This window comes from Paraburkholderia bannensis NBRC 103871, from assembly GCF_000685015.1.
GTDB lineage: Bacteria > Pseudomonadota > Gammaproteobacteria > Burkholderiales > Burkholderiaceae > Paraburkholderia > Paraburkholderia bannensis.
The window spans coordinates 115,344-228,038 of the sequence record NZ_BAYA01000007.1 but is presented as its reverse complement, the minus strand read 5'-3'; the positions used below and the strand labels follow the sequence as shown (position 1 = coordinate 228,038).

The window sequence follows — 112,695 nt, the reverse complement described above, 5'->3', positions numbered from 1 at the left end:
GCGCCGGTGTGGTCGGCGATCAAGAACATGTCGAACCTCAACGGCTTCGCAGGTTCCGCGAGTGACATCGACGTGACGGATTTCGACAGTACGGCGAAGGAGTATCGCCAAGGTTTGCAGGACTGGGACACCGTCTCGTTCGACATCAATATCAATATGAAGGAGGCGAGCCACGCTGCTCTGCTCGCCGACAAGAAGACGGGCGTCATCGCGTCGTATCAGGCCACGCTCAGCGACGGCACGACCATCGAGTTCGAGGCCTATGTGAAGAGCTTCCCGATCACCTCGGCAGTCGACAACGTCGTGAAGGGCACGGTCGTCATCAAAATCACCGGCGACATCGAAGTCACGCCGGCAGCCGCTTAAGGGAGTGCGATGAGCCTTATCACTAAGGAGCAGTTTCTGGAGCTGGCCGAGCCGGCGACGCAGGTCGTGCCGATCGAGGGCGTCGGCGACGTGCGGATCAAGGTCATGGACGGCTTCGCGCGCGATGCCTTGCAGAAGGCTCTGCTGGATCTCGGCACGAGCGACAGCGTCTACTTCTCCGCAGTCGTCATTGCGACGGTGGTCGACGAGCAAGGCGAGCCGCTGTTCACGGCTGAAGAACTGAGCGTGTTGCGCGCCAAGGACGCGGCGTTTATCCGGAAGGTCGGCCTCGTTTGCGTGCGTGTGAACGCGCTCGGCGATGCGCAAACGAAGGAAGCGGAAAAAAACTCCGAAGCCATCCAGAGCGACTCTTCTGGCACCGCCTAGCGCTCGCGCTCGGCATGTCGGTTTCGCGCGCGCAGCGCGAGATCGACAGCGTGGAGTTCGCGCACTGGATGGCGTACTACAACATCGAGCCGTTTGGCACGCCGATCGAGAACCTTCGTATGGGGATCGTCGCGTCAACCATGGCGAACATTCATCGCGACCCGAAGCGGCCGGCCTTTGCGCCGGCCGATTTCATTCCGGGCGGACGCAAGCCAGATCCAGTGCTGTTTGACGATCCGAAAGACCAGGCTCGGTTCGTCGCGCTCTCGGTGTTCGGCGTAGACCTGTCTCAGGCAAAAGGTCGCAAGAAGTTCAAGGTCAAGCGGAGGGCGAGTGGCTAACCGCATCACGATCGAGAATCCAACCGCGCTGACTGACTATCTGGATCGGCTGGAAACCGTCGCGAGCGAAGAGGTTTTGAGGCAAGCGGCGGTCGCTGGCGCACGCGTCATTCATGCGGAGGTGAAGTTGCGCGCGCCTGTGGGGAATGCATACGAGCGCAAGGGGACGAAGCACGTTCCGGGCACGCTGAAGCGTTCGGTGCTGATCGCCTACGACGACGAGGAATCGGTCGCGGGGCACCTCGCTATCTACCTCGTCACGTGGTCGAAGGACGCGTTCTACGGGCGCTTCGTGGAATTTGGCACCTCGCGCGCGGCAGCCAAGCCGTTCCTGAGACCCGGCTACGACGCAAAGAAGCAGCAAGCGGCAGAGGCCGTGATCGAAGTGATCCAGAAGAAGGCTGAGGAGGCCGCGCGTGGCAAATGAAACCGTCGTCAAGGTAGGTGCCGACGCATCTGGCTATACCTCCGAGCTGGAGCGTGCGCGCAAGTCCGCAAACTCGTTCATCTCGACGCAATCCGAGATGGCGAAGCGCACGCAGGTCGCGCAGGATGCGATTGCCGAGGCGGCGCAAAGCGGTTCCGACGCGAGCGCGCGCGCCGTAAAGAGCTTCACGGACGCATTGCTGAAGAACGCCTCGACGGCGGGCAAGACGCGCGCTGAAGTCCTCGCGATGCGGGCGGCCAATCTCGGGCTCAGCGATTCGGTTAAGCCATATATCGACCAGATCGCGAAGGCGACCGCGCATACGCATAGCTTCAGTCTTGAGTCGTCGCAGGCGAAGCGCGAACTGCTCGTGCTTGGGCACGAGCTCTCGCAGGGCAACATCAAACAGTTCGCAGGCTCGCTGCTGGTTATGGCGGAGGCGACCGGCGCATTCAACATGCTGCTGAATCCGGTCGTGCTGGGCGTAGGTGCGCTCGTGGGCGTGCTGGCCATCGCCGCGCATTCGACCTTTTCCGCGCGCGAGCAGTTGGCGACCTACGGCGAGACTGTCGAGAAGATCTCGAAGCAGACCGGCGTGTCGACGGACGACGTCCAAAAGTTCGGCTTTGCGGCGAAGACGGTTGGCGTCGAGATGAAGGACGCCGCCGATGCGCTGTCGGACTTGACGAAGGCGCAGAACGAGGCGCAGCACGGCAATAAAGATGCTGCAGCGGCGTTCTCCGCTGTTGGGATCTCGCTGAAGACTCTAAAGACCGCGACACCCCAGGATCTTCTGGCGCGCGTGTCCGATGCATTTGCGAAAAGTGCCGACGGCGCGAGCAAGGCGGCCATCGCGAACGAGCTTTTCGGCACGGCGGGTAAAAGCCTGATTCCGCTGCTTGACCAGGGAAGTGCGAAGCTGAACGCGCTCGGCGTCACGGCTGGTGAGGTTGGCGCCGTGATGTCGAGCAGCACGATCGCGCAGCTTTCGGCGCTGCAGGAGCAGCTTGAGCTGTCGCACGCGAAAATGGACGCGCTGACGATGGCGGCCAAGACCGCGTTGCTGCCGACGATCATCAATCTGACGGACGCTTTGAGCGACAACGTCGCGCTGAAGCCGTTGCTTAACGATTTCTACTCTGGCGTAGCGCTCATCATGAAAACCGCGGCGAGCGCGGTTGCAACGCTCGTGATCGGCTTCGAACAAACGTCGGAAGTTGTCGCGACGCTGGCGACCGTCGTTGGCTATGGACTGACGGGGCAGTTCAAGCTTGCGTCTGCGGCAGCTCAGGTCGGATATGGCAACCTCAAGAAAGAGGGGCAAGGTTACGCCGACTTCATGTCGAGGTTGTGGGGCGATACCGTTCCTCACGGCGACAGTCATACGCAGGTCGGCACCGGACAGCTCTCGTTTTCGAAGGGCGACAACTCGACGAAGGCGTATCAGGAATCGCGCGCTGACACGCTGATGGATCAGGCGAAGCAGGCGCAGGCCACGCTTGAGGGCTCGCTAAGCGGGCAGGAGAAGCTGACCGGATGGGCTGCGAAGGAGGCCGAGCTTCGTGCCGAAATCGATAGCTACGCTGGCAAGACGCTGACGAAGGCGCAACAAAGCGTTGTCGCGCACCAGTCGGAATTGCTCGCGCAATACAGCCTCAACGCCTCGCTTGAAAAGCAACTCGATCTGCGCACGCGCAGCGCGAAGCTGAATCAGGAAGCCTATGAGACGAACATCAAGATCGTCGACCAGAATGATGCGCTCGCGAATCAGCACAAGATCGAGCTGGAAACGCTCGGCCTCGGGACGAAGGAGCGGCAGCGGCAAATTGAACTGCTGAATATCGAGACGGAGCGTCAGAAGGAGCTGGCCGAGTGGCAGAAAAAAGCCGTCGCCAAAAACCTTGACGGCTCGCCTCAAGACGTCGATGAGCGTGCGTCCATCAACAAGCGCTTCGACGCGCGCCGTGATGAGACCAAGTCGTATTTCGAAGCGTCCGACGTCGCCAATGGCGATTGGGTAAAGGGTGCGAAGGGCGGTCTTCAGGACATCATCGACAAGACGAGCGATCTCGCATCTGTGGCGAATAACACCGCGCAGAGCGCGATCAGCAATCTCGGCGACCAACTTACCGAGCTGGCTGTCGATGGCCGGTTCCAGATGGGCGACTTCGTAAAGAGCATCGTCGGCGGGTTCATCAAGATCACGTCAGAAGCGCTTATCGCAAAGGCGGCGCTCTCAGCGTTCAGCTTCTTCGGTGGAGATTCATCTGCCGTCAGCGTGATTGGCCACGCGACAGGCGGTCTGATCACTGGGCCAGGCACGGGCACGAGCGACAGCATTCCGGCACGCCTCAGCAATGGCGAGTTCGTTATGACTGCCGAGACGGTGAAGCGTATCGGCGCGTCGAACCTCTCCGCCATGAATAACGGTGCGAGCGTGCACGGCGTGGCGCGCTTCGCGACGGGCGGTCTGGTCGGCGCATCTTCCAGTGTCACGCCAGCAGCGCGTGGCGGCGATACGCACGTGCAGGTGGGCGTGACGTCGAGCGGCGGCGCATCGTTCGACCAGAACGACGCAAACTGGCTGCAGGCCCAGGTGCAGAAGCTGGTCGATAGCCGCATGGCCCAGAAGATGAAGGGGCAGGGTGGCTATCTCTGGCAGAACCAGTACGGGAAGGTCTGACGATGGCCGACACTTTCACCTGGGTGCCTACTGTAGCGAACACGTCGGGCACCGACACCGCGACCGTGCGCAAAGCACAGTTCGGCGATGGCTACGCGCAGCGCGCGCCCGACGGTCTGAACAATGTCGCGGCGTCGTTCGATCTGCAGTTCATCGGCGACGCCGCGAAGATCTCAGCGATCCGTGCATTCCTCATCGCGCACGGAGGCGCAACGTCTTTTCTCTGGACGCCGCCTCTCGAAGCCGCACCTCTGCTTTTCGTTTGCGAGACGTGGAGCCGCCCATCGAAAGACGGCGGCGTCTACACCATGACCGCAACGTTCGAACAAACTTTCGCTCCGTAACAACATGACCGCACTCCAAAGCGTAAATCTCGGTACGGCGCCGGCCGGTAAAGACGGCGACACCGTGCGTTCCGCAAACGTGAAGGCGAACGCGAACGTTGTAGTTCTAAGCACGCAGGCCACGCTCACCAGCTCTTCGCCGAACGCAGTCCGCGACCTGACTGCCACCGACATGGGCAAGCGCGTGAATTTCACGCCTACTGCTGCATCGACGGTGCGCTTCCCGGCTGCTAACACGACCGGTGTCGACCAGATCGTGTCGGTGCACAACCTATCTGGGAGCTACGACATCACGATGGCAGTTGCAACGGGCAGCGGCGATACGCCGCCCGGCCTCGTCGTTGTAAAGCCGGGTGAGCGGCTGACGTGGGAGACGGATGGCGTTTCGCTTTGGCGCACGATTGGGCGAAAGAAGGGGCTCGACGAAACGGTACAGGGAAAGCTGACGGTTCTTGGCGCAGCCACCTTCACCGGCGGCGTCGCTGGAAATATCGCGGCAACTGGCTCGCTCTCGGGCACTTCGCTCATCACGACCAATGCGTCGATCTCAGCAGCGGGCGCGTTCTCTGGCGTGAGCGGCGCATATTCCGGCAACGTATCGTCGGCCACGCTGAGCGTCAGCGGAGCGGCCACCCTTGGGTCGTCAAAGGTTGGCACCGCCGCCGCGTGGACGGGCGCAGTCCTCGACGTAAGCAGCAATCAGGCCGCGACCGGCGCGACGGTTGCCGCATCCTTCGGAAACGGTGTGGCCAGCGGGCCGCGCCTGCAGGTCATTCCGAATACGGGTGGGGCGTACTTCAATCCGATCGTTGGATCTGGCGACGTCCTGTTGCTTGCGACGTCCGGGGCTGGCGTCGGCGCGAATCTGTCGATTTGCCCGAACGGAACGACTGCGGGCGGCCTGCGCATCACCGCGGACGGGAATGTCTCAGTGGGGGCGGTGAACATCGCCGGGCTCTATAACGGCACGGCATCGGCGGACGGCGTTGGATTTGGCGTCGATCACGGCCTGTACGTGCAGCGCAAGCAGGCAGCGGGGATCTGGGTATCGAAGAACGGCAATGCGTCTGGCACGTGGGATTCCGGTCTCATTCAGTTCTATTGCAACGGCGCACAGATCGGCGGCATCTCGACGCCGAGCGGCACATCGGTTTCGTACAACACCACATCGGACTATCGGATCAAGACGGTCGTTGGGATGTCGCTCGATGCGCTGGAACGCGTGTGCGCAGTGCCGGTGTATCGCGGCTACTACACGGCTGACGGCGAGGGCGCCGAGCATGATCTCGCGCTCGCGCACGAAATCGCGGCGCAGTTTCCTCACGTGGTGACGGGCGAGAAGGATGCGGTTTCAATCCATCCTGTCTACCGGGACGACTGCGATCCTGCGGACGTGCAACCGGAAGACGTGCTCGAACTTCGAGAGGCGATCGTTCCGCAACAGGTGGACTATTCGCGCCTCGTGATGCCGCTGTTTGCAGCGGTGCAGAAGCTCAAGGCGATGCTCGACGCTGCCACCGCGCGCATTGAAAAGCTGGAGGCGGCTCAGTGACGATCACGGCAGACATTCAACAGCTAGAGCCGGGGCGGCTGATCGAACTTTTCGAGGTGGATTGCACTGCCATCGGCGGGGACATGATGCGCTTCCACCAGCACCTACAAGCTGGGTCGATCTGGTGGCAGGGCAATGAGTACAAGCCCTGGCCGATTCAGGCGACCGGCTTCAAGCGCACGACTGACTCTCAGCAGCCGACGCCTACGCTGACAGTGAGCGACGTCAACAGCACGATCTCCGCGCTGTGCGTGTATCTCGCTGATCTGGTGGGCGCAACGGTGCGTCGGCGGAGGACGCTCGTTAAGTATCTCGACGCGGTCAATTTCTCGGGCGGCAATCCGACGGCAGATCCGACCGAGGAAATGGCGCCTGAAATTTGGCGTGTTGAGCAGAAGAGCAACGAGCAACCCGGCCTGTCGGTCGAGTTCACGCTTGCGTCACCGCTTGACTTCGGCGGCCAGCAATTGCCGGCGCGACAGATCGTGAGCATCTGCCAGTGGAAGTATCGCGATGCGAACTGCGGATACACCGGCGTTGCGTACTTTGATGTGGATGGAAACTCGGTGACCGATCCCGCGCTTGACCGTTGCAGCATGAAAATCGCCACCGGTTGCCAATGCCGCTTTGGCGTCAACAATGAACTCCCGTTCGGCGGGTTCCTCAGCGACACACTTTCCTGAATGAATGAATCGATCAAAGCCGCGATTGCAGCGCATGCGATCGCGGAGTATCCGCGCGAGGCGGTTGGATTCGTCACGTCTGTGGCTGGCGTCGAAACGTACATGCCGTGCGCGAACTGGGCGGCCACACCGACGGAGCACTTTGTGATCGCTGCCGAGGACTACGCGCGCGCCGAGGACGCAGGAGAGATCGTCGCGCTTGTGCATTCTCACCCTGGCGCGCCAGCGCGGCCCAGCGCTGCCGACAAGGCGATGTGTGAGCAAAGCGGCATCGAACTCTGGGTGATCGTCTCGCTTGGCATGCAGGCCAACGGCTCGATCGCAGTGGATGACTGGTGCGAACTTGTCCCGAGCGGGTTCGTCGCGCCGCTCATCGGGCGGCAGTTCGCGCACGGCATTCACGACTGCTACGCCATCGTGCGCGACTGGTATCGCCTAGAGCGCGACGTCGTCCTGCGCGATTTCGAGCGGCGTGACGATTGGTGGGACGACGGTCATTCATCTCTCTATCTCGAAAACTACCGCGCCGCGGGCTTCGACGACATGGGTGCGGAGGCGGAACTCGAAATCGGCGACGTGCTGCTCATGCAGATCCGCAGCCGAAACGGGGTGCCGAATCACGCGGGCGTCTATATCGGCGATGGCCATTTCCTGCACCACATGCACGGGCGGCTCTCGGGGCGCGCCGTATGGGGCGGTATGTGGAAGCAGTGCCTGCGGACAGTGCTTCGATTCAATGGAGGGATAAGCGATGGTGCGCAAGGTTGAGATGGTTGGTCGCCGGTTTGGTCGTTTACGTGTGACGCGACAAGCACAAAACATCGGGCGTGACGTCGCATGGTCGTGTGTATGCGACTGCGGCGAAGCGCTGAATGTGCGCGGTGCTGCCCTGCGTCGTGGGAACACCAGTTCTTGTGGGTGCTTGCATCGCGAGCAGTTGATTGCGCGAAATCAGCTTGCGCTCGCGCGAACGACCAAAACTCATGGCATGTCGAGTACTCGCACTTTCAGGATTTGGGTCGGAATGCGTAGAAGGTGCGCTGATCCAAGAATCAAATGCTTTCGTAACTATGGCGGCAGAGGGGTCAGAGTTTGCGAACGGTGGGCGTCATTCGAGAATTTTCTTGCCGACATGGGTGAGGCTCCAGCCCACATGTCGATTGATCGGATTGACGTAAATGGCAACTACGAGCCCGGCAATTGCAGATGGGCTACGCCAGCAATTCAAAGTCGGAATAAGCGCGACAACTTCGTGATTGCGTTCGGCGGGACTACTCAGTGTCTGACTGATTGGGCCGCAGATATTGGCGTGAGCGTGCAAACGCTGCACAGCCGTTTGCGTGACGGCTGGTCTGTCGAGCAGGCGCTTTCTTTGCCTGTGAGAAAGGGCGTGCCACTCAAAGCCAGGGGGGCGCATGTCTGAAAAGCTTCGAACAATTCGCCTTTATGGCCCACTGTCCAAGTTCGGTCGCGTGCACCGTCTCGCAGTTAAGTCGGCCGCTGAGGCAATGCGAGCCCTGTGTGTCGTCATTCCCGGTTTTCGGCAATTTTTGGCGCGCTCGCGCGAGCGTGGTTTGACGTTCGCAGTATTCATCGGAAAGCAGAACCTCGCGCTCGACGAGCTCGAATACCCAGCTGGCGCGGACGAGATCCGCATTGCTCCCATGCTGGTCGGCAGCAAACGCGGTGGCCTCTTCCAGACGATCCTGGGCGCGGCGCTAGTTGCCGTCGGCGTGTTCACGCAAATGCCCACGCTGATAGGTCTGGGTGCGTCGATGGCGCTAGGCGGTGTTGTGCAGATGTTGAGCCCGCAGACGGCGGGGCTTGCCGGTGTCGCCGACAACGGCACTTCGTACTACTTCAACGGCCCCGTCAACAGCGCTGCGCAAGGCGAGCCCGTGCCGATTGTGTACGGGCGAATGGTGGTGGGCTCGAAGGTTATCAGCTCCGGCATCTATGCAGAGGATCAGGCCTGATATGCGAATTTCTGGGGCAAAGGGCAGTGGCAGCAGCACGTCGGCAGAGTCGCCGGATAGCCTGCATTCGATCGCCTATGCGAAGCAGCTCCACGTTGTTTCAGAAGGCCCGATCTATGGGCTAGTCAACGGGCTGCAATCAGTTCTGCTCGACGGCACGCCGATCCTGAATGGCGACGGATCGAGCAACTTCGAAAACTACTCTGTCGACACCCGCGTCGGCACGCAGGATCAGGCCTATCTCTCGGGGTTCCCGTCCGTCGAGAACGAGACCGCTGTCGGCCTGGCTCTCACGTCGGACTCGCCGTGGGTGCATCAGATCGAGAACACGCAGCTTTCCGCTGTGCGTCTCAGGTTCGGCCTGCCTCAGTTTCAGCAATCGAATGCGTCGACAGGCGACGTAACGGGTTATCGGGTCGAGTACGCGATTGATCTCGCTCCGGTGGGTGGCTCGTTTTCGCAGGTGGTGAGTGGCGCATTTGACGGCAAGACCACGTCGCTGTACGAGCGCAGTGTTCGCGTGGATCTGCCTATGTCATCGACTGGCTGGGTGGTGCGCGTTCGCCGCGTCACGCCGAATGCACATAGCTCGCTGATCGCCGACACGGTCAATATCGAGGCGATCACTGAGGTGATCGACAGCAAGCTGCGCTACCCGATGAGCGCGCTCGTCGGGATGACCTTCGATGCACGTTCGTTCAGCTCAGTGCCGACGTGCTCGTTTGACATCATGGGACGCATCATCAGCGTGCCGTCGAACTATGACCCGGTGCAGCGTACGTACTCGGGCGTGTGGGACGGCACATTCAAGCAGGCATGGACAAACTGCCCGCCGTGGGTGATGTACGACCTGGTGCTGAATGATCGCTACGGCGCAGGCAAGTTCGTTGACGCTTCGTCGCTCGACAAGTGGGCGCTGTACGAAATCGCGCAGTACTGCGATGTGATGGTTCCGGATGGCAAAGGCGGCACCGAGCCGCGCTTCACGTGCAACTGCGTGATCCAGTCGCAATCCGACGCGTTCAAGGTGCTGCAGGACATCGCAGGCATCTTCCGCGGGCAAGCATATTGGGGTGCCGGGCAAGTCCTCGTCACGGCAGACATGCCGTTTGAGGGCCCATACGTCTATACGCAGGCCAACGTCGTCGAAGGCAAGTTTTCCTATGCCGGGTCGGAGCGAAAGTCGCGTTACACGGTCGCGCAGATCAGCTGGAACGATCCGGCTAACCAGTACAAGCAGGCCGTCGAGTACGTCTCCGATGATGATGGCCTCGCGCGGTACGGCGTCGTAAAGGCGCAGATCACGGCATTCGGCACGACCTCGCAGGGGCAGGCGCATCGGCTTGGCCTTTGGACGCTGCTCACGAGCCGCTACGAAACGAACACTGTTACGTTCCAGGTCGGCCTGGACGCCCAGCTCTGCGCGCCGGGCGAAGTGATTGCGGTCGCGGATACAAACAAGGCTGGGCGGCGCATGGGCGGCCGCATTCGCTCGATGAATGGTCGGGCGGTCGTGCTCGACAAGGCGCCGGCTACGGCGGCGGGCGACAAGCTCACCGTGATCATGCCGTCGGGCATTGCGCAGTCGCGCACGGTGCAATCGCTGGACGGCAACACGATCACTGTATCGGATGCCTTCGACGACAACGCTGTTCCCAGCGCGGTCTGGATGCTGGAGAGCGCGGATCTGGTGGCGCAGTTGTTCCGTGTCACGAGCATCGAAGAAAACGACGACAACGGCCAGATCACCTACACGATCACCGCGGCACAGCATGAGCCCGGCAAGTATGCAGCGATCGATACTGGCGCGCAGATCCAGCAGCGGCCTACGACTGTCGTGCCGCCGTCGGCGCAGGTGCCACCGACGAACGTGCGCGTTTCGACGTACTCGTACACGGATCAGGGCATCGCCAAGACGAACATGGTGATCGCGTGGGACTCGGCGTCGAGCGCGGTGAATTACATCCCTGAGTGGCGCAAGGATAACGGCGATTGGGTGCCGGCGAATCAAACCGGCGGCCTGCAGGTGGAGGTGGCGGGCATCTATCAGGGTACCTATCTGGCCCGCGTGCGCGCCGAGAACGCGATGGGCGTCACGTCGATCCCGGCGTATAGCACCAACACCGTGCTCACTGGCAAGACGAGTCCGCCGCCGGCACTCGCAACGCTTACGACTACGACGCAGGTGTTCGCGATTCAGCTCGACTGGACGTTCCCGGCTGACGGTTCGGCAAACGACACACAGTATGTCGACATCTGGTACGGCAAGACGAACGACCGTAGCGCGGCGACGCGCCTGTCGCTGTATCCATATCCGCAGGCGCGCGCCGTGCTGTTGGGACTCGCTGCGGGGCAGTCATTCTTTTTCTGGGGGCGGCTCGTCGACACCTCGGGGAACATCGGCCCGTGGTATCCGGCTGGCGCGGGCGTGAATGGCCAGAGTAGCAGTGACGCCGACGAGATTCTGTCGTACCTCACCGGCCAGATCACAAAGACGCAGCTCGCTGGAGATCTTCTCGCGCCGATCAATGCGATTCCTGGTCTTCAGAAAAGCGTGCAAACGAATGCTGCCGCGATCTCAACAGAGCAGCAGGCGAGACTGGATGGTGATACAGCGCTTTCCCAGCGTATCGACACTGTTAGCGCGCAGGTGGTCGTTCCTGACATGGCTGGCGACGACGGCGGCTATGCGGGTTCGACGGAGGTCTATGCGGGCGTCTGGTCTGAGCAGTCCGCGCGCGCCGAAGGCGACATGGCGACCGCGAAGAATCTGGAGACAGTCACCGCACAAATGAGCTCGACGAAGGCAACGCTGCTTGCGGCGGTGCAAACGGAAACTCAGGCGCGCGTGGACGGCGACAGCGCGCTCGCGACGCAGATCACGACAGTGCAGGCGCAGGCGGACGCAAACACGGCTGCTGTTCAAACCGTGGCGAGTTCTTATGCAGACCTCAACGGGCGCGTCGCAGCGTCGTACCAGATCAAGACGCAGATCACGTCGAATGGCCGAACCTACATCGCAGGAATTGGTGTGGGCGTGGACAACAGCAGTGGCGTCGTCGAATCGACCGTGTTGCTTTCTGCGAGTCGCGTTGCGATTCTCGACCCGAACGGGAGTGCCGTTACGTCGCCGTTCGTCGTGCAAGGCGGGCAAGTCTTCATTTCGCAGGCGCTTATCGGAACGGGCTGGATCACGAACCTGATGATCGGCGACGTGATCCAGTCGACCGCCGTGGGCGCGAACGGTCAGCCACGCTGGAAGCTCGACAAGAACGGAACCCTGACGCTCAACGGCGCCAACGGTGGCAGCGGGTACATGACGCTGACCGACTCGACGCTGCTGGTCTACGACAACAACAACGTGCTGCGCGTGCGTTTGGGGCTTTGGTCATGAGTGCCGGACTTCAAATCTGGGACGCGAGCGGAAACATCGTTCTCGATGCAACGTATCGCATCATGCGCATCATCGGCACGCGCTCGATAGGTGGCGGGGTTGGCGGAAGTGTGGTCGATGATGCCTTCACGCAAGGCGGCTGGGTGTCGTTCCAGCCAGGTGTAATGGTCGGAGAGGGATACCTGTCCGGTGGCGTCATCGTTCCACGCTTCTCGCTCTCGGGAAACACTGTCAGCTGGTCGTACGCTGCGAAGAACAGCACACAGTACGACATTTATCAGGACGGAATCTTGTACTACGGGGCATTCTGATGACCGCTGGATTTCAGGCATGGACGGACAGCGGGCTAGTCCAGATTGATGGCATGAGGCAGACGTACGCACTGAGTCAAGTGCTGAACGTTACAACTGGCGCCGGCACGATGAACGCCGGTAGGTCGAATGCAGGCGTCCAATACACGTTCAATGCCAATGTTGCCACTTTCTCGTTTAGCGCCAGCGAGCCGCTAATCGCGCTATACAGCCCGAACGCTTACGTGGCGATCCTGAAGTGCACGAGCAGCAACGGCACATGGACGGTGCAGATCTGGTCGAGCGCAGCGGCGAGCGTTACGGTCTACATCTTCGACCAAGCTCAAGCTGCCGCGCCCAGTGGCGCAGGGTTCGGCCTTCAGGTTTTCGACGAGAGCGGAAATCTCGTCGCTGACGCGCGTCAGCGCCTCGCGCGCGTGCTCGACACGCAAAGCGGCAACATCATGGGTGCTGGGCCCGGCTGGGGGCAGTGGGCGCAGGTCGACTCTCGCGCCTATTCGTGGTCGTACTCGGGTGCTTCGAAAGTTGGCGTGGCAGCGCTCGGCACCGCATGCGTATTCAGTCCAACCGGCGGCGGCGTCAATAGCACCGGCTGGTACAACATGAGCGGCCTTCAAACGTCGGGCAATACCGTCAATTTTCTCTACCAGTACTACCAGGTGGGGAGCGCGTCGCACCCATCAAACAACGTCGCTTTCGGATCGCAGTTCGACTGGCGATTCATGGCGATCGATCTTAGCAATCTCTAAATGGAGCAGGATGCATGGCAATTCAAAAGGATTACGAAACGCCCGCCACTGGTGCAATCGCAAGCTATCACGTTGCTACGATGGTCACGCTCGACGCAATTTCGAAGGCGACGTCTGTAACTGTCCAATCGTTCCTAAGCGCAGATGCGCGCGCTGCGGGCAAGTCGCCGATGTACCAGCAGCAGATCATGATAGCGGCGCTCCCCGCCGCTGGCGTGGATGCCTTTGCGTTCGCCGATGCGCAGCTCGTGGCCGCTCCGTCGAGCGACGATGCAGCGTCGCGCAATCCGACGCGCTACACATTCGCCGGAGCGACGATCGTTGCTTAAACGGTCGCACTACAGAATGCAACGCCGCCCTTGAGGCGGCTTTTTTATTTCCGGGGGATGGATGGAAGGCCACACGCAGATCGTGCAAGCAATCGACGGATTGCGGAAGGACATCGCGCAGCGGCATAGCGAGAACGTGACGTCGCTGGAGGTCACGGAAAGAAAAGTGGACGAAGTGATACGTCGCGTCGACGACTTGCATAAGGCGTTTCCTGGTGGCGATCCGGACGGTCATCGTCGCTACCACGAGACGCTGATCGAGCGGGCTGAGGCGCGCACGAAGTTCTACAACGACCTGCGAGCGGAACTCGCGAAGAAGGGGCTGTGGGCGCTGCTTGCGCTGATCGGCATTGCAGTCTGGCAGTACTTCAAATCGAAGGTGATCGCTTGAAACCTGTTTCGTACTGGCGCAAGGCGCACCGGCGCAACTCGGTGCGCGCGCTTTTCCTGTCGATGGCCGTCTCGTTCGTTGGTGGCGTCTGGTCGGCGCTGCCCGACGCATGGGTCGATCGACTGCCGACTTGGGTCGCGCTGTCGGTTCCGTGTGTGATCAGCGCCGTTGGCCTAGCGCTGGCCTATCTGCATCAGCCGTCCTTGGAGGATTGATGGCAAATCGAGTCGGAAAGAAAAGCCTCGCGGCCGTCGTTGGCGCAGGGGCGGCAGCAATCCTGATGTCCGTGGTGCCGAAATTCGAGGGCGTCGTGACGCGCGGATACCTTGATCCCGTCGGCATTCCGACGAAGTGCATGGGCGATACGCACAACGTCGTCGTCGGTAAGCAATACAGCGAGGCCGAATGCCGCGAATCGCTCGAGTCTCAGCTGATCGCGCACGCAGAGCCAGTGCTGAAATGCACGCCGTCTCTAGCTGGTCACACATACCAGCTCGCGGCGGCGGTCAGCTTTGCCTACAACATCGGCGGCAGCGCGTACTGCGCCAGCTCGACGGCGCGCCGCTTCAATGCCGGCGACTGGCGCGGCGCATGTCGGTCAATGAACGAGTCGGACGCGGGCCGCGCGCAGTGGGTGACGTCGCGCGGGAAGGTGCTGCCCGGACTGGTGAAACGGCGCGCCGATGAGCGCGCGATTTGTGAGAGGGGGCTTTGATGCTGGCATTCCTGAAATTGACGTGGCCGTACGTGCTTGCTGCGCTGATCGGCGCATCGATCGGCTTCGGCGCAGAGCACATGATCGCTGGGCACCAACTCGCAGCCGAGCAGGCGGCGCACGCGCAGGACAACGAGAAGGCCGCGAACGACATGCTCAACGTCTCGCGCGCGGCGCTCAACGGCGAGCAACGCGCGATCGACGCGCACAACTTGGCCGCTTCGGCGGTCGCCGCGGCGGATGCCGCAATCACGCAGGAGAAGGACGCACATGAGACTGATAACCGCAACTATCGCAGTGCTCTCGCTGCTGGCACTGAGCGCGTGCGCGTCGCAGTGCGCAACTGTGCTGCAACCGGTAGCGACGCCGCCGCTGGATCTCCCGGCGCCGCCGGCTTGGGCAATGGCAGCGCCGCCGTCGCAGACCTCGACCCAGCGGTTGCAGAGCGCGTTTTCGGGGTCGCTGGAGACGACCAGCACGAAATCGATAAGGTAAAGGCGCTGCAGGCATACGTCTGCGCGGTGCGCCCGAAGACGCCAGGTTGTTCGTAGGCTGATCGTAAACACGTGTAAACTTTTGGGGCGGTTTGAGAGGGCCGCCCCAACAAAACTTAGATCCGGGGAACAAGAATGAAAAAGATGCTTTTGGCCGTCTGTTTCTTTGCGCTTGGGCTGGCCGCGTGCGGTGGTGGAGGCGGGGATAGTGGCAGCAGCAGCGCGCAACCTGCTGCGAAGTTGCTGAAGATCTCGATGTACGGCAAGCCGATTGTGTCGGCCTCGTCGACCGCGGTGGCGCATGCGCAATTCAGCCTGATCTCTGCCGCGGTGGCCGCCGATGCGCCGAACGCCGCATCGGACGCGCAGACTACCGCGAAATCGCTGACTGACGCACTCGCGGCGCGCGGCGTGCCGGCGAGCATCACGACACAGGTGATCGACGGCACGGCGCTACACCAGATCGTAACTACCGAGTACAACGGCAAGTCGCCGACGCCTGATCAGTTTAAGACCGATCCCAGCGAGATGATCGTCGTCAATTTTCAGCTTGACGACATGGTGACGCCGTCCACTGACCCGGCGCAGGAAGCGGCGATGAAACAGTTTGCGGCAGACCTATTGGTCTTCGCGCAGTGGGCTGCCGTGGCGGGCAAGTATGTTCTAGTCGTCGCGCCAATACAGACGTGTGATACGCAATACTCGGCGGCCTCCGGGTTGCAGTGGGCACTTTATGAGGCATTCGGGAACGGCGCCCCGCTGCACTTTGCTGGCGCAGTGCCTGATGGCTTTGGCTTTGACACGAATGGAAAGCCGATTCCGGACGTCGGAACCGATCTTTCGCACTATGGAGCTGACTGCCGCTCGCCGGACGCCTATCTGCAAAATGCATTGCTCGATTCCGTCGCGAAGGACATCGCGGCTATCTACAAGGAGTCGAATGGCGCAAGTGCGGCGAGCGACGCAACTCCGGTATCCACACCACCCACGGTGTCAGCGACGTCCCGTGCTCAGCAAAGACAGTTGTCCTGACAACAAAGCCAACTGCAGCGACGCCGGTTCGTGCTGTCGGTATTGAGCTAAGAATTGCAGTCTGCAGTGCTCTGGCATTTCACACTGCGCCCGCTCCACTATGCGTCTCGGCATGGCAATCGATCGGCACGTCGATCCGGCTACGCAGGTATATAAGAAGTAGATGCGAAAAAAAGCCGCTGTCTAAACTTAGGCAGCGGCAGCGCGAATACGCACCGGTCGCGCCTGGGGGGTGCGCGACCGCCAAATAATTTATCATTTTGCGGCGCCATTGACTAGTTATTCTTAGCGCATAGGCTTACTAAGCTATGGAATTCTGTCGCTTTTCTGGAGCCCCTTTAGCGACCTACGGCTGTCAATCTGATCGGTTGGATAGGTGTTGCCAAATCTCGCCACAACTACACTCTGATTGCCTCATCGGGTATTGGAGATGAGGTCTAAGATCGGTAATTCGATTGAAAGGTAATCGTATTACCTTAATATCAGGGAGCCTAAAATGAGCATCATAATTCTTAACCGACTCGACCGACAGATTCAAGCCTCCGTTTCTACTTGGGGGAGCGGCGACCCGGGTTGGTTTCCCTTGACGCCAGCAGCCGAGCCGAGCGGTAGCAATACCTGGGGACGCGACGATGACCGTGGCTTCGTAGTCAGCATCCGGGACGGCGGAAGCACGAAGGAATATTTCGTCCATTCAAATTCCACGGTCACCATTGACGAAAACGGCGTTCGCGCCGACCGTCATTTGATTCATTCGCTGACTAACCGGTGATCATTGGTTTGAAGGTGAGGACAGGCAGCCAGGCGCAGATGCTTTCCATGTCAGCGTCCATCGAGCGCGAACGGTGATCGCGGTGAGATTCCCACTTGGCAGCAAGTCGCCCTTTTTCGCCATATAAAAAAGCCGCTGTCTCTATAGAGGCAGCGGCAGCGCGAATACACCACGATTACGCTGATTGAGGAAGCGTGATCGGCGGAAAATTTATCACGACATTCCCGTGCCGTCCATGGGAACAATTTGCTTTGTTCGCATCAGCTTTTCATTCTCCCTGGGCTTCCGCTGCGCCGCTGAGTGAGGGGCAATTGCACAGATCGCTAAAGAGCCTGCATACACGGAGAGGCGAAAAAAAGCCACTGCCCAAAAAGGACAGCGGCTGCAAATGGGTTACGCCTGCTGAACGCGCACCCACCTCTCAAAATATGTGTTGTGGGCAAAGGCGTCAACCGTCCGCGACCGACCGATGTGCTATCTTGATCTTGATGCGTGCTCTGAATAGAATTCTTTTCGGTCAGAAACTTTACCAAAAACGATGGCCCACGATCATGAGCCTTCTCCGCCCATTATCTTGCTCGGTAACCCGTCTGAGGTAGATGGTTTTATCGCCGCGCAGCTTCGCACAAGTCCGGATGCGCAGCCTCCGGAACACGTAGTCGTCAATTGGATTCGCCTTCTCAAAGCGCGAGGCACTGACTTTGCTTCGCACGTTGCAGCGTGCCACTATTGGCTATACGAGCGGCGATCAGGCTACAACCACGAAACGATCTTCCTCCCGGTTCGCGGCAAGAAAGGGTGGCTTACGCCGGCCCTCAGTCGCAAACGGCCGAAGCCTAAGGCTGAGGGGTGACGTGACTTCCGTTTAGCCCCGGCAACGCATCGAGACTACATAGTGACAATGTTGGCGTGCCAGGGTAGCCGCCATCCGCACGTATATGAACGCCCCGTATAAGCAAGTGGTGCTGGGTTTGGAAAGCCGACGGAATCGACACCTTCCTGTCCATGAGCACACGGACGCTACGAGCGGAGTAGGTCATCGATGATGCGCTGACCCGCACCATAACCGCCCATTAGAGCATCCTCTTCGCATAGGAAAGGCTTACCCTGTGACTCCCCAAAACGTAACGGAGTAAACACGGATACTGCGTCGCCAGCCTTGCAGATCTTCACTACCGCGAGGTATCGCACTTGGCCCGGGGCAGCACGTCCCAGCTTCCGCTTGAAATCCGTCTCAACGGCGACTTTGACGTCGAATCCTTGGTAGTGGTAAGTGTGGTTCATGGGGGCATACCTCTGGTTTGCTTTGGCACCCACCCTAAAACGGTCTGATCTGCGGCGGCCAGGTGGCCACAGAGTAGTTCAACGATTCCACGGGTCGGAACACTTGTAGAGAGCGTTGCGATTTTAACTGGCGCAAACCATTTGCATTGGACAATCTCGTTACTAGGCTGGGCGATCGAGTGGTGCGCGACATTGGCGAGGAATACATGGTGCAACGTGTTGAATCCTCTGAACTGAAGCATGTAGGAAAGTTCGGCCGCGATGAGGGTCGTTTCCTCTTGCAGCTCACGTAGCGCCGCTTCATGAGGCGTTTCCCCACGGCGGATTCGGCCACCCGGAAGCGCCCATCGAGACCTTAACCTCGCAACCAGCAGGATACGGTTGTCCCGGACACATAAAACGGTTGCCCTCTCTTTCTTTGTTGTCTGTCCGTTCGATCGCACGGCTCGCGGCAGCCTCGATGAAAAATTGAATCATTGAAGACGTCTTTTTATCCGCGTAACCTTCCTGAAGGCTAATCAAAGGCAGCGTTCGCAGACTGCAGCCACCAAAAAATATCGGTGCATGACGAGAGAGTATAGCTATGAAAATGTCTCACAACCTGGGGCGGACTGATACGGCGGGCCCAATTTGGGGGCTCATCTTTGGCCTGCTCTTGACGGCTATCGGCGTGGGCATGTGGTTTTATGCGACCTCGTCGGTTCCGCCCGGATGGCAAGATGAATCGTTCGCGGTTGGGGCCGTGCTTGTCGGTGTGTTTGTGGTTGTCTTTGCGGGGCGAGAGCTTCTCGATAAGCACCGGTAGGTTGCACGTTCGGCCGATGGACTTTGTTGATAGACAACTCCGCGGAGATGCCAGCGTGCGCAAACTTTCTCTCTGGCAGGCGAAGTGGGGCATTCGACCTTCAGGCGCGCTGGACTCACCGGTAGTTCGATTCATGCGATACGCGCTGCGCATCTCGTGCACCGATCGATTTCGATTGAGCATTTCGAAATCTGAAACAAAGAGGCCGCTAACCTTACGGAATAGCGGCCATCAAACTCCGAAGTTGCGCCGTTTGCACGCAACCCGAGGCAAAAATATCATCTGCTTCCCTTTTCGTCTACCTTTTGACGCTCGCGGCTTCTCAGGATTTCGTCGACTGCTGCTTGGTGCCTCGACGTTAAGTCGACTGTCTAGTTGAGCCGAATTTTCTGCGGTTCATTGGACTTCCAGCACATGATTGATTGCATCGCGCAGCCGCACCAGCTGTTCGCGCGTCATGAGCGTGTCAGCGTCGTGCGGTAGATGTCAATGCTGTTGCGAGATCCGTAGCAAAGGATCTGCACTCGTCGTTTCGAAGTGGCCACGCTCACTCCTCTGGTATGCCAACTGCTTAGTGCGTCAGCCGTTGCCCGCACTCAGCTGCGCGTCTGCGAGTCACTCTTGCTGACCTTACTCATCATTCTATTGCGCTAGCACGAACGCAAGAATTCTGACGCCGGCCGGTCTGGTCGGATATACGCGAGGCGCGTCCGCGAAGCTCAGATCACCGATTATTGCAGCGCTATGCAAGAATACTGGTTGATCAGAAACGCCTTTACGCCATGCGCAAGAGTCTCGACTATGGATTGTTGCACGCTATGCACGCCTTCGTTCAGGTCGTGGAAGCGGGCAGCTTCACTGGTGCCGCAGAGCACATGGCGTTGTCGATGGGACAGGTGCGGCGGGTCGTTACGGAGCTTGAGAATCGTCTGCAAACCAAATTGCTCAAACGGACGACGCGCCGGCTCACGCTCACCAGTGCAGGAGAGCGTTATGTTAGCCAGTGCCGTACGATCCTCGCACTGGTATCAGACGCGGAAAGCGAAGCGAGCGGCGCGCGTATCCAGGCCACTGGCCGACTTCGTGTGCTATGCATGACGAGCTTCGGAGATCGTTACGTGATGCCGCTCATCACGCGTTACTGCGCGCTGAATCCGGCTGTATCCGTCGAGTACAGTGCCTCGCAATATGTACCAGATCTGCTAGCCGAGGGCCTGGATGTCAGCGTTTATCTCGCGCGACGCATGCCGGATTCGAACTTGGCTGCAGAGCGTCTGGGTGCCGTTTATAGCGTGCTGTGTGCTGCGCCCGAGTATCTGGAGAAGCACGAATCCCCGCAGTGTGTTGCAGCGCTGTCCGGCCACGCATGCCTGCGACTCGTCAACCCTTCGGCCACCCAGCACTGGGAGTTGACCGATGGGAATACGACCCACGTGTTCGAGCCCGCGGGTCAATTGAGCGCCGATCACCCCGAAGCTGTGTTACAGGCGGCGCGTGCTGGACAGGGGATCGCGATGCTACCAGGGTTTCTGGCGCTGGAAGCACTGGAGCGTGGTGAACTCGTGCGTGTGCTACCACAGTGGCGCTCGCCGGATGTCGATGTCTACGTGCTCGTCCCGTCGAGAGAATTTCTTGAGGCGAAGACCGTCGCGTGGGTGGAGCTGCTTAGAGCGGAACTGCCCATCGCACTTCAGCGCGACATCGAACGGCTTTACGCTGGCGCCAAGTCTGCCGAGCCGAAACGTCAAGCAAGGCGTGCAGCAAAGCAGCGTTGAACCTCGTATGAAGCGGGGCATTGATTTCCCCGATGATTGGAAATGAAGGCTGGCTCGCGAGCAAGTCGATGGACGAAGCGCGCAGCTTCCTAAATCTCTTCCCTGCCTCGCGGATGCACGCTGAACCCTTCCCGGCACCACTGCGGCAAGCAAAAGCAAAGGCATAGGCCGAGCAGAGAGGTAGCGGTCTAGGCGCTTTCCGTGGGGATGATGTCGCGCGCTTCGGGCTCGACGACAACATTCACGAACGGCTGAGCCATTTCAACGAGCTTCGACCTTGCCCTGCGCCCCGAGCTTTTTCCTGCGATCAACTGGCAGATGTCTGCGTGCGCTCGGTTAGCATCGAGCGCGGTGTCATAGACGCCAAAGTGACGCGCCTCGCCATCACACAATGAACGCACCTCGCTCACCTTGAGTTTTGCGATGCCGTGCAATTTTCGTGGCGTCGAGCCCTCTTTGGCGTTTGCGACTGCAGCACGCGCATGACCAGCTTGAACACTTGCGTGCTCCACTTGATGGTCAACGCGGTCGACAGATAACCCTTTATCACTGGCGTCGTCGAATGCCGTCGGCTTCAGCGCACCGGTATCCTGCTCGACATGTAACGGACTGAAAACTTGTCGTAGAACCTCTTCGGCGTCGCCAACAATACACGGTGACAATCGAGACGCGGTCAAGCCTTCGAATGCCGTCAGTCTCGGCTGCTCTCGTAAAAGCTTGACCTTTTGATTGTTTCCTGAGTTTGCCTCAAAGAAAGTGAGGCACGGATTCTCATCCGTTGCTGCATCCAGCTCTGCCATCGCTTATGCCACCAGAACGGACAAGTACTGGGTAAGCGAGTCTCGATCGAGCGAGTTCAACTTCAATCCATCGAAGAAGTTTTCACTGTCGCCGTTTGCCTTATCTCGGGCGTAGATCGAAAGCAGGGCATCGTCTTCAAATGCGATGTCGACGTATGCTTTCGCAGAATTCCAGTAAAGCCCGATCTCGCCCGAAGAAGAGATCATCGAACGTGGAACAGGAATGCCAGCGGGAAGCAGCATGGTGAATTGGATGGCATCCGCTACGCTTTCAGCGGTCGGAGCCTTGCTGCCCTCCCCATCCCATCCGTCTGCCAGAAAACTGTACCCGTTGATCTCAGAGCGTAAGGATCCAATTTTCGTTTCATTGGGCGGCAGTTCAGTAATGCCCTGTTGATGAGTACTCTGTTGAGTTAAAGCAAAGATATTCATCTCAGTGCGCGATCTGGGCGACGCAATTCTGCCGACAGCATCCGGCGACGACCATTCGGACAACTGCGTTTGCGGAGCAGCTTGCGCAAGCCCAACAAGTACGATCACAGTCGCTGTGGAGAGCATGGTCAGTTAGCCTCTTGTTCAGCAAACAATTTAATCTTTTTTTGGACTGCTGATGCGAGCATGTCACGCAAGATCTGCTTGTTGCGGTCATGCAGTTCAGCCATTACCGACGCCATCAGCTCAAGCGCTTGCTCCGATTTCCATACAGGGGCATCAAACGTGGCCTTGTGGCTTGTGACGATCGCGACCGAGCGCATTAGGGACACGGGGTCTTCGTTCACGTTTACATTCACGTTCTCTAGCAGCTTGTAACCGGCATCCTGTGCAACTTCGGCGAAGTACCCATGGTGAGAATGCCAAAGCCCATCGCAAGCCAACGCGTTTTTCGGTATGTAGGTTGAATCCGCAGAAAACAAGATGTCCCCTCTGAATTCCTTTGGATCACCTCGCCATTCAAATGCATCCGTGTACTGAAGCGCTGCAGCAGTTAACGGCCGCGCTCCGGTCAAAACGTGTGGGAGGATGATTTCTAGCCATTCCGATACTTCCGTCCAGATCTGAGCCCAACGAGTGTAGTCGTTGACAACAACCACGCAGTTTTGAGGATTGATTTGAATACTTGCCGACACAACACTGCCGGTAGCAGTTGCTCGGCTCCGCGACATAATCAATCCGACCCCAAATTGAGGGGAAGGGGGCGTGGCTACGTTACCTGGGTGGAAATTAAAGGTCAGCACCTGCGGCGTGTCAACGACCGGAAACGCCGATTGCAGGTGGTTATGATGAGCTTCGCGTAGTGACGCTATCTCCTCCTGACCGAGAAGCGATGGCCATTCCAGAACGAATGCGACGTTCTGGATTGCGTGATTCCCGCCTGCCGGGTAGAGCGCGTTCAGGTCCATTTTTTTTGTGTTGTGGCCAAGCTGTACGAAGTGTCCAGCGTCATATTCTATCTCGCCTTTCGCTGGCAAAAACGACGATTTGACGGCCATTTCAATGCCGATTCCATGTTTTCAGAAGATCGCGGTGATGATTTTGACCTACGACGCGCCGGCCGCACCGATTTGGGGCGCCGCGTTTAAGCGTTACGTGCGGCGTGGATGATGGCGCTCAGCGCCACCGCCGCAGAGGCGAAGCCTGCAGTGGGCAATGCCTGGTAGGGTTGGCGTGATGCTCAGCAAGGCCGCCGGCTCTCGCGGACTAGCGTGTCGATTTATCTCCCGCCGAGCGGCGGCCATTGCCCCTCAAATACGGCTGCTGGCGCTCTATCAGCGGGTCGGTCAAACAGGGCTCGGCATCGAGTTCGCGATTGAAGCAATCCCATACCGCATTCGGCAGCGCGCCGCCTCGAAAAATCCGCTGTTCAAAACCCTTATGTAAGTGACTGATTTTATTGAGTCGCATATGTAGGTATTTGCATGCAAATTTAGCGGAAATTCCCATCGTAACCATTTGATTAATATGGGTAATTCGTAAAAATAAGGGCTCTACCACTTCGATATGCGCCGCCAGGTCGTCACGGTGCGCGGCAATGCCGTCGAGCTGTCTAGCACGCAGTATCGGCTGGCTTCGCTGTTTTTCGCCAACGTGGGCCGCGTGCTGTCGCGTGACCATATCTACGCGATGGTCTGGGGCCGTGAGTTGCACACGCTCACGCGCACGATCGACAGCCACGTTTCGCGCCTGCGCGTGCTGCTCGACATCGAGGAACACAACGGTTTTCGCTTGCAGCCGGTTTATAAGAGCGGCTACCGGCTGCTGCGCCTGGAGGATGAGTCGCCGCTGGAGCGCAAGGCGGCTTGAGGGGGCAACGCAGGATACATCCCGTAATCAGTCGAAGTGCGAAAGACGAGGTCAAACATGGAATTCCCCATCGCGATCCATAAGGACGAGGGGAGCGTCTACGGCGTCACCGTTCCGGATATTCCGGGCGTCCACGCCTGGGGCGACACCATCGACGATGCACTCAGGAACGCCAAAGAGGCGATCACCGGTCATGTCATGACGTTGGTCGAACCCGGTGAAGTGCTCAGTTTCAAGAGTTCGCCGATTGAAAAACTGGCCACGAAGAATGAGTACGCTGGCGCCATCTGGGCATTGGTCGACGTCGACTTGACGAAGCTGGACAGCAAGCCGGAGAGGATCAACATTAGCCTGCCTCGTTTCGTCCTGCACAAGATCGACGCCTACGTGTCGCAGCGCCATGAAACGAGAAGCGGGTTCCTGGCGCGCGCCGCCCTGGAAGCGCTTGCACACGATTGACCTGCATTCGCCGCAGAGCGAAGCGAGGTGCAATCGATAAAAAAACGGCGGCACGCCAATGCGTGCCGCCGTTTTTCAATTCGTGCCGACCGTGGGCGCTCCACGCGTCGCGATCAATCCATCAACGTGCGAGGCCCAGCCCCTGCAACACCGCGTTGCCTTCCGGCGTGAGGCGGATCTGCGTGGCGCCCGCGACGACGTCGCCGGGCACCTGCTCGACAAGACCCGCTTCCTGGAGCGACGAGATCTCCGGCTTCGCGTGGGCGTCGATGGGGGCGTGCAGCAGCACCAGCAGCGTGGCCAGTTCGTGATGGCTCAGCAGGCGGCGCAGGATCGTGCGCTTTGCCGGCTTGGCGGCCTGCTCGCTGCTTGCTGTCTTTGTTGCCGGTTGCTTCGAACCTGTCCAGTACACGGGCACCTCCTGCTGCGTTTCTTTTGGGTGACGCGATGATGCGGACGAAGACTTAAACGATTCTTAAAACCCGCTCGCGAAAATGTGTCGCCGTACTACATGGCGTTACGACGCGTAAGTCGATGTAATCGGGCTTGTGCCGCCGCACCTTTCGCATGGCGCAACGCCTTGATTACAAGCGACAAACAGCATGGGGAAACGCCAGCAAAATGACGCCCCGGTCAGGGTGCGCAGGTCTTGCTCGCGCCTTCGATCCAGAGGTTCGAGGCGTGACGCTTGCCGGCGTAGAAGCGATAGGTGGTGGTGCCGTTGTCCGCGCGCACCTTGATGACGTTCGAGTCGCCGAAGTCGAGCATTTCGCCTTGCGGCAGCGACGTCGTGCCAAAGCTGGCGTTATGCCGCGTGGCTTCCACGGTCAGGCAGGAGATCACGTCGCGAACCGACCGGTTGGTCGTGGAATCGATGACGGGCTGGCCGGAATCCGGATTGCTTTGAAACCAGGCGCAGGCGCCGAGGGTGAGCGAAAAGGCAAGGGGCACGACTAGCTTCTTCATATTGCTCCTGATGCGTTGGCCGCCGCGCGGCCGGGGGACTGAAGATTATATCGGCAGCACGTCGCATGCCGGCGTGGGGTCGCCCACATTGGCGCGGCTGTAAACCCGCATCGGGCGGCGAAGCGCTGACAGATGGCGCTTACAGGCGAATGCAAACCGGATAAGGCGGGCACGCCTGTTGCGAGCATGCGACTGTTGTACTCGACGCGCGTCGCGGGCGCACACGAACGCACCAGGCGAGATAGACTATCTTCCAGAGGTGTACTCCGCGATCTGACGCGACGTCAGGGAGAATAACCATGAGCCGCCCGTCGGTCCGTATTCCTGTTCGCGCCACCGGTGCCGGTTCGATCTGGCGGTGGGTCAAATGGGGTTTCATCGTCGCGTTTCTGGCTGCCATAGTCATATTGGCGCGCATCGTCCAGATCGAGATCGATACCTCACGGCTCCAGGCGCGCTATCTCTCCGAGCTCACGCGCGACATCGGCTTTACGGTCGAAAGCGGGCCAAGTCACAACGTCCAGTTCCCTACCACCAACGGCCCTTACGACGTGCGGCTCGGTTATGCGCAGCTGCCGTCGTTCACCGATCGGCTCACGCAGCGCGGCTTCACGATCGCGGCGCAGGCGCGTGACTCGGAACGCATGATCCAGCTCGCCCAGGAAGGCCTTTTCCTGCCCTACGAGGAAAAAGACCAGGCTGGCATCGTGCTGCGCGACGCTAACGGCGGGACGCTGTTCCACACGCGCTATCCGCAGCGCGTCTATGAAAGCTTCGACGCCGTGCCGCCGCTCGTGCGCGACTCGCTGCTCTTCATCGAAGACAAATACCTGCTGGCCGCCGATCAACCGAACCGCAATCCCGCCATCGACTGGGGCCGTTTTAGCCGCGCGCTCGTCGATCAGGGCGCGCGGATCGTCAACCGCCATCAGCAGACGCCGGGCGGCAGCACGCTGGCCACGCAGATCGAGAAGTTCCGTCACTCGGCGGGCGGGCGCACCGCCACGCCGCCCGAGAAGCTGCGCCAGATCGCATCGGCGTCCGTGCGCGCGTATCTCGACGGCCCGCAGACGATGCCCGCGCGCCAGCAGATCCTGGTGCACTACCTGAACTCCGTGCCGCTTTCGGCGAAGGCGGGGATCGGCGAAGTGAGCGGCATTGGCGACGGTCTCGCGGCCTGGTACGGGCGCGATTTCCGCGACGTGAACCGTATCCTGCGCGAACCGGTGTCGAGCGCGACGCTCGACGAGCAGGCGCTCGCGTTCCGCCAGGTGCTCTCGTTGCTGATCGCGCAGCGTGCGCCCTCGTATTTCCTGCAAAAGAACAACGAAGCGCTCGCCAAACTCACCGACAGTTATCTGCGTCTGCTCGGCAACAACCACGTGATTTCGCCGGCGTTGCGCGATGCCGCGCTGGCGACCCAGTTGACGCTCGACCGCACGAAGCCCGCGCAGCGCGCACCGGCTTCTTATGTCGATCGCAAGGCGGTGCTGACGCTGCGCACGCAACTGATGCAGGCGCTGGGCCTGAAGACCCTCTACGATCTCGACCGCCTCGACCTCACGGCGACGGCCACGCTCGACGATGCCGTGCAGCAGGCCGTGAGCGACCGGCTCGCCGATGCCGCCACCAAGGACGGCGCGCGCGAAGCAGGGCTGGTCGGTTTCGAGATGCTGCGTCCATCGGACGATCCATCGAAGATCGCGTATAGCTTCACGCTGTTCGAGCGCAGCAACGGCGAAAACCTCGTGCGTGTGCAGACCGACAGCGTGAACCAGCCGTTCGACATCAACTCGGGCGCGCGCCTGAACCTGGGGTCGACGGCGAAGCTGCGCACGATCATCACGTATTTGCAGATCGTCACCGCGCTGCACGACAAGTACGCAAACGAAGACGCGAAGACGCTGCGCGCGATGCTGCCGCAGGTTGACCCGAGCGACGCGCTCACGCGCTGGGCGATCGACTATCTGTCGAAGACCGATGACCGGTCGATCGACGCGATGCTCGAAGAAGCCGTTCAGCGCAAGTACTCCGCGAATCCGGGCGAAACGTTCTATACCGGCGGCGGCGCGCAGAGCTTCAATAACTTCGAGTCGAGCGACAACGGACAGATTCTCACGCTGCAGCGCGCCTTCCAGCACTCGGTGAATCTCGTGTTCGTGCGCCTCATGCGCGATATCGTGCACTACGAAATGATCCAGACGTCCGGGCCGCCTTCGGCGTGGCTCGACGATCCGGCCACGCGCAACCGTTATCTCACGCAGTTCGTCGATGGCGAGAGCCAGGTGTATATGAAGCGCTTCTACACGCGCTATCAGGGCAAGACCAACGACGAGGCAATGGCGCTGCTGCTGCAGCACACCCGCAAGGGCCCGGCGCGCATTGCGACGGTGCTGCGCAGCGTGGATCCGGACATCAAGCCCGTGCAATTCAACGCGCTGATGCGCGCGCAGTTGAAGAACACCAAGTTCCAGTGGCTCGACGACGAAGATCTCGCGAAGTACTACGACAAGTACGCGATCGACAAATTCAACCTCAACGATCGCGGCTATATCTCGGGCATTCACCCGCTTGAACTGTGGCTGCTCAATTACATGCGCGCACATCCCGATGCGACGCTTGCGCAGGTTCAGCAGCAAAGCCGCGATGTGCGCCTCTACACGTACAAATGGCTGTTCAAGACGCGCTATCACGCGACCCAGGATCGCCGCATTCGCCGCATGGTCGAGTTGCAGGCCTATGACAAGATCGGCAAGTCCTGGCGTGCGCTGGGCTATCCGTTCGACAGCATCACGCCTTCGTATGGCGCGGCGATTGGTGCGTCGGGCGACCGTCCGGCGGCGCTTGCTTACCTGATCGGCCTCGTGTCGAGCGACGGCCAGAAGCTGCCGACACACAGCTTCGAATCGCTCGATTTCGCGCGCGGCACGCCGTACGAAACGCGCTTCGTGCACGCAGCCACGCCGCCGCAGCCGCTGATTTCGCCGCAGATCGCCAAGGTGACGCGCGAATTGCTGAGCTCGGTGGTGGAGGGCGGCACGGCCAAGCGTCTCGCCGACGGCATGCCGATGCCTGACGGCAAGATGCTGCCGGTCTACGGCAAGACGGGGACGGGCGACCAGCGCTTCAACGTCTACGCGCCGGGCGCGCGCCTGATCGAGTCGCGCAAGGTGAATCGCAGCGCGACGTTCGTGTTCGTGATCGGCAATCGCTTCTATGGCACGCTGACTGCGTGGGTGCATGAGCCGTACGCGGCGCGTTACACCTTCACGAGTGCGCTTTCGGTTCAGTTGTTGAAGTCGCTCGCGCCGGTGTTGCAGCCGCTGCTGGAGGACAGTAACGCGCCGGGCGGCAAGCAGAAGACGGCGGCCAAAGCACCGCAAGTCACGCTGATCGACACCGAAACGGGCGCGACGCAGCAGGTCAGCTGGACGCAGCTCACGCGCGCCACGACGCCTGGCTGGAGCAGCACGATGCCCGGATTTTATTCGGATGCCGATGCATCGACGAAGGTGTCGATGGGAAAGTAAAGATCTTCCAGGCGGATTGAGCGCCGCTAAAGCAAAAGGCCTGAACGCACGATTGCGGTTCAGGCCTTTTCATTAGTATGCGCCAGCAGGCGGCGGGGGCGGCGAGCCCGGCGGCGGAGGCGGCAGATAGCGCTGTTGCGGCTGGTAGGTCTGGTACGGCTGCGCCTGCATGCGGCCGGCGACGGGAATGCGGTTGCCGTTGGCGTACATGCACTGGAGGTACGCGTTGTCGTAGTTGCGCTGCACGTCCCACGCCGAGCCCTGGGCGTTGCCCATGCCGACGGCGCTACCGGCGAGCAGGCCTGCGCCCGCGCCGATGGCCGCACCCTGGCCGCCGCCGAACGCAGCGCCCGCTGCCGCGCCGAGCGCCGTGCCCACCACGGCGCTGCCCACTGCCGAGTTGGTGGCAGCCTGGTTGGTCGACACGCCGCCCGATTGCTGGAAGGCGAACTGGCGGCAGTTGTAGTCGTCGTTGCGGAACTGGTCGTAGCTCTTGCCGGTGCCCGGCAGGGCCATCACGCTCGGCCCGGTCGGCACCACGGCGCATGCGCTCAGGAGGCCCGCCGCGGCGAGCAGCGCGAAATAAGTCGTTTTCATGTGCGGCTCGATCTCGTCAAATCAGTTTGAAGGCGCCGTTTGGGCGGGCACGGAGCGCCAGCCCGACGAGCACTGCTTCACGTACGGGTAATAGGTTTTCGATGCGTCGCAGTAGTACCAGGTGTCGCTGTTGTCGCCGGCGTCGGCGGGGCCTTGCTGGTAGTTGCCTTGAGCGCTGCCCTGGTAGTTGCCGGCCGCCGCTTGCGGCTGGCCCTGCTCGATATATTCGGGCGCATCGGGCGGCGGCGCGACGATCACGGGCGGCGGCCCCCAGTAATACGGCGCGGGGGCGACCGGGTAGTAGTAAGGCACGCCGCCGCCAATGAAGACGCCGACCCGCGCGGCCTGCGCCGCCCCGCTCGCACAGGCGACGGCGGCGACCGCAGCCCCAAGTATCAATTTCGACCTTCTCACAACGATCTCCAGAACGGATGGATTCGGGCAGCGCGGCTGGCGGGATGATTCCCGCACGGTCGTGCCCCTGCATCTTCCAACGCTAAGTCATCGTAGTGCGCAAGGCAATTACGGGAGTTGCGCCGTTTTTTCGAGTTGTTACAACGGAAAGGCCGATTGGTTGCGCGAACGCTTCGTTACGCGCCGATCGGCGCGCAAGCTACGGCTTTGTGGCGCGATCCCTCGCCTTTTGTGCGCATGGCTGGCCGAAGCGGCCCCCGTCCGGGGCGTCGTGTCTTGTAATAATTGGACATACCCCGTCTCTACGAAGACTCCGAATTTTGCTGTTTTTCCGACAGAGCAAGAGCAGTCGATCAGATAAGCGCCAATTGAGCGTTTCCCAGCCGCCGTCTTTCCATTCAGCGATCCCCTTCAATTCGCGCCGAAGCCGCTCCCAACGGACGCTCCAGAAGTCTCGCGCATATCGCCTGCGCGGTCGCGAAAAATTCGAAAAGTCATTTCGAATCACAGTGCTCGGCGCGGCCGGTACGCCCACTTAGACTCAGGCCGAGCTTCTCGCGAAGCGAGCATCCCGCAATACACCTCCCATCAGACTACTAAGGACTACAACATGAAGGGGATCCTGATAGCAGGTCTCGCGGTCGCGCTAGGGTGCGCCGCGCTGCCCGCCTGCGCAGCGCTGGGCGGCACGCCCAGTTGGCCTGACACGCAACACACGCCCGGCACGCGCCTCATGGCTGCTGCTAGCAACGCCGCGTCTTTCAGCGTCACGACTGCCACGCTCGACAACGACACGGTGATTCACGAATACCTCGATGCGCGCGGCACGGTGTTCGCAGTTTCGTGGCGCGGCCCGCGCATTGGCTCGCTCGATGTGCTGCTGGGCAGCTATTTTCCCGCATGGCAAAAGGGGCTCGCGACGATGCAGGCGTCGCGTGGCGGCGGGTATGGGCCGGTCGCGTTGCGCCAGGGCGATCTGGTCGTCGAGACCGGTGGCCATATGGGCGCGCTCAATGGGCGTGCATGGTTGCCGCAAGCGTTGCCGCAGGGCTTCGATACGCGGCAGATTCAATGAGGGAGCGCGCAATGCACAAGATCATTCTGGCCTGCGCGTTCAGCGCAAGTGTGCTGCTGGCGGCGTGCGGCGGCGGTGGGGGCGGCGACAGCAGTCCGGCCAGTAACGCGGCGGCGTCCAATGGCGCGGTCAGCGGGGCGGCGACGGGAAGCTCCGGTTCCAGCTCGAACTCCACGAATACCGGCAACTCGGGAGGCACTGGCAACGCAGGTGGCGCGACAGGCAATACCAGCGGCAACAACTCAGGGACGTCGAGCCCGAATTCGGGCGGTGGCACAGCTGCGAACGGTTCAGGCTCTGGCTCGGCATCCTCGGGCTCGGGCGGTTCATCGAGCGATTCAGGTTCCGGCACGGCAGGTTCGGGCACGTCCGGATCAGGAACTTCAGGCTCAGGAACGTCGGGCTCAGGGAGCGATGCGGGAGGCTCCGGCACCTCCGGCAACGGCGGCGCTGCGGACATCGGCAACACGATCCCCGTGCGCGTTTCCGCAGCCAGCGCCGTGCGCAACTTTCCGCTCGTGAGCGTGACGATCTGCCGTCCCGGTAGCGGTGGCGCTGCCAGCTGTGCGACGATCGACAACGTCCTGCTCGACACCGGCTCGTTCGGCCTGCGCCTGTTCGCCTCGACGATTCCCGCTGCGACGCTTGCCGCGCTGCCGTTGCAGACCGACGCTACGAGCGGCCGCAACGTCGCGGCTTGCGGGGCTTTCGGATCGGGTTATACGTGGGGCAGCTTGCGTAGCGCCGACGTGAAGATGTCCGCAGAAGTTGCGCCGTCCGTGCCCATCCAGGTAATCGGCGATACGGCCATCGGCTCAGCGGCCCCCGCGTCCTGCATCTGGAACACGGCGCTCTCAAGCGCTGCCGTGCTGGGCGCGAACGGCATTCTGGGCGTGGGCGTCGCGCGCTACGATTGCGGCGCGGCGTGCGCGCGCAGTACGCCCGCGACGGGCTACTACTACGCGGACGCCGCCGTCGCCACGCCGATCTCCATGCCGCTCGCGCGCCAGATCACGAATCCGGTGGCGCTGTTCCCCGTCGACAATAACGGCGTGATCGTCGATATGCCGACCGTCAGCGCGAACGGCGCGCCGACAGCGAGCGGCACGCTCACGTTCGGCATCGGCACCCAGTCGAACAACACGTTGGCGAGTGCTGGCGCCACGGTCATGGCGACGGATCGCTGGGGCAATTTCACCGGCAGTCTGGGCGGCGCCAGCGCGATCCAGTCCTTCGTCGATTCAGGCTCGAACGCGCTGAACTTCGAGGACTACGCGATCGTGCAGGACGGTGGCTTCTACGTACCGTCGTCGCCGGTCAACCGCACGGTCGCATTCACCGACGCACGCGGCACGAGCGCAACGGCAGACCTCGCTATCGGCAACGCCAACGCACTGTTCGCGACCTACAACTTCGCCTTCAGCAACCTCGGCGCGTTCCTCGCGCAGACGGTCGACCTGGGCATGCCGTTCTTCTACGGCAAGCGCGTCTACTACGGAATCGACGCATCGGCGGCTGGCGGCACAGCGGCTCCCTATGTCGCCTGGCTTACGTCCTGATTTCAGGAGTTACAACATTGAACGCGCGCCACCAAATGGCGCGCGTTTTTTATTGAAACTACAGCAGAATAATTTCAACGCCAACATACAAATAATTGCAACGCGAGATATTTTGTGTCCCCATAATTTCATGGTGTGGCATTTTCAGGAAAGTCTTTGAAAGATAATAAAAATCACTCCGTATCAGGGCCCATAAATACGGGGATGCAAACGTTTGCATTAGCGAAAACCCCTGGTCAAGCTCAGGACTATATGGCCGTTATAGCGCTGGTAGGGAAAGCCGGTTTACCGGTGAAAGTTCTATTTCTGATTTAAATGATTCGGCCAGGCCGAACATTATTAAATATATTACAAAAGTTACTGAGAGAGCGCCTGCTGGATAAGTATTAGTCCGCAGGCCTTACGCATGAATGCGCCTGGAAAGCCCGTTCTTGCGAACCACAAAACTACGAGGGAAAACGATGGAACATTCGACGCCGGACCGTGAGCTCGAACTGGTCGAGCTGAGCGCGGTGAGCGCCGCACTGAACCGGGTGCAGGCCGTAATCGAGTTCGATCTTCAGGGCATCATCCTGCATGCCAACGACAATTTCCTGAAGACGCTCGGCTATACGCTGGATGAAGTGCGCGGCAAGCACCACCGGATGTTCTGTGATCCTGAATATGCGTGTAGCGAAACGTACCGCTTGTTCTGGGAGCGTCTTGGTCGCGGCGAATTCGATCGTGGCGAGTACCGGCGCGTGGCGCGCGACGGCCGCGAAGTCTGGATCAACGCTTCTTATAACCCGGTGCTCGACAAGGAAGGCCGTCCCTACAAGGTCATCAAGTTCGCGACCGATATCACGCAGGCCAAGTACGAGCACGCTGAATCCGCTGGCCGCCTGCGCGCCATCGACAAGGCCCAGGCGGTGATCGAATTCGACACCACGGGCATTGTGTTGCAGGCGAACCAGAATTTCCTCGACACGCTCGGATATCGTCTCGACGAAATCCAGGGCAAGCATCACCGCATGTTCTGCGAAGAAGCGTATGCGGCTTCGCCCGACTATCGCGAGTTCTGGGCCAAGCTCAATCGCGGCGAATACGACATGGGCCGCTATAAGCGCATCGGCAAGGGCGGGCGCGTGGTGTGGATCCAGGCGACCTATAACCCGATCTTCGACGTCAACGGCCGTCTCTACAAGGTCGTGAAATTCGCCAACGACGTGACCGCGCAGGTCGAGCTGGAAGAGAGCGTGAAGCGTCGTGCCGAAGACGATCAACGCAAGGTCGAAAAGCTGCTGGAAACGGTGCGCAAGGCAGCAAGCGGCGACCTGAGCGGCGAGGTGGACGTACAGGGCGACGAGCCGATCGATCAGCTCGCGGCCGGCATCAAGAGCATGATGAGCGACCTGGCGGGCGTGATCGGCAAGGTGGTGGAGTCGGCGGGCACGTTCAAGGACTCGTCGCAGGACATCGCGGCGCGCGCGGATACCGTTGCGGGCGGCGCGCAATTGCTCGGTGCGACCGTCGAGGAAATGAACGCGTCGATCGAGGAACTGACCGCATCGATCAACTCGATCGCCGATAACTCGCGCGGCGCGGATCAGCTCGCCAAGGACACGCAGCAGGAAGCGGAACGCGGCTCGAAGGCCGTCACGCGCTCGATCGAGGCGATGGAGCTGATCAACCGTTCGTCGGAGGACATCGGCGAGATCATCAAGGTGATCGGCGAGATCGCGAGCCAGACCAACCTGCTCGCATTCAATGCGGCGATCGAAGCGGCGCGTGCGGGCGAGCATGGCCTGGGCTTCTCGGTCGTCGCCGACGAAGTGCGCAAGCTCGCGGAACGCTCCTCGCAGGCGACCAAGGAAATTTCCAAGCTCATCAACGAGTCGGTCAAGCGCGTGGCGCAAGGCAGCGAAATTTCGAAGCAGGCCGGCGAAGCGTTCGAGCGCATCCTGAGCGGCGTGAGCCGCACGACCCAGGCGATTTCCGAAATTTCCTGTGGCGCGGACGAGCAATTGATCGCCGCGCGCGAAGTGGCCGCTGCGATCCAGCAGGTGGCCGAGGAAACCGAGAAGTCCGCAGGCGCCTGCGACACCATTGCCCGTGCGGCCGCTACCCTGAAGGGCGGCGCCGAAGGCCTCGACAAGACGGTTGCGCGCTTTGTCGTTTGACGCGCGGGGAGCACGGCAATGGATATCGATAAGGATGTCGAACCATCGGTGCAGCGTGCACTGATCGAACAGGTGCGCCGTCATACGGGCATCGCCATGAACGAGCGCAAGTGGACGATGCTCAAGGGCCGCTTGCGCCGCCGCGTGATGGCGCTCGGGCTGCCGGACTACAGCGACTATCTTCAGGTGCTCGATACCAGCACCGAAGAAGTGCGCGACTTCATCGACCTCGTGACGACGAACGAGACCTCGTTCTTTCGCACGCCGCGCATCTGGGAATACCTCGCGCAGACGTTCTTGCCGCAATGGCACGCGGCGCACGCGGGCACGCCGTTGCGCATCTGGTCGGCGGCGGCGTCGAGCGGTGAAGAGGCGTGGACGACGGCGATGCTGTGCGAAGAGTTCCGCGTCAGCGAACCGGCGTTTCGCTACGCCATCGTCGGTACGGACATTTCAGACGGCATTCTGGCGAATGCGCGCGCGGGCAGCTATCAGGGCCGCAGTGTCGAAGGTCTGCGCGCGAACCATCCCGCGCTGCTACAGAAGTGGTTTCGCAGCGAAGGTGCGCAGGCCACCGTCAATGACGCGCTGCGCACGCATGTCTCGTTTCGCCAGCACAACCTCTACGCCGTGCCACGCGACCTGGGCCAGTTCGACCTGGTTCTGTTGCGCAACGTGCTGATCTATTTCGATCTCGACGGGCAGCAAGCCGTGCTTTCCAACGTGCGCCGCGCGATGAAGCCCGATGCCGTGCTGATCGTCGGCGAGTCGGAGTCGCTTAGCCGCGTGTCGACGGGCTTCACGTTTGAGCAGCCGCTGATTTATCGCAACGGCCATCACCGTGAGGAGCGCGACCATGAGCACGCGTGACCTTCAAGTGAAGATGTGCGAGATCGCGGTGAGCAGCGGCAGCGAGGCGCGGGTTCTGCGTGCGACGCTGGGATCGTGCGTGGGGATCGGGCTGCTGTGGCGCGCGCGCAATACTTATGGCCTTGCGCATTGCCTGCTGCCGCAGCCGGTTGGCCATTCGCGCTATGCGGTACCCGGTGCGCAACTCGGCAATGGCGCGAAATACGTGATCGACGCGTTGCCCGCGTTGATTTCGATGATGGGCGCGCAGGCTGCGCCCGACGGCGAAATCGAAGCCGTGCTCGCGGGCGGGGCCAACATGATGCAGCATCGCACCACGCTGCACGAGCCGATTGGCGAACTCAACGTGCGGATGGCACAGCAGGTGCTGGCGGGCGCGGGCGTGCGCGTCGTTCACATGGACGTGGGCGGCGAATGCGGGCGGCAACTCACCATCGACTGCGAACAGCCGCATTATGCGGTGAGACGGTTTTCGCGCCCCGCGTGAGCGGCGTGCAAACCGTCACAACGCTCATACCAAACGGAGCTTGACGATGAATCATCGTTCGCAGGCCGTGGGTGGCCAGCTAGAGCTATACGGGTCGTTTCATCTGGCCGGGACGGAGCTGGCGCTGCCCGTCACCGCGCTCCAGGAAGTGGTCAATCATCCCGGCACGCTCACGCCCGTGCCGCTCGCGCCGCCTTATCTGCTCGGGCTGTTCAACCTGCGCGGCACGCTGATTCCGGTGGTCGATCTGCGCCAGTTGTTGAACCTCCCCGCGGAAGGCGCGACGGGCGTGCGCAAGATCGCCATTGTCGAAACGGCGAATGCGCGCGTGGGCCTGCAGTTCGACGCCACGGGCGAAATCCTGCGGGTGCCGAAAGACCAGGTGATTACGATTGAAACGGTCGAAGGCAGTGCGCCTTCGGCGATAGGCGCGGTGCTCAAGCTCAATGGCGGCGAGCGCATCCTGCAAGTGCTTTCCGCCGCCGCGCTGCTGCAGTTGCGCGACGTGCCCCATCTTGCCGAACCGGTTGCGCGCACAACCGAGCGGCGCGTGCAACAGGGGCAGCGGCGCCAGAACGTATCGTTCAAGGTCGGCGATACGGCGCTCGCACTGCCGATGGGCGCGATTCAGGAAATTATCCGCGTGCCGGCGTTGCAGCACTCGCCATTTGCCGACGATGTCTGTATTGGCATGCTCAATCTGCGCGGCGCGACCGTTCCGGTGCTCGACTTCGGGCGATTTCTGGGCTTTGCGCGTGCACCCGATTGCGAGGTCAGCGCCGATGACCGGCGTATCGTCGTGCTGCGTCGCGACGAGCTTTATTTCGGACTGCTAGTGGATGAGGTGGCGAGCATCGTTGCGTATCGCGACGACCAGATCCTGCCGATGCCGTCGTATGGCGCTGCGCACCGCTCGCTGTTCGCCGGGTACCTGGCCGCGGACGGCGTGGCGGGCGTGCTGCTCGTGAGCGCCGACGCGCTCTATGAGAATGCACGCATCGCGGCGGTGGCGACCGGTCACCGCGACCTCTATCGCAAAGCCACGGAAGCGGCCACGGCAGCGCAAAAGCGCGGCAACGGCACGCGCCAGACGATCGTGACGTTCCGCATCGGCCAGCTGGTGGGCGTGCGTATCGCCGAATTGCGCGAAGTGATCGATTATCGCGACGATATCGTGAAGACGCCGGGGCTCCCTGCTTTCGTGCGTGGCGTGCTGAACCTGCGCGGCAACATCGTGACGGTGATCGACGTGCGCGCGATGTATGCGATGCCGCCCTATGAAGACCTCGTGCACGCGAAAATCCTGATCGTCGAGCATCACGGCGAGAAATTCGGCCTGCTGGTCGATTCGGTGGAGGACATCGTCACGCTCAAGGGCGGCGCGCAACTGACGATGCCCACGATGCTCACGCGCGGCGCGGGCGCGAATGTGCGCTGCGACATGCGCGAGGCGGTGGAATTGCCGGGGCAGGGCACGCTCATGCTGCTCGATCCGGTCTCACTGTGCGAGCGCGTGGCGATGGAGGCGGCGACGGCGTAAAGCCGTTGTTATGCCTCCAGCGCAAGCGTGGCGAAACTGGCGAGCCAGTGCTCGCCCATGTAGTCGCCCGCGACGTGCTGCAAGGCGGCGTCCAGATGCGTCTGGGCCGCATCTTGCAGTATCGCGACGCGCGTGTCGCCTTCGGGCAGCACGCGCGCGAGGGTGCGCTGGCACCACGCGCGGCTGAGGTTGAGCCCATCCAGATGGGCGATCTTGCCGTCGCTGCGGTCGGTGACCGTCGCGGGCAGGAACAACGTGGCGGGCTCGCGCGTGGCGAGCGCAGGCAGAAAGCGCGTGAACCACGCCGTGAACTCATCGCCGCCCATCACGCGGCTCATCAACACCGCTTCCATCAACGAAGGCGAGAGAAATTCGTCGCCCGCCGGCTCCCATGCCTGGCAACCGGCGTCGCCTTCGTGCCACCTGCGCGCCGTGTCTTCAATCAGTCTTGCTAACGAATCGCGCGCGGTTTGCCGCGCGAAATCCAGCGCAAGCGTCAGCGCAAACGCCGTGTTGAAATGCGTGCCCACGCGCAGCGGATACGTCGCTTTCGGCAGGAACTCTTCGAATCGCTCGACAAAAGCGTCCGTGAGCGGCGCGAGCAGGCGCGACCAGCGCGCCGCTTCCGGCGACTTCATGTCGTGCAACTGTCCCGCGAGCGCGAGCAGCCACGCCCATCCATAAGGGCGCTCGAAGTTGCGGTTGTGCGGCTGGTCGAGATACGCCCGCTCGCCCGCCATGTTCGCTTCAGTGAAATGCTCGTCGATAACGGCAACGATGCGCGGTGCTTCGGGCAAAGCGGGAAAACGCGCCAGCAGATGCGCGACGAGCCAGTAACCGTGCACGCATGAATGCCAGTCATAACTGCCGTAAAACACGGGATGCAATGCGCGCGGCCCCAGCACGTCTTGCGGCCCGGCGAGCGAATGCGTGAGCCTGTTCGGATATTCGCGCGTGAGATGGGCGAGCGCGAGCGTGGCGAAGCGTGAGGCGAGCGGAGCAGTGAGCGTGCTGTGCATGGCGTCCGGGGGCTGAACAAAGACGCCTGCCAGCTTAGCGCGAAATCGCGTCGATTGACCCAATCGAGCCGCGCGTGGCCTCAGTCATGCGTCGAGCGCATGCCAGCCTTGCGCGGCGCACGTTCGCGCGCCAGCTTTTGCATCGCTTCGCCCACGTCCTGGCTGAATTGCGCGAGCGCGGCCAGTTCGAGATTGGGCGGCTGCAGCGCGCTCCACAGCACGTCGGCAAGCTGTTCTGCTGTAGCGTCGATATCGGTGCGGCGGTTGGCGAGCGTGGCGTCCCACAGCACGTGCTCCATCGGCCCGAATACCAGCGAGCGCAGCAGGCGCAGCGGCATGTCGTTGCGGATCTGCCCGCATTCCTGGCCGCGCGCGAGCACGCGCATGAGCGGCGCAGTGTAACGCCGCTGCATTTCCATGAGCGCCTCGCTCAGGTCGTGATGGCGCGTACGGCCTTCGGAGAGCACCAGTTCGCAGATGCCGGTGCCGCTTTCCAGCATCAATTGCAGATGCATGCGTACGATGAATGCGAACTGCTGGCGTACCGTGCCGTCGCGCGGCAGGCCGGATTCGATTGCCTCGATCGATTCGTCATACCAGTCGCCGATCACGCGCGCGCACAGTTCGCGCTTGCCGCGGAAATAGCTGAACACCGTGGCCTCGGAAATGCCCAGCCGCTGCGCGATCTCGGCCGTCGTGGCGCGCGTGTAGCCCTTTTCGGAAAACACAGCGCGGCCTGCTTCGAGAATTTCCTTCACGCGCTGCTGGGACTTGCGCCCGGCGGGTTCGCGGCGCGAGGCGGGCAGAAGGGTATGAGGAGCGGCTGACATTATGAGTAAGGTTCAGTTTGAGGCGGAATTCGTGCCGATTATGCACCATGCAGCCTGCTTTGCAAGCCATCTGGAAGCGCTTTGGTGGCTCAAGTCCGTAAATCTGAGCGTCACTCAAAAATACCTATTGACGTTAACGTAAATGTGGCGTGAAATGTGTCCCCGAGGGGCAGCCACGAGCGCTCATGCAATAGATCGCCGCACGATCACAGCGCGCTCGCTTATGCCCGAGCCGACAAAGGAGACATCAGATGAGCAACGTACCCGGTTTGCAGTTCCCGCTTGGCGAAGAGATCGAGATGCTGCGCGACAGCATTGCTAATTTTGCGGCGAAGGAGATCGCGCCGCGCGCTGGCGAGATTGATCGCACCGACCAGTTCCCCATGGATCTGTGGCGCAAGTTCGGCGACCTGGGCGTGCTCGGCATGACGGTTTCGGAGGAGTACGGCGGCGCGAACATGGGCTACACCGCGCACATGGTCGCGATGGAGGAGATCTCGCGCGCGTCGGCTTCGGTGGGCCTTTCGTACGGCGCGCATTCGAATCTCTGCGTGAACCAGATCCACCGCAACGGCACCGAAGCGCAAAAGCGCAAGTACCTGCCTAAGCTCGTCTCCGGCGAACATATCGGCGCGCTTGCCATGAGCGAGCCGAACGCGGGTTCGGACGTCGTCAGCATGAAGCTGCGCGCCGATAAAAAGGGCGACAAATACGTGCTCAACGGCACGAAAATGTGGATTACCAACGGCCCGGATTGCGACACGCTGGTGGTCTATGCCAAGACCGATCTCGAAGCGGGCCCGAAGGGCATGACGGCCTTTATCGTCGAAAAGGGCATGAAGGGCTTCTCCGTCGCGCAGAAGCTCGACAAGCTGGGCATGCGCGGCTCGCATACGGGCGAGCTCGTGTTTCAGGACGTGGAAGTGCCTGAGGAGAATATCCTCGGCCAGCTCAATGGCGGCGTGAAGGTGCTGATGAGCGGGCTCGATTACGAGCGCGCCGTGCTCGCGGGCGGCCCCACCGGCATCATGGCCGCCGTGATGGACGCGGTCGTGCCGTATATCCACGAGCGCAAGCAGTTCGGCCAGGCGATCGGCGAATTCCAGCTCATTCAAGGCAAGGTCGCCGATCTCTACACCACCTATCAGGCGTGCCGCGCGTATCTCTACGCGGTGGGTCGCCAGCTCGACACGCTTGGCAAGGATCACGTGCGCCAGGTGCGCAAGGACTGCGCGGGCGTGATTCTCTATACCGCCGAAAAGGCCACGTGGATGGCCGGCGAAGCGATCCAGATCCTGGGCGGCAACGGCTATATCAACGAGTATCCCGTGGGACGTCTCTGGCGCGACGCGAAGCTCTACGAAATCGGCGCGGGCACGAGCGAGATTCGCCGCATGTTGATCGGCCGCGAACTGTTCGCGGAAACTGCCTGAACGCACGCTAGCCAGAACGTTGCGAGGACAACGAAATGCCGATCATCGAAACCAAGCTCAACCCGCGTTCGGACGACTTCAAGGCCAATTCGGCCGCGCTTGAAGCGCTGGTTGCCGACCTGCGCGAAAAAATCCAGAAGCTCTCGCTGGGTGGCGGCGAGGCCGCACGCGACAAGCACGTCTCGCGCGGCAAGCTGCTGCCGCGCGAGCGCATCGCGCAACTGCTCGATCCGGGCACGCCGTTCCTGGAGCTTTCGCAGCTCGCGGCCTACGGCATGTACAACGACGACGCGCCGGGTGCGGGCGTCATCACGGGCATCGGGCGCATCGCGGGCCAGGAGTGCGTGATCGTCTGCAACGACGCCACGGTCAAGGGCGGCACGTACTATCCGGTCACGGTGAAGAAGCACGTGCGCGCGCAGGAAATCGCGCAGGAAAATAATCTGCCTTGCGTATACCTGGTCGATTCGGGCGGCGCGAACCTGCCGAACCAGGACGATGTGTTTCCCGACCGCGACCACTTTGGCCGCATCTTCTACAACCAGGCGAATCTCTCCGCGCAAGGCATTCCGCAGATCGCGGTGGTGATGGGGTCGTGCACCGCGGGCGGCGCCTACGTGCCCGCGATGAGCGACGAATCGATCATCGTGAAGAACCAGGGCACGATTTTCCTGGGCGGCCCGCCGCTCGTGAAAGCGGCGACGGGCGAGGAGGTCAGCGCCGAAGACCTCGGCGGCGGCGACGTGCATACGCGTCTTTCCGGCGTGGCCGATCATCTCGCGCAAAACGACGCTCACGCGCTAGGGATTGCGCGCTCGATCGTCGGCAACCTGAATCGCACGAAGGTGCCGCCTGTTGCGCTGCGCGAGCCGCTGCCGCCGCGTTACGACGCAAAGAGCCTCTACGGCGTGATTCCCGTCGATACGCGCAAGCCTTTCGACGTGCGCGAAGTGATTGCGCGCATCGTCGACGATTCGGCATTCGACGAATTCAAGGCGCGCTATGGCACGACGCTCGTGACGGGCTTTGCGCATATCTGGGGCCATCCGGTCGGCATCGTCGCAAACAACGGCATTCTGTTTTCCGAGTCGGCCTTGAAGGGCGCGCATTTCATTGAGTTGTGCGCGCAACGAAAAATCCCGCTCGTGTTCCTGCAGAACATCACGGGCTTCATGGTGGGCCGCAAGTACGAAAACGAAGGCATCGCGCGCAACGGCGCGAAGATGGTGACGGCCGTGGCCACGGCGAAGGTGCCGAAATTCACGGTCATCATCGGCGGCTCGTTTGGCGCGGGCAACTACGGCATGTGCGGCCGTGCGTATTCGCCGCGCTTCCTGTGGATGTGGCCCAATGCGCGTATTTCAGTGATGGGCGGGGAGCAGGCTGCGTCGGTGCTTGCCACGGTGCGCCGCGACGGCATCGAGGCGAAGGGCGGCAGCTGGAGCACGCAGGAAGAGGAAGCGTTCAAGCAGCCGATCCGCGAGCAGTACGAGCGCCAGGGCCATCCGTATTACGCGAGCGCGCGCCTGTGGGACGACGGCGTGATCGATCCCGCGCAGACGCGCGACGTGCTGGGCCTGGGGCTTTCGGCGACGATGAATGCGCCCATCGAGGACACGCGTTTTGGCGTGTTCCGCATGTAAGGCCGCGAGCGAGGAGGAGGCATCACAATGAACTACGAAACGCTCACGGTCGAATTCGCGGGCCATGTGGCCACGGTCACGCTCAATCGCCCGGACGTGCGCAATGCGTTCAACGAGGCGATGATCGCCGACCTGACTGCCGCGTTCACCGCACTCGGCACGCGTGACGATGTGCGGGCGATTGTGCTCGCGGGCAATGGCAAGGCTTTCTGCGCCGGAGCAGACCTGAACTGGATGCGCAGGATGGCTGGTTACTCCGACGAAGAGAACCACGCCGATGCGCTGCGTCTCGCACACATGCTGTCGGCGATCTATCGCTGTCCGAAGCCGGTGATCGCGCGCGTGCATGGCGATGCCTACGCGGGCGGCATGGGGCTGGTCTGCACGGCCGATATCGTCGTGGCGGCGGATACGGTGCACTTCTGCCTGTCCGAGGCGCGGCTCGGCCTCATGCCCGCCACCATTGCGCCGTATGTGATTCGCGCATTGGGCGAGCAGGCTTCGCGGCGCTATTTCGTCACGGCAGAAGCCTTTGATTGCGCGACGGCGCTGCGCCTTGGCCTCGTGAGCGAAGCCGTGAGCGCAGCAGAGCTGGACGCCGCCGTGCAACGCATCGCCGACACGCTTTGCGCGAACAGCCCGAACGCAGTGCGCGAGTGCAAGCAACTCGTGCAGGACGTCGCGAACGTGACGATCGACGATGCATTGATCGACGATACGGCGCGGCGCATCGCGCGTATCCGCGCAAGCGGTGAAGGGCGCGACGGCGTGTCGTCGTTCCTTGAAAAGCGCACGCCGCTCTGGCGCGCCTGAGATCCGCCCCAGACCTCTTAGCGAGACTCTTTATGTTCAACAAGATTCTGATTGCCAACCGGGGCGAGATTGCCTGCCGGGTCGCGGCGACCTGCCGACGGCTCGGCGTCAAGAGCGTGGCCGTCTATTCGGACGCCGACGCTAATGCGAAACATGTCGCTGCCTGCGATGAGGCCGTGCATATCGGCGAAGCGAGCGCCCAGCAAAGCTATCTGCGCATCGAGCGCATCATTGCCGCCGCAAAGGCAACGGGCGCTGAAGCGATTCATCCGGGTTATGGATTTCTTTCGGAAAACGAAGATTTTGGCCGGGCCTGCGAAGAAGCCGGCATTGTCTTTATCGGGCCGCCCGTCGAGGCGATTGCCGCGATGGGATCGAAGGCCGCCGCCAAGGCGCTGATGCACGCGGCGGCAGTGCCGCTCGTGCCGGGCTACCACGGCGACGACCAGGACGCGGCGCTGCTGCAGCGCGAAGCCGATGCGATGGGCTACCCGGTGCTGCTCAAGGCGAGCGCTGGCGGTGGCGGCAAAGGCATGCGCGTGGTCGAGTGCAGCGAGGACTTCGCGGCGGCGCTGGCTTCGTGCAAGCGCGAGGCCGCGAGCAGCTTCGGCAACGACCGGGTGCTGATCGAGAAGTACCTCATGCGTCCGCGTCACGTGGAAGTGCAGGTGTTCGCCGACAAACTGGGCGGCGCGGTGTACCTGTTCGATCGCGACTGCTCGGTGCAGCGCCGCCACCAGAAAGTGCTGGAAGAAGCGCCCGCACCTGGCCTGAGCGACGACGTGCGGCGCGCGATGGGCGAGGCGGCCGTGGCCGCCGCGCGCGCCGTGCAGTACGTGGGCGCGGGCACGGTCGAATTCATCATGACCGGCGCGGACTTCTACTTCATGGAGATGAACACGCGCCTGCAAGTCGAGCATCCGGTGACGGAAATGGTCACGGGCCTCGACCTCGTCGAATGGCAGTTGCGCGTGGCGGCGGGCGAGCCGCTGCCGCTCGAACAATCGCAACTGACGGTGACGGGGCACGCGCTCGAAGCCCGTATTTATGCGGAGAATCCGGCGCGCGGCTTCCTGCCCTCGACAGGTACGCTCAAGCATCTGCGCATGCCGGATGGCGTGGAATTCCGGCTCGGCGATGCGGGGCAGCGCGCGAGTGTGCGCATCGACAGCGGCGTGCGCGAAGGCGACACCATCACGCCGTTCTACGATCCGATGATCGCCAAGCTCATCGTGCATGGCGCGACGCGTGACGATGCGCTCGCGCGCATGCGCCGCGCGCTCGAAGAGTGCGAGATCGTCGGGCCGCATACGAACGTGGAGTTCCTGCATCGACTGGTGACGTGCGAGCCGTTTGCTGCCGCCGATCTCGACACGGGACTCATCGAGCGTCATCACGATGCGTTGTTTGGCGCGCGTGAAAAGCCGTTGCGCGAGGCGCTTGCGCTGGCTTGCGCAGCGCTGATCGACCGTGAAGGGGGCGCAACGCAAAGCGCTTCGCCGTGGCAGGCGTTAGGCCATTGGCGCTTGAATAGCGGCTTCAAGCAGACGTTTGCGTGGCGCGATGTTGAAACCGAAGCGGCATTGCCGGTGGCGTTCTCGCACGATGGCGGCGCACAGACGCTCGATAGCTCGGGTCGCGAAGAAAGCTACACGTGGTGGCGTGCCGCGCAGGCGCCGGAATATGGCGCGACGATTGGCAATACGCGCGTCACGGGCCGTGTGTTTATCGATGGCGACGTGTTCCATGTGTTCTGCCTTGGCACGGCAATGGCTTTCGAATGGCAAAACCTGCTCGCACACGCAGCGGACGCAGAACACGGCGAGGGCCGTCTCACTGCGCCGATGCCGGGCAAGGTGATCGCCGTACTCGTCGAACCAGGCGCAGTCGTGGAAAAGGGCACGCCGCTCATCGTCATGGAGGCGATGAAGATGGAACACACCATCGGCGCGCCCGCTGCCGGTAAAGTCACCGAAGTGCTCTACGGCGTGGGCGACCAGGTGGCCGATGGCGCGCAGTTGTTGATGCTGGAAGCCGGTTAAGAACCTGACGCGGGCCTGTTCGCGCAACGCGACAGGCCCCGATCGATTGCGTTTTCAGGCCTTGACTGGCGGCGCAAACTGCAACGCTACGCCAATACGATTCCATGCGTTGATATTGGCGATGGCCGTAGTCAGATACGCCATCTGCTCGCCGGGAAACTGCTCGGCGACTTTCCGGTAGAGCGCTTCGCTCACCCCTTCGTGCAACTTTTCCGTGAGCGCTTCTGTATAGGCCAGCGCGGTCTGTTCGCGTTCGCTGAAGAACGAACGCGCCTCGTGCCATGCCACGACCAGGTCGAGTTTCTCCTGCGCAATGGGCAGGCCGCGCGCGATATTCAGGTGGTATTGAATACAGAACGCGCAGCCGTTGATCTGCGAAGCGCGAATTTTCAGCAATTCGGTCAGTGATTTTTCAAGGCCCGATGCGTCCACGGCCTTGCTCATCGTTACGAGTCCCGCAACCACTTGCGGTGCGTCGTGCGAAAACGTTTCGTAGGAAATGCGGTGCGACATGACTAGACCTCGTGCCGGTTGGGAGATAATATCAGAGCACGAACATAATATTCGAACACTGATATCATGCGCAATATGACGAAGCGTATACAAAAGATCGGGACGCAAGGCGACCGCGTCAGCACGCCGGAGATTCCCGCGCCAGGCGAAGGCAAGCGTGGCGAGACGGGTTATATCGGCTATCTGCTGCGCCAGGCGGGAGCGGCGCAGCGCCTGCGCATGGAGCGCGCGCTCGACGATCTGGGCGTGACGCCGCCGCAGTTTGTTGTGTTGACGATGCTCGTGGCGTATCCCGGCGTGTCGGGCGCGGATCTCGCGCGGCTCGCGGCGCTCACGCCGCAGACCGTCAGCGTGATCGTCGCGAACCTCGCGCGCAATGCGCTGATCGAGCGCACGCCGCATCCCGTGCACGGGCGCATCCAGCAGATCGAGGTCACGCAGGCGGGGCAGGCGCTGCTCAAGCAGTGCCGCGCGCGCGTAAAGAAGCTTGAGGCGCAGATGCTCGAAGGGTTCAGCGCCAACGAGGAGCAGGTGATTCGCCGCTGGCTGGTGGCGCTTGCCCGCGAGGACGGCGCCTGAACCAGGCTGCGCGTTACGGTGCTTTCGCGAGTGCGCAGGCGTGATCGAGCAGGCCTTCGGCCGTGCCTGTGCCGCCGTCGATATCCTGGGCGCTGTTGACGACGAGCCAGCCGTCGCGCGCGGTATCTGTGCCCGCGCCGGTGACGAGGATCGTCTGCTTCGCCATCGACTGTTGCGGGTCGAGACCGCGTTCGACCACACGGAAGGGATTGTTGCTGTCGGTCAGGCCCGTCACGCGCGTGACGCGATAGCGCTTGCCATCGAGCGTGGCCCAGCGCCACGAACCTGGCGCATCGTGCCGATAAGGCGCAAGCGCATCGACGATATCGTTGCGCATGCAATCGACGTGGATGTGCAACTGGTTCTGCGAACGCTGCTGTGACGAGTTGATTTCGAGTCCGAGTTGCGTGGGGGCGAGCGTCGTCTTGAGCTTGTCGTCCACGTAGCGTCCCGCGGCCCATGCCCCGGCCCAGTATTCGGGCGAGCCGGCGTAGAGGATGTCCGGGCTTTCGATGCCGGACACGCGGTCGGTCGGGATCAGCAGATATTGCGCGCGGCCGTTGATGTCCTTGAGCACCGCGTAGCGTTTGTCGAAATCGACCTTGGTGCACGGCCCCGGCTGGCCTTTGTCGCGAGCATTCGGCACGCACTGTCCGCCGACGACTTCCCAGAGACCGTTTGAATCGAACGCCGAGAGCCGCACGCAGCCGGTGGCGGCGAGCGCAGCGATCAGCGATGCGCCCAGGGCGGCGCCAAGCGACGCAAGACGGCGGCGGGACGAAGGGGCGGCGGCAGCGTGACGGATTCGAGACATCGGCGCAGGAAGGACGAGTGAGGTGAGAACCGCGCGCCGTAGCGCGCGGGCTTGCCTTGCTGCCGGGGAGTGTAGCCGAAACTCCGTGACACTCGCATCGGAGCGTGCCGCCTGGGTCGACTAGAAGGCGTGGTTAATGCCCACGCGCGCGACGACCTGACTGGAACCGGACGCCAGTCCCGCCGAGCCCGGAATATAGGCGAAATCGAGTGCGCTGCCGGTATTGCCGCCCGATACCTTTTGATAGACCGTCTGCGCGTAAAGCGAGGTGCGCACCGACAACGCGTACTGTGCCATCAGCCCGAACTGGTTCCAGTGCAGCGACGCCTGGTTGCCGTTCTGCGCGAGCGTGGCGCGTGTATACGTGTACATGCCGCCGAGTATGAAGGCGGGCGTCACGTTGTAACGCGCATTCAGTTCGATGTTGTCGAAGCGCAGTCCGGCACCGGCAGCCAGGCCGAGATCGCCGGTGTAGATCGACTCGCGGGGTTCTTCGACGTTCGCATGCGTGTAGACGGCCGCTACGGTTGCATGGCCGATGCCATAACTCGCGCCCACGCCCCACGTTTTCTGGTTCGCGGCGGAAAAGCCGATGTCGTCGGCGGCGATTGCGCCCGAAGCGTTGCTGCCGGGCGCGCCAAGATCGGCGTACGCGGCGGAGACGGTAAGCGTTTGCCACGTGTAATTCAGGCCCGCGCTAAAGATGCGGTTCTGCGCGAAATCGCCGGCCTGGTTGCTGAATCCATAGAGCGCCGTGGCCGTCAGCCCGCCATATGCTGCACTTGTGAACTTGACCGCGTTGCTGGCGTGATACGTGGCGTCGGTGTTGTCGTTATCGAGCGGGTGCGAGAACAGGAAGCCTGCCCAGTTGCCATTGGCGGTGAGCAGCGCGACCGTATCGGCGATCGAATCGAATTGCCGGCCAAAAGTCAGCGTGCCGTACTGATCCGATTGCAGGCCCACGTAGGCCTGATAGCCGAACAGGCGGCCGTTGTAGCCCGCCTGGCCCGCGGGCAGATTGAAGCCGCTGTCGAGATCGAACACGGCATGCAGGCCTGCGCCCAGATCCTCGCTGCCTTTCAGGCCCCAACGGCTCACGGCGAGATCGCCGCTGGCCATTTGCCACGCGGCATGGCCGCCCGAGTTGGAGGTGTAGTTGATGCCGTCGTCCAGCACGCCGTAGAGCGTGACGCTGCTTTGCGCCAATGAGACTGTGCATACGCACATGAATGCCGTGGCGGCAAGAAAGTGTTTGCGTTGCATGATGGGTGTTGTAGTGAGTCGAGCGCGCGGGCTCAGGAACGGCAGAGCACGCCGTTGCCGTAAACAGTCCAGGCGAATACGCAGCCGTGGACGCACGCGCGCAGCGCGGCTTGAAGTCGTCGCATGGCGTTTCCTGTCGAATGGGGAAGGGCGGCGCGGCTGTCGTTATGGCCGCGCCGCTCGGGCGAAGCGTCGCCCCTGTCAGTTCTGCAACTGCGAGCGCGTGGCGCGCTGCGCGTCTTCCTGATCGAGCGCGGCGTGCGCGCGCGGGTTCTTCAGGTGCAACAAGTGTGCATCGCCGGCGGCAGCCGTGCCGCGCTCATAAGGACGACCGATGATCATGTACGCCAGGCCTGCGGCGAGCACGAGAGCCGTCGTGAAGATCATGCCGTAGTTGAGGTACCAGGGGTCGTCGGGCGAACGCGGCCACATCATATTGACGATCGCGGAAACGCCGTACGCGAAGGCCGCCAGATTCACGGGCCACGCCCACGCGCCCAGGCGGAACTTGCCCGCAGGCTTCCAGCCGCGTGCGCGTGCAATCAGCGCTGCGAGCACGATCGACTGGAACGCGATATAGATGCCCGCCGAGCCGAACACGATGATGGTCTTCACCGCATCGTCGAGGAAGATGCCGAGCAGGGCGACGAGCGCCGGGATGACGCCCGCGACGAACAGCGCGCGCGTGGGCACATGCGTCTTCGGCGAAAGCACGGCGAGATGGCGCGAAGCGAAGATCATCTCGTCGCGGCTATACGCGAAGATCAGGCGGCTCGTCGCGGCCTGCAGGCTCAACAGGCACGAGAAGAACGACACCAGCACCACCGCGATCACCGCGCGAAAGCCCCCTTCGCCCAGTGCATGACGCAGCGTGCTGGCGACCGGATCGGCGTCCTTGCCGCTGATTGCCGCTTGCGGATCGGGCAGCGCGAGTACGAGCGCGAGGCACACCAGCATCGCCGCCGCACCGCCGATGTAGATGGTCATGCGCATGGCCTTGGGAATCGCGCGGCCCGGATCGGGCGTTTCTTCCGCGACGTCGCCGCAAGCTTCGAAGCCGTAGTACGCGAACATCGCCGCCACGCTGGAAGCGAGGAAAGCCGGCAGATAGCTCGTGCCGTTACCCAGGTGCATCGTGTCGAACAGGAAGCTCAGATTGTGCAGGCGCGCGAAGAACAGCAGATACGCACCCACGGCCACCGCACCAATCAGTTCGCAGATGAAGCCGAACATCGCCACACGCGCAAGCAGGCGCGTGCCGCTCAGGTTGAGGATCGTTGTGACCGCAATCATCGCGACGGCCACGAGGATCTCCAGCGTGTGATTGGTCGGCAGTCCCAGCAACTGCACGAGATACGGCGCGCCGCCCACGGCGACGGCCGCGACGGTCGAAAAGAGCGCCCACAGATAGACCCATCCGGCCATCCACGCCCAGCGCTTGCCGACGAGGCGGCGCGCCCACGGATAAAGGCCGCCCGCGATCGGGAACTGCGAAACGATTTCGCCGAAAACGAGCGCCACCAGCAACTGCCCAAGGCCGACCAGCAGATATGTCCAGAACATTGGCGGCCCGCCCGCGGAAAACGCGAACTGAAACACCGTATAGACGCCCACCACCGGCGAGAGATACGTAAAGCCGAGCGAGAAATTCTCCCAAATGCTCATCGACCGGTCGAAATTCGACGTGTAGCCGAGCGCCTTTAACTGCGCGAGGTCGTCATCCTCGTGGGGAGCGGGATGTGGATGGTTCATTGTCTGTCCTCATGTCATTTCGTCGCGCGCCTGGCGCAAAGCGGCAGGGCGCGGCTCTTTATCACTCGATGCGCCGGAGCGCTCCGGGTCGCGAGGACGTGTAATGCAGGTTTCATACCAACGCGCGTATGACGCGGATAAAAGTCCGCAAAGCCTTGTGCAATATGACGCGGCGATTGGTTGCGGGCGCAAGGGTGCTGCGCGTCGGCAGCGTTTGATCGTGCGGTGATGAGTTTATGCAGCGCCCGCACGATATTCGTCTGCTGAATCAGGGCGGCTGAATTCAGGCTGCGTTAGCGAGTTTGCTTTTGCGCACGATGGTGGCGATATCGGTTTGCAGCATTTCGGCGGCTTTACGCTTGCTGCCGTAACGCGTGATGGCGTCCGCGATCAGGCCGCTTTCGAATTCGCGCACGAGGCTTTTAAGGCTTGCGCCTTCCAGACTCACTGGATGCGCGGGGCTCGCATTGGCTTGTGCCGCCGCGTCATTCAACGGTGCGCGCGCAAGTCCTACTTGACGCGGTAAATGCTTGATCTGCGCGACTTCATCGCAAACGACGGCCAGATATTCGACCAGGTTCTGCAACTCGCGCACATTGCCGGGAAAGCCATGGGCTTCGAGCAGCGGCCGGCATTCCGCCGCGAGCGCGAACGGCTTGCCGCGGCGCTCGCCTGCCAATGCCACGAAATAATCGAGCAGCGGCCCAATCAACATCTTCTGCTCCCGCAGCGGTGGCAGCGAAAGTGTGATGACGCTCAGGCGATAGTAGAGATCGCTGCGAAACTTGCCTTCGGCGACCAGTTGTTCGAGATCGCGATTGGTGGCGGCAATCACGCGAATATCGACGGTCTTCGGTTGCGTCGAACCGAGCCGGTGTACGCGTCCCGATTCGAGCACGACCAGCAACTTGGCCTGCAAGGCAAGCGGCATTTCGCCGATTTCGTCGAGAAACAGCGTGCCGCCGTCGGCTGCTTCGATCAGGCCCGCCTTGCCCTTGCTGAGCGCGCCTGTAAACGAGCCACGGTCGTAGCCGAACATTTCCGACTCAAATAGCGATTCGGGAATGCCCGCGCAACTGACGTGAATGAAATGGCCATGCCGGCGCGTCGAATTCGTATGCAACTGACGCGCAAGTTCGGTTTTGCCAACGCCTGATTCCCCCAGCAGGAGCACGCGGCTATTCATGTCGATGGCGCGCAGGCCGATGCGGTACGCCTCGTCCCAGAGCGCCGATGCGGCAAAGAGCGGGCGTTCCCCAGCATCGCGCGCAGGCGCGCTTTGCGCAGCCGACGGCGAACTGAGCTTGCGCTGGAAAAACAGATAACCGCACGGCAATCCCTGGCTATCGCGCAGCGGCCGCGCGGAAATCGACACCATGCGTTCGCCCGCGCGCACGGCAGTATCGGGCAGCCGTTGCGCGCCGCGCCACGCACTGCGCAGGGCCTCGCAACGCAGACACGATTCCTCGACGAAATCCTCGAACGTGCGCCCGATCCATTCGGTCTTGCGCAATTCGTTGAGGCTTTCCGCAGACGTATTCATATAGGTGACGACGCCGCCTGCATCCACGACGGTCACGCCTTCAGGGATCAGGTCGCAGATCGCCTCCCAGCGCGGATCGCCGAGAAAACTGGGGATATCGGCCGCGTTGAACGGGCGGCGCGCATCGAGCGGAGTCTGGGCGAATCTCACGAGCGGCCCCGGTGAAAGAGTGCCTGACGGCGGCGAGCGAGCGTACTCGCGACGGGCACGACGCTGATGACGAACAGCTCACTCAGTTCGTTGTCGACGGGGGCGATGCGCAGATTGCAGCCAATCACGAGACCCGACTGCAGATGAATTTCCGCATCGCCTTCGTGCGGCTCGCCATTGAACCAGCGGCGCTTGAGGGTCTCGTCGGTGAGTTCGACGCGCGTATCAAGCGCGGTGTCGAGTAACTCCGCCGCGCCTGCGCCCAGCAGCGCTTCGGCGGCGGGATTGACGCCCGTGATGCGCGCCTCGCGATCGACCACCACGACGGCCACGGGCAGTGCGGCCAGCACGCGATGCACGAGCTCGCCCTGGCGCACGATCTGTTCGTGTTCGCGGCGCAACTCGGTCACGTCGCGCAGCGTGCCCCACATGCGATGCAGGCGGCCCGATTCGATATGGCCACGCACGTTGTTTTCCACATAGGTTGCCGTGCCGTCGTGCTTCAAGTCGACGGTGAGGCTGCGCTCGACATTGAAATCGCTGCGCGCGAGCTGGCGCACGAACGATTCGTTCTGCGCATTACGCGGGAAATGCGCGGCCACTGGCTTGTCGCGCATGTCCTCGCCAGCAGGCAGTTCATAAAGCCTATGCAGCGCCGCGTTGCAGAAGATCCAGTGGCATTCGTTGACGAATACCTGGCGCACCACGTCGTCCTCGGTGCCGCGCAGATCGACGGGTTCGTCGAATTCGATGCCCCACATCGGCTCGCTGGACGTTTCGATGAAGCCGCGCAGCACTTCCGTATGGTCGATCAACGCGCTCATCAGCAATTCGGGGCGCGTGGTCTCGTAGACGAACAGGCGCGCACGCAGATGCTGGCGTGAGCTGAAGCCCACCATCTGCATGTCGATTGGCACGCTGCGTCCGTCGCGATCGAGCGCGACCAGCCGCACGGGCGGCTCGTAATCGTTGCTGTTGGCGCTGCGCACGGCATCCAGGCGCAAACGGATGCGCGCACAACTATCGGGGTCGAAGGGGATTTCGAGGGGGCAGCCGCGCCAGATGCGGCCGTAGCCCACCAGTCGCGCCGCCAGTTCGCTGTATTCGGCGACGGTGCCGTCCGGGGCGATCTCGAACGCGACGAACGGGAGTTCTCTCAACATGGGTACGGGAATGCGTGATGCAGAAAAAAAGAATGCTGCATATTTGCAGCGCCAAAAAAGCCCGGCAATCAGGGTTAACTACGGCAGACAGCCGGAAATAAGGGCTTTTCTCGTGCTGGCACGGATCTGGCTTTATGGATTGCAGCATCGTTGCACACACAACCGCCAACGCCAGTGCGGTGGCCGATGCAGCAACCGGAGGAGGCAAGAACCATGTTGATCACTGGGATCAAGAGCCGCCCGGTCTACGAGACGCTCACGCCGTTCGAACGCGGCACGGTGCACCTCGTGGTCGGGCAGGGCGGAGGCGGCGCGGCCATGCTGCGCCTGTTGCGCGAACTGAAAGAGGGCGGCACACCCGCTTCGCGCATTCGCGTGATGTATTCGACGCAGTCGTTCTCGGGCGCAAACCATCTCGCCGATCTGGAGCGTGAGTGTCCCGATGAAACCGGCGTATTCGTGAGCAACGCGGCGCTGGTCGACGGCCTGCGCAGCACGCTCGACGCCGCGCATATGGGCTTGCGCCTGTATCTCTCGGGTTCGGAGAGTTTTATCGGCAACAGCATGCAGGTGGCCTCCGAATTCAACCTCAATCGCGATGAAGTGAAGCGCGAGCACAACGGCACCTTCGTGCGCCGCGTGTGGTGCGTGCACTGCGACGCGCGCAACGAGGACGTCACGCGCCGCGTGTTCCGCTGTGGCGGCTGCGGTCTCGACCTGATCGTGCGCGATCACTACTCCACGCGCATGGCCGCGTTCATGGGCGTCAAGTTCGACGCCGAGCAGACCGGCGCCGCACAACCCGACGAGGAACTGGATACATGAGTACGCAGGCAGGCAGCATTGGAGTCGTGATTCGCGCGGTGGAGGATGTCACGCCGCTGATCCGCGTGTTTTCGCTCGAAGCCGAGGACGGTGCGCCGCTGCCCGGATTCTCCGGCGGCAGTCACGTGCTCACGCTCATTCCCAATGGCGAAATCGTCTATCGCAACGCGTATTCGCTGATGAGTTCGCCGTTCGATACGCGTCGCTATGAAATTGGCGTGCGTCGCCAGGAGAGCGGACGCGGCGGCTCGCGTCGCATGCACGAACTGAAGGTGGGCGACACGCTGCGGATCACGCCGCCCGTCAACAACTTCGCGCTCAACGCGCTCGCCCGCAAGCACATTCTGTTTGCAGGCGGCGTGGGCATTACGCCGTTTGTTTCGCAGTTGCAGGATCTTCAGCAGAGCAAGGTGCCGTTCGAATTGCACTACGGCGTGCGCGACGAAGCGCACGCGCGCATGACGCGTTTCCTGCCCGACCTGCCGAACGGCAACGTGAGCGTCTATCACGATGTGGCGGGCGAAACGATCGACTTTGCGCAGGTGCTGGGGGCGCAGCCGCTGGGCACGCACGTCTATGTGTGCGGCCCGCAGGCGATGATCGATGCGGTGCTGGCTGCGGCGCGCGACGCGGGCTGGGCAGACAGCCACGTGCACTACGAAAAGTTTGTCGAGCAGACGGGCGGCGTGCAGTTCGACGCGTATCTGCAACGCAGCGACGTGCATGTCACGGTCGCGCCCGAGATGAGCCTGCTCGAAGCCATCGAAGCCGCAGGTGTCGATATTCCCTATCTGTGCCGGGGCGGCGCGTGCGGCCACTGCGAAACCGGCGTGCTCGCACTCGACGGCGAAATCGAGCACCGCGACGACTGGCTCTCGCCGGAACAGCGCGCCTGTAACGACCGCATCATGCCGTGCGTGTCGCGCGCAAGCTGCCGCAAACTCGTTCTCGATCTCTAGGATTAGCCATGACCACCGCATTCAAACAGGAAGGCAGCTTCCGCCCGCCCTACGCATTTCGCAATAGCGAAGAGAGCATTCGCCGTTTTCCGTTTCCGTACTTCGAAGATGAGTACGCCTATTCGATGAATCTCGAACCGCACGTGCCGACCGGCGACGGCGTGCTGCGCGCGGCCTTCGATATCGACGAGCATTACCTCACGGAAATGCGTGAACGTGCGATCGCGCTCGAAAAGAACCCGGGCATGCATTACGCGTCGCTGCCGCACACAATGCAGGCGCAATGGGATTTGCTCGAACTGATTTTCGAATCGTATGCGCGCGATTATCCCGAGCACTTCACGCTGGTGCGCGAGGGTTCGCGCTGGACGTGGGAAAACCGCTTGATGGGCCTGCGCGATACCTTCACGTTCGGCGATCCGGCCACGCTGCCGTACGAGCCGATGGAATATGCGACGCGCCAGGCACAGGGCGAATGGATCGTCGTCGACGATCGCGACGACTCGCTCTATAAGTCGGCGGGCATGGCGACCGAGCGCGCCGATTATTCGCTGCGTTTCAATCTGGGCATGAGCTGGTCGGAATGGCACGGCCCCGTGCCGCTGATCCAGGAAACCGGCGTGCTCGATCGCGCGCTCAAGTTCCTCAAGCGTCTGCGCACGGGCCATCCGGTGCGTCGCCTGAACTGGACGCTCACGGTCAATCCGCGTCTGGAAACGTCGGCGGAAACGCTGCACGAATGGGCGCCCGACCGCATGACGGTGACGCCTGAGAACGTCGGCAGCAAGGTGCATATGCGCCTGGAACTGCAACCGCTGCATCGTCTGCCGCGCAGCAATGCGATCGTGTTCCCGGTGCGTACGTATTTCCTGAGCCTGGACGAACTCGTGACGATCCCGAAGTGGGCGCGCCGCACGCATCGCGTGCTCAAGTCGCTCAATCAGAACCTGATCGATTACAAGGGCTTTTCGCTTTATCACCAGACCATGGTGGATTTTCTCGCGCAATACGACGACGGCGCGCCGACCTCGCCGGGCAATGGCATTGACTGAACGTTCTCGACCCAAGCAGTCCACTCAACAGGAACAAGAGACACCATGACGAACAAACTGGAACTGCCGTCGCGTCTTCTGATCGACGGTCAACTGGTGACGGGCGAAGGCCCCGCTGACGCCGTCTACAACGCCGCTACGGGCCTGCCGTTGTGCGAGATCGCCGAAGCATCGGCGGCGCAGGTCGAGCAGGCCGTTGCCGCCGCGCACGCTGCGTTTCCCGCCTGGGCGGCGACCACGCCGCGCGAGCGCGCCGAGGCGCTGATCGAACTCGCAAGCCGCATCGAGCGTAACGCCGAGCGCTTCGCCAACCTCGAATCGCTCAATTGCGGCAAGCCGTATCACGCCGTGCTCAACGACGAAATTCCCGCGATTGCCGACGTGTTGCGCTATTTCGCGGGCGCGGCGCGCACGCAGCATGGGCTGGCGGCAGGCGAGTATCTCGCGGGCCATACGAGCATGATTCGCCGCGATCCGCTGGGCGCGGTTGCAGGTATCGCGCCCTGGAACTATCCGCTGATGATGGCGGCATGGAAAATCGGCCCCGCGCTTGCGGCGGGCAATACCGTCGTGCTCAAGAGTTCGGAACTCACGCCGCTGACGGCGCTGTTGCTGGCCGAAGCCGCGGTCGACCTGTTTCCGCGCGGCGTGCTCAACATCGTCACGGGGCGCGGCGAAAGCGTGGGCGCGCCGCTCTCCGCGCATCGCCATATCCGTCTCGTCTCGATCACGGGCGATGTCGGCACCGGCCAGAAAATCATGCAGAGCGCCGCGCAGACCGTGAAGCGCACGCACCTCGAACTGGGCGGCAAGGCGCCCGTGATCGTGCTCGCCGATGCAGATATCGCCGCGGTGGTCGAAGGCATTCGCACGTTCGGCTTCTACAACGCCGGGCAGGACTGCACGGCGGCATGCCGCATTTACGCCGATCAGAAGGTGTACGAACGACTGGTTGCGGATCTTGCGTCGGCGGTGAAGACCATCAAGCTGGGGGAGCAGCGCGACGATGGCGTGGAGATGGGGCCGCTTATTTCCGCGCGCCAGCGCGAGCGCGTGGCGGGCTTTGTCGACCGCGCGCGCGACAACGCCCATATCGAAGTGGTGGCGGGCGGTCGCGCCTGGGGCGAGCGCGGCTACTTCTATGAGCCGACCGTGATTGCCGGTGCGCGCCAAACCGACGAGATCGTGCAGCGTGAAGTGTTCGGCCCGGTCGTGTCGATCACGCCGGTGCGCGACGCCGCGCAGGCGCTCGAATTCGCCAACGACTCGGAATATGGTCTCGCGAGTTCGGTGTGGACGAAGGACGTGGGCACGGCGATGCAGTTCACTTCGCGTCTGCAATATGGCTGCACGTGGGTCAATACGCACTTCATGCTCGTAAGCGAAATGCCGCACGGCGGCTTCAAGCGTTCGGGCTATGGCAAGGATATGTCGGCGTATGCGCTGGAGGATTACACCGTGGCGCGCCACGTGATGATTCGCCACTAGGCGCACGGCACAGCACATAGCGAAACGGCCCGCTGGATTGCTCCAGCGGGCCTTTTTTTATTGGGTGTGCGCGCAACGATTACTTGCGGGGCGGATGAAATGTCACCGTCTTTTGCGCGGGCGTGTCCGATGGCCCGCAGGTGCCGCACGTGCCGCAGCCGTCGCCGCAATCGCCCGTCGCGCCTTTGGGCTGGATCCATCGGCCCACACGTTGCGCCAATGCGCCGCGCTGGCGCAACAGCGGTGCGGCCGCGCCGGCTTGCACGCGTGAAGTTGTCTTCGGCGCGAGCTTGCGCAGCGCAGTCCAGCAACTCACCGCGACGAGCAGCGCGATCACAACGTATTGCAGCAGCAGGTTCGTGCTCACAGGAAGTGCCTCGCGATCTGGTAGGTGGCGAACGAAGCCGCATAGGCGACCACGAACATATAGCCGAACGAAACCACGACCGCGCGCCACGAACGCGTCTCACGGCGGATCACGGCGAGCGTCGACATGCATTGCGGCGCGAACGCGAACCACACCATCAGCGACAGCGCGCTTGCCACCGAGAAGTTCTGCGCCAGCGTATGGCCGAGCGCGGCGACGTCGCTGTCGCCGCCCGCCACGGCATAGACGGTCGCGAGCGCGGCCACGGCGGTTTCGCGCGCGGCGAACGCGGGAATCAGTGCGAGACTCATCTGCCAGTTGAAGCCGAGCGGCGCGAATGGCCATTGCAGCGCGCGGCCCAGGTATCCCGCGATCGTGTAATCGATGGCGGGCCCGGTCGCGCCCGCGGGCGGCGAGGGGAACGTCGAGACGAACCACATGATCACAGTGAGCGCGAGGATGATGCCGGTCAGGCGCTTGAGGAAGATCGTGCAGCGCTCCCACAGGCCGATCGCCACGTCGCGCGCACGCGGGACGCGATACGACGGCAGTTCCATCAGCAGCGCGTGTTCGGTGCGGTCGCGGCGCAGGTGCTTCATGACCCAGCCCACCGCCATCGCGCCCGCAATGCCCGCCACATACAGCGCGAACAGCACCAGCCCTTGCAGGTTGAACAGGCCGAACACCATGCGATGCGGAATGAACGCGCTAATCAGCAGCGCGTATACGGGTAGGCGCGCGGAGCAGGTCATCAGCGGCGCGACGAGGATCGTCGCCAGACGGTCGCGCGGATCGGCGATGCTGCGCGTGCCCATCACGCCCGGAATCGCGCAGGCGAAGCTGGAGAGCAGCGGAATGAACGAGCGCCCCGTGAGGCCGACCGACACCATCATGCGGTCGAGCAGGAAGGCCGCGCGCGGCAGATAACCCGACTCCTCCAGCACGAGGATGAAGAAGAACAGCACGAGAATTTCGGGCAGAAAGCCGAGCACGGTGCCGAGGCCCGTGAGCAGGCCGTCGGTCAGCAGGCTGCGCAGCGGCCCATCGGGCAGCCATGCGCCCGCGATGCCGCCAAGCCAGTCGAAGCCGTCGCCGATCGAATCGGTCAGCGGCTTGCCGAGCGAATACACCGCCTGGAACACGAGGAACATCACCACGGCCAGGATCAGCGGGCCGAGCACCGGATGCAGCGCGACGCTGTCGATGGCGTCGTCGCGGGCGTCGGTGGCGCGCGGCATGGTGACGGCATCGGCGAGGATGGCGCGTACGGCGGCGTGCAGGTCGCTGCCTGCATCGATAGCGCTGGTGTCGGCGTCAGGCGCCAGCGCGCGATTCGTATCCACGCTGTCGATCAGGTTGATCAGCGGCTGTGCGCCGTTGCGCTGTACGGCCACCGTTTCGACCACGGGCATGCCGAGCGCGCGTGCGAGCTTCGGCACATCGACGGTCATGCCGCGACGCTTCGCGGCGTCCATCATGTTGAGCGCGAGCACGACGGGGCGGCCCATGCGTTTGACTTCGAGCACGAAGCGCAGATGCAGGCGCAGATTCGTCGCATCGGCGACGCAGACCACCAGATCGGGGATCGCTTCGCCGGGATAGCGGCCCATCAGCACGTCATGCGTGACGCGCTCGTCAGGGCTGGCCGAATCGAAACTGTAGGCGCCCGGCAAGTCGAGCAACTGGATCTTGCGGCCCGACGGCGTGGAAAAGCGGCCCTCCTTGCGCTCGACGGTCACGCCCGCGTAGTTCGCCACCTTCTGGCGCGCGCCGGTGAGCAGATTGAAGAGCGCGGTCTTGCCGCAATTGGGATTGCCGACGAGGGCGATGCGCAGCGGCGTCATATTCATGCCGTTCATGCCCTTGCCCCCGATGCGTGCGCTGCTTCTTCGAGACTCACGCTCACGCGCTCCGCTTCTGCGCGGCGCAGTGCAAAACGGGTCGAGCCGATCTGCACGAGCAGCGGGTCGGCGCTCCACGGCGCGCGGGCGACGATGCGCACCGGCTCGCCGGGCACGAAGCCCAGGTCGCGCAGGCGTTGTGCGATGGGATCGCGTGCAGAGGCGTCTTCGACGCGCTCGACAAGGGCCGTGGCGCCCTTGGTCAGGTCAGTCAGCCGCATGGGGAATCTTTGTTTTATGAAATGAGAACTGTTCTCATTGTAGCGGCGGGGCGCGGGACATGGGGTTCAAACGGGCGCGCGCACCTTGATTCGGCGGTGCGGGACGAGGGAATAGAACGCCTGCAAAGCGCTTTGGCGGGTTGGGGTGTGCGGTTTTGTCGCGGTGCTGGGGGCGCTATTTACCCGCTCCCGCTTTGTGACGGCTGCCGATGACAAGCCGTTTAATTGCGGTTAGCGCAAGCGAGGCCCGCGAAGACCGGGCCCAATCGATAGTGCGGCCAGCGCGACGGTCAATTCGCGCGATGGCCTTGATGCGTTTTCGACGGCGACTTCAACTGTGGTAACCGGAGCGCCGCGCATCGAATACCGAGCCGCTGTCCTCGCGCTGACCGTGCTGATCGTGCTGCTCGTGGGCATCGTGACGACGCGCATCGCGCCAATGCGCGGCGCGCTCGCGATCGTGACGGTCGTCGCGATGCGTCTGCGCCTGTTGCTCGCCACGGTTCCCGTGGCCGTCATCGCGATGGTCTACTTGATGATCCCATTGCTGGCCCTGCGCGTGCGGCACCCACTGCGCGGGGGCACCGTTGTCGCGCGAGCCGAAGTCGTCCGCGTGCGCTGCCATCGAAGCGAGTGTGAGCGCGCAAGCCACACAGCCCAAAACACCTGAAATTCGCATGATTTTCCCTTATTTGTCCGGTTGGTCTGGGGCGCATTGCCGGGCAGACACTCGGGCTAACGGGTGCGAACGATGGGCGTTGACGAGCTTTGCGGCGCTCTGACGATCGTTGACGAAGATCCTTCAAGACCTTCTGCGAAGCCGACAGCGCCTGTCTCACTGCGTATCAGGCGCTGTCGGTCAAACGTGCGCAGGCGGTAACGTATCAGCCGGCTTATTGCGCGACCGGCACCGTCACGTCGCTGCCGAACCAGTGCATCGAAATCTTCTTGAGCGTGCCGTCCTGTTTCAGCGACGTGAGCGCATCGTTGATCGCCTTCTCGAACTTCGGATTGCCCTTGCGGAACGGAATGCCCATTTCCTGGTTCGCGCCCTTGAGCACCGCGCCCGGACGCAGCGGCAGATGCGAGGTCTTGATCATGTACGGCAGCATCAGGCGGTCGTCGATGGTGGCGTCGATGCGCTTCGCGGCCAGGTCGCGCAATTTTTCGGGCGCGCCCGGATAGGTCTGCACGTTGATGCCCGGCACGGCGCGCGCCATCGAATCGTAATTCGTGCCCAGAGTCACGCCAATCTTCTGTTCGCCCTTGAACTGGTCGAGCGAGGTGAATTCGCGTTTATCGTCGGCGCGCTGGATCAGTTGCGCGGCCGAATACGTGTAAGGCTGGCTGAAATCGAGCGCCTGCTGACGCTGCGGCGTAATGGTCACCTGGTTGACGATCACGTCGAACTTGCCGGCCTGCAGCGCCGCGATAATGCCGCTCCATTCGGTGGGAATGAATTCGGGCTTCACGCCGAGCTTCGCGGCCACCGCCTTCGCGACATCGACGTCGAAGCCTTCGAGTTCGCCCGAGCTGTTGCGCGAGTCGAACGGCGGATAAGTGCCCTCAAGGCCGATCTTGAGCACGCCCGCCTGCTTCACGCTGTCGAGCAGGTCTTCGGCATGAGCGGCCACGGCAGTGAAGCCGAGGGAAGTGAGCGCGATGGCGCCTGCGAGAAAGAGCTTCGATACCTTCATCACTTGTCTCCTGATTGTTGGTGTGGGGACTGCGGTGTGACTGTGCGGCGACCTGCGAAGCGTAGTTGATTCGGTATCCTGTGTTATTGCGTAGGGTCAGATTGCCGGCGCGGGAAGCGGGCCGAGAATCTCCTCGAAGGCGAGGCCAATGGCAAGCAGCCGACGGTCGCTGCCCGAGGGGCCGTCGAGTTCGAGCCCGACCGGCAGGCCCGCTTCGGTAAGTCCTGCGGGCAGTGCGAGGCCGGGAATGCCGGCGTTGCTCGCGGGATCGGTGTTGCGCAAATAGGCTTCGAGTTCGTCGATGGGCGCGCTGCCGTCGATCGATACGCTCGACGAGCCGTTCAGGTCGTCGATGGGCACGGCGGCCAGGCGCGTGGTCGGGAACAGCAGCGCGTCGAGCCCATTGGCGGCGAAAGTCTGCGCGTAAAGCTGTTGCAGGCGCGGGCGCCATACCGTCATCGCGGTTTGATAGTCGCCGCCGCGCGTGTCGGCAAGGATCGCGTCGTAGGCCGCGCGCACGTCCGGGCTCGCGATGCGTGCGGCGACGTCCGCGACCGTCTGCACCGGCGTCTGGTTGGCGCTAAGCCACGCCTGCAGATCGTCGATCGGTTCATGCAGCGCAATGGCCATGCTCACGCGATCGTTGAGCGTGAAGATGTCGCTCATTTCCACCGGCACGAACGTCACGCCCGCCGCCGCGAGTTTCGCGAGTGCGGCGCGCGCGACGTCCTCGGTGGCGGCTTCGAGTTCCGACCAGAACGGCGCGGGCAGGCCCACGCGCAGGTTCGCGATGGGCGCCTTGGCAAGCGGGCCCATTCCGGTGATGACGCCGTCGAGCAGCGCGACATCGGCGACGGTGCGTCCCATCGGCCCGACCGTATCGCGCGTGTGGCTGATCGGCACGACGGCGTGCGGATCGTGATAACGACGCTGGGTGCCGCCGTCGCCGACACTCGGGCGCAAGCCCACGATGCCGCACAGCGCAGCGGGAATGCGCGTGGAGCCGCCGGTATCGGTGCCCAGTCCCGAGGGCACGATGCGCGCCGCGATGGCGGCCGCCGTACCGCCCGACGATCCGCCGGGAATTCGTTCGGGATCCCAGGGATTGCGTATTGGGCCCGCATGCGGCGCGAGGTTCGTGCTGGTAATGCCGAACGCCAGTTCGTGCATATTGGCCTTGCCGAGCACGATGGCGCCCGCATCCACGAGCCGCTGCACCGAAGGCGCATGGCGGGCGGCGACGAAGCCTTCAAGCGCGGGCGTGCCCGCGGAGGTAGGCAGCACGCGCGTGTTGATGTTGTCCTTCACGACCACGGGCAGGCCCGCAAGCGGCAGGTGTGCGCGTTCGTTCGCGCCAAGCGCATCGATGCGTCGTGCCGCCGCGAGCGCGCCTTCCACGTCGAGGGCGGTGAGCGCGTTGAGATTCGCGAGCGCCTCGGCGCGCGCGATCAGGGTGGCGACGTAATCGGCGGCTTTGAGCTGTCCTGCGCGAATCGCCTCGACGGCTTGCGTCGAGGTCAGTGCCAGCTGCTGGTCGACAGTCCATGTCATGCAGTCTTCTCCTCGTACAGCCTGGATTCGATAGTTTTCGCGCCGGGCACGGCCTGAGGCGCTTATTTTTTCATGAAGCGCAGCGCCAGACGCGCGAGCGCCGGTACCACGGCCGGGCGCAGCAGGCGCGGATCGTAGCCGCTCATGCGTTGCTGGTCTTCTTGCAGGCAGAGCTCGATCATCTCACGCGGCTTGAGCGAATCGCCCAGCACTTCGCGATTGGCGGGCAGAAAATTCGAGTCCTGTACCGCGCCGTTGGCATCGATGCCGCGCGCGATCGCCACGCGATCCCACACGAGTTTGATCCAGATTGCGCCGACGCGCAGCGAGTGCCACGGACGACGCCACCACGGCAGGTTCTTGCGATACCACGCCACCCAGTTCACGAAGAACAGGATATGGCGCGCTTCTTCCTGGATCACGGGTTCGAAGGTCTCGACGAGTTCGGCGGGAAAGAAGCCCGAGCGCTGCGCGGAGCGGAACAGGCCGAACGCGAAGAAGCTGTCGATGCACTCGCTGTAGCCCGTGAACATCCACGCCCATTCGGGGTCTCTGGGCGGCGGGTAGCTGGGTTCGGGCGCGAGTTCGATGCCGTAGGCCTGCACGAGATGCGAGAGCACGACCTTGTGGCGCGCTTCTTCGTCGCCGTCCATTTCGATGGCTTCGCGCAGCAGCGGGTCGCGGACAGTTTTTGCGTAGGTTTTCACGCGGATCGACGCGCGGCCTTCGGTCTGCACGGCGATGTCCCAGATCGGCAGCGAAGTCAGCCGGCGCAGGGCGTCGGGTTCGAGCTTCGGCCAGTCGAGCACGGCGGGACGGTACGGATCGTGGGTGTCGAGCAACATCCGGCTGAACATCGTGCGATGTTCGTCCGATCCGATCCTGATGGCCCCTGGCGTGGCGTGAGTCCAGTGACGCAGCGCGGCGTCCTGGTCGGCGAGGGCGGTGGCGCCGTCGTCGATTGGCGTCAGGGTTTCGGACATGGAACGTAAAGGATGACGGAAATGTGACTCCTATTCTGTCATATCTGTAAGAAATACCGCGCGCTCACGGGCACACGCGAACGCTCAGGCGCAGCGGCGCTGCTCGTCGATCCACATGCGCGCCCAGCGGCACGCGTAGGCGAGCGCGTGGCGTTCATCGAAGAAATAATCGAGGGCGTCGAACGAAACAATCTTCTGGCTCGGGCGCGACGCGTTCGACGCATTCGGCGTCTGTGTGCTGGATTGAATGCCCAGTTGCGTACCGGGCGTGCCCAGCGTGCCAATCGTCAGATTGGCGGCGTACAGCCCGTTGGGCAATGCCTGCGCGCTGGGCGCGACTTCGTAGCCTTTGTATCGGATGGTGGCCTTCATGGCTTCCAGCTCCTGCTGATGCGTCCTGCCCGTGTGCGTCGTGTTGCGCATGTGTACCTCGCCTGTGCGTTTGCCAGTACGAACCCAGCGTAGGGGCTGCCATGCGCAAGGGGAACCAATCATTCGTCGCAAGCAAATCACGGGCGGACTGGAACGGTCAGCAGAATGATCGCGAAGAGGCGAGCTGGTGTGCCCGGTTCCAATGTCGATCGCGCAAAAAGCGGCGTCTGTGGGATAGCTGACGCAAGCCGCGCCCCCTCTGTGCGCTGGCGCGCGCAAGGCGGGGTGTCCGGCGGGCTTTGAGGCAGGAAAAGGGCGGAAAAAAGCAGGAGAAAAAACGAGGCGCACGGTGCGCCTCGTTGTTAGCGCGCGCGTGTCAGACCGCGACGCTCAAACGGTCTTCGTTACGCGCCGAAGCCGTGCTTGCGGCGAGCGTATGTGCCGCTTGAGGCGCGTGCGTTGCGCGCTGCGTATTGAACGCGAGCGCGAATTGCGCGGCCTGCTGGCCGACCGTGGACAGCTGGTCGACGACCTTGGGATCCGAGCACTGATGCGCGCTTTCGAAGCGCGTTTCCAGCGTGTTGATGCCCGCGCCGAACGGCGTCGGCCAGCCGCGCAGCGCGTGCACGATCGAGCGCAGCGAAGTCAGCACGGAACCGGCGGCCTGCCAGCCATAGGCCGTCACGATGCAGCCGACGGCGCGGCCGTCGAGATAGGGGCGCTCATCGGCGCGCAGTTCCTCCAGCGTGTCGAGCGCGTTCTTCACGAGGCCGGACACGCCGCCGTGATAGCCGGGCGTCGCGATGATGACGGCGTCGGCGGCGCGTACGGCTTCGATCAGTTCGAGCTGGGCGTCGGTGCGCGTGGCGGCTTCGGGCGCGTAGTGGGGCAGGCTATGCAGGAAAGTGCCGCCGAACAGTTGCGTGCGTGCGCCGGCCTGCTCCGCGCCGCGCAGCGCAAAGGCGAGCGCGCGTTCGGTGGAGGACGCTTCGCGCGTCGTGCCGCCGATGCCGACGACGAGCGGACGGTGTCTGGAATCGGAAATGCTCAAGGGGTGCTCCTCGGGTAAGCGGTGGGGCCCATCGATGTGCCGAACCTGCGCGGCAACGCGTGATTCGACGGCGGGCCGGCGCAAAGAATGCGTTCACGTCGGAACTGCCATCTTAGTGACCGCGTGTTGCCGCGCGAAACGACTTTTTGTTCTAACCATATGCGCGGGAGACGGGTTCGGCTGTGTGCGCCCCGCGCCATATGCATAGCTGAAAGCATTGGTTGGGCTGGCGCGCGGCCATCGTTACGATGGAATCGTCTCCTCCATGAGCATCTCCTTGACATGGGATTCGGCCCCGCACCGTAAGGTGGCGGGGCCGCTTTTTTTTCCGGGGACGATTTCGACGGGCTGGCCCGTCAGGCTGGCGCGGCCGAGCTTATTGCGCGCGGGCGGCCGCTGCTATGGGAACGTTCGGCAGAGCTTTAAGCGAGGGAACCAGCGGGCTGTGCTGGCGGCGCGCCGGGACGGCGTAGCCCACTTGCAGGACGTTGCCGTCCGGGCCGATCTGCGGCGGGATTTCGGGTAGGCCGTCGCTCTTCGACTTGACGCCTGGCGTCGCCATGCCGGGCGTCGCCACGCCTTGCGCGGCGCCCTGGCCGGCCGCGCCGCTGGGTGTCATCGGCAGCGTGGGCGCCGGTGCGCGCATCGCCGGTTCGGCGATCTTGCGCGTGTCCGGACGCTCGACGCTGGCGAGTTTCTTCTTCGTGTGGTGTGCGTGCGCCTTCCTGTCGGACGAGGGGGAAACCGGATGCGCGCCAGGCGTGCGCGCCTCGGGCGGGTTCCAGATCTCGGTGTAGTGTTCCCCAGCGAGCGCGGTGGATGCGAGGACGCACAGCATCGTCCCCGCCAAGATGAATCGCACGTCGTGATCTCCGTTTTGATGAACAGGCCCGCCTTGCCTTTGCCGGGTGCGCTGGCCGCGCATGGTGCACAGGGCGCGCCCGCAGGCGGCGAAGCCCGGTACGGCAACCGGGCTGCACGCACTGTACATTCGTACAGCGGTGAATGCAAACGTTTGGGGCCCGTGGCGCGCGCGAGTGTTGCGCGCACGCGGCGTCCCTCGATTGACATGGACGTGTGCGTGCCAGGCTGGGCGCGGAGTGCGGAGATCGAAAACGGCGACCGATCAGGCGTCGAGCGCGGCGGCGCCGTGCAGGCCGAGCCATCGTACGTAGCTGCGCGGCGAAAAGGCCAGCGTCAGCACGATCATCGCCGAGATCGAGACGGCCAGCATGATCCACGCTGCCGTGAAGCCGCCGGTGAGGTCGCGCACGCGCCCGGCGACGACCGGGGCGAGCGCCGCGATCACGAAGCCCAGCCCTTGCACGAATGCGACGAGCCGCGCCGCGATGCGATGGTCGCCCGAATGATCGAGCGCGGTCACCAGCGTGACCGAGAACGTGCCGCCCAGGCCCGCACCCGCCGCCGCGACCCACAGCAGCGGCGCGGCCTCGGGCCACGCCGCGAGGCCCACGACGCCGACCCATTGCAGGCACAGCCCGCCGATCAGCCACGGGCGGCGATCCGTGAAGCGGGCGGCCGCGAGCGGCAGCAACAGGGCGCAGGCGGCCTGAAAGACCGTCATGGCGGCGAGCAGCGAGCCGCTTGCCGTGACGCTCGCGCCATGCTGCTGGTAGTACGCGGGCAACCAGGCCACGAGACTCGTATAGCCGCCGTTGACCAGGCCGAAGTGCAGGCCGAGCGTCCACGCGCGGCGCTTCTTCCAGACCGGCACTGCGGCATGGTGGGCGTTGCCTTGCGCCGCCACCGGGTTGCCCGATGCCTTCGCGCCGCCGTAGTTCAGCCAGCTCCACAACACCAGCGCGAGCAGCGCGGGCACGCTCCAGACGGCCAGCGCGAGATGCCACGAGCCGGCGAGGCGTGCCGCGAGCGGGCTCAGGCTCGCGCCCAGGCCGCCGCCGCCCATGATCGACGCCGAAAACAGCCCCATCGCCAGCGGCACGCGATGCGCGAAACGCTGCTTCATCACGGCGGGCAGCAGCGCCTGAATGGCCGCGACGCCCGCGCCCGCCGCCGTGGCGGTGAGCATGAGTGCGCCGCCCGTCGCGGCGAAAGCGCGCGCGCCGCAGGCCGCAGCAATCGCGATCAGGCCGAGCGCCACGCCGCGCGTCTCGCCGAGCCGGCGTGCCAGCAGGCCGGTGCCGAACGCGCCCAGCCCCATCGCCACCACGGGCAGGCTGGTCAGCAGCGACGCGCCGTAGAACGACAGGCCGGTTGCTTCGCGGATCGTCGTCATGAGCGGGCTGATCGACGTGAGCAACGGCCGCAGGTTCAGGCCGATGGCGACGATCGTGGCGTACCAGACGATAGCGCTGGCGTCCGCCGCCTGGGCACGCGCGGGGTCGGATGAAGTAGTCATTCGGTCAACCTTCTGAAGCTAATTTGGTTGACCATTATACCGATTGATTGTCAACAATCTGGGTGGCTGGCCGCTATGTCCGCTATAGCGGGAAATGCGTGCCCGACTTGTTACGTGCGTCTGGCGCCCTCGCTACAATGCCGCCTGGTACTTTCTCGTTCATGGTTTCATGGCTTCTTCGACACGCTCCGCTCGCAACGCCTCATCCACGCAAACGCCGCCCGCCGTCGCGAACGACGATGACGACGTCGAAGCGCAGGTCTATGGCTCGATCAATTCGGCGCTGCTGCAAGGCAAGCTCGCGCCGGGGCAGCAGCTGGTCGAGCGCGAACTCGCGGCGGCATTCGGCTGCACGCGCGGCGCGCTGCGCAAGGTGCTGGCGCGGCTGGGCTTCGAAGGCAAGCTGGTGCTGGAGCCGAATCGCGGCGCATTCGTGCCGTCGCCCTCGGAGGAGGATATTCGCGCCGCGTTCCGGGCGCGGCAGGTGGTGGAGGCGGGCGTGGTCGTGAGCCTGTGCGGCGCGCTGGACGCCGGCATGCGCCGCAAGCTCGCCGCGCATGTGCGCAGCGAAAAGAAAGCGCTGCGCGAAGGCCGCGTGGACGAAGCGGTGCGCCTGGCAGGCCAGTTCCATTTGCTGTTGACCGAGCTGGCGGGCGGTGCCGCCTTGGGCGCGGCGCTCGCGCAACTGGTGGCAAAAACGGAGCTTTACAAGGCGCTGTTCGATCCGTCGAAGGCCTCGTCATGCGCAAGCGACGAGCACGCGCGGATCATCGCGGCGCTGGAGGACGGCGAACTGGCCGCGGCCCTCGCGTCCATGCGCGAGCACCTCGACGAAATCGAGGAGCGCATCGTGCGCCAGGCGCGGCTGCGCTCGGGGCACGACTTGAAGGCGGTATTTAGCGCGCTGGCGGTTTGAGCGCCCGCGCGCGAATCTTTAGCTGACTTCCGCGACGCGCCGTTTCAGTTCCTTTGACGCGGCTAGCGGGATACGCGCGTCGTCCCATGTCGCGAGCCATTCGACTTCTTTCGAAGCGAATATCTGGCCGTGATTGCGCAGCGCATATTGCAGCGAATCGATGATGTGATTGCGGATGATCTCGGGCGTAGCGGGATCGTCGAGTACAGTGCGGAAGGCTTCGAGCGTGGCCATCGCGTGGCTCCAGCGAGTGTGACAATGGCCTTAGTTATTGCACGTCAAAATGCAGTGCGCCAGCGCGAAAAAAATAATCGCACGTCAATCATCACCCGATTATGCGTATTTGTTTCGGGATGCGTATTAAAAACAGGTTGCCGGTTGTCCGCGACTTCATGGCGCAGACAGGCCCGTAACACGCCGCACACACGGCATTGCTACACTATCGCCTTATGCAAGACGGTCTTGCGCAATCGATGAGGGAAATACCATGGTGCGTTATCGGCACTACAAGGGCGGGATTTATGAACTCGTTTGCGAGGCGACGCTCGAATCAGATCCGACGGTCACGATGATCGTCTATCGCGCGGCCAATGGCACGATCTGGACGCGCCCGTCGTCCGTGTTCTTCGAACTCGTCGAATTCGAAGGCGCACGCGTGCCGCGCTTCGCGCCCGTCAACTGATTTCTGGTTCGCTACGTCCAAGAGGTTCTGCTCAAGATGCGTCTTCTGATTGCACTTTTCGTTCCCTGGCTGCTGTTTTTCACGATCGGCCGTCCGCTCGCGGGCATCATCTGCCTGATCCTGCAAATCACGCTGATTGGCTGGATTCCCGCTGCCATCTGGGCTGCCTATTCCCTCAGCCAGTATCAAACCGACCGCAAGATCGACCAGGCTTTCGGCCGTCGCGGTTGACGCGCCGTTGAAGGGCGCGGCGCGGTTTCGGTGGTTACATTCGTAATCCACGCTCACAATTCAGCGAGAACTTCATAAAGCTTTCCCTTTCTTACATATAGAAAGGGGAGCACATCATGTTCAGAACAGCGTTGATACTGGGCGCCATCACCCTGCTAGCGGGGTGTGTGGCGCCGGGCTATGGCTATGGATACGGCCAGCCGGGTTATTACGATTACGGCTACGCGCCGGGCTACGCCGCGCCGGCATATGGCAGCGTCAATATTGGCGTCTGGGGCGGTGGCGGCGGTGGTGACCATTGGCACGGCGGCGATCGCGGCAGGCCGTGGAGTGGCGACCGCGGCAACGGCGGCTGGCACGGCGGCGGCGGTCATGGCGGCCCGTGGGGCCCGCCGGGTGGCGGTCACGGTGGAGGTGGAGGAGGCGGCCGCGGCGGTGGTGGCGGTGGCCATGGTGGCGGCGGTCACGGCGGAGGCGGCGGCCGGTAACTGAAACCGATAAGTCTGTAGCGCAAAACAATCAGGCCCGCGGCTCTAACGAGCGGCGGGCCTGATTGCGTTTGGGCGTGAGTTTGGCTGCATTAGGCGCCACAAGCGCAACAAAGGCCGCAAATCTGCGGCCTTTATCAACATCCACTACACCTTCAGACGCTTACTGTCCGGATTACTGACCAGACTGCGAGGTCGTACCCGTCGACGAACCGTAGGCTGTGTTGGCCTTCTCGGCGGCGATCTTCTGCTCAGCTGCCTGGACGTTTTGCGGATAGTGCATCCAGTCGCTCGGATCGTAACCAGCAGCGCGGAGTTGGGCCAGATCGGCGCGGACTTCTGCGCGCGTAAGCGGTTGTTGCGATTGTGCGTACGAAACGGTCGGCACGGCGACCACTGCGGCGAGGAGCGCGGCTCCAAGAAGCGATTTCATTTCCACTACCTCCGATTTCTTTTTTGAGGGGTTCACGCAATGGCGTAACCCATGGCAGCAATGTAGGCGTTCGGAGGCCTAGGGTAAATACTTAGAAAACGAATTCAGTGTTCTCCTGGCGACAACAATCGGTGCGACTAATCGTCTGATTATTTCGCACAGCCAGCCAGCAAAAGGGAAAGATTTGGGGTCATATTGTTGCGCCGTAGCAAATCGATTATTGCGAAATCCGCAACTGGAATTCGCCGACTTCGGCATATATCCGGATCACGGGCTTGCCTAGAATCCAGTCAACGCTCGAACACGCGCATCGCGATGCAGCATGCCGGGCGATTCCAACAATTCCGGAGGTCACCATCATGAAGTCGCTGATTCAAGCTGTCGTTATCGCCGCCGCCTGCGCTGCTCCGCTGGCCGCTTTCGCCCAGGCCGACCAGGGCCTGACGCGCGAGCAGGTGCGCGCCCAGCTCGTCGAGTTCCAGCAAACGAGCCGTAACCAGAACGTCGTCGCCGCAGGCACGGGCGCGGCCGTCACCCAGGGCGACAGCGCCTACGGTGGCGTGAGCACCGCGTCGGCAGCCGGCGCAGGTTACGTCTCCGAAGCGGCCCGCCGTGGCCCGCAGTCGGTGTACTTCGGCGGCCAATAAGACTGCCCTGCGGACGTCCAGCGGCCGCATGCAATAAAGAACGGCCCGCGATCCTGGATCGCGGGCCGTTTTGTTTTCCGGCTCAGGAAAGTTCGGCGTCAGGCACGTCCAGCACGAGATCCGTGCGCGCGACGGCCACGCAGGTCAGCACGTAGCCTTCGGCTTTTTCCTCGCGCGACAGGCCCGGCCACTCGATCGTGTAGCGGATCTCGCCGCTCACGATGCGGCACAGGCAGGTGCGGCAGGTGCCGTTGCGGCACAGGCGCGGCAGGCGCACGCCCGCAAAGCTGGCGGCTTCGAGCAGGGTGAGTTCGGGCGGCGCTTTGAATTCGCAGCCGAGCGGCTCCACGCGCACGACGGGCACGACGGGCACATGGGCTTCGGCGTGGTCGGTTGGGGCGTGTTCGGGGGCGTCGGAGTTCATGGGCGGGCGGTTCGGCAAGGCGTCGCCGCGAAGCTTAACCTGGCGGCGACGCCGCCGTACCGCCCAGCGCTAGCCATTGCCCGTTATCTGCGCCGCAAATGCCGATACACCGTGTTGCGCGCCAGCCCCAACTCGCGCGCCGCCGCCGACACGTTGCCGCCGTGGCGCGAGAGCGTGTCGTCGATCAGGCGCGCCTGCCAGTCGGCGAGGCGCGCTGGCGATGTATCCGTCGCCGGCAAATCGACAGAATGCGGATCGGCGGCCAGGTCGGATGCTTCGTCGTCGTGGGGAAGGTCGCAATCGTCGAGCAGGTCTTCGGGCAAATGCGCGAGTTCGATGGCGTCTTCGCCCTCGGCCATGATCGCGGCGGTGCGCAGCACGTTGGCCAGTTGGCGCAGGTTGCCGGGCCAGCGGCAACGCTTGAAGCAGGCGCGCACGTCAGGTGCGATGCGCGCGGGCGCTTCGGGAATTTCTCGGCGCACGAGCGTCAGCACGCGCGCGACGAGCGCGTCGAGATCGGTACGCCCGGCCAGCGGCGGCAGCGTCACGGCCAGCCCGTTGATGCGGTAATAGAGATCCTCGCGGAAGGTGCCTTCGGCGATCATCGCGCGCAGGTCGCGGTGCGTCGCGCAGACGATGCGCAGGTCGACAGGCACCGCACGCGTCCCGCCCAGCGGCATTACGGCGCGCTCCTGCAGCACGCGCATGAGCCTGACCTGCTGCGCGAGCGGCATGTCGCCGATTTCATCGAGAAAGAGCGTGCCGCCGTGCGCCTGCTGGATCTTGCCGGGGCTGCCGCGCCGTTTCGCGCCGGTGAACGCGCCGTCTTCGTAGCCGAACAGTTCGGCTTCGATCAGCGAATCGGGCAGCGCCGCGCAGTTGAGCGCGATGAAGGGCGCGTCGCGACGCGGCGAATCCTGATGCAGCGCCCGCGCGAGCCATTCCTTGCCGGTGCCGGTGCGGCCCAGCACGAGCACGGCGATGTCACGGCCGCGCACGCGCGCGACGCGTTCGAGCACGGCGGTCATGCGCGCGTCGCCGGTATCGAGATCGGCGAAGGTCGGCTGCCAGTTGGCCGAGGCCGGGCGCGCGGGTTTGGCTTCGCTGCGCGTGCTGCTGGTGGACGACGGCGGCGCGGGCCACGCGGGCTGCGCGCGCGTGATGGTCGCGCCCGGCGTGCCCTGCGCGACCACGCGAACGCCGCTCGGCAGCGTGAGCGTGAGGGGCGTCCCCGGATTGGCATGCGCCTGCATGAGCCGCTGCAGAAAGGACGCGAACGACACGCCGAACAACGCGTCGAAGCCGCGCTGCTGCAACGTCGCGAGCGGTGCGCCGAACTGGAACAGCGCGCTGCGGTTCGCGCACAGCAGCGTGCCGTCGGGCGCGAATGCCGCGAGTCCTTCGTACAGCGTACCGATGAACTCCGCGCGAGCGTGAAACTGCAGGCGCACCGCATCGGCAAATTCGGTGTTGAACAGATGGTTCTCGATCATCTGCGCCGACATGCGCACCAGCGCGAGCGTGTGCTTGTGAAAGCCGTGCGACTCGCCGCTTACGTCGAGCGCGCCCAGCGTGCGGCCCCACGGATCGGCGATCGGCGCGCACGAGCAGGTGAGGATGTGGTTCGCGCGCAGGAAGTGCTCGCCAGCGTGGATTGTGGTCGGCTGGCCTTCGACCAGCGCCGTGCCGATCGCGTTAGTACCGCGGTCGCGTTCGGCCCACGACACGCCGGGGCGCAGCGCCACGCGGCGCGCTTTCTCGACGAAATCGGTGTCGCCCAGGCTGTGCAGGATCACGCCGTTGCGATCGGTGAGCAGCACCATGCTTTCGGTATCGACGATCTGCGCATGCAGCGCGTCCATCACGGGCCGCGCCTGATGATAGAGCGCATGGTTCGCGTCGATCAGGCCGCGCAGGTCGGCGGCGGCGAGCGCATCGAACTCGGGTGTCGCGCTTGTACGCAGGCCGAGCGAACGCGAGCGTGCATGCGCCTGGGCGATCGCGTCCGCGCGGGCCGCGTCGGGGGGCTTGACGGTGACGGATGGGCGTCGGGTCACGCGTGTCTCCATGTTCTCGCCGGCTGGACGATTGCGCCGCTGCGTTGCAGCATGGCCTTCGTGCGCCGGGCAGGTATTCGGCCCATGGTACAGGAAGCCTCGCGCGTGCTGCATTCGGGCAATTGCTGGCCAATTACTGGCCGGACGCGGCGCGAAGCGCGCGCGAGCCTGTAACTACGGCTTGCCTTTCCGCGCGCGGGTGCCAGGATGAAGACAGGGGCGCGCAACGGCGCCCCGGCGGCGGCGCAACAGGTGGTACGGGGTTTCCAGGGCCGTCGCGGCTCCCTTGTGGAGTGCATCATGGTTCAAGGCGAATTGAGGATCCTGCTGGCGGTCATCGCCGTGTTTGCCGTGCTGGCCGGTCTTGCGCTAGCCATCCACGGCTTGCTGTTCGACGTACAGACCTACGTGGATTACGGCATGGCGATCGTGGCGGGCGGCATCGCCGCTTTCGTCGCGATGCTGACGGTTCACCCCAGGGACGTCGAAATCGAACATCACCGGCATCGCGAATCCTGAGCTGCGCACGCGGTCGCCGCAGCTTCGGCGACGCTGCACTGCGTCATGAATGGTGGGGCGATAACGCGCGAGTTGGCGCTGTGACAGCGCTTGCGCGCGCGACATCAACAATCGCCGTCACCTCAGCGACACCCCAGCACGCGCTAAAAAACAGGGCCGCGAAGAACATTTCGGGCGTGTGACAAAGTCGACCTTGCCAGCCGCGCGAAGTGTCCTAAAGTGAATCAAATCGACCGCCGTAACGGATTCGCGAAGCGAGACGTGCGGCGGTCGACGTTTTGAACCGCGTGCATGCCGAGGAGGTGCATCGAAGGCGCGGCCCCGCTCACTCTCAACCCTAAGGCGAATCCCATGCAGATCCTGTTTCCGAACGAGGCCCCTGAATACTCGGGGCGCGAACTGACTCTGGCGTTCCCAGCAATGATCGATGGCGAGAGGGTGGAGTGCACGATCACGGCGGCGGCACTGGAGGATCATTTCGGCGCGGCATCGCCGCGTGCAGAGGATGTGCTCGACGCCTTCGACCATCATCGTGAGCGCATCGAGGCGGTCGCGCGCCGCCTGCTGTCCGAAACGCGTGCGCAGTGCCTGACGCTGCGCAGCGGTTACGTGCGCTTTGTGCAGGCGCACGGCGTGGCGTCCTGATTTCCGGCGCTGCTTGATCCGGCTGTTGTTCGGCTGATAACCGGCTGTATCCGGTTGTCTTCGGCCGAACTGGCCTGCTATGCCCCGCAATGCTTCTGGCGCTGCGGGGCTTTTGCTTTGCTGGCGAACGAATTCGCTTACATCATCCGGCGCAGCGTGTTGTCGCGCAGGAACACATGATGCGCGATGGCCGCGAGCGCATGAATGCCAATCACCCAATAAAACACGTTGCCAATCAGCTCGTGCGCGTCCTTGATGAGCTGGCGCGCGAGCGGATCCGGCCCGACCAGCACGATCTGCAGATCGAGGCCCGGGAGCGTGACCGGATGGCCGCCCGTGTTGATCGTCAAAATGCCGAGCAGCGGCTGCACGAAGATAAACAGATAGAGCGCCAGATGCACGATGCGCGAAAGAAACGTGAGCACGAGGTTCGAGTCGATCTCGTGCGGCGCGCCATGCCATAGCCTCCAGAGCAGGCGCAGCACGGCCAGCGCGAGCACCGCCGTGCCGGCGCAGAAGTGCACGGTGCTCCAGAGCGCGCGGCTGTCCGAACCCTTCGGGCCGCGTATTTCGATCGCCAGATAGGCAAGCGCGACCAGCAGAAAGATCGCCCAGTGGAAGAAGATGGCGGGCTTCGAATAGCGTTCGGCGGTGGCGGGGAAAGTGGCCACTATGCGGCTCCTTTGGCTCGGCGGCGTGATTGTGGGGGCGTGAAGTCTTCGCATGATAAGGAGTGCGCGCCGCGCTGTGCGCAAGCATGGCCGGAATCTTGACCTCGCTCGCGCTGCAAACGAAAACGGGCGGCCCGCAGGCCGCCCGTTTTTGCACCGGATCGTTCAGTCCGATCCGAAAGCGTCTTGAAGCTTAGCCGCCGCCCAGATAGAAATAGCGGAACAGGAACACCGCAGCGATGATCCAGACGATCAGGCGCACCTGACGCGCGCGGCCCGTCAGCAGCTTCAGGCCGGCATACGAGATGAAGCCGAACGCGACGCCATTGGCGATCGAGTACGTGAACGGCATGGCCAGCGCGGTGAGCGCGGCGGGCACGACTTCGGTGGCGTCGTCCCAGGGCAGGTCGGCGAGTTCGCGCAGCATCAGGCACGACACGTACAGCAGCGCCGGTGCGGTCGCATAGGCGGGCACCACGCCAGCCAGCGGGGCGATGAACAGGCACGCAAGGAACAGCACGGCGACGGTCAGCGCCGTCACGCCGGTGCGGCCGCCCGCCTGCACGCCCGAGGCGCTTTCGATGTACGCCGTGGTCGACGAAGTGCCGAGCACCGAGCCCGCGAGAATCGCGGTGCTGTCAGCCAGCAGGGCGCGGTTCAGGCGATGCATCTTGCCGTGCACGAGCAGGCCCGCGCGGTTCGCGACGCCCATCAGCGTGCCGGTCGCATCGAACAGTTCGACGAGGAAGAACACCAGCACCACGTTCAGGATGCCGCCCGAGAGCGCGCCCTTGATGTCGAGCTGACCGAAGGTCGGCGCAATCGACGGCGGGGCCGCGAAGATGCCGTGGAACTGGTTGCCGCCGAAGAAGAACGACAGGACGGTGACGCCCACAATGCCGATCAGGATCGCGCCGCGCACCTTCAGCACGTCGAGCGTGACGATCGCGAAGAAGCCGATGATCGACAGGATCGTGTGCGGATCGTGCAGGTTGCCGAGCTCGACGAGCGTAGCTGGGCTGCCGACGATCACGCCCGAAGTCTTGAGCGAGATGATCGCGAGGAACAGGCCGATACCCGAGGTGATCGCCACCCGCAGCGAATGCGGAATCCCGTTGATGATGGCCTCGCGCACGCGCAGCAGCGTGACGACGAAGAACAGGCAGCCCGAGATGAACACGGCGCCGAGCGCGGCTTGCCACGTGAAGCCCATGCCCTTGACGACGGCGTAGGCGAAGTACGCGTTCAGGCCCATGCCGGGCGCGAGCGCGATCGGATAGTTCGCGTAGAGGCCCATGACGATCGACGCCAGCGCCGCGACGAGGCAGGTGGCGACGAAGACGGCTTCCTTGGGCATGCCGGCATCGCCGAGAATCGACGGATTCACGAAGATGATGTAGGCCATCGTGAGGAAGGTCGTGAAACCGGCGAGGACTTCGGTGCGCAGGTTGGTACCTGCTTCCTCGAAGCCGAAATAGCGTTTGATGGCGTCCATGAAGATCGGGCCCTTGAGAATCGAGCGGTTGATTTGTTGTTGGAAGCGGCGTTGGCAGGCGGCCTGCGGAAGGCGTCGCGCAGGCCGGGTCACGCCGCTACGGGCGGGATTGTAAACAATTGTCCGGCGTGAACAGAAATGGCGCGGCGAACGTGGGGGCGGGGCAACGGTTTTTTTGGGGGGAAACAGCCGAAGGCGGGCTCGAGGCGCACGGGGGCAAGTATGAGGATCAATGCTCTCGGCGCGGGGGCGACGAATAATGGGGGAGGCGTGTGTGGGTGGTGAGGAATGAAGATTCCCCGGTCACGAAGCGAGTGAACACCGTCGATGCACAGTGTACAATTTGACAGCGTGAGCGAGCGACAACATACCCATGATCAAATCGTTCAAACACAAGGGTGTGCGGCAGTTTTTCACGACCGGATCGGTGACAGGAATTCAGGCTTCACACAAGAAGCGCTTGCAGCAATTGCTGGGTGTGCTCGATCGGGCAAAGTCACAGCGTGATATGGCCCTCCCCGGGTTCGATCTTCACCCTCTGAGAGGAAATGAAACGGGTGTCTGGTCTGTGTCGGTCAATAGAAACTGGCGGCTGACGTTCGAGTTTGACGACGGGGATGCCATTCTCGTCGACTATCGCGATTACCACTGAGCTGACGCAGATTCCCCTCGAAGCCATGGTGAGGAAAGCTATGACCAGAATGTTTAATCCGCCGCATCCCGCGGCAATTCTTCGCGAATCAGTGTTGCCTGCGCTTGGGTTGAGCGTGACGGAGGCGGCTGATCAACTCGGCATTTCGCGCGGGATGCTTTCCCGGGTCTTGAATGAGCGCGCGGGTATTTCGCCGGAAATGGCGCTTCGCATCGAGCAATGGCTTGGCGAGGAGCGCGGCGGGCGCGCCGAACTCTGGCTGGGCATGCAGATGGAATATGACCTGTGGCAGGCCAGACAGCACGCACCGAAGAAAGTCAGGCGTGCGCCCACCGAGGTTGTCGCTGCGTGACCCGCCGCAACCCAAAACAAACAAGGCGGCAGCCCCGACCCGCCTGACAACCCGGATCGACGCTCCCGCCCGTGGCGTTGCGCCCGTACAGCTAGAAAAAGCGTTTATTGCATCGGCTGCGGCATGCTGCCGTTGGCGTGTGCCGCGCGGCGTGCGGCGACGATTGCGCCGGCGCGCTGGGCGTTTTCGGGGTAGTCGATCCAGTCGAGCGGATCGTAGCCCGCCGCGCGCCATTCCGCGAGGTCGGCGCGCACCTGGGCGCGCGTCATCGGCGCCGAGGGGTCGTACGGCTGCGCGACTGCCGAGACCGACGCCACGCAGCAGGCCGCTGCGAATACGCCAAGCGCGATACGTGAAAGGGAAGTCATGACACGGCCTTTCGTCTAAGGGATAACCCTTAAAAGTATATGCGCTATCTCGTAAACCGAAAGGTAAGCTTGGGAAAGAAATCGTTGTCGAATCAACGTGCTTTCGCCGCCGCGCGCTCGCGCGCCTGGCGGTACTCGGTCGGACGCAGCCCTGTCCATTTGCGGAAGGCGCGATGAAATGCGCTTGGCTCCGCGAAGCCCACCGCCGCAGCGACGTCGGCAATCGGGCGTGAGGCATCCTGCAAGGCCGCGACGGCCAGGTCGCGGCGCAGTTCGTCCTTGATCGACTGGCAGCTAAGGCCTTCCTGATGCAGGCGTCGGCGCAACGTTGCGGGGGCGACATTCAGGCGTTGTGCGATGGTGTCGGCGTCCGGCCAGGCCTGGGCGGGCAGCGCGCGCAGCGTGCGCCGCACGCGCGCCGCGAACGAGCCGGGATTGCGATATTTCACGACGAAGTTGCCAGGCGCGTTGCGCAGAAACGCCCGCGCCGAAGCCGCCGTCTGGATCACGGGCAGGTCGAGAAACGCGGGCGCGAGCTCGAACCATGACTCGTCCTGATCGAAGGCGATGTCGTCGCAGATCATCGTCTGGTATTCCTGCGCCGCGGCGGGAGCGGGACAGCGAAACCGCGCGCCGATCACCGGAATGCGCCGCCCCACCAGCCAGCTCAGCAGCCCGTAGACGAGGATGAACCAGGTCGCGTAGGCGAACATTGCCGGCGTCGGCGTGCCCGCGCGATGGCGCAGCGCGATGCGCACGCGCGTGGCGTCGATGTCGATTTCGCCCGCGAGGTCGTCGAGCACGAGGCGCATGAAGTGCACCGCGCGCTGCAGCGCCTGGCGGCCGGTGCGCGCGCCCAGCGCGGCGTGCGTCATGGCGATGAAGCTGCCGCTTTTCATCGCGTGCGAGTCCTGGCCGAAAAACTCGTCGTCGAGCGCGCGGGCAATGCCCGCCCAGAGCGCGCCATATTGCGCGGCGCTCACGCGCGTCTGGGCGTCGATGGCGATGCCCGCCGCCTGCGCAACCGGCGTCACGTCCAGCCCGCGAGCACGCGCGAGAGCGATCGTTTCATGCACGAGGCTCATGGCGATCGTGCCTTTTTCGCTCACTTTGCTGGTTTTCCCTGGCTGCATGAAGAGCCCTGCGGGGCGGTTGTCGAAGCCTCCATGGTAAATCAGCTCAGACTTTTTGAGCGTGGCGGGCATAGGATGCGGGCGCGCTCATGCCTACACTTTTCAGGAGCCTTGCGGCAAGAACCGCGCCGCGCGACAGTGACGGAAAGGCATTAAATTCGGCATCAAATTCGGCAGCAAATTCGCCAGCGGATTTGCCAGCCAGGCGAGCCAGGAAGGAGACAACGATGGACGAGTTCTACACCGACGATCAGCGCATGATCCGCGACGCCGCGCGCGATTTCGCGAGCGAGCGTCTCGCGCCCAACGCCGCACAATGGGATCGCGACGGCAAGCTGCCCGACGAGGTCGTCGCGCAACTGGGCGAGCTGGGTTTTCTCGGCATGATCGTGCCGCAGGAGCAGGGCGGCTCCTATACCGATTACGTGGCCTACGCGCTCGCGATGGAGGAAATCGCGGCGGGCTGCGCCTCGTGCGCAACGCTCGTGAGCGTGCACAACTCCGTGGGCTGCGGCCCGATTCTCCAGTACGGCAGCGACGCGCAAAAAGACCGCTGGCTGGCGAAGCTCGCGAGCGGCGAGATGATCGGTGCGTTTTGCCTGACCGAGCCGCAAGCGGGCTCCGAGGCCAACAATCTGCGCACGCGCGCCGAACTGCGCGACGGCAAGTGGGTGCTCAACGGCAACAAGCAGTTCGTGACCAACGGCTCGCGCGCGAGCCTCGCGATCGTGTTCGCCGTGACCGATGCCGATGCGGGCAAGCGCGGCCTGTCGGCTTTCGTCGTGCCGACCGACACGCCCGGTTTCAACGTCGGGCCGCCCGAAAAGAAAATGGGCATTCGCGCGTCGGACACCTGCCCGATCTCGCTCGTCGATTGCGCGATTCCCGAGGCGAACCTGCTCGGCCAGCGCGGCGAAGGGCTCAAGATCGCGCTGTCGAACCTGGAGGGCGGCCGCATTGGCATCGCGGCGCAGGCGCTTGGCATTGCGCGCGCCGCGTTCGATGCGGCGCGCACGTATGCGCACGAGCGTGTGCAGTTCGGCGAGGCGATCATCGGCCACCAGAGCGTGGCGAACATGCTGGCGGACATGCACACGCGCATCAACGCAGCGCGCCACCTGGTGCACCACGCGGCGCGGCTGCGTTCGCTCGGCAAGCCGTGTCTCTCGGAGGCTTCGCAGGCCAAGCTCTACGCCTCCGAAATGGCCGAGGAAGTCTGCTCGCACGCGATCCAGATTCACGGCGGCTACGGCTTCCTGAACGACTATCCGGTGGAGCGCCATTACCGCGACGCACGCATCACGCAGATTTACGAAGGCACGAGCGAAGTGCAGCGCATCGTGATTGCGCGCCAGCTATAAAGTAAGGAAGGATTGCGAATCAAATAAAAAGCGCACAAAGGCGCATACATTGGAGACATCGGCGATGAATAGCTTCACCCCTGGCGCGCAAGCCTTCATCGATGCGCGCGACCTGCTGCACCGCTACCGCACCGACTACGATCGCGCCTACGCGGAATTCGCATGGCCGCAGCTCGATACGTTCAACTGGGCGCTCGATTATTTCGACGTGATTGCGCGCGGCAACGACCAGCCGGCGCTCTGGATCGTCGACGACCTTGCGCACGGCGGCACGAAGTATTCGTATGCGCAGATGTCGGAGCGCTCGTCGCGCATGGCGAATTTCCTGCGCGAACAGGGCGTGGGGCGCGGCGACCGTCTGCTGCTGATGCTGCCGAACCGCGTCGAACTCTGGGACGTCATGCTGGCGGCGATGAAGCTGGGCGCGGTGGTATTGCCTGCGACCACGCAACTCTCGCCGGATGACGTGCGCGAGCGCGTGGAAGCGGGCGGCGCGCGTTTCGTCGTGGTCGATGCCGCCGAACTCGCGAAATTCGATGCGCTGGACGCGAACGTGAAGCGCATCGCGGTAGGCGCGTCGCGCGAAGGCTGGATCGATCTTTCGCAGGCCTATGAATCGAGCGTGGATTTCAAGCCAGATGGCCCCACGCGCGCCACCGATCCACTGCTGCTGTACTTTACGTCGGGCACGACCTCAAAGCCCAAGCTCGTCGAACACACGCATCAGAGCTATCCGGTAGGCCATCTCTCGACGATGTACTGGATCGGCCTCATGCCTGGCGACGTTCACTGGAACATCAGCTCGCCGGGTTGGGCCAAGCACGCGTGGAGCTGCTTCTTCGCGCCGTGGAATGCGCAGGCCTGCGTGTTCGTCTACAACTACGCGCGCTTCGTCCCGAAGGACACGCTCGCCGCGCTCGTGCAGTGCGGCGTGACCACGCTGTGCGCGCCGCCCACGGTCTGGCGCATGCTCGTGCAGGAGCCGCTGGCGAGCCACGCGGTGAAGCTGCGTGAGATCGTCGGCGCGGGCGAACCGCTCAATCCCGAGATCATCGAACGCGTGCGCCACGCGTGGGGCATCACGATCCGCGACGGCTACGGCCAGACCGAAACCACCTGCCAGATCGGCAATTCGCCGGGACAGCCCGTGGTGGCCGGATCGATGGGGCGGCCGCTGCCGGGCTATCGCGTCGAACTCGTCGATCCCGACGACCAGCCCGTGACCGAAGGCGAAATCGCGTTGCCGCTCGCGCAGCGCCCGCTCGGCCTGATGACGGGCTACGCGAACAACGCGAAGGCCAGCGAATACGCCACGCGCAACGGCTATTACCACACATCCGACGTGGCGCTGCGCCGCGATGACGGCTATTTCGTCTACGTAGGCCGCGCCGATGACGTGTTCAAGTCGTCCGACTATCGGCTGAGCCCGTTCGAACTCGAAAGCGTGCTGATCGAACACGAAGCGATCGCCGAAGCCGCTGTCGTGCCAAGCCCCGACGAGCTGCGCCTTTCGGTGCCCAAGGCATTCGTGATCGTGCGCCAGGGCTATGAGGCCGGCCCGGATCTCGCGCGCGAAGTGTTCCGCTTCTCGCGCGAAAAACTCGCGCCGTACAAGCGCATTCGCCGCCTGCAGTTCAGCGATTTGCCGAAGACGATCTCCGGCAAGATCCGCCGCGTCGAGCTGCGTCGCCGTGAAATGGAGCGCACGGAGGAACCGGCGCGCCAGCCCGACGAATACTGGGAAGAGGATTTCCCCGAGCTGCGATGACATCCAGACGGAGTCCGAAATGATCGAATTCGAGTACGTTCACGGCGGCGCGGTGGCGCTCATCACGCTTGCGCGCCCGCCCGTGAACGCCTTTACCGTCGATGGCCTGCGCCAGCTTCAGCAGGTGATCGAAGCCTTCAATCGCGAGGCGCAGGTGCGCGCCATCGTCATCACCGGGCAGGGGCCGAAGTTCTTCAGCGCGGGCGCCGACCTCAACGCCTTCGCAGACGGCAATCGCGAGGTGGCGCGCGAAGCGGCCAACGCATTCGGCGCGGCGTTCGAGACCCTGCAGAACGCGCGCGCCGTAGTGATCGCGGCGATCAATGGCTATGCGATGGGCGGCGGCCTGGAGTGCGCGCTGGCCTGCGATATCCGCGTGGCCGAAGACCATGCGCAATTGGCGTTGCCGGAGCCTGCCGTCGGTCTGTTGCCGTGTGGCTGCGGGACGCAGACGCTGCCCTGGCTCGTCGGCGAAGGTTGGGCCAAGCGCATCATCCTGACCGGCGAGCGCGTGGACGCCGCCACGGCGCTGCGCATCGGCCTCGTCGAGGAAGTGGTGCCGCAAGGCGGCGCGCGCGAAGCGGCGCTCGTCATGGCCGCGCGCGTCGCCACGCTCAGCCCGCAGGCGGTGACGTCGAGCAAAACCCTCATTCATCAGGCGCGCAACGGCGTGCCGCGCAGCGCGGCGCTGGCGGTCGAGCGCGAGCGCATGCTCGACCTGTTCGATTCGCCCAATCAGCGCGAAGGCGTCAATGCGTTCCTGGAGAAGCGCAAGCCGCACTGGCATTTTGAAACGGAGAACTAAGGAATGAATGCAATACCCGCTTCCACGCAGGCACAGGCGCAGCCCGAAGGCGATGTGCTGTTTCGCGTGGTCAACCGCGTCGCGATCGTCACGCTGAACCGTCCCGCCGCGCTCAATGCGCTGTCGCACGCGATGGTGCGCGAGATCGCCGTGCTGCTCGAACGCGTGCGCCGCGACGACGCCATCGTCGCGCTCGTGCTGGAAGGCGCGGGGCCGAAAGGCTTCTGCGCGGGCGGCGACGTGCGTGCAATCGACCGGCTGGCGCGTGCGGGCGAGCGGCTGGGCGACGATGGCTGGCAGCAGTTCTTCGTCGATGAATACCGGCTCGACTATGCGCTGCACACGTTCGACAAGCCGCTTGTCGCGCTGCTCGACGGCGTGACGATGGGCGGCGGCATGGGGCTGGGCCAGGCGGCGGCGCTGCGCGTGGCGACCTCGCGCACGAAGATCGCCATGCCGGAGACGCGCATCGGCTTGCTGCCCGATGTGGGCGCGACCCACTTCCTTGCGAGGATGCCGGTGGAGATGGCGCTGTACGTCGGGCTCACGGGCGCGATGCTGAACGGCGCGGACGCGCTGCACTGCAATCTGGCCGATGTTTGCGTGCCAGGAGAGTGGCTCGACGGATACGAAGCGCGGCTCGCGCAGACGCATTTCGACGGCAATGTGCGCGACTCGCTGCGGCGCGTGTTCGATGCGCCGTGCCAGGACGCCCAGGCGAACGCAAGCGCGTTGAGCCAGCACGCTGCGCTGATCGCAACGCACTTCAATCGCCGCGCGCGCGTGTTCGAGATCGTCGCTTCGCTGCGCGCCGCGCTGGAGAACACGCCGTCCGAAGCGGATCGCGCCTGGCTCGAAGCCACGCTGGAAGCGCTCACGCACTATTCGCCGACGATGCTCGAAGTCACCCGCGAAGCGCTGCTGCGCGGGCGCCAGATGACGCTCGCGGAGAGCTTCCGCATGGAACTCGGGATCGTTGCGCGCGCAATCGAAGAGGGCGACTTCTGCGAAGGCGTGCGCGCGCATCTCATCGACAAGGATCGCAAGCCGCGCTGGGCGCCTGCGACGCTCGCCGAAGTGCGCGACGAGCGTGTGCAGCAGTTTCTTTGCTCGCCGTGGCGCGGCCAGGCGCATCCGCTTGCGGATCTGGGCGCGTGATTGGACGTGACGTTTGAGGCGTCAGTCCGACGCCTCGCGTGTTGCCGTCGGGTCGCGCAGGGCGGCGAGTCGGCGCTGGCGCTCCTCGCCGGACAGCTTGCCTGCTGGAGTGCCGCGCGTGGGCCGCTTCGCCCGCGCGAGCAGCCGCAGCGTCGCGACCGATCCGGCGATGGCCAGCAGCATCGGAATCGCCAGATCGTGGTTCACGTGCGTGAACTCCAGCATCAGCACCGTGGCGGTCAGCGGCATCTGCATCGATGAGGCGAGAAACGCCGCCGCGCCCACGATGGCGAATGCGCCTGCCGACAGTCCCGGCCACACCAGATTGACGAGGCCCGCGATCACGATGGCGAGCAGCGCGCCATTCGTGAGGCCCGGCGTGAGCAGGCCGCCTTTGGCCCCGGCGCGCAACGTCGTCGTGGTGATGAGCACCTTGAGTACCAGCAGCGTCGCGGCAAGCCCAATGCCCAGGCCATCGTCGAAGCTCAAGCCCGCCGGCCCCTTGCCGTTGCCGAGCAACTGCGGAAACCAGATCGCCAGCACGCCGATCGCCGCGAAGTTCACCACCGAATACACCGGCAAGCGCCAGTCTTTGGGCGAGGCATCGCGTGCGCGACTCGTTATGCGCGTGAAAGCGTGCGCCGCCGCGCCGAACAGCGGCCCGCACAGCACTGACCACACCACGAGCTGCGCATTGATCGTATAAGCGGGCACGTGATACTGCTGCTCGTCGCCCAGGCCGATCCACGCGACCACGGCAGCAATCGCCGAGGTCGTGATCGCCGGCACCGCCGCCGACCAGCCGAACGTGCCCAGCAGCACTTCGAGCACGAACACCGCACCGCCCAGCGGCACGTTGTACACGGCGGCAAGGCCCGCGCCCGCGCCGCACGCGATCATCACGCGGCGTTCGGCGGCAGTCAGGCCGGTGCGGCGCGCGAGCCAGCTTGCGATCACGGCGCCGATTTCGCGCGGTGCGACTTCGCGTCCGAGCGGCGAGCCCATCGCCACGGTCACGATCTGCAGGAGCGCATGCACGACGGTCGACAGCATCGGCATGCGCGGGCCGCCTGGCTTGAGCGCCGCGTTGATGCTCACGAGCGCGCGCCCGTAACGATACAGCGCCCACCATCCCGCGCCGCCGATCACCCCGCACGCGGCCAGCACGGCCACGCGCCGCCACGGTGCGGTGCCCGTCACGCCCTCCAGAAAGCTCTCGTTGCCGATCAGATGCGCCTGGCTGTAGCCGTAGGCGAAGTGCTGGATCGCGTGCAGCAGCAGCGCGAGCAGCATGCCGCCGAGTCCCGCGCCGATGCCGGTGAGCACGGTCACCACGGCGAGCGTGACGAGCGGGCTGCGCGCGGGCGGGCGTTCGGTGTCGGGACGGGCGCGGGGGCGCGGAGCGGGATCGATGGGCAGCACGGCAGGGGGAAGGAAGAGATACGAGGGGGCGGGAAATACGGCGTTTATTGTAGCGATGGCGCTTTGCGGGCGCGCCCGGGCTGCGATGCAGGTGGCAGACGTTGTAGACGTTGCGGGCGCAGCAAAGAAAACGCCCGCCGCGCGCAAGGCACGGCGGGCGCTCGATGCGAAGCCCGTAGGCCCGATGCGCTTACAGGTAGCTGCAAACGTAGTCGAGCGTCTCGGTCACTTCGATATCGAAGCGGCTCTTGCCCGGCACCGAGAACGACTCGCCCGCGCCGTAGCTCTTCCACTCGTCGCTGCCGTCCAGGCGGATGCGGCACTTGCCGGCCTGCACTTCCATCAGCTCGGGCGCGTCGGTGCCGAAGTTCAGCTGGCACGGCAGGATCACGCCGAGCGTCTTGCGGCTGCCGTCGGCGAACAGCACGGTGTGCGACACGCACTTGCCGTCGAAATAGACGTTGGCGCGCTTGATAACGGAAACCTGGTCGAATTGTGCTGCTGCCGTCATGGCGGTCTTCCTCTGGGTCGTTCGTGAATGGATGCGTTCGCGCCGCTGCGAGCGTTGTCCGGCTGGCCGCGCGCCCGGTGCGAGAGCGCCATCATACCGGCCCGAAGGCGCGCAGCGTAGCGCTCAATATCGTCGGGCGACGAGCGGGCAACGGTGAAAGCCCGCCGTCGAATACCGTCATTCTGTCAGCGAAATCCTACAAATCGCATATTCAGTGTTTACATGACTATGACGAGTAATTACAATTGCTGAAGCGAATGAGAAACATTCGCATTCTCAAAAAACGACAACACCCAGCATTTCCTGGCGCGGTGGACGCGTAATGTCCCGTGGCGCACAGGCGTGCGCCTTCGATCAAACCGCTCAACCATGTCCGTCATCTTCCCGACGCGGATGCGCACAGTCGCGTCCGTAGCAGCCCTGTATTGCTCCGGTTTCTTCGCTACTCAAGCGGCCCACGCCCAGGCCGCGCCTGCCGTGCCGGCCTCGTCGAGCGCTGCCGCTGCAGCAGCCGACGCCACGCTGCCTGCCGTCAAGATCAGCTCGTCGGCGCCGTCCGAGATGCAGACCAAGTCGCTGTCCTCGTACAAGTTCACCTCGCCGCTCATCGACACGCCGCGCTCGGTCACGGTGATTCCGCAGGAAGTGCTCAAGCAGAAGAACGTCTCGACCTTCGAGGACGCGCTGCGCACGGTGCCCGGCATCACCTTCCTGGGCGGCGACGCGGCGGCAAATCCGTCGGCGGATCGTCCGGTGATTCGCGGCTTCGAATCGCGCAACTCGATTTTCGTGGACGGCATGCGCGACTCGGGCGTGCAGAACCGCGAGACCTTCGACGTCGAGAACATCAGCGTCGTGAAGGGCCCGGACTCGGTCTACGCGGGGCGCGGCTCGGTGGGCGGCAGCATCGACATCACCACCAAGACGCCGACGGCCGATAACTTCATCAACGGCAGCGTCGGGCTGGGCACGGACAGCTTCCGCCGCGCGACCATCGACTGGAACCAGAAGATCGACGACACCAGCGCGTTCCGCCTGAACGTGATGGGCCACGATTCCGATGTGGCGGGCCGCACCAATGTCTACAGCAAGCGCTGGGGCGTGGCGCCGTCGATCGCGTTCGGCTTGAACTCGCCGACCACGGTGACGCTGAGCTATTACCACCTGAACACCTACGACATGCCGGACTTCAGCGTGCCGTTCCGTTCGACGGGCGGCACGCCGATTTCGAGCAATCGCAGCCAGTTTTACGGCCTGAATTCGCGCGACTATCGCCGCGGCCAGAACGACACCGGCGAAATCAAGGTCGAGCACCGCATCAACGACGCGTGGAAGATCAAGAACACGACGATGTTCGGCCGCTCGACGCTCGACTACATCGCGACCAATCCGCAGCTGACCAGCGCGACCTCGAACATCCTGAGCCTGCAGGCCAAGAGCGGCAAGTACGCGACCAACAGCGTGTCGAACCAGACCGAGGCGAACGGCAAGTTCGATCTCTACGGCATGCGCCACACGCTCACGGCAGGCGTGGAATTCAGCCACGAGCAGGATCTCTACGAAGGTTATCTCGTGACCGATTCGGCGGGTAACAATATCCGCTCGGGCGGCCCGTGCTCGATCGCGTACAACTGCACGACGGTCAACGGCTGGAACCCGAACAATCCCTGGACGGGCAGCATCCTGCTCAACGGCGACAAGAGCTTCCCGGGGCCGGCGACGCGCACGCGCACGAATATCGCGTCGGCGTATCTGTTCGACAGCGTGCAACTGTCGGATCGCTGGATCTTCAATGCGGGCATGCGCTTCGACCGCTATGACGTGAACGCGCAGCAGCAGGGCGTCGCCGACCTGAGCAATACGTCGAACCTGTTCAGCTATCAATTCGGCCTGGTTTTCAAGCCGGTTCATACGGTGAGCCTGTACGCGTCGTACGGCACGTCGTCGAACCCGCCGGGTGCGAACTCGGGCCTTGGCGGCGGCACCGACCAGCTCACGGCAACCAACCAGAATCTCGCGCCGGAGCGCTCGCGCAATATCGAAGTGGGCGCGAAGTGGGACGTGCTCGACCAGCGCCTGTCGCTGACCACGGCGCTGTTCCAGACCGACAAGACCAACGCGCGCGTGAGCGACGGCCTGGGCGGCACGATCAACGCGGGCTCGCAACGCGTGCGCGGTTTCGAGTTCGGCTTCGCGGGCAATGTGACGAACAAGTGGGCGGTGTTCGGCGGTTACTCGTACCTGGATGCGATCACGACCAACGCGGGCCCGACCGCGCCGCAGAATTCGGGCTTGCCGATGGTGATGGTGCCCAAGCACAACTTCACGCTGTGGACGAGCTACGACGTGCTGCCGAAGCTCACGCTGGGCGCGGGCGCGACGGTGTCGAGCCTGACCTATGCGTCGGTGTCGTCGACTTCGCGCAAGTGGACGCCGGGCTATGCGCGTTTCGATGCGTCGGCGACGTGGCGCGTCTCGAAGAAGATCGATTTGCAGCTCAACGTGAACAATATCTTCGACAAGGAGTACTACCAGAGCGCGTACCCGATCTACGCAACGTGGGCGCCGGGTCGCTCGGCAGTCGTGACGCTGAATTTTTATCAGTGATGGCTTGAACGGCTGGTGAATGAAAAGGGGCGCTCGATTGAGCGCCCCTTTTTTTCATGCGATGCGAACCACGTCAGGCTTATTTGGCCTTCGCGTCTTCGACCTCGCCCGCGACCGACACCGAAGCCTCGGCCGTCAGCATCATGAACGTGAAGCTCTCCTGCAGGTAAAGACGCACGCTCTTGTCGTCATGCGACGAATAACCGATCGACACGTCCTGGCCCAGATGGAACGCAAAGTCGCCGCCGCGCGTGCTCACAATCGCGCCGCCGTCGATCGCCGGCGCCCAGATGATCTCGCCGTTCACGAGGCGGCGAATGTGTTCGAGAATCGGATAGCCCTGGTCGCTTGCTTCGCTCACCGCCGTGTACGCATCCGAACCCAGCAGCACCGCATACGGGCCATCCACGCCCTGCAAGCGCAGTTGTTCGAGCGCACGCGCGATCACCGCGGGGTAATCGGCGATATCGGCGGGCAGATGCAGCGTCGGATTCGACGTGCCTTCGCGGATACCCGTGATCTGTGCGGCCTTGTAGCCGTCGAAGATCGCGCGGTCTTCGGCGAATGCAAGGCGCGTGGCCGCGTCCTTGGCGGGCTGCCAGTCGGAGTCGTCCGCGCCGCGCTCGACGTCGTCGATGGCGTCGCGAGAAAGCTCGAACGGCACGCGCAGCTCGACCAGCGCCTTCACTTCGCGCTGGCGCGCGCGGATACCGTCGAACGGCGCTTCGATGCCGTTCTGGTGGCCCGTGCCGACGCCGGCCAGGTCCGAGCCGCCAGGGCCGTTCACGTCCACGACGCGGCGGCCCGCGAGCGAGCGCTTGAAGGTGCGTGCGACTTCTTCTTCGATCTGCGACCACGCCGCCGTGGAAATAGGCGCGAGTTCGCGATGGAGATTATTCATACCGGGGTGCTCCTTTAAGGGATCCGATGGCGAGCGAGCCGTCTGCGGAAACTGCAGCGGCAGGCTCGGATTCAGTCTGTTTATGGTTATCGACGGCGATGGTGGGCGCGGCCCCCGGCACACGGTCTGCGAGCGCTTCGAGCAGCGGCTGCGAAGGCACGAAGAACAGGCCGCCGGTCACGGCGCGGCTGAAGTCCAGCAGGCGGTCGTAGTTGCCCGGCGGCAGGCCGACGAACATGTTTTCCAGCATCTGTTCGATGGGCTGCGGATCGCGCGCGTAGCCGATGAAGTAGGTGCCGAATTCGCCCTGGCCCGGACGGCCGAACGGCATGTTGTCGCGCAGGATCTTGATTTCGTTGCCTTCGGCGTCGTCGAGCGTGGTCAGCGAGCTGTGCGACCAGCTCGGCTTCACGTCTTCGTCGAGTTCGATGTCCTGCAGCTTGGTGCGGCCGATGATGTGTTCCTGCGCTTCCACGGGCAGCGCGTTCCAGCCTTTCATGTCGTGCAGGTACTTCTGCACCAGCACGTAGCTGCCGCCCGCGAACTCGGGGTCTTCGTCCTGGATCACCGTGAAATGCACGGCTTCGTCGCCCTCGGGGTTTTCCGTGCCGTCGACGAAACCGATCATCGCGCGCATGTCGAAGTTACGGAAACCGTGGACTTCATCCACGGTGACGACGGCGTCTTCCAGGCGCTTCATCAGTTGCGTGGCGAGTTCGAAGCACAGGTCGGTCTGGTCGGCGCGAATGTGCATGATCAGGTCGCCCGGCGTGGCGATGGCCTTGCGCTCGCCCGAGCCGAATTCGCGGAACGGATGCAGGCCCGCGGGGCGCGGCTCGCCGAACAGCTTGTCCCAGGCGTCTGAAGAAAAGCCCACGACGCACGAAAGGTTGCCGCCCGGCACGCGCTTGCCGACCGCGCGCACGAGATTGGCGACGTCGGCGCACCAGGCGCGCACGGCGGCGCGGCTCGTGGCATCTTCGTTGATGGTGGCGACGATAAAAAAGGCGCTGCGCGTGACGGCGCTGGAGACGGACTGCGGTTCCTGCGTGAGTGAGGCCGGCGTCATGATGTGGGGTATCGCTCGATTAGTCTGCTGCGGGTTTGTGGCGCGTTGCTTGTTGTCTTGCTGTTGTCTTGCTGTTGCCTCGCGCGGCCCTGCCGGGCCGTGTGCCGCATAGTGTAGCCAAACTCGTGGAAACAAGCGGTTTGCCCGTAATTTGCACGCAGAAGTCGCGACGTGGGAGCATAGTCGCGTTGCAAGCTGTTTTTGTCCGGGATCAACGGTGAGTGCCGACAAGAGAGGAGACGCACCATGTGGGATCACACCGAGCACGAAGGCTTCGAAATCTGGGTGTTGCCGATTCCGGCGTTCGGGCCGCGCTCGCCCGAGCCGCTGTTCCACTACAGCGGCTACATCTGCCGGCACGGCGCAGACGCGCATCTGGAAGGGCGCAGCGTGCGCTTTCACGACATGATGCGCAATTACGTCGGCCCCGATGCCGCGCTGGACGCGGCCTACAGCGACGCTCGCAAGCGCATCGACCATTTTCATGCGGCGGGCAACTGGGGCGACGGGCCGAAAGGCTGACGCCCCCAAGGCTTCATAGCCTCAAAGCCTCAAAGACTGTTAACGTCCGCCCGACACCACCAGCATCACGGCCCGGCCCTCGCAGCCCTCGCTGCCAGGCATGGTGACGGCGCGCCAGCCGGCGGGCGGCCCGCCGCTCTTGCCGTCGAGCACGATCGGCGTGCGATGGTCATGGTCGACGTAGGTGGTGAGCACGTTGAACGGCCACGACGCGCGCCGCAGGCGCTCGTGAACCATCGAGCCGACCCAGATCGGCGTGAGTTCGGGGCCTGGCGGTGCGGCGATCACCTTTTTCCCGGCCGCATCGCTGACCACGCGGGTCGCGGGCGTGATCGCATCGGCTTGCAGGTCGTTGCGCGCGTCTTCCGCCGCCGTCGAGTCCGCGCGCGCGGCCAGCGCATAGCCGGTCGGCCAGAAGCGCAGCACGTCGCGGCGGCTGCCGGGGCGCGCCGGATCGTCGGGGATGTGCACACGCGCGAACACCAGCGGCGACGGCAAGCCGTTATTGAGCTTGGGCAGCAGCGGCAGCGACAGCGCGTCCACGTTCGGCGCGATCAGCGAAAGCACGCTTTTCGCCGTGAACTGGCCGCCCTCAGTCCAGCCCGCTTCGAGCAGCGCGGCGCGCAGGTCGGCGGCGCTGGCGGCCCACTGGAGCGTCATCGGCTCGCGCCGCTCGCCTTTCATGTCCACGCGGTAGCAGGCGAGGTTGCGCCAGAGCGTGTCGGTCCACGTCATCTGCGCGACGACCGTGGGCGTTTGCGTGACGCTCGACGCCAGTTCCGCCTGACGCTCGGCCACGCCGCGCTGCAACACGAAAGCGACTGCCAGCACGACGAACACGATCGCCGGCATGACGTTGCGCTCGGACGGCCGCGCCGGATAACGCCACAGCGAAAGCAGCACGACCGCCGCCACCCAGATCGACGCGAAGGCCGCGCCGCCAATGGCGTCGGAGAACAGGAAGCGGTCGAAATACAGCCCCGCGAAAGCGACCGCGACCACGATGCCGTTGCCGACCGTCGCGACGATGGCCGCCTCGATCATCTTCACGCGCCGCACCAGCAGGAACATCGTGAAGCCATAGACGATCACCATGGACGCCACCCGGTCGCTCGGGAACACGTAGGCGCCCACGTGCGCCGCGCCCGGCGAGCCGTGGTGGATGGCGAAGCGCAGCACGAGGATCAGCACCTGCGAAAGCGCCGCCGCCAGCATCCAGTAGGTGATGGTGCGCCAGCGCCGCTCGACGGCCATCCAGGCGGTCACGGTCAGCACGAGCGCGGCGAGCGTGTAGTTGCTGCCGAGGGTCTCGACGTGCGCGAGCACGGTGTCGGCCCAGGTCGTGTGGATCGATTGCAGGAACTGGCGCACCGACTGGTCGATCTGCACGAGCGGATCGCCGCTCAGCAGGTTGCCGAGCACATAGGAGAACACCGCCGCGCACAGCGGCACGAGCGCCGTGATCGCGAGCACCGCGCCCAGCGCGGGCTGCTTCGGGTCGAGCAGGCGCACGAGCCGCCGCGCGGCCGCGCCTTCATGCTGCGCCGCCCAGCGCGACACGCCGCGCCGCGACGCGCTCGCCCAGTTGTCCAGGTGCACCAGCAGCACGTGCGTGAAGCGCCAGACGAGCCACAGCGTGAGCGCGATGATGGCGAGCGCGACCACCAGCCGGAACGACACCGCGCCCGCCAGTTGCAGCGACGCGCCGAACACCACGCCTGGCAGGATGTGCGCGGGCGCCCACACCAGCGCCGACACCACGTTCATCATGAAAAAGCGCCACGGCGCCATGCCCGCCATGCCCGCGACGATCGGCACCACGGCGCGCAGCGGCGCGACGAAGCGCGCGAGAATCACGCTGCGCGTGCCGTGGCTGACGAAGTAGGCCTGGGCTTTTTCGAGGATGGCGGGGTGCTTGCTGAACGGCCAGACGCGTGCGATGCGGTCGCGGTATCGATGGCCGAGCCAGAAGCTCAGCGCGTCGCCGGCGACCGCGCCCCCGATGGCGCAGACGAACAGCCAGCCCAGGTTGAGCGTGCCGGTGCCCGCAAAGGCGCCCGCGATGAACATGGCGGTGCTGCCGGGGAAGAACGTGCCGATCAGCGCCAGCGATTCGAGGAACGCGGCGACCACCACGAACGCGAGCGTCCAGCCGGGGTAATCGGCGAGCAGGTGCAGCAACTGGACGTAGGCGTGCTCCATCTCGAAGGCGCGGTGTCGGGGCGTGACGGTGTTGAGCGGGATGACGACGGGCGCGCTCAGGCCCGCGCGCCGTTCCACGCGCAATATAACCGGGTGCGGCGATGTGCGTGCGATGCCGTGTCGGCCGCAACGAAAACGCCCCGCGGCGCGTGCGTCCTGCATACGCGGCGGGGCGTCTGCGCGGGTTTGAGTCCGCAACTCCCGATCCCGCCTGAACGGAAGCGGGTTTCAGCGGGCTAGATCACGCCCTTGTCCTTCAATTGCGCAAGCTGCTCGTCCGAATAACCGAGCGTCGCGGCCAGCACCTCGTGCGTGGCCTCGCCCAGTTGCGGCGGGGCGCGGCGCACGGGCATGCGTTCGCCGTCGAAGCGCCACGGCGGCGCGAGCACCGGCGTCGTGCCGCTGTCCGTGTGCGGGTGCGGCTGCTGCGTGACGAGACCCGCCTCGGTGGCGCGCGCCGACAGCAGCGCCTCGCGCAGGCCCGCGACTTCGCCGCACGGAATGCCTGCTTGCGCGAGGCGTTCGAGCAGCAGCTTGCGCGGGCGGCTGCCCAGTTCGCGCTTGAGTTCGGGCAGCAGCGCCGCGCGATTCTGCGAGCGCTGGATATTGGTCTTGTAGCGCGCGTCGTCGGCCAGATCGGGGCGCTCGATCACTTCGCGTGCGAAGCGTTCGAACTGGCTGTTGTTGCCGACCGTGATGACGAGCGGCCCGTCCGCCGCATCGAACACGCCATACGGCACGATGGACGGATGATCGTTGCCGTAGCGCGGCGGATCTTCGCCCATCACGAGCGCCTCCAGCCCGTAGTAGGCGGTGATCATGAGGCCGCAATCGAACAGCGCCATTTCGATGTGGCGGCCGCGCCCGCTGCGCTCGCGCTGGTACAGCGCCGCGAGCATCGCCTGCGCCGAATACATGCCCGTGAACAGGTCGACCGCCGCGACGCCGAACTTGAGCGGCGGCTGGGTCGCCTCGCCATTCAGCGCCATCAAGCCCGCTTCGCCCTGCACGACGAGGTCGTAACCGGGGCGCTTCGCCTCGGAACCCGTGCGGTCGTAGCCCGAAATCGAGCAGTAGATCAGGCGCGGATTCTCCGCGCTCAATTGCTCATAGCCCAGGCCGAGCTTTTCCGCGCCGCCGAACTTGAAGTTCTGCACCACCACATCGCAGGTCTTCGCCAGGTCGCGCGCGATCTGCTGGCCTTCGGGCGTTTGCAGGTCGAGCGTGATCGAGCGCTTGTTGCGGTTCACGCTGTTGAAGTACGCGGTCTCGGTCTGGCCGATGCGCAAGCCCCAGTCACGCGTATCGTCGCCGCGATCGGGATGCTCGACCTTGATGACTTCCGCACCGAGGTCGCCGAGCACCATCGCGCTCCAAGGCCCCGCGAGAATGCGCGAAAGATCGAGCACGCGCACGCCCGCCAGCGGCAGGCCATTGTTTTCCGTCTGCATCAGCAGGCACTCCTGATTCGTTGTGGAGGGAAGGCCGCGCGTGAGCGTGCAGGGCGCGGCCTTCCACGCCTGACTCACGCCGCAGCGCTTTCCAGTGCATTCAGCGCGATGTAACGCGCGAGATGATGGTCTTCGTCGCCGAGCTGATGATCGATCATCACAAGGCGCTTGGCGTAGTGCGCGAGCGGCAGCTCCCACGTCATGCCGATGCCGCCGTGCAGCTGGATCGCTTCTTCGGCCACGCGCGCGCCGATGTGCCCGATCGTGTACTTCGCCGCCGACAGGGCGCGCTCGCGTTGCACACGCGGTGCATCGACGGCGGCCGCCGCGTTGATGACCGCCGAGCGCGCCTGTTCGATGTCGAGCAGCAGGTCGGCCATGCGATGCTGCAAGGCCTGGAAGCTGCCGAGCGGCAAACCGAACTGCTTGCGCGTACGCAGATACTCAAGCGTGAAATCGCGCGTGATGTCCATTGCGCCAAGCGCTTCCGCCGCCAGCGCGATCAGGCCGTAGCCGGTTGCGTGTTCGAGCGTGGCGAAGCCGCCGCCCTGCGCGCCGAGCAATGCCTGCGCGCCGACCTTCACGTTGTCGAGCGTGACTTCCGCCGCGCGTCCCCCGTCGATCTTGCGATAGCCGCGCACGTTCACGCCTTCGGCATGGCGTGGCACGAGAAAGAGCGCAATGCCCGCTTCGTCGAATTCAGCTCCCGACGTTCGCGCCGAAACCAGCAGCACGTCCGCATGTTCCGCATGCTGCACGACGCCTTTCGCGCCTTGCAGCAGCCAGCCGTCGCCATCCTTTTCGGCACGCGTGCTTACACGCGACGCCTCGTAATGCGAGCCGGGTTCGTCGTGCGCGAGCGCTGCGATCTGCGAGCCGTCGATCAGCGCCGCGATACGCTCGCGCTGCGAGTCATTGCCCGCATGCGCAAGCGCGCGGCCCACGATCAGCGTATCGAGAAACGGCTCGACCACGAGCCCGCGCCCGAGCGCCTCGAACACCACGGCCACGTCGAAACCCTGGCCGCCAAAGCCGCCATCGGCCTCGTCGAACAGCGCGCCGATCACGCCGAGTTCGGCAAAACGCCGCCATATGTCCGCGCTGAAACCCTCACTGGAGCGCGCGATTTTATCGCGCGTCTCGAATCCGTACTGCTCCGAGATGAAACGATTGAGCGTATCCGCGAGCATGCGGCGGTCTTCGGTGTGCTGGAAATTCATCGCAAGACCTCTTAAAGACCGAGAATCATCTTGGAGATGATGTTCTTCTGGATTTCATTGGAGCCGCCGAAAATCGACAGCTTGCGATTGTTGAAATAGAGCGCGGCGGCGCTGGCGGCTTCTTCCGGGCCGACCGGTTCGCCGTCGAAGCCTTCCTGCAAGGCTTCTTCGATAAACGGCGCAGCATAGGGGCCCATCGCGCGGCGCAGCAGCGAGGAAATCTCCTGGCGGATCTCGGTGCCGCGAATCTTCAGCATCGAGCTTTCCGCGCCCGGCACGCCGCCGCCCGCCACGGCGGCGATCACGCGCAGGTTCGTGGTCTTCATGTTCTCCAGGTCGATCTCGACTTTGGCAAGCCGTGCGGCGAATTGCGGATCCTGCGCGAGCGGCTTGCCGTTGCGCGTGACCTTTTGCGCGGCCAGTTTCAGCCGCGCGAGCGCCGCCACGGAAAAGCCCACGCCCGCGATATTGGTGCGCTCGTAGGTGAGCAGATATTTCGCGTAAGTCCAGCCCTTGTTCTCTTCGCCGACGAGGTTGTCCACCGGCACGCGCACATCGGTGAAGAACACCTCGTTGACTTCATGCTCGCCGTCGAGCGTGATGATCGGCCGCACTTCGATGCCGGGCGTGTTCATGTCGATCAGCAAAAAGCTGATGCCTTCCTGCTTGCGCACATCGGTGGCGGTGCGCACGAGGCAGAAAATCATGTTCGCGTAGTGGCCGAGCGTCGTCCACGTCTTCTGGCCGTTGACGACGTAGTGATCGCCCTGGCGAACGGCGGCCGTGCGCACCGCCGCGAGATCCGAACCCGCGCCCGGTTCCGAATAGCCCTGGCACCACCAGTCTGAGCCATCGAGAATACGCGGCAGCCAATGGCGTTTTTGCGCTTCGTTGCCGTACTTGATGAGCACCGGCCCGAGCATGTTCACGCCGAACGGCACGATGCGCGGCGCGGCGGCAATCGCGCATTCGTTTTCGAAGATGAACTTCTGCACGGCGCTCCAGCCGGGGCCGCCGTATTCCTTCGGCCAGTGATTCGCGAGCCAGCCCTTTTCGTTGAGGATCGCGTGCCATTGCGCCATGTCGTCGCGCGTGAGGTGCTGGCCGTTGCGCACCTTGCTGGCGATGCGCTGCGGCAGGCGCTCGCGCAGGAAGTCGAGCACTTCGCTGCGGAAGGCTTCTTCTTCGGCGGTAAAGTTGAGGTTCATGTTCGAGGGATTCCCTTTATTCGTTGCGCGTGCAACCAGTACCATCAGGCCGATTGATTCAGGCTCGCGAAATTCGCACCGCGTTCCACCAGCTCGACCAGCAGCGGCGACGGCTTCCAGAACAGCGGATCTTCCTTCGCGAACTCGCGGATATCGGCGAGCACGTTTGCGAGGCCAACGGTATCGGCGTAATGCATCGGGCCGCCGCGATGGCGCGGGAAGCCGTAGCCGTAGAGGAAGGTCACGTCCACGTCGAGCGGGCGCAGCGCGATCTTTTCGTGCACGACGTTCGCGCCTTCGTTGATCATCGCGGCCATGTAGCGGCGCAGGATTTCCTCGTCGCTGAAGCTGCGCGGTTCGATCCCTGCGCGTTCGCGCTCGGTGCGGATGATCGATTCGACTTCGGGGTCGGGCGTGCCGGTGCGTGCGCCGTCGGGGTAGAGGTAGAAGCCGCGGCCCGTCTTCTGGCCGAACCAGCCGCGTTCGCACAGACGGTCGGCGATCTGCACGTAACGCGCTTTCGGGTCGCGCGTGGCGGCGCGACGCTTGCGCGTGGCCCAGCCGATATCGCCGCCCGCCAGGTCGACCACCTGATACGGGCCCATCGGATAGCCGAATTCGCGCACGGCCTTGTCGACCTGATACGGCGACGCGCCGTCTTCCATCAGGTGATCGGCGGCGGTGCGGTAGACGGCGAGAATGCGATTGCCGATGAAACCGTCGCACACGCCCGCGCGCACGGGCACCTTGCGCAGCTTCTTCGCGAGTTCGAACGCGGTGGCGACGACGTCGGCGCTGACCTGCTTCGGCACCACGACTTCGAGCAGCTTCATGATGTTGGCCGGCGAGAAGAAGTGCAGGCCGATCACGTCCTGCGGGCGCTTCACGCTGTTTGCAATGGCGTCGATGTCGAGATACGAGGTGTTGGTCGCGAGCACGGCGCCCGGCTTGCAGACGCGGTCGAGTTCGGCGAATACGGCCTGCTTGACGCCCATCTCTTCGAACACCGCTTCGATCACGAGATCGACCGTGGCGAGCGCGTCATACGACGTGCTGCCGGTAAAGCGCGCGAGAATGGCGTCCTTCGCTTCGGGCTTCATGCGGCCCTTTGCGATCAGGCCGTCGTAGACCTTTTCCACGTGCGCGCGCCCGCGTGCGAGCGAGGCGTCGTCGCGCTCGATCATCGTCACGGGCAGGCCCGCATCGAGCACGGCCACCGCAATGCCCGCGCCCATCGTGCCGCCGCCGACCACGCCGACGGTTTCGATCGCACGCGGTTTAGCGGTCTTGGCTTCCGGCGTCTTCTGCACTTCGCGCTCGGCGAAGAAGGCGTGCACGAGGCCCGCGCGCTGCGGGCTGTCGAGGCATTCCAGGAACAGCTTGCGTTCGACGCGCTGGCCTTCTTCGAACGACTGGTCGAGCGCGGCCTGCACGCAATCGACGATCTTCAGCGGCGAGAACAGGCCGCGCGATTTCTTCGCGGTCTCGGCGCGCGCGGCGTCGATGGCGGCTTGCGCGGCGGTGCGGTCGGCCAGCGCCTGCGCGTCGCGCGTGCGGCGCACGCTCGCGTGCGCGGCCAGCAGTTCCTGCGCGTAGGCAAGGCCTTCGGCAAGGATGTCGTCGCTCGATCCCACGCGATCGACAAGGCCCAGCTTGAGCGCTTCCTGTGCGCCGATGTGCTTGCCGCTGAGCATCAACGCGAGCGCGGCTTCGGCGCCGATCAGGCGCGGCGTGCGTTGCGTGCCGCCTGCGCCGGGCAGCAGGCCCAGTTGCACTTCGGGCAGGCCGAGCTTCGCGCCCGCCACCGCCAGGCGATAGTGCGCCGCAAGCGCGATTTCCAGGCCGCCGCCCAGCGCCGCGCCGTGAATCGCCGCGATCACGGGCTTGTGGCTGGCTTCGATACGGTTGCAGACATCGGGCAGCGCGGGCGGCTGCGGCGGCTTGCCGAACTCGCGGATGTCCGCACCGGCGATGAAGTTGCGCCCCGCGCCGATGATCAGCACGGCCTGCACGGCGGCGTTCGCTTCGGCGTGCTCGATGGCGGCGGCCAGGCCGCGGCGTACATCGACGCCCAGCGCGTTGACGGGCGGATTGTCCACGGTGACGAGCAGCACCTTGCCGCGTAGTTCGTGTGTGACCGGGGAAGCGGGCGAAGCGGGGGAATTGGCGGAAGCGGCCGTGTCGATTGCCATGAAGCGTGTCTCCTGATTTAGGGGCCGACCGGGATGTTCTGGCGGCGGTTCTCCAATAATGGACTTCATTGTGTGGATGCCAGGGTTCATTGACAATCCCATCGTTCGTTGACATGCTGTCAAAGAATTTTTGACAATCGACCCGATTCCGGGTCATGCGTGGAAAGAGCCGTGGACGTTAATGCGCTGACGCTGCTGGTGGAGATCCTCGACGCGGGCAACCTGAGCGAGGCCGCGCGCCGCCTCAAGATGAGCCGCGCGAACGTGAGCTACCACCTCAATCACCTGGAAAAGTCGATCGGCCTGCAACTCGTGCGCCGCACCACGCGCCGCGTGGAGCCGACCGAGATCGGCCTGAAGCTCTATGAGCATGGCCGCACGATCCAGAATGCGCTGCTTGCCGCGCACGAGTCGGTCTCGACGCTGGGGCAGAGCCTGCAGGGTCGCGTGCGGCTTTCGGTGCCGAGCGGCTACGGGCAACTCGTGATGTCGGAGTGGTTGATCCGCTTCAAGCGGCTTTATCCGGGCATCGTGCTCGACGTGATGTTTGAAAATCGCGTCGAAGACCTGTTGCGCGATGAAGTCGATATCGCCGTGCGGGTGATGCACGAGCCGCCGCAGAACCTCGTGGCGCGCGATATGGGAGCGGTCAAGTACCTGGCGTGCGCGTCGGCGCAATGGGCGGCGGAACACGGCATGCCGCAAACGCTGGAAGATCTTGCGCGCGCGCCGCTCATCACCGCCACGGTGGTGGGGCGGCAACTAAGGCTGGCGGCCTACCTGAAAGAGGAACGGCACGAAGTCCTGCTGGAACCGTCGATTATTTCGGAAAACTTCCTGTTCCTGCGCCAGTCGATCCTGGCCGGGCTGGGCGTGGGCATCGTGCCGGATTACGTGGTGCACGACGATATGCGCGCGGGCCAGGTGGTGACGTCGCTCGACGCGTGGCGCCTGAGTATTTTCGGCACGCACATGTACATGCTCTATATGCCGAACCGTCATCACACGCGCGCAGCGTCCACGTTTATCGACTTCGTACTGGACGAGGCGCATAAAGCCGGACGCGGGGCGTGAATCCGCCCCGCGTCCGGGCTCTACCTCGGCGGATCTACCGCATTACACACCCGTCAACTGGTTCGTCAACTCGACAGCCGGTTGCGAGGTGTTGCCGCCTTGCGCGACCAGCAGGTGAATCTGGCCCACTGCGAGTTGCGAGATCGTGCCTGCGATCGGCACCGACGTGATGAGCCAGTCGGCGTTGTTGCCCAGATTGAACGAGGCGGACTGGAAGATCGGCGTCTTCGACCCGGCCACCGTCACGATCGCCACATACGTGCCGCCGTTCAGGTAGTTCGAGTCCTGGCCGCTGGCCGGCACCGCATTCTTGAACGCCACGCCGGCCATGGTCGGCGAAACGGTGTTGATGTCAGTATTGGGCGCGACGATATAGATGTCGAGATTCTGCGCGTTGACCGTGGCGTTGAATGCCCGCACGCGCGCGCTGCTGGACAGCAGGCCCTTGTCGAACGGATCGTCGATCAGGCCGATATCGCCGCCTGTCGCAGCAGGCAGCGCGAGCACCGTATATTCGTGGCCCTTGGCGACATCCGGGAAGTTGCCGCTGGCGATGGCCGTGGTCGTGCCCGTGTTGGCATACGCCACCGTGGTGTTGCCCGTGTTGATATTCGCGAAGTTCGTGACCTGCTTGTACGCGATATTGGTTTGCAGCGCGCTGCCGTTCACGAGAAAGTCCACGTTGCCGCCGCCCGGCAGGGCGTGCACAAAATGGATCTCGGGGTTTTGCAGGCCCAGTTCCTTGCCGACGTCATTGCCGCCGCCGCCGCCGCAGGCGGTCAACAGGGCCGCCGCGCTCGCAAGCGCGGCCAGGGTGCGAATCGTCTTCATCTCATCCACCTCATCGAGTCTCGGTTTAGCTGTAGAAGTCGCGCGGTGTAGTGCCGTTGTAGTGCGTTGTTCGGCGCGCGTTATTTATTTCTATGGGCTTCCAGTTGTGCCTTTCGCGTTCGTTCGCAGACCCAGGGGGATTGCGATGCTGCATCCGGGCGAGCATGTTCAGCAATCGCTGTGCCGCAGGTTTGCCAACGAGTGAGCGAAGTCGTAACGAGGGGTAACGAAGGGGAGCGGCAGGCGTTGCAAGGCGCGCCAAAGCAGGCGCCCGCAGCGATGATGGCAATAGAGGAAAAGACCTAAGCCAGAATTTAAGTGGTCTTTAAATCGGCTTTAAAAAATATCTTTGGCAGAGTGACGCGCAAAATCCATGTGCAGCTTTTACGAGTGCCCGCGTTCACGCGTCCTGGCCAGGCTTGTTCGCCGGGCGCGCGCTTTGCGCAGGGTCGCTTGATGCGTCAAGGTCTTCGCGCTCGCGCGTGTCGCCGTGTTCGGCGCAGGCGCCCGTTGCGGGCGGGCGTCCGCGCGTGACGCCCGTGAGCGGCACGCGCTGCTGGATGCCTGCCTTAGCGAGCATGTGTGCGCTGATGGGCGCGGTGAGAAACAGGAACGCGGGAATCAGCAGCTCATGCAGGCTCGCGTAATTGTTGTGAGTGCTGAAGTAGATCACCGAGGCTAGCACGATGCCGCCCACGCCCAGCGTGGTCGATTTGGTCGGGCCATGCAGGCGCATGAAGAAGTCGGGCAGGCGAAAAAGCCCGATCGCGCCGACCAGCGTAAACAGGCTGCCCACGAGCAGCAGCACGGACACGATGGCTTCGACGGCGGTTTGCATTGGCTTGCCTCTTGAGCGGGGGAGTCAGTTGAGTTCGATGATGTCGCCGCGCTGGAGATACTTCGTCAGCGCGACGGTGCCCACAAAACCCATCACGGCGATCAGCAGCGCGGCTTCGAAAAACACCGTCGAGCGCAGGCTGATGCCATACACCACGATGAGCGCGATCGCATTGATATTGAGCGTGTCGAGCGCGACGATGCGATCGGGCAGCGACGGCCCGCGCACCAGGCGCGCGAGCGTGAGCAGGAACGCGACGCCTAGAATCGCGAACGAGACCGGGATCACGATGGCTAGCATGCGAATATCTCCAGCAATGGGGCTTCATAACGGGACTTGATCAAGGCGACGAGCGCCGCTTCGTCGTCGAGATCAAGCACGTGCACGAACAGGCGCGTGCGGTCGTCGCTGAGTTCGGCGCACAGCGTGCCGGGGCTCAGCGAAACGATGCTGATCAGCGCGGCGAGCGCGATTTCGTGCGTGCTGTCCAGCGGAACTTCGATAAAGGCGGGGCGCAGGCGCTTCGTCGGGCCGAGCACGAGCAGCGCGACTTCCACATTGGCGACCACGATATCGACGAGCACATGGCCGAACAGGCGCACCAGCAGCCACGGCCTGCCAAAGCGCACCGGTTGCAGCCACAGACCTTCGCCGATACAGAATGCGATGACGACGCCAAGCACCGCGCCGAGCAGCAGGTTGCCTGGCGAGACGTCGTTCATCAGCAGAACCCAGCAGACGAGCAGCACGATGCTGAGCCACGGATGCGGAAACAGCCGTTTGAGCATGGGTCAGCCTCCGCTTGCCGGTGCGGCGGCGGGTGTCGCTGATGTTGCCGACATTGCCGACGTCGCTGGGAGGATCGCGCGCACGTAGGCGGCGCGGTCGAAGAGCTGCGCGGCGGTGGCGTCGAGATACTGGCGCAACGAACCCGCGCCAAGCGTGGCCGCCGCCACGCAGCCCAGCAGCAGCGCGCAGGCGGCGAGTTTCGCCGAACTGCCGCGCGGTGCGCGTGCAGGCGCATTCGCGGCGGCGCGCGCGGCGGGTTCGGCCCACAGCAGGCGCGTGCCGGTACGGCTCAACGCGACGATCAGCAACAGGCTGGAGACCAGCACGGCGGGCCACAGGACGGTCGCGCTGCTCATCGGCGTGGCGGCGAGCACCATCGCCTTGCCGAGAAAGCCCGAGAGCGGCGGCAGGCCCGCTGCGCCCACGGCGGCGACCAGGTAGAGCACCCCGGCGACGTTGGAAGGCCAGGGCGCATGCGTGGCGCGTGCAGCCGCGACCGCCGCGCCATCGGATTCGGGCGAGATCGCAGCGGCGGCAGCGTCGTCAAGGGCTTCGAGCGAGGCGGGTTCCAGCGCGTGTTCCGTCGCACCGGGCGTCGCGAGCGCCTCCGGTTCGAGCGTATCGGCAAGCAGGAACAGCGCGCCCGAACACAGCGTCGTGCTGATGAGGTAGTAGAGCAGTGCGCTCCAGGCGAGCGGCGTCTGCTGCGTGATGGCGGCGATCAGGAGTCCCACCGAAACGAGCACGAGATAACCCGTGGTGGTCTTGAGGCTCGATACGGCCAGCGCGCCCAGCGCGCCAAAGACGATCGTCGCGATGGCGAGCCACCACGCCCAGTCGCGCATGAAAGCGTCGAGCACCCCGCCCGCCCCCAGCCCGAACACGAGTGCGTCGCAACGCAGCATCGCGTAGATGCCCACCTTCGTCATGATCGCGAACAGCGCCGCCACTGGGCCGATGGCGCTGCGGTAGGCCTGCGGCAGCCAGAACGACATCGGGAACAAGGCAGCCTTCAGGCCGAACACGAGCATCAGCGTCGCGCCCGCGAAGCGTGCGAGTGGCAGCGTGGCGGGGTCGAGGTGCGCGAGGCGCTCGCCCATGTCGGCCATGTTGAGCGTGCCCGCGATGCCGTACAGTACGCCCAGCGCGATCAGGAAGAACGACGATCCGACCAGGTTCATCAGCAGATAGTGCAGGCCGTTGCGCACGCGCCGCGTGCCGCCGCCATGCAGCAGCAGCGCATAGGACGCGATCAGCAGCAGTTCGAAAAACACGAACAGGTTGAACAGGTCGCCCGCGAGGAACGCGCCGTTCAGGCCCATCAGCTCGAACTGGAACAGCGCGCGGAAATAGCGGCCGCGACGTGCATCGGCGCTCGACGTGCCTAGCAGGCAGCAGCACGCCAGCACGGCCGTGAGCAGCAACATCAGCGCACCGAGCCGGTCGAGTTGCAGCACGATGCCGAACGGCGCGGGCCACGCCCCCAGTGCGTAAGTGGCGATGTCGCCTTGCGCCGCATGCGCGGTCAGCCAGCAGGCGACCGGCAGCAGCGCGACGATCGCCACGGCGTTGAGCGCGCGTTGCAGGCGCTTTGCCCGCACCGGCAGCGCGACGATGGCGCCCGCCGCGAACAGCGGGATCAGGATGGGGAGCAGAAGGGCGTGATTCATGCGCCGAGCTTCTCCTTGTTGCTTTCGATGGCCTCGCCGTTGACATGGTCGCTGCCGGTCATGGCCAGCGAACGCAGCGCGAGCACGACGGTGAACGCCGTCATCGCAAAGCCGATCACGATGGCCGTGAGCACGAGCGCCTGCGGAACGGGATCGGCATATTGCGCGCCCGGCGCGACGACGGGCGGCTTGCCGGTTGCAAGCCGTCCCATGCCGAGCACGAACAGATTGATCGCATACGAAAACAGCGTGATGCCGAGGATCACAGGGAACACGCGCGCGCAAAGCAGCAGATAGATGCCGCTTGCGCACAGCACTCCGATTGCGGCGGCGAAGGCGGCTTCCATCAGCTTTTCTCCACGGACTGCATGTCCTTGTCGCGCACGCCCAGATGCGAAACGATCGTGAGCGTCGTGCCCACTACGGCGCCCAGCACGCCCAGGTCGAACAGCATCGCCGTGCTCAACTCGATTTCGCCGATGAGCGGCAGATGAAAATGCCCGAACGAGCTGGTGAGGAACGGATAGCCGAACGCGAGACTGCCCAGACCCGTTGCGGCCGCAACGAGCAGGCCCAGCCCCGCGAGTGCGCGGTATTGAATGCGGATACGCGATTCTGTCCACAACACGCCGCTTGCCACGTACTGGAGCAGCAGCGCGATGGAGACGATCAGCGAAGCGATGAATCCGCCGCCAGGCAGGTTGTGGCCACGCAGGAACACAAACACGGCGACAAGCATCGTGAGCGGCAGCATCAGCCGCGCGAGGATCGCCAGCAGCAGCGGGTGCGATTGCGACGACCACGGCAGGCCGCCGGGCCCGGTGCCCGATGCCTTCAGGCGCAGGCCGCGCAGCAGCGCCTTGACGGCGAGGCCCGCGACCACCAGCACGCTCACCTCGACCATCGTGTCGAAGCCGCGAAAGTCCACGAGGATCACGTTGACGACGTTATGGCCGCCGCTGCCGGGCAACGCGTTGGCGAGGAAATAAGGCGCGATGCCTTGCACCGGCTCGCGCGTCATCACCTCATAGGCGACGCTGCCGAGCAGGCCGCCGCCCATCAGCGCGAGCAGGCCGTTGCGCAGGCGCGTGGGGATCGTCTCGACGACCGGTTGGAGCGTGGGCAGGAAGTAAATCGCGAGAACGAGCAGGAGCACCGTGACTACTTCGACGGACACCTGCGTGAGCGCGAGATCGGGCGCGGAAAAGCGCGCGAACGCGAGCGTCACCAGCAATCCGCAGGTGCTCAGCACGACGAGCGAATAGAGCGTGTGCTGGCGCACCAGCACGACGCCCACGGCGAGGAGCGCCATCAGCACGAGCCCGCAGAGCGTGAGCGCGTCGATGGGCAGCGGCGCGAGCGTGCCGCCCCACGCGCCGAGCGCGAAGAAGTAGGAGCCCGGCACGATCAGCATGGCCGCGATCATCCACGACAGATAGGCGGGCAGCGAACGTGTTTCGAACACCCGCACGATCACGGCGGCGCCTTTTTCGAGGCGCTGCACCAGCCGGTCGAAGCCCTCGCTCGCATTCATGTCCGAGAGCACCGAACGATGATGGCGGAACGCATCGCGGCGCAGGAAAAAGAGGGCCGCGCCCGCCGCGAACGACACCACGCTCATAATGAGCGGTGCGTTGATGCCGTGCCAGATGCTCAGGCTGTAGTCGGGCAGCTTGCCGCCCAGCGTGAACCACGCCGCCGACGCGAGCATGCGGCCAATCGTGTGCTGCGGAAAGAGGCCGATCAGCAGGCAGATCACCACGAGGATTTCCACCGGCAGCTTCATGAAGCGCGGCGGTTCGTGGGGCGGATAGTGCGGCAGGTCGTGCGGCGTCGAGCCATCGAAGAACACGCCCCACACAAAGCGCAGCGAATAGGCCACGGACAGCGCCGCCGCCGCGATCGCCACGACCGGGATCGCCCAGTTGAACGGGCCGAACATGCCTTGCGCGAGCGTCTCGCCGAAAAACATTTCCTTCGACAGGAAGCCGTTGAGCAAGGGCACACCCGCCATCGCCAGCGACGCCACGCTCGCTAGCACCGCGGTATGCGGCATGTACTTGCGCAGGCCGCGCAGACGGCCCAGGTCGCGCGTGCCGGTTTCATGGTCGATGATGCCCGCGGCCATGAACAGCGACGCCTTGAACACGGCATGGTTGACCGTATGAAAGAGCGCGGCGACCGTGGAGAGCTGCGTGTCGAGTCCGAACAGCAGCACGATCAGGCCGAGGTGGCTGATCGTCGAGTAGGCGAGCAGGCCCTTGAGGTCGCGCTGGAACAGCGCCATCGACGCGCCGCCCACGAGGGTGACAAGGCCCGCGAGCGTCGCCGTATAAGTCCACCAGTCGGTGCCCTCGAAGACCGGATAGAGGCGCGCGAGCAGGAACACGCCGGCCTTCACCATCGTCGCCGAATGCAGGTAGGACGAGACGGGCGTGGGCGCCGACATCGCGTGCGGCAGCCAGAGGTGAAACGGAAACTGCGCCGACTTCGTGAACGCCGCGAGCAGCGTGAGCAGCAAAATGGCCGGGTAAAGCGGATCGTGCTGGATTTTGGGCGCTTGGGCGAGCACGTCGTTCAGCTCGTAACTGCCGCACACGTGACCGATCAGCAGCACGGCCGCGAGCAGCGCGAGGCCGCCCGCGCCCGTGATGGTGAGCGCCATGCGCGCGCCGCGCCGTCCATCGGGCCGTGACGGCCAGAAGCCGATCAGCAGGAACGAGACGAGGCTCGTCAGCTCCCAGAAGATGACGAGCAGGAGCAGGTTGTTCGACAGCACCACGCCGAGCATCGCGCCCATGAACAGCAGAAGCAGCAGATAGAGGCGCGGCAGTGCGTCGTTGCCCGCGAGGTAGTAGCGCGCGTAAATGAAGACCAGCAGGCCGATGGCGAGCACCAGCAGCGCGAACATGAAGGACAGGCCGTCCAGTCGCAGCGACAGCGCGAGGCCGATGTCGGGCACCCATTCGTGCCGCCACTGCATGACGCCGAAGGTCGCCATGCCGACGCGTTCGCTCAGCAGCAGCCCGAGGCCGAACAGCGCCGCCGCGAACGCGATCCAGGTCGCGAGCGCACGCATGCGATGAGGCGTGAGCGCGACCAGCGCCGCTGCGATAAACGGAAGTACGACCAGCCACCCCAATGCCATGCGATGCTCTCCGGGAAATCGACCGCGCGTGTCTGGACTCTGCGGATCGCTTGCCCGCTCCCCTGGCCGCTCGACCGCAGCACACGATCATAGCCGCAAACGGGGACGGAGTTCATCTATGTGGCATGAACGCAAACATGGTGTGCGCCGACGGCGCCAACCGCATCAGGCCATGCGGCTGAGCGTCTTGCGAAAGCGCGCGAGCGAGAGCGCGAACAGCACGCTGCCGATCACGGCGAGCCACAGGAACGGCTGCCAGACGACGGAGAGGCCCGCGCCACGGAACAGGATCGCCTGGCCCAGCTCGACGAAATGCGTGGTGGGCGCGGCCAGCATGATGTTCTGCACGAACTCGGGCATGCTTTCGCGCGGCGTGCTGCCGCCCGAGAGCATCTGCAAGGGAAGCAGCACAAGGACGAGCAGCATGCCGAACTGCGGCATGCTGCGCGCCAGCGTCGCCATGAAAATGCCCATCGACGTGGTGGCAAACAGGTGCAGCGCCGCGCCCGCGAGAAAGAGCGCGACCGAGCCTTCGATGGGCACATGCAGCGCGCCGCGCACGATCAGCGTGAGCGAGAGCGCCGCGGCCACCAGCACGACCAGGCCCATCGACCAGACCTTGGCGAGCATGATTTCGGTGGGCGTGACGGGCATCACCAGTAGATGCTCGATGGTGCCGTGCTCGCGCTCGCGAATCAGCGCCGCGCCGGTCAGGATGATCGACAGCATCGTGACGTTGTTGATGATTTCCATCAGCGAGCCGAACCACGCCTGCGTGAGATTCGGGTTGAAGCGCATGCGTATCGCGAGATCGACGGGGAGTTCGGTGGGCGCGCGATAGCGGTTCACGAATTCCGTTGCCTCGTCGTTGACGATCTGCTGCACATAGCTGCTGCCCGTGAACGCCTGGCTCATGCGCGTGGCGTCCACGTTGAGCTGGATCTGCGCGGCGCGCCCTGCGAGCACGTCGCGCTGGAGATTGGGCGGGATGTTGAGCACGAAGGTGTAGTTGCCCGCATCCATGCCGCGATCGGCCTGCTCGGGCGTGACCGCTTGCGGCGCAAGAAAGTGCGGCGGATAGAATGCATGAATGATGCGCTGGGACAGCGGCGAAACATCGTTGTCGATCACGGCGATGGGCGCCATATGCAGCGACTCCGGGCGCGAAGTCGCCGACGAATAGATCATCGCCGTGAACGAAAACACGATGAGGATCAGCAGCATCGGGTCGCGCGCGAGGCTCCAGAGCTCCTTGACGCCCAGGCGATAGATGTTGGCGAGGTGTCGGCGCATATCAGCTCTCCTGCTTCTTGAGCAGCGCGACGGTCAGGCCCAGCACGAGGGGCGTGGCAAGCGCCAGCGGCCAGATGGACTGCCAGAGGTCGCCAAAGTCGAGCGCCTTGTTGAACACGCCGCGGCTGATGGTCAGCATGTAGCTGGCCGGATAGACCTGGCCGATGAAGCGCCCGGCGCCTTCGAGCGACGACACGGGCGTGATGAGCCCCGCGAACTGCACCGAAGGCACCATCGTGCCGATCATCGTGAAGAACAGTGCGGCGATCTGGCTTTTCGTGAAGGTCGAGGCGAGCAGGCCGATGGCGGTGGCGCACAGGCAATACAGCACGGCAGCGCCAAACAGCGTGGGGAAGCTGCCTTTGATCGGCACACCGAACAAAGTGACGGCGAGCAGCGTCATCAGCAGGAAGTTCAGCATCGCGAGCAGCACATAGGGCGCCTGCTTGCCGAGCAGGAACTCAAGCCGCGTGACCGGCGTGACATACAGATTGATGATCGAACCGAGTTCCTTTTCGCGCACCACGGCAAGCGCCGTGAGCATCGCAGGCATCATCAGCAGCAGCACCGGAATCACGGCGGGCACCATCGCGGGCAGGCTGCGCACGTCGGGGTTGTAGCGAAAGCGCGTCTCGACCGATACGGCCGTGTGCGCGTCGGCGCCCAGACGTTGCTTTGCTTGTTGCAGCAACCAGCTCTGGTGCATGGCGATGACATAGCCCCGCACCGTTTCTGCGCGTTGCGGCATCGCGCCGTCAATCCATACGCCCAGGTCTACGGACTTGCCGCGCGCCACGTCGCGCGCGAAACCCGGCGGAATCTCCATCGCAAAGGCCAGTTCGCCGCTGCGCATGCGGCGATCCATCTCTGCGTAACTCGCAATGGGTGGACGCTCGATGAAATAGCGCGAGCCGGAGAGGTTCAGGTCGTAGTTGTGCGAGAGGGAGGTCTGGTCGTGATCGAGTACGGCGAAGCGCAGGTCTTCCACGTCCATGCTGATGCCAAAGCCCATCACGAAAAGCAGCAGCAGCGAGCCCGCGAGTGCGAGCGTTGCGCGCACCGGATCGCGGCGCAGTTCCAGTGCTTCGCGCCACATATAGCTGTAGGCGCGCTGGAAGCTGAAGCCGCGATGTTGTGTGGCGTGCGCTTGCTCGTCCGGGTTCTCAGCGAGCGCTGAGAGTTCGGAGGTCGTATCGCCTGCCGTGCCTGCGCCCGCATCGACCAGATAAGCGATGAACGCGTCCTCCAGCGTGGCCGCGCCGCGCATCGCGGTGATGGCGGCAGGCGTGTCGCTTACCAGTACGCGGCCCGCGTGCATCAGCGAGATGCGGTCGCAGCGTCCCGCCTCGTTCATGAAGTGCGTGGAGATGAAAATGGTCACCTGGTCGTCGCGTGCGAGCGCGATCAGCAGGCGCCAGAAGTTGTCGCGTGCGACCGGATCGACGCCGGAGGTCGGTTCGTCGAGGATCAGCAGCTCGGGCTTGTGAACCATCGCGACCGCGAGCGAAAGACGCTGGCGCACGCCCAGTGGCAGGCTGTCGGGCAGCGTGTCGAGAGACTCGGCGAGGTCGAAGCGCTCGACCATTTCGCTCACGCGCGCGGGAATATCGGCTTCGGGCACATGAAAGAGCCGCGCGTGCAGCACGAGATTCTGGCGCACCGTCAGTTCGCCATAAAGCGAAAACGCTTGCGACATGTAGCCGACGCGGCGGCGCGTGTCGAGGTCGCGCGGATCGACTTCATGTCCGAACAGCCACGCCTGGCCTTCGCTCGCGGGCAGCAGCCCCGTGAGCATTTTCATCGTCGTGGACTTGCCGCAGCCGTTCGAGCCGAGAAAGCCGAAGATCTCGCCGCGCCGGATCCGGAAGCTCACGTGATCGACGGCGACGAAATCGCCGAAGCGCATCGTCAGGTCTTTGGCCTCGATGGCGATGGTGGCATTGTCGTCGGCTAGAAGCGGGGTGATTTCGACGGGCTCATGGCCGCGCTTCTTTGCTTCGGGCAGCAGCGCGATAAAGGCCTCTTCGAGCGATTCGGTCTGCGTACGACCCAGCAGTTCGGCGGGCGTGCCGGTCGCGAGAATCGCGCCGTCGTCCATCGCGATCAGCCAGTCGAAGCGCTGCGCTTCGTCCATGTAGGCGGTGGCGACGATCACGCTCATCGACGGGCGTTCCTTGCGAATGCCGTTGATGAGATCCCAGAACTGCGCGCGTGCGAGCGGATCGACGCCCGTGGTGGGCTCGTCGAGTATCAGCAGGTCGGGGTCGTGGATCAGCGCGCAGCACAGGCCGAGCTTCTGCTTCATGCCGCCCGACAGCTTGCCCGCTGGCCGCGCGAGAAACGGATCGAGGCCGGTGCTGCGCGTGAGCGCGTCGATGCGGCGACGCCGCTCCGCCTCGTCATGGCCGAACAGGCGGCCAAAGAACTGCAGGTTTTCCTCGACGGACAGCGTGGGATACAGGTTCTTGCCGAGCCCTTGCGGCATGTAGGCGATGCGCGGGCAGACGGCGTCGCGGTGCGCCTTGCTCGCCATGTCGCCGCCGAGCACCCACACCTTGCCTTCCTGCACGGCGCGCGAGCCCGCCACGAGCGCGAGCAGGCTCGACTTGCCCACGCCATCTGGGCCGATCAATCCGACCATCAGTCCGGCGGGGACGTCCTGCGTGATATCGCGCAGCGCGACGGTCTTGCCGTAATGCAGGCTGACGTGTTCGATGCGGACGGCGGGCTCGCTCATCAGGGCACCTTCACCTGCAGATTCGCGGGCCATGTTTCATTGGCGTCGAGCTTGACCCACGCCACGCCCGGCAAGCCGGTCTTCACGTACTTCAGGTGCTTCTGCAGCAGGTCTCGGTCGATCTGCGCCTTCACGCGGAACATGAGTTTCTGGCGCTCGCTCTGCGTCTCGACGGTCTTGGGCGTGAACTGCGCCGTGGCGGAAACAAAGGTGATCTTCGCGGGGATCACCCAT

Annotated in this window: 108 protein-coding genes and 3 pseudogenes (2 of these 111 running past the window's edge); 57 read left to right on the top strand and 54 right to left on the bottom strand. The window is 63.7% G+C overall.

Features of this window, described 5'->3' with window-relative positions:
- The 21 genes from BBA01S_RS14365 to BBA01S_RS46810 all read left to right on the top strand — a co-directional run.
- Positions 1–366, top strand: partial view of a phage tail tube protein gene (locus BBA01S_RS14365; RefSeq protein ID WP_027817069.1) — the 3' portion only. 63 nt of this gene lie to the left of the window's left edge; 366 of the gene's 429 nt are visible here — the last part of the coding sequence; the start codon falls outside the window, past its left edge; it ends in the stop codon at positions 364–366.
- A gap of 9 nt (positions 367–375) precedes the next feature.
- Positions 376–753 carry a hypothetical protein gene (locus BBA01S_RS14360; protein WP_027817068.1) on the top strand — a complete coding sequence of 126 codons (378 nt, stop codon included), beginning with the start codon at positions 376–378 and terminating at the stop codon, positions 751–753.
- Positions 754–767: 14 nt separating this feature from the next.
- Positions 768–1,094 carry a phage tail assembly protein T gene (locus BBA01S_RS41250; RefSeq protein ID WP_042297113.1) on the top strand — a complete coding sequence of 109 codons (327 nt, stop codon included), beginning with the start codon at positions 768–770 and terminating at the stop codon, positions 1,092–1,094.
- Positions 1,087–1,521, top strand: coding sequence for an HK97-gp10 family putative phage morphogenesis protein (locus BBA01S_RS14350; protein WP_052391752.1), 435 nt, complete (start codon positions 1,087–1,089; stop codon positions 1,519–1,521). Before BBA01S_RS41250 ends, BBA01S_RS14350 begins: the two co-directional genes overlap by 8 nt.
- Positions 1,511–4,204, top strand: coding sequence for a phage tail tape measure protein (locus BBA01S_RS14345; protein ID WP_027817066.1), 2,694 nt, complete (start codon positions 1,511–1,513; stop codon positions 4,202–4,204). The genes BBA01S_RS14350 and BBA01S_RS14345 overlap by 11 nt, the downstream gene beginning before the upstream one ends.
- Before the next feature lie 2 nt (positions 4,205–4,206).
- Positions 4,207–4,548 carry a phage tail protein gene (locus BBA01S_RS14340; protein ID WP_027817065.1) on the top strand — a complete coding sequence of 114 codons (342 nt, stop codon included), beginning with the start codon at positions 4,207–4,209 and terminating at the stop codon, positions 4,546–4,548.
- 4 nt (positions 4,549–4,552) lie between these two features.
- Complete coding sequence (locus BBA01S_RS14335; protein WP_027817064.1) at positions 4,553–6,100, top strand: hypothetical protein; 1,548 nt, start codon at positions 4,553–4,555, stop codon at positions 6,098–6,100.
- A complete protein-coding gene (locus BBA01S_RS14330) occupies positions 6,097–6,783 on the top strand; it encodes a phage minor tail protein L (protein WP_027817063.1) in 687 nt (228 codons plus the stop codon). The genes BBA01S_RS14335 and BBA01S_RS14330 overlap by 4 nt, the downstream gene beginning before the upstream one ends.
- Positions 6,784–7,551: a C40 family peptidase gene (locus BBA01S_RS14325; RefSeq protein ID WP_027817062.1), complete on the top strand. Its 768-nt coding sequence runs from the start codon at positions 6,784–6,786 to the stop codon at positions 7,549–7,551. It abuts the gene before it with no gap.
- Positions 7,535–8,206: a hypothetical protein gene (locus BBA01S_RS46815; RefSeq protein WP_042297110.1), complete on the top strand. Its 672-nt coding sequence runs from the start codon at positions 7,535–7,537 to the stop codon at positions 8,204–8,206. The genes BBA01S_RS14325 and BBA01S_RS46815 overlap by 17 nt, the downstream gene beginning before the upstream one ends.
- A complete protein-coding gene (locus BBA01S_RS14315; RefSeq protein ID WP_027817061.1) occupies positions 8,199–8,759 on the top strand; it encodes a tail assembly protein in 561 nt (186 codons plus the stop codon). Before BBA01S_RS46815 ends, BBA01S_RS14315 begins: the two co-directional genes overlap by 8 nt.
- Before the next feature lies 1 nt (position 8,760).
- Positions 8,761–12,153, top strand: a complete 3,393-nt coding sequence (locus BBA01S_RS14310; protein WP_407668309.1) for a host specificity protein J — start codon at positions 8,761–8,763, stop codon at positions 12,151–12,153.
- Positions 12,150–12,464, top strand: coding sequence for a hypothetical protein (locus tag BBA01S_RS14305; RefSeq protein ID WP_027817059.1), 315 nt, complete (start codon positions 12,150–12,152; stop codon positions 12,462–12,464). Before BBA01S_RS14310 ends, BBA01S_RS14305 begins: the two co-directional genes overlap by 4 nt.
- A gap of 110 nt (positions 12,465–12,574) precedes the next feature.
- Positions 12,575–13,213: a hypothetical protein gene (locus BBA01S_RS45155; protein WP_052391751.1), complete on the top strand. Its 639-nt coding sequence runs from the start codon at positions 12,575–12,577 to the stop codon at positions 13,211–13,213.
- 14 nt (positions 13,214–13,227) lie between these two features.
- Complete coding sequence (locus BBA01S_RS14295; protein ID WP_027817058.1) at positions 13,228–13,542, top strand: hypothetical protein; 315 nt, start codon at positions 13,228–13,230, stop codon at positions 13,540–13,542.
- A gap of 61 nt (positions 13,543–13,603) precedes the next feature.
- Complete coding sequence (locus tag BBA01S_RS14290) at positions 13,604–13,933, top strand: hypothetical protein (protein WP_027817057.1); 330 nt, start codon at positions 13,604–13,606, stop codon at positions 13,931–13,933.
- Entirely contained in the window at positions 13,930–14,148 is a 219-nt protein-coding gene (locus BBA01S_RS14285; RefSeq protein ID WP_027817056.1) for a DUF7940 domain-containing protein, read from the top strand. Before BBA01S_RS14290 ends, BBA01S_RS14285 begins: the two co-directional genes overlap by 4 nt.
- Positions 14,148–14,648: a lysozyme gene (locus tag BBA01S_RS14280; RefSeq protein ID WP_027817055.1), complete on the top strand. Its 501-nt coding sequence runs from the start codon at positions 14,148–14,150 to the stop codon at positions 14,646–14,648. Before BBA01S_RS14285 ends, BBA01S_RS14280 begins: the two co-directional genes overlap by 1 nt.
- Positions 14,648–15,199: a lysis system i-spanin subunit Rz gene (locus BBA01S_RS41235; RefSeq protein WP_042297106.1), complete on the top strand. Its 552-nt coding sequence runs from the start codon at positions 14,648–14,650 to the stop codon at positions 15,197–15,199. Before BBA01S_RS14280 ends, BBA01S_RS41235 begins: the two co-directional genes overlap by 1 nt.
- A 78-nt stretch (positions 15,200–15,277) precedes the next feature.
- Positions 15,278–16,174, top strand: coding sequence for a hypothetical protein (locus BBA01S_RS14270; protein WP_027817053.1), 897 nt, complete (start codon positions 15,278–15,280; stop codon positions 16,172–16,174).
- Positions 16,175–16,670: 496 nt separating this feature from the next.
- Complete coding sequence (locus tag BBA01S_RS46810) at positions 16,671–16,946, top strand: hypothetical protein (protein ID WP_156965945.1); 276 nt, start codon at positions 16,671–16,673, stop codon at positions 16,944–16,946.
- Between the two features lie 1,280 nt (positions 16,947–18,226).
- Here BBA01S_RS46810 and BBA01S_RS45860 read toward each other — a convergent pair.
- The gene (locus BBA01S_RS45860) at positions 18,227–18,673 is read right to left on the bottom strand and encodes an NUDIX hydrolase (protein ID WP_084162151.1); all 447 of its coding nucleotides are present in this window, start codon (positions 18,671–18,673) and stop codon (positions 18,227–18,229) included.
- Positions 18,674–19,817: 1,144 nt separating this feature from the next.
- Between BBA01S_RS45860 and BBA01S_RS14250 the strand changes: the two genes are divergently transcribed.
- Positions 19,818–20,810 (top strand): LysR family transcriptional regulator, encoded by a 993-nt coding sequence (locus BBA01S_RS14250; RefSeq protein WP_027817050.1) that lies wholly within the window; start codon positions 19,818–19,820, stop codon positions 20,808–20,810.
- Between the two features lie 188 nt (positions 20,811–20,998).
- On the opposite strand, the gene BBA01S_RS41230 is transcribed toward BBA01S_RS14250, so the two are convergent.
- From BBA01S_RS41230 to BBA01S_RS14235, 3 genes are read right to left on the bottom strand one after another with little or no spacing between them, the layout of a single operon-like run.
- Positions 20,999–21,610 carry a hypothetical protein gene (locus tag BBA01S_RS41230; protein ID WP_042297103.1) on the bottom strand — a complete coding sequence of 204 codons (612 nt, stop codon included), beginning with the start codon at positions 21,608–21,610 and terminating at the stop codon, positions 20,999–21,001.
- Positions 21,611–21,613: 3 nt separating this feature from the next.
- The gene (locus BBA01S_RS14240) at positions 21,614–22,168 is read right to left on the bottom strand and encodes a hypothetical protein (RefSeq protein ID WP_156965944.1); all 555 of its coding nucleotides are present in this window, start codon (positions 22,166–22,168) and stop codon (positions 21,614–21,616) included.
- Between the two features lie 2 nt (positions 22,169–22,170).
- On the bottom strand, positions 22,171–23,100 hold the full coding sequence (locus BBA01S_RS14235; protein ID WP_027817047.1) for a TIGR04255 family protein: 930 nt from the start codon (positions 23,098–23,100) through the stop codon (positions 22,171–22,173).
- 490 nt (positions 23,101–23,590) lie between these two features.
- On the opposite strand from BBA01S_RS14235, the pseudogene BBA01S_RS41225 reads away from it, so the two are divergent.
- Positions 23,591–23,911 (top strand): annotated as a pseudogene (locus tag BBA01S_RS41225) (winged helix-turn-helix domain-containing protein); the annotation flags it as partial.
- Between the two features lie 57 nt (positions 23,912–23,968).
- Complete coding sequence (locus tag BBA01S_RS14215; RefSeq protein ID WP_027817045.1) at positions 23,969–24,370, top strand: type II toxin-antitoxin system HicB family antitoxin; 402 nt, start codon at positions 23,969–23,971, stop codon at positions 24,368–24,370.
- Positions 24,371–24,491: 121 nt separating this feature from the next.
- Here the strand turns inward: BBA01S_RS14215 and BBA01S_RS41220 are convergent, their stop codons facing one another.
- Both BBA01S_RS41220 and BBA01S_RS14205 read right to left on the bottom strand, forming a co-directional pair.
- Positions 24,492–24,704, bottom strand: coding sequence for a hypothetical protein (locus BBA01S_RS41220; protein ID WP_042297186.1), 213 nt, complete (start codon positions 24,702–24,704; stop codon positions 24,492–24,494).
- 299 nt (positions 24,705–25,003) lie between these two features.
- The gene (locus BBA01S_RS14205; protein ID WP_027817043.1) at positions 25,004–25,336 is read right to left on the bottom strand and encodes a hypothetical protein; all 333 of its coding nucleotides are present in this window, start codon (positions 25,334–25,336) and stop codon (positions 25,004–25,006) included.
- A gap of 299 nt (positions 25,337–25,635) precedes the next feature.
- Here BBA01S_RS14205 and BBA01S_RS41215 point away from each other — a divergent pair.
- Positions 25,636–28,719: pseudogene (locus BBA01S_RS41215) on the top strand (transglycosylase domain-containing protein); the annotation flags it as partial.
- Between the two features lie 219 nt (positions 28,720–28,938).
- Here BBA01S_RS41215 and BBA01S_RS14195 read toward each other — a convergent pair.
- On the bottom strand, positions 28,939–29,463 hold the full coding sequence (locus BBA01S_RS14195; protein ID WP_027817042.1) for a YMGG-like glycine zipper-containing protein: 525 nt from the start codon (positions 29,461–29,463) through the stop codon (positions 28,939–28,941).
- 21 nt (positions 29,464–29,484) lie between these two features.
- Positions 29,485–29,877 carry a hypothetical protein gene (locus BBA01S_RS14190; RefSeq protein WP_027817041.1) on the bottom strand — a complete coding sequence of 131 codons (393 nt, stop codon included), beginning with the start codon at positions 29,875–29,877 and terminating at the stop codon, positions 29,485–29,487.
- A 610-nt stretch (positions 29,878–30,487) separates the two neighbouring features.
- On the opposite strand from BBA01S_RS14190, the gene BBA01S_RS14185 reads away from it, so the two are divergent.
- The 6 genes from BBA01S_RS14185 to BBA01S_RS41205 all read left to right on the top strand — a co-directional run bounded on the left by BBA01S_RS14185 (position 30,488) and on the right by BBA01S_RS41205 (position 37,567).
- A complete protein-coding gene (locus BBA01S_RS14185) occupies positions 30,488–30,952 on the top strand; it encodes a DUF2844 domain-containing protein (protein WP_042297101.1) in 465 nt (154 codons plus the stop codon).
- An 11-nt stretch (positions 30,953–30,963) separates the two neighbouring features.
- Positions 30,964–32,511: a DUF3443 family protein gene (locus tag BBA01S_RS41210; protein ID WP_156965942.1), complete on the top strand. Its 1,548-nt coding sequence runs from the start codon at positions 30,964–30,966 to the stop codon at positions 32,509–32,511.
- Between the two features lie 461 nt (positions 32,512–32,972).
- Positions 32,973–34,670 carry a methyl-accepting chemotaxis protein gene (locus BBA01S_RS14175; protein ID WP_027817039.1) on the top strand — a complete coding sequence of 566 codons (1,698 nt, stop codon included), beginning with the start codon at positions 32,973–32,975 and terminating at the stop codon, positions 34,668–34,670.
- Positions 34,671–34,688: 18 nt separating this feature from the next.
- On the top strand, positions 34,689–35,540 hold the full coding sequence (locus tag BBA01S_RS14170; protein ID WP_027817038.1) for a CheR family methyltransferase: 852 nt from the start codon (positions 34,689–34,691) through the stop codon (positions 35,538–35,540).
- Positions 35,527–36,027 (top strand): chemotaxis protein CheD, encoded by a 501-nt coding sequence (locus tag BBA01S_RS14165; RefSeq protein ID WP_027817037.1) that lies wholly within the window; start codon positions 35,527–35,529, stop codon positions 36,025–36,027. Before BBA01S_RS14170 ends, BBA01S_RS14165 begins: the two co-directional genes overlap by 14 nt.
- Positions 36,028–36,073: 46 nt before the next feature.
- Entirely contained in the window at positions 36,074–37,567 is a 1,494-nt protein-coding gene (locus BBA01S_RS41205; RefSeq protein WP_052391749.1) for a chemotaxis protein CheW, read from the top strand.
- Positions 37,568–37,575: 8 nt separating this feature from the next.
- On the opposite strand, the gene BBA01S_RS14155 is transcribed toward BBA01S_RS41205, so the two are convergent.
- Both BBA01S_RS14155 and BBA01S_RS14150 read right to left on the bottom strand, forming a co-directional pair.
- Positions 37,576–38,586, bottom strand: coding sequence for a DUF2891 domain-containing protein (locus BBA01S_RS14155; RefSeq protein WP_027817036.1), 1,011 nt, complete (start codon positions 38,584–38,586; stop codon positions 37,576–37,578).
- Between the two features lie 80 nt (positions 38,587–38,666).
- Positions 38,667–39,416: a TetR/AcrR family transcriptional regulator gene (locus BBA01S_RS14150; RefSeq protein WP_027817035.1), complete on the bottom strand. Its 750-nt coding sequence runs from the start codon at positions 39,414–39,416 to the stop codon at positions 38,667–38,669.
- A gap of 251 nt (positions 39,417–39,667) precedes the next feature.
- Here BBA01S_RS14150 and BBA01S_RS14145 point away from each other — a divergent pair, with 251 nt between their 5' ends.
- Genes BBA01S_RS14145 through BBA01S_RS14130 form a run of 4 tightly spaced genes read left to right on the top strand, consistent with a single transcriptional unit; the run spans position 39,668 to position 45,347 of the window.
- On the top strand, positions 39,668–40,849 hold the full coding sequence (locus tag BBA01S_RS14145; RefSeq protein WP_027817034.1) for an isovaleryl-CoA dehydrogenase: 1,182 nt from the start codon (positions 39,668–39,670) through the stop codon (positions 40,847–40,849).
- A gap of 35 nt (positions 40,850–40,884) precedes the next feature.
- The gene (locus tag BBA01S_RS14140) at positions 40,885–42,492 is read left to right on the top strand and encodes a carboxyl transferase domain-containing protein (RefSeq protein ID WP_027817033.1); all 1,608 of its coding nucleotides are present in this window, start codon (positions 40,885–40,887) and stop codon (positions 42,490–42,492) included.
- 27 nt (positions 42,493–42,519) lie between these two features.
- Complete coding sequence (locus BBA01S_RS14135) at positions 42,520–43,305, top strand: enoyl-CoA hydratase/isomerase family protein (protein WP_027817032.1); 786 nt, start codon at positions 42,520–42,522, stop codon at positions 43,303–43,305.
- Between the two features lie 32 nt (positions 43,306–43,337).
- A complete protein-coding gene (locus BBA01S_RS14130) occupies positions 43,338–45,347 on the top strand; it encodes an acetyl/propionyl/methylcrotonyl-CoA carboxylase subunit alpha (protein WP_027817031.1) in 2,010 nt (669 codons plus the stop codon).
- 54 nt (positions 45,348–45,401) lie between these two features.
- On the opposite strand, the gene BBA01S_RS14125 is transcribed toward BBA01S_RS14130, so the two are convergent.
- Complete coding sequence (locus tag BBA01S_RS14125) at positions 45,402–45,860, bottom strand: carboxymuconolactone decarboxylase family protein (RefSeq protein WP_042297100.1); 459 nt, start codon at positions 45,858–45,860, stop codon at positions 45,402–45,404.
- Positions 45,861–45,935: 75 nt separating this feature from the next.
- Here BBA01S_RS14125 and BBA01S_RS14120 point away from each other — a divergent pair, with 75 nt between their 5' ends.
- The gene (locus tag BBA01S_RS14120; RefSeq protein WP_042297178.1) at positions 45,936–46,439 is read left to right on the top strand and encodes a MarR family winged helix-turn-helix transcriptional regulator; all 504 of its coding nucleotides are present in this window, start codon (positions 45,936–45,938) and stop codon (positions 46,437–46,439) included.
- Between the two features lie 13 nt (positions 46,440–46,452).
- Here BBA01S_RS14120 and BBA01S_RS14115 read toward each other — a convergent pair whose 3' ends face one another.
- The 5 genes from BBA01S_RS14115 to BBA01S_RS45150 form a co-directional block, all read right to left on the bottom strand.
- Positions 46,453–47,253 carry a CDP-diacylglycerol diphosphatase gene (locus BBA01S_RS14115; RefSeq protein WP_027817028.1) on the bottom strand — a complete coding sequence of 267 codons (801 nt, stop codon included), beginning with the start codon at positions 47,251–47,253 and terminating at the stop codon, positions 46,453–46,455.
- Between the two features lie 120 nt (positions 47,254–47,373).
- Positions 47,374–48,516 carry a porin gene (locus BBA01S_RS14110; protein ID WP_042297099.1) on the bottom strand — a complete coding sequence of 381 codons (1,143 nt, stop codon included), beginning with the start codon at positions 48,514–48,516 and terminating at the stop codon, positions 47,374–47,376.
- 201 nt (positions 48,517–48,717) lie between these two features.
- Positions 48,718–50,268 carry an APC family permease gene (locus tag BBA01S_RS41200; RefSeq protein ID WP_042297098.1) on the bottom strand — a complete coding sequence of 517 codons (1,551 nt, stop codon included), beginning with the start codon at positions 50,266–50,268 and terminating at the stop codon, positions 48,718–48,720.
- A gap of 283 nt (positions 50,269–50,551) precedes the next feature.
- Positions 50,552–51,961, bottom strand: coding sequence for a sigma-54 interaction domain-containing protein (locus BBA01S_RS41195; protein ID WP_052391748.1), 1,410 nt, complete (start codon positions 51,959–51,961; stop codon positions 50,552–50,554).
- The gene (locus tag BBA01S_RS45150; protein ID WP_052391747.1) at positions 51,958–53,124 is read right to left on the bottom strand and encodes a PAS domain-containing protein; all 1,167 of its coding nucleotides are present in this window, start codon (positions 53,122–53,124) and stop codon (positions 51,958–51,960) included. Before BBA01S_RS45150 ends, BBA01S_RS41195 begins: the two co-directional genes overlap by 4 nt.
- 213 nt (positions 53,125–53,337) lie before the next feature.
- On the opposite strand from BBA01S_RS45150, the gene BBA01S_RS14090 reads away from it, so the two are divergent.
- The 4 genes from BBA01S_RS14090 to BBA01S_RS14075 are packed head-to-tail and all read left to right on the top strand — an operon-like array spanning position 53,338 to position 57,448.
- Positions 53,338–53,949, top strand: a complete 612-nt coding sequence (locus BBA01S_RS14090) for a dimethylamine monooxygenase subunit DmmA family protein (protein ID WP_027817026.1) — start codon at positions 53,338–53,340, stop codon at positions 53,947–53,949.
- A complete protein-coding gene (locus BBA01S_RS14085) occupies positions 53,946–54,908 on the top strand; it encodes a PDR/VanB family oxidoreductase (RefSeq protein ID WP_027817025.1) in 963 nt (320 codons plus the stop codon). The genes BBA01S_RS14090 and BBA01S_RS14085 overlap by 4 nt, the downstream gene beginning before the upstream one ends.
- A gap of 8 nt (positions 54,909–54,916) precedes the next feature.
- Positions 54,917–55,960 carry a heme-dependent oxidative N-demethylase family protein gene (locus tag BBA01S_RS14080; RefSeq protein WP_027817024.1) on the top strand — a complete coding sequence of 348 codons (1,044 nt, stop codon included), beginning with the start codon at positions 54,917–54,919 and terminating at the stop codon, positions 55,958–55,960.
- Positions 55,961–56,005: 45 nt separating this feature from the next.
- On the top strand, positions 56,006–57,448 hold the full coding sequence (locus BBA01S_RS14075) for a gamma-aminobutyraldehyde dehydrogenase (RefSeq protein ID WP_042297095.1): 1,443 nt from the start codon (positions 56,006–56,008) through the stop codon (positions 57,446–57,448).
- A 79-nt stretch (positions 57,449–57,527) separates the two neighbouring features.
- On the opposite strand, the gene BBA01S_RS14070 is transcribed toward BBA01S_RS14075, so the two are convergent.
- The 3 genes from BBA01S_RS14070 to BBA01S_RS14060 are packed head-to-tail and all read right to left on the bottom strand — an operon-like array spanning position 57,528 to position 59,937.
- On the bottom strand, positions 57,528–57,815 hold the full coding sequence (locus tag BBA01S_RS14070; RefSeq protein ID WP_027817022.1) for a DUF6587 family protein: 288 nt from the start codon (positions 57,813–57,815) through the stop codon (positions 57,528–57,530).
- The gene (feoB, locus tag BBA01S_RS14065; protein ID WP_027817021.1) at positions 57,812–59,665 is read right to left on the bottom strand and encodes a ferrous iron transporter B; all 1,854 of its coding nucleotides are present in this window, start codon (positions 59,663–59,665) and stop codon (positions 57,812–57,814) included. Before feoB ends, BBA01S_RS14070 begins: the two co-directional genes overlap by 4 nt.
- A 5-nt stretch (positions 59,666–59,670) precedes the next feature.
- The gene (locus tag BBA01S_RS14060) at positions 59,671–59,937 is read right to left on the bottom strand and encodes a FeoA family protein (protein WP_027817020.1); all 267 of its coding nucleotides are present in this window, start codon (positions 59,935–59,937) and stop codon (positions 59,671–59,673) included.
- Between the two features lie 391 nt (positions 59,938–60,328).
- On the opposite strand from BBA01S_RS14060, the gene BBA01S_RS14055 reads away from it, so the two are divergent.
- A complete protein-coding gene (locus tag BBA01S_RS14055; RefSeq protein WP_156965941.1) occupies positions 60,329–60,607 on the top strand; it encodes a hypothetical protein in 279 nt (92 codons plus the stop codon).
- Between the two features lie 223 nt (positions 60,608–60,830).
- Here BBA01S_RS14055 and BBA01S_RS14050 read toward each other — a convergent pair whose 3' ends face one another.
- From BBA01S_RS14050 to BBA01S_RS14020, 8 genes and pseudogenes are all read right to left on the bottom strand, one after another.
- Entirely contained in the window at positions 60,831–61,634 is an 804-nt protein-coding gene (locus tag BBA01S_RS14050) for a transporter substrate-binding domain-containing protein (RefSeq protein ID WP_027817018.1), read from the bottom strand.
- Between the two features lie 96 nt (positions 61,635–61,730).
- On the bottom strand, positions 61,731–63,185 hold the full coding sequence (gene iaaH / locus BBA01S_RS14045) for an indoleacetamide hydrolase (protein ID WP_027817017.1): 1,455 nt from the start codon (positions 63,183–63,185) through the stop codon (positions 61,731–61,733).
- Between the two features lie 62 nt (positions 63,186–63,247).
- On the bottom strand, positions 63,248–64,168 hold the full coding sequence (locus BBA01S_RS14040) for a hypothetical protein (RefSeq protein WP_042297091.1): 921 nt from the start codon (positions 64,166–64,168) through the stop codon (positions 63,248–63,250).
- A gap of 84 nt (positions 64,169–64,252) precedes the next feature.
- On the bottom strand, positions 64,253–64,453 hold the full coding sequence (locus BBA01S_RS14035; RefSeq protein ID WP_407668311.1) for a transcriptional regulator: 201 nt from the start codon (positions 64,451–64,453) through the stop codon (positions 64,253–64,255).
- Positions 64,451–64,540 (bottom strand): annotated as a pseudogene (locus BBA01S_RS48650) (transcriptional regulator); the annotation flags it as partial. The gene BBA01S_RS14035 and the pseudogene BBA01S_RS48650, both read right to left, overlap by 3 nt.
- A gap of 376 nt (positions 64,541–64,916) precedes the next feature.
- Positions 64,917–65,591: an NADPH-dependent FMN reductase gene (locus tag BBA01S_RS14030; RefSeq protein WP_027817014.1), complete on the bottom strand. Its 675-nt coding sequence runs from the start codon at positions 65,589–65,591 to the stop codon at positions 64,917–64,919.
- A 376-nt stretch (positions 65,592–65,967) separates the two neighbouring features.
- Positions 65,968–66,453, bottom strand: coding sequence for a hypothetical protein (locus BBA01S_RS14025; RefSeq protein ID WP_156965940.1), 486 nt, complete (start codon positions 66,451–66,453; stop codon positions 65,968–65,970).
- 264 nt (positions 66,454–66,717) lie between these two features.
- Positions 66,718–67,971 carry a cyanate transporter gene (locus tag BBA01S_RS14020; RefSeq protein WP_027817012.1) on the bottom strand — a complete coding sequence of 418 codons (1,254 nt, stop codon included), beginning with the start codon at positions 67,969–67,971 and terminating at the stop codon, positions 66,718–66,720.
- Between the two features lie 169 nt (positions 67,972–68,140).
- Between BBA01S_RS14020 and BBA01S_RS14015 the strand changes: the two genes are divergently transcribed.
- Complete coding sequence (locus tag BBA01S_RS14015) at positions 68,141–68,887, top strand: GntR family transcriptional regulator (protein ID WP_027817011.1); 747 nt, start codon at positions 68,141–68,143, stop codon at positions 68,885–68,887.
- An 18-nt stretch (positions 68,888–68,905) separates the two neighbouring features.
- On the opposite strand, the gene BBA01S_RS14010 is transcribed toward BBA01S_RS14015, so the two are convergent.
- Positions 68,906–69,121 (bottom strand): hypothetical protein, encoded by a 216-nt coding sequence (locus BBA01S_RS14010; RefSeq protein ID WP_027817010.1) that lies wholly within the window; start codon positions 69,119–69,121, stop codon positions 68,906–68,908.
- Between the two features lie 253 nt (positions 69,122–69,374).
- On the opposite strand from BBA01S_RS14010, the gene BBA01S_RS14005 reads away from it, so the two are divergent.
- The 3 genes from BBA01S_RS14005 to BBA01S_RS48645 all read left to right on the top strand — a co-directional run bounded on the left by BBA01S_RS14005 (position 69,375) and on the right by BBA01S_RS48645 (position 70,292).
- Positions 69,375–69,569 (top strand): DUF1653 domain-containing protein, encoded by a 195-nt coding sequence (locus BBA01S_RS14005; RefSeq protein ID WP_027817009.1) that lies wholly within the window; start codon positions 69,375–69,377, stop codon positions 69,567–69,569.
- A gap of 36 nt (positions 69,570–69,605) precedes the next feature.
- Positions 69,606–69,800: a YqaE/Pmp3 family membrane protein gene (locus tag BBA01S_RS14000; RefSeq protein WP_027817008.1), complete on the top strand. Its 195-nt coding sequence runs from the start codon at positions 69,606–69,608 to the stop codon at positions 69,798–69,800.
- Between the two features lie 288 nt (positions 69,801–70,088).
- Entirely contained in the window at positions 70,089–70,292 is a 204-nt protein-coding gene (locus tag BBA01S_RS48645) for a hypothetical protein (RefSeq protein WP_167336013.1), read from the top strand.
- A 171-nt stretch (positions 70,293–70,463) separates the two neighbouring features.
- On the opposite strand, the gene BBA01S_RS41185 is transcribed toward BBA01S_RS48645, so the two are convergent.
- Complete coding sequence (locus tag BBA01S_RS41185) at positions 70,464–70,721, bottom strand: DUF4148 domain-containing protein (protein WP_042297089.1); 258 nt, start codon at positions 70,719–70,721, stop codon at positions 70,464–70,466.
- Positions 70,722–71,080: 359 nt separating this feature from the next.
- On the opposite strand from BBA01S_RS41185, the gene BBA01S_RS13985 reads away from it, so the two are divergent.
- A complete protein-coding gene (locus BBA01S_RS13985; protein WP_027817006.1) occupies positions 71,081–71,368 on the top strand; it encodes a DUF4148 domain-containing protein in 288 nt (95 codons plus the stop codon).
- An 82-nt stretch (positions 71,369–71,450) separates the two neighbouring features.
- On the opposite strand, the gene BBA01S_RS13980 is transcribed toward BBA01S_RS13985, so the two are convergent.
- Positions 71,451–71,792, bottom strand: coding sequence for a 2Fe-2S iron-sulfur cluster-binding protein (locus tag BBA01S_RS13980; RefSeq protein ID WP_084162141.1), 342 nt, complete (start codon positions 71,790–71,792; stop codon positions 71,451–71,453).
- Positions 71,793–71,875: 83 nt separating this feature from the next.
- The gene (locus tag BBA01S_RS13975) at positions 71,876–73,861 is read right to left on the bottom strand and encodes a sigma-54-dependent Fis family transcriptional regulator (RefSeq protein WP_156965939.1); all 1,986 of its coding nucleotides are present in this window, start codon (positions 73,859–73,861) and stop codon (positions 71,876–71,878) included.
- A 288-nt stretch (positions 73,862–74,149) separates the two neighbouring features.
- Here BBA01S_RS13975 and BBA01S_RS13970 point away from each other — a divergent pair, with 288 nt between their 5' ends.
- Positions 74,150–74,368: a DUF2964 family protein gene (locus BBA01S_RS13970; protein WP_027817003.1), complete on the top strand. Its 219-nt coding sequence runs from the start codon at positions 74,150–74,152 to the stop codon at positions 74,366–74,368.
- A gap of 351 nt (positions 74,369–74,719) precedes the next feature.
- Complete coding sequence (locus tag BBA01S_RS13965; protein ID WP_027817002.1) at positions 74,720–75,013, top strand: DUF1488 family protein; 294 nt, start codon at positions 74,720–74,722, stop codon at positions 75,011–75,013.
- Positions 75,014–75,150: 137 nt separating this feature from the next.
- Here the strand turns inward: BBA01S_RS13965 and BBA01S_RS13960 are convergent, their stop codons facing one another.
- Together BBA01S_RS13960 and BBA01S_RS13955 are read right to left on the bottom strand one after the other, a co-directional pair.
- Entirely contained in the window at positions 75,151–75,684 is a 534-nt protein-coding gene (locus BBA01S_RS13960) for a cytochrome b (protein WP_027817001.1), read from the bottom strand.
- Between the two features lie 193 nt (positions 75,685–75,877).
- Positions 75,878–77,179: an NCS2 family permease gene (locus BBA01S_RS13955; protein ID WP_027817000.1), complete on the bottom strand. Its 1,302-nt coding sequence runs from the start codon at positions 77,177–77,179 to the stop codon at positions 75,878–75,880.
- Between the two features lie 373 nt (positions 77,180–77,552).
- Between BBA01S_RS13955 and BBA01S_RS13950 the strand changes: the two genes are divergently transcribed.
- Together BBA01S_RS13950 and BBA01S_RS13945 are read left to right on the top strand one after the other, a co-directional pair.
- Positions 77,553–77,831 (top strand): type II toxin-antitoxin system RelE/ParE family toxin, encoded by a 279-nt coding sequence (locus BBA01S_RS13950; protein WP_027816999.1) that lies wholly within the window; start codon positions 77,553–77,555, stop codon positions 77,829–77,831.
- A 40-nt stretch (positions 77,832–77,871) separates the two neighbouring features.
- Positions 77,872–78,183, top strand: coding sequence for a HigA family addiction module antitoxin (locus BBA01S_RS13945; protein WP_027816998.1), 312 nt, complete (start codon positions 77,872–77,874; stop codon positions 78,181–78,183).
- Between the two features lie 104 nt (positions 78,184–78,287).
- On the opposite strand, the gene BBA01S_RS13940 is transcribed toward BBA01S_RS13945, so the two are convergent.
- Both BBA01S_RS13940 and BBA01S_RS13935 read right to left on the bottom strand, forming a co-directional pair.
- Complete coding sequence (locus BBA01S_RS13940) at positions 78,288–78,551, bottom strand: DUF4148 domain-containing protein (RefSeq protein ID WP_027816997.1); 264 nt, start codon at positions 78,549–78,551, stop codon at positions 78,288–78,290.
- A 92-nt stretch (positions 78,552–78,643) separates the two neighbouring features.
- Positions 78,644–79,684, bottom strand: a complete 1,041-nt coding sequence (locus BBA01S_RS13935) for an AraC family transcriptional regulator (protein ID WP_027816996.1) — start codon at positions 79,682–79,684, stop codon at positions 78,644–78,646.
- Positions 79,685–79,911: 227 nt separating this feature from the next.
- Here BBA01S_RS13935 and BBA01S_RS13930 point away from each other — a divergent pair, with 227 nt between their 5' ends.
- From BBA01S_RS13930 to BBA01S_RS13915, 4 genes are all read left to right on the top strand, one after another.
- Entirely contained in the window at positions 79,912–81,045 is a 1,134-nt protein-coding gene (locus tag BBA01S_RS13930; protein WP_027816995.1) for an acyl-CoA dehydrogenase family protein, read from the top strand.
- Positions 81,046–81,109: 64 nt separating this feature from the next.
- Entirely contained in the window at positions 81,110–82,813 is a 1,704-nt protein-coding gene (locus BBA01S_RS13925; RefSeq protein WP_027816994.1) for an AMP-binding protein, read from the top strand.
- 19 nt (positions 82,814–82,832) lie between these two features.
- Complete coding sequence (locus BBA01S_RS13920; protein ID WP_027816993.1) at positions 82,833–83,618, top strand: enoyl-CoA hydratase; 786 nt, start codon at positions 82,833–82,835, stop codon at positions 83,616–83,618.
- A 3-nt stretch (positions 83,619–83,621) separates the two neighbouring features.
- The gene (locus tag BBA01S_RS13915; RefSeq protein WP_027816992.1) at positions 83,622–84,776 is read left to right on the top strand and encodes an enoyl-CoA hydratase/isomerase family protein; all 1,155 of its coding nucleotides are present in this window, start codon (positions 83,622–83,624) and stop codon (positions 84,774–84,776) included.
- A 21-nt stretch (positions 84,777–84,797) separates the two neighbouring features.
- Here BBA01S_RS13915 and BBA01S_RS41180 read toward each other — a convergent pair whose 3' ends face one another.
- A complete protein-coding gene (locus BBA01S_RS41180) occupies positions 84,798–86,189 on the bottom strand; it encodes a chloride channel protein (RefSeq protein WP_407668310.1) in 1,392 nt (463 codons plus the stop codon).
- 199 nt (positions 86,190–86,388) lie between these two features.
- Complete coding sequence (gene ppnP, locus BBA01S_RS13905) at positions 86,389–86,709, bottom strand: pyrimidine/purine nucleoside phosphorylase (RefSeq protein WP_027816991.1); 321 nt, start codon at positions 86,707–86,709, stop codon at positions 86,389–86,391.
- 369 nt (positions 86,710–87,078) lie between these two features.
- Between ppnP and BBA01S_RS13900 the strand changes: the two genes are divergently transcribed.
- Complete coding sequence (locus tag BBA01S_RS13900) at positions 87,079–89,316, top strand: TonB-dependent receptor (protein ID WP_027816990.1); 2,238 nt, start codon at positions 87,079–87,081, stop codon at positions 89,314–89,316.
- A gap of 79 nt (positions 89,317–89,395) precedes the next feature.
- On the opposite strand, the gene BBA01S_RS13895 is transcribed toward BBA01S_RS13900, so the two are convergent.
- Complete coding sequence (locus BBA01S_RS13895; protein WP_027816989.1) at positions 89,396–90,217, bottom strand: family 1 encapsulin nanocompartment shell protein; 822 nt, start codon at positions 90,215–90,217, stop codon at positions 89,396–89,398.
- The gene (locus BBA01S_RS13890; RefSeq protein WP_027816988.1) at positions 90,210–91,286 is read right to left on the bottom strand and encodes a Dyp-type peroxidase; all 1,077 of its coding nucleotides are present in this window, start codon (positions 91,284–91,286) and stop codon (positions 90,210–90,212) included. The genes BBA01S_RS13895 and BBA01S_RS13890 overlap by 8 nt, the downstream gene beginning before the upstream one ends.
- A 246-nt stretch (positions 91,287–91,532) precedes the next feature.
- Here BBA01S_RS13890 and BBA01S_RS41175 point away from each other — a divergent pair, with 246 nt between their 5' ends.
- Positions 91,533–91,808, top strand: coding sequence for a hypothetical protein (locus tag BBA01S_RS41175; protein ID WP_042297085.1), 276 nt, complete (start codon positions 91,533–91,535; stop codon positions 91,806–91,808).
- A gap of 39 nt (positions 91,809–91,847) precedes the next feature.
- Here BBA01S_RS41175 and BBA01S_RS13880 read toward each other — a convergent pair whose 3' ends face one another.
- The 5 genes from BBA01S_RS13880 to BBA01S_RS13860 all read right to left on the bottom strand — a co-directional run bounded on the left by BBA01S_RS13880 (position 91,848) and on the right by BBA01S_RS13860 (position 100,081).
- On the bottom strand, positions 91,848–94,088 hold the full coding sequence (locus BBA01S_RS13880; RefSeq protein ID WP_052391746.1) for a VTT domain-containing protein: 2,241 nt from the start codon (positions 94,086–94,088) through the stop codon (positions 91,848–91,850).
- 158 nt (positions 94,089–94,246) lie between these two features.
- Positions 94,247–95,461: a CaiB/BaiF CoA transferase family protein gene (locus BBA01S_RS13875; RefSeq protein WP_027816986.1), complete on the bottom strand. Its 1,215-nt coding sequence runs from the start codon at positions 95,459–95,461 to the stop codon at positions 94,247–94,249.
- 74 nt (positions 95,462–95,535) lie between these two features.
- Positions 95,536–96,681: an acyl-CoA dehydrogenase family protein gene (locus BBA01S_RS13870; protein ID WP_027816985.1), complete on the bottom strand. Its 1,146-nt coding sequence runs from the start codon at positions 96,679–96,681 to the stop codon at positions 95,536–95,538.
- An 11-nt stretch (positions 96,682–96,692) separates the two neighbouring features.
- Positions 96,693–97,889: an acyl-CoA dehydrogenase family protein gene (locus BBA01S_RS13865; RefSeq protein ID WP_027816984.1), complete on the bottom strand. Its 1,197-nt coding sequence runs from the start codon at positions 97,887–97,889 to the stop codon at positions 96,693–96,695.
- Between the two features lie 44 nt (positions 97,890–97,933).
- On the bottom strand, positions 97,934–100,081 hold the full coding sequence (locus BBA01S_RS13860; RefSeq protein WP_042297082.1) for a 3-hydroxyacyl-CoA dehydrogenase NAD-binding domain-containing protein: 2,148 nt from the start codon (positions 100,079–100,081) through the stop codon (positions 97,934–97,936).
- Positions 100,082–100,252: 171 nt separating this feature from the next.
- Between BBA01S_RS13860 and BBA01S_RS13855 the strand changes: the two genes are divergently transcribed.
- Entirely contained in the window at positions 100,253–101,155 is a 903-nt protein-coding gene (locus BBA01S_RS13855; protein ID WP_027816982.1) for a LysR family transcriptional regulator, read from the top strand.
- Positions 101,156–101,197: 42 nt separating this feature from the next.
- On the opposite strand, the gene BBA01S_RS13850 is transcribed toward BBA01S_RS13855, so the two are convergent.
- The 10 genes from BBA01S_RS13850 to BBA01S_RS13805 all read right to left on the bottom strand — a co-directional run.
- The gene (locus BBA01S_RS13850) at positions 101,198–101,986 is read right to left on the bottom strand and encodes a DUF4397 domain-containing protein (protein WP_027816981.1); all 789 of its coding nucleotides are present in this window, start codon (positions 101,984–101,986) and stop codon (positions 101,198–101,200) included.
- Positions 101,987–102,386: 400 nt separating this feature from the next.
- Complete coding sequence (locus tag BBA01S_RS41170; protein WP_042297079.1) at positions 102,387–102,824, bottom strand: Na+/H+ antiporter subunit G; 438 nt, start codon at positions 102,822–102,824, stop codon at positions 102,387–102,389.
- A gap of 24 nt (positions 102,825–102,848) precedes the next feature.
- Complete coding sequence (locus BBA01S_RS13840) at positions 102,849–103,124, bottom strand: K+/H+ antiporter subunit F (RefSeq protein ID WP_027816980.1); 276 nt, start codon at positions 103,122–103,124, stop codon at positions 102,849–102,851.
- Positions 103,118–103,612 carry a Na+/H+ antiporter subunit E gene (locus BBA01S_RS13835; protein WP_027816979.1) on the bottom strand — a complete coding sequence of 165 codons (495 nt, stop codon included), beginning with the start codon at positions 103,610–103,612 and terminating at the stop codon, positions 103,118–103,120. The genes BBA01S_RS13840 and BBA01S_RS13835 overlap by 7 nt, the downstream gene beginning before the upstream one ends.
- A 3-nt stretch (positions 103,613–103,615) precedes the next feature.
- Positions 103,616–105,283, bottom strand: coding sequence for a monovalent cation/H+ antiporter subunit D (locus BBA01S_RS13830; protein ID WP_027816978.1), 1,668 nt, complete (start codon positions 105,281–105,283; stop codon positions 103,616–103,618).
- Positions 105,280–105,630 carry a Na+/H+ antiporter subunit C gene (locus BBA01S_RS41165; protein WP_042297076.1) on the bottom strand — a complete coding sequence of 117 codons (351 nt, stop codon included), beginning with the start codon at positions 105,628–105,630 and terminating at the stop codon, positions 105,280–105,282. The genes BBA01S_RS13830 and BBA01S_RS41165 overlap by 4 nt, the downstream gene beginning before the upstream one ends.
- Complete coding sequence (locus BBA01S_RS13820) at positions 105,630–108,431, bottom strand: monovalent cation/H+ antiporter subunit A (RefSeq protein ID WP_027816977.1); 2,802 nt, start codon at positions 108,429–108,431, stop codon at positions 105,630–105,632. Before BBA01S_RS13820 ends, BBA01S_RS41165 begins: the two co-directional genes overlap by 1 nt.
- 165 nt (positions 108,432–108,596) lie before the next feature.
- On the bottom strand, positions 108,597–109,724 hold the full coding sequence (locus tag BBA01S_RS13815) for an ABC transporter permease (protein ID WP_027816976.1): 1,128 nt from the start codon (positions 109,722–109,724) through the stop codon (positions 108,597–108,599).
- Position 109,725: 1 nt separating this feature from the next.
- Complete coding sequence (gene rbbA, locus BBA01S_RS13810; RefSeq protein ID WP_027816975.1) at positions 109,726–112,461, bottom strand: ribosome-associated ATPase/putative transporter RbbA; 2,736 nt, start codon at positions 112,459–112,461, stop codon at positions 109,726–109,728.
- Positions 112,461–112,695 carry the final stretch of an HlyD family secretion protein gene (locus tag BBA01S_RS13805; RefSeq protein WP_042297073.1) on the bottom strand. 833 nt of this gene lie beyond the right edge of the window, so the window shows 235 of its 1,068 coding nt (coding positions 834–1,068); its start codon lies off the right edge, out of view; it ends in the stop codon at positions 112,461–112,463. Before BBA01S_RS13805 ends, rbbA begins: the two co-directional genes overlap by 1 nt.

Coding starts and splice junctions, on each gene's coding strand:
- BBA01S_RS14195 (WP_027817042.1), bottom strand. CDS start 29,463: ATGAAAACGACTTATTTCGCGCTGCTCGCCGCGGCGGGCCTCCTGAGC.
- BBA01S_RS14060 (WP_027817020.1), bottom strand. CDS start 59,937: ATGCGGCTGACTGACCTGACCAAGGGCGCCACGGCCCTTGTCGAGCGC.
- BBA01S_RS14085 (WP_027817025.1), top strand. CDS start 53,946: ATGAGTACGCAGGCAGGCAGCATTGGAGTCGTGATTCGCGCGGTGGAG.
- BBA01S_RS41210 (WP_156965942.1), top strand. CDS start 30,964: ATGCACAAGATCATTCTGGCCTGCGCGTTCAGCGCAAGTGTGCTGCTG.
- BBA01S_RS14120 (WP_042297178.1), top strand. CDS start 45,936: ATGACGAAGCGTATACAAAAGATCGGGACGCAAGGCGACCGCGTCAGC.
- BBA01S_RS46810 (WP_156965945.1), top strand. CDS start 16,671: ATGAGCATCATAATTCTTAACCGACTCGACCGACAGATTCAAGCCTCC.
- BBA01S_RS14125 (WP_042297100.1), bottom strand. CDS start 45,860: ATGTCGCACCGCATTTCCTACGAAACGTTTTCGCACGACGCACCGCAA.
- BBA01S_RS13950 (WP_027816999.1), top strand. CDS start 77,553: ATGATCAAATCGTTCAAACACAAGGGTGTGCGGCAGTTTTTCACGACC.
- BBA01S_RS13850 (WP_027816981.1), bottom strand. CDS start 101,986: ATGAAGACGATTCGCACCCTGGCCGCGCTTGCGAGCGCGGCGGCCCTG.
- BBA01S_RS13920 (WP_027816993.1), top strand. CDS start 82,833: ATGATCGAATTCGAGTACGTTCACGGCGGCGCGGTGGCGCTCATCACG.
- BBA01S_RS14140 (WP_027817033.1), top strand. CDS start 40,885: ATGCCGATCATCGAAACCAAGCTCAACCCGCGTTCGGACGACTTCAAG.
- BBA01S_RS13895 (WP_027816989.1), bottom strand. CDS start 90,217: ATGAATAATCTCCATCGCGAACTCGCGCCTATTTCCACGGCGGCGTGG.
- BBA01S_RS13820 (WP_027816977.1), bottom strand. CDS start 108,431: ATGGCATTGGGGTGGCTGGTCGTACTTCCGTTTATCGCAGCGGCGCTG.
- BBA01S_RS45155 (WP_052391751.1), top strand. CDS start 12,575: ATGAACGCCGGTAGGTCGAATGCAGGCGTCCAATACACGTTCAATGCC.
- BBA01S_RS14270 (WP_027817053.1), top strand. CDS start 15,278: ATGAAAAAGATGCTTTTGGCCGTCTGTTTCTTTGCGCTTGGGCTGGCC.
- BBA01S_RS13835 (WP_027816979.1), bottom strand. CDS start 103,612: ATGCTCAAACGGCTGTTTCCGCATCCGTGGCTCAGCATCGTGCTGCTC.
- BBA01S_RS13985 (WP_027817006.1), top strand. CDS start 71,081: ATGAAGTCGCTGATTCAAGCTGTCGTTATCGCCGCCGCCTGCGCTGCT.
- BBA01S_RS13840 (WP_027816980.1), bottom strand. CDS start 103,124: ATGCTAGCCATCGTGATCCCGGTCTCGTTCGCGATTCTAGGCGTCGCG.
- BBA01S_RS14305 (WP_027817059.1), top strand. CDS start 12,150: ATGAGTGCCGGACTTCAAATCTGGGACGCGAGCGGAAACATCGTTCTC.
- BBA01S_RS14170 (WP_027817038.1), top strand. CDS start 34,689: ATGGATATCGATAAGGATGTCGAACCATCGGTGCAGCGTGCACTGATC.
- BBA01S_RS14075 (WP_042297095.1), top strand. CDS start 56,006: ATGACGAACAAACTGGAACTGCCGTCGCGTCTTCTGATCGACGGTCAA.
- feoB (WP_027817021.1), bottom strand. CDS start 59,665: ATGAATATGACGCCGCTGCGCATCGCCCTCGTCGGCAATCCCAATTGC.
- BBA01S_RS14175 (WP_027817039.1), top strand. CDS start 32,973: ATGGAACATTCGACGCCGGACCGTGAGCTCGAACTGGTCGAGCTGAGC.
- BBA01S_RS13935 (WP_027816996.1), bottom strand. CDS start 79,684: ATGCAGCCAGGGAAAACCAGCAAAGTGAGCGAAAAAGGCACGATCGCC.
- BBA01S_RS14235 (WP_027817047.1), bottom strand. CDS start 23,100: ATGGCCGTCAAATCGTCGTTTTTGCCAGCGAAAGGCGAGATAGAATAT.
- BBA01S_RS14155 (WP_027817036.1), bottom strand. CDS start 38,586: ATGCACAGCACGCTCACTGCTCCGCTCGCCTCACGCTTCGCCACGCTC.
- BBA01S_RS41230 (WP_042297103.1), bottom strand. CDS start 21,610: ATGGCAGAGCTGGATGCAGCAACGGATGAGAATCCGTGCCTCACTTTC.
- BBA01S_RS14335 (WP_027817064.1), top strand. CDS start 4,553: ATGACCGCACTCCAAAGCGTAAATCTCGGTACGGCGCCGGCCGGTAAA.
- BBA01S_RS14145 (WP_027817034.1), top strand. CDS start 39,668: ATGAGCAACGTACCCGGTTTGCAGTTCCCGCTTGGCGAAGAGATCGAG.
- BBA01S_RS14185 (WP_042297101.1), top strand. CDS start 30,488: ATGAAGGGGATCCTGATAGCAGGTCTCGCGGTCGCGCTAGGGTGCGCC.
- BBA01S_RS14110 (WP_042297099.1), bottom strand. CDS start 48,516: ATGCAACGCAAACACTTTCTTGCCGCCACGGCATTCATGTGCGTATGC.
- BBA01S_RS14325 (WP_027817062.1), top strand. CDS start 6,784: ATGAATGAATCGATCAAAGCCGCGATTGCAGCGCATGCGATCGCGGAG.
- BBA01S_RS14250 (WP_027817050.1), top strand. CDS start 19,818: ATGCGCAAGAGTCTCGACTATGGATTGTTGCACGCTATGCACGCCTTC.
- BBA01S_RS13875 (WP_027816986.1), bottom strand. CDS start 95,461: ATGCAGACGGAAAACAATGGCCTGCCGCTGGCGGGCGTGCGCGTGCTC.
- BBA01S_RS13940 (WP_027816997.1), bottom strand. CDS start 78,551: ATGACTTCCCTTTCACGTATCGCGCTTGGCGTATTCGCAGCGGCCTGC.
- BBA01S_RS13900 (WP_027816990.1), top strand. CDS start 87,079: ATGTCCGTCATCTTCCCGACGCGGATGCGCACAGTCGCGTCCGTAGCA.
- BBA01S_RS13860 (WP_042297082.1), bottom strand. CDS start 100,081: ATGGCAATCGACACGGCCGCTTCCGCCAATTCCCCCGCTTCGCCCGCT.
- BBA01S_RS14020 (WP_027817012.1), bottom strand. CDS start 67,971: ATGACTACTTCATCCGACCCCGCGCGTGCCCAGGCGGCGGACGCCAGC.
- BBA01S_RS14310 (WP_407668309.1), top strand. CDS start 8,761: ATGCGAATTTCTGGGGCAAAGGGCAGTGGCAGCAGCACGTCGGCAGAG.
- BBA01S_RS13980 (WP_084162141.1), bottom strand. CDS start 71,792: ATGAACTCCGACGCCCCCGAACACGCCCCAACCGACCACGCCGAAGCC.
- BBA01S_RS13830 (WP_027816978.1), bottom strand. CDS start 105,283: ATGAATCACGCCCTTCTGCTCCCCATCCTGATCCCGCTGTTCGCGGCG.
- BBA01S_RS14215 (WP_027817045.1), top strand. CDS start 23,969: ATGGAATTCCCCATCGCGATCCATAAGGACGAGGGGAGCGTCTACGGC.
- BBA01S_RS14115 (WP_027817028.1), bottom strand. CDS start 47,253: ATGTCTCGAATCCGTCACGCTGCCGCCGCCCCTTCGTCCCGCCGCCGT.
- BBA01S_RS13890 (WP_027816988.1), bottom strand. CDS start 91,286: ATGACGCCGGCCTCACTCACGCAGGAACCGCAGTCCGTCTCCAGCGCC.
- BBA01S_RS14290 (WP_027817057.1), top strand. CDS start 13,604: ATGGAAGGCCACACGCAGATCGTGCAAGCAATCGACGGATTGCGGAAG.
- BBA01S_RS41200 (WP_042297098.1), bottom strand. CDS start 50,268: ATGAACCATCCACATCCCGCTCCCCACGAGGATGACGACCTCGCGCAG.
- BBA01S_RS14295 (WP_027817058.1), top strand. CDS start 13,228: ATGGCAATTCAAAAGGATTACGAAACGCCCGCCACTGGTGCAATCGCA.
- BBA01S_RS14360 (WP_027817068.1), top strand. CDS start 376: ATGAGCCTTATCACTAAGGAGCAGTTTCTGGAGCTGGCCGAGCCGGCG.
- BBA01S_RS41185 (WP_042297089.1), bottom strand. CDS start 70,721: ATGAAATCGCTTCTTGGAGCCGCGCTCCTCGCCGCAGTGGTCGCCGTG.
- BBA01S_RS46815 (WP_042297110.1), top strand. CDS start 7,535: ATGGTGCGCAAGGTTGAGATGGTTGGTCGCCGGTTTGGTCGTTTACGT.
- BBA01S_RS14005 (WP_027817009.1), top strand. CDS start 69,375: ATGGTGCGTTATCGGCACTACAAGGGCGGGATTTATGAACTCGTTTGC.
- BBA01S_RS14280 (WP_027817055.1), top strand. CDS start 14,148: ATGGCAAATCGAGTCGGAAAGAAAAGCCTCGCGGCCGTCGTTGGCGCA.
- BBA01S_RS13930 (WP_027816995.1), top strand. CDS start 79,912: ATGGACGAGTTCTACACCGACGATCAGCGCATGATCCGCGACGCCGCG.
- BBA01S_RS14010 (WP_027817010.1), bottom strand. CDS start 69,121: ATGGCCACGCTCGAAGCCTTCCGCACTGTACTCGACGATCCCGCTACG.
- BBA01S_RS41205 (WP_052391749.1), top strand. CDS start 36,074: ATGAATCATCGTTCGCAGGCCGTGGGTGGCCAGCTAGAGCTATACGGG.
- BBA01S_RS13915 (WP_027816992.1), top strand. CDS start 83,622: ATGAATGCAATACCCGCTTCCACGCAGGCACAGGCGCAGCCCGAAGGC.
- BBA01S_RS14015 (WP_027817011.1), top strand. CDS start 68,141: ATGGCTTCTTCGACACGCTCCGCTCGCAACGCCTCATCCACGCAAACG.
- BBA01S_RS41170 (WP_042297079.1), bottom strand. CDS start 102,824: ATGCAAACCGCCGTCGAAGCCATCGTGTCCGTGCTGCTGCTCGTGGGC.
- BBA01S_RS14130 (WP_027817031.1), top strand. CDS start 43,338: ATGTTCAACAAGATTCTGATTGCCAACCGGGGCGAGATTGCCTGCCGG.
- BBA01S_RS13970 (WP_027817003.1), top strand. CDS start 74,150: ATGGTTCAAGGCGAATTGAGGATCCTGCTGGCGGTCATCGCCGTGTTT.
- BBA01S_RS13965 (WP_027817002.1), top strand. CDS start 74,720: ATGCAGATCCTGTTTCCGAACGAGGCCCCTGAATACTCGGGGCGCGAA.
- ppnP (WP_027816991.1), bottom strand. CDS start 86,709: ATGACGGCAGCAGCACAATTCGACCAGGTTTCCGTTATCAAGCGCGCC.
- BBA01S_RS13925 (WP_027816994.1), top strand. CDS start 81,110: ATGAATAGCTTCACCCCTGGCGCGCAAGCCTTCATCGATGCGCGCGAC.
- rbbA (WP_027816975.1), bottom strand. CDS start 112,461: ATGAGCGAGCCCGCCGTCCGCATCGAACACGTCAGCCTGCATTACGGC.
- BBA01S_RS14090 (WP_027817026.1), top strand. CDS start 53,338: ATGTTGATCACTGGGATCAAGAGCCGCCCGGTCTACGAGACGCTCACG.
- BBA01S_RS41235 (WP_042297106.1), top strand. CDS start 14,648: ATGCTGGCATTCCTGAAATTGACGTGGCCGTACGTGCTTGCTGCGCTG.
- BBA01S_RS41165 (WP_042297076.1), bottom strand. CDS start 105,630: ATGGAAGCCGCCTTCGCCGCCGCAATCGGAGTGCTGTGCGCAAGCGGC.
- BBA01S_RS13865 (WP_027816984.1), bottom strand. CDS start 97,889: ATGAACCTCAACTTTACCGCCGAAGAAGAAGCCTTCCGCAGCGAAGTG.
- BBA01S_RS13955 (WP_027817000.1), bottom strand. CDS start 77,179: ATGGACGCCATCAAACGCTATTTCGGCTTCGAGGAAGCAGGTACCAAC.
- BBA01S_RS13945 (WP_027816998.1), top strand. CDS start 77,872: ATGACCAGAATGTTTAATCCGCCGCATCCCGCGGCAATTCTTCGCGAA.
- BBA01S_RS14340 (WP_027817065.1), top strand. CDS start 4,207: ATGGCCGACACTTTCACCTGGGTGCCTACTGTAGCGAACACGTCGGGC.
- BBA01S_RS14040 (WP_042297091.1), bottom strand. CDS start 64,168: ATGTCCGAAACCCTGACGCCAATCGACGACGGCGCCACCGCCCTCGCC.
- BBA01S_RS14050 (WP_027817018.1), bottom strand. CDS start 61,634: ATGAAGGTATCGAAGCTCTTTCTCGCAGGCGCCATCGCGCTCACTTCC.
- BBA01S_RS14165 (WP_027817037.1), top strand. CDS start 35,527: ATGAGCACGCGTGACCTTCAAGTGAAGATGTGCGAGATCGCGGTGAGC.
- iaaH (WP_027817017.1), bottom strand. CDS start 63,185: ATGACATGGACTGTCGACCAGCAGCTGGCACTGACCTCGACGCAAGCC.
- BBA01S_RS41175 (WP_042297085.1), top strand. CDS start 91,533: ATGTGGGATCACACCGAGCACGAAGGCTTCGAAATCTGGGTGTTGCCG.
- BBA01S_RS14135 (WP_027817032.1), top strand. CDS start 42,520: ATGAACTACGAAACGCTCACGGTCGAATTCGCGGGCCATGTGGCCACG.
- BBA01S_RS13975 (WP_156965939.1), bottom strand. CDS start 73,861: ATGGAGACACGCGTGACCCGACGCCCATCCGTCACCGTCAAGCCCCCC.
- BBA01S_RS14000 (WP_027817008.1), top strand. CDS start 69,606: ATGCGTCTTCTGATTGCACTTTTCGTTCCCTGGCTGCTGTTTTTCACG.
- BBA01S_RS45150 (WP_052391747.1), bottom strand. CDS start 53,124: ATGTTGAGAGAACTCCCGTTCGTCGCGTTCGAGATCGCCCCGGACGGC.
- BBA01S_RS14080 (WP_027817024.1), top strand. CDS start 54,917: ATGACCACCGCATTCAAACAGGAAGGCAGCTTCCGCCCGCCCTACGCA.
- BBA01S_RS13870 (WP_027816985.1), bottom strand. CDS start 96,681: ATGAATTTCCAGCACACCGAAGACCGCCGCATGCTCGCGGATACGCTC.
- BBA01S_RS14205 (WP_027817043.1), bottom strand. CDS start 25,336: ATGAAGAAGCTAGTCGTGCCCCTTGCCTTTTCGCTCACCCTCGGCGCC.
- BBA01S_RS41250 (WP_042297113.1), top strand. CDS start 768: ATGTCGGTTTCGCGCGCGCAGCGCGAGATCGACAGCGTGGAGTTCGCG.
- BBA01S_RS14315 (WP_027817061.1), top strand. CDS start 8,199: ATGTCTGAAAAGCTTCGAACAATTCGCCTTTATGGCCCACTGTCCAAG.
- BBA01S_RS13815 (WP_027816976.1), bottom strand. CDS start 109,724: ATGCGCCGACACCTCGCCAACATCTATCGCCTGGGCGTCAAGGAGCTC.
- BBA01S_RS14150 (WP_027817035.1), bottom strand. CDS start 39,416: ATGTCAGCCGCTCCTCATACCCTTCTGCCCGCCTCGCGCCGCGAACCC.
- BBA01S_RS14240 (WP_156965944.1), bottom strand. CDS start 22,168: ATGCTCTCCACAGCGACTGTGATCGTACTTGTTGGGCTTGCGCAAGCT.